Origin of the sequence: Hyalangium gracile (assembly GCF_020103725.1) — a bacterium.
GTDB lineage: Bacteria > Myxococcota > Myxococcia > Myxococcales > Myxococcaceae > Hyalangium > Hyalangium gracile.
The window spans coordinates 1-115,343 of the sequence record NZ_JAHXBG010000019.1; the positions used below are offsets into that span (position 1 = coordinate 1).

Below are 115,343 nucleotides of genomic sequence, written 5' to 3' on the forward strand. Positions count from 1 at the left end.
AGTCGATCCCCTTGTTACCTACCTCCTACGTTACCCTACAGCTTATTTCGACAGGCTCACAAGCAGACCAGTTCGGCGGGAATGAACCGGGAGGGTGGGCTGGCCGGTCCTGCGGGGCTCATCCAACCAGGGCAGAAGCCCTCAACCCATTCCATCCTCGGGCTCTGGCATGCGGAGCAGCCGTTCCCGGATGTCCTTTCGCAGCCATACGTTCCGCAGCGCGCCGTGCATGGGGCGCTCGCGTCGGTCGTCCTGGCGGCGAGCCGGTGGCAGCGCGGGCCGCGTCCGGCGTGCGCGGAGGTACTCCGCCCGGGAGACCTGTTCGTCATCGATGAAGTACCGCGGGTATCCCTTCTCCAGCCTGGGCCCGTTCCACCGTCTGAAGACACCGGCACGCTTCCCGAGAAGGAAGTGATTCTCCTCGTAGGGAAGCAGCGGGTGACCCCATCGCTCGACACCGTGCAACAGGTTGTCCCGATGCTCGCGGAGCTCGGTAATCCCCCCGCAGCTGACCCACAGGTCGACTCCCGTGCCGCGCACGAAGCGCGTCCGGAGAAGCTCGCGCCCGGACTCATCGAACTGCCGGGCCAGGCCGTGCATCCGTCCACGCACCCAGGGCACCTGCCACGCCACCGTCCCGTCGTCGTGGCGAGACACCTCGAGGCCGTGCGCTCGCCCCTTGTCGTCGAAGTACCGCTCCGAGAGCACGTTGCCCTCGGGAGACCAGGCGATGTGCGCCGAGCCCTCGTCATGGATGAGCTGGCCCCAGACGGAGGCGGCATTCCTCCCGAACTCCTCGTAGCGAGCCGTTCGAGGAACGCCCTCCGGCCAGACCAGCTCCTTGCCAGGCGCGAGCGCGCGCCGCTTCACTTCAGCGCGACCCGGGCGTTGCGGAACAGCCGCATCCACGGGCCGTCCTCACCCCACTCGCTCGGACGCCACGAGTGCTGCACGGTCCGGTGCACCCGCTCCGGGTGAGGCATCATCACCGTGAAGCGCCCGTCCTTCGTCGTCAGGCCGCAGATGCCGAAGGGCGAGCCGTTCGGGTTGGCCGGGTAGCTCTCCGTCACCTGGCCGTGGTTGTTCACGAAGCGAGCCGTGACCAGCCCCAGGCCGTTCACCCGCTCCGCCTCCTCCTGGCTCGGGAACTCCGCGCGCCCCTCGCCGTGCGAGACGGCGATCAGCATCCGGCTGCCCGCCATGCCCTGGAAGAAGATCGACGGGCTCTCCGCCACCTCCACCATGGACAGCCGGGCCTCGAACTGCTCCGAGGCGTTGCGCAGGAAGCGCGGGAAGTGCTCCGCGCCCGGGATGATGTCCTTGAGCTGCGCCATCATCTGGCAGCCATTGCAGATGCCGAGGCCGAAGGTGTCCGGGCGCGCGAAGAAGGCCGCGAACTCATCCCTCGCCCGCGTGTTGAAGAGGATGGACTTCGCCCAGCCTCCGCCCGCGCCCAGTACGTCTCCGTACGAGAAGCCACCGCAGGCCACCAGGCCCGCGAAGTCCTTCAGCGACACGCGCCCGGAGAGCAGATCGCTCATGTGCACGTCCACCGCCGTGAAGCCCGCCCTGGAGAACGCCGCCGCCGCCTCCAGCTGGCTGTTCACGCCCTGCTCGCGCAGCACCACCACCCGAGGCTTCGCGCCCCGGGCGATGAAGGGCGCCGCCACGTCCTCCTTCGGGTCGAAGGTGAGCCGCGGAGACAGGCCCGGGTCTCCCGCGTCGCACTTCGCGGCGTACTCCTGCTCCGCGCAGGTCGGGTTGTCCCGCAGCTTCTGCATCTCGTAGCTGACGCGAGACCAGTACTGGCGCAGCGCCATCGTGGGCACCTCGAGCAGCGTCTGCTCCCCGTGGCGCAGGCGCACCTCCAGCTCCGTCCGAGGCCGCCCCAGCTCGTGAGCCGCCGAGCCCAGCCCGTGCCGCGCCAGCACCTCGCGCACGCGCCCCAGGTCCGCCGCGCGCACCTGCAGCACCGCCCCCAGCTCCTCGTTGAAGAGGGCCGCCAGGGCGTCCTTCCCCAGTCCGCCCAGGTCCAAGTCCAGGCCACAGTGGCCAGCGAAGGCCATCTCGCACAGCGTCGCCAGCAGGCCGCCGTCCGAGCGGTCGTGGTACGCCAGCACCACGCCCGCCGCGTTCAGCTCCTGCATCGCCGCGAAGAAGCCCCGCAGCACCGCCGGGTCCTCCACGTCCGGGCACTCCGGCCCCACCTGCTCGTAGACCTGCGCCAGCACCGAGCCACCCAGACGCTGCCGGCCCTTCGCCAGGTCCACGAACAGCAGCCGCGTGTCCCCGGACAGCTCGCGGAGCTGCGGCGTCAGCGACTGGCGCACGTCGAGCACCGGCGCGAACGCCGAGACGATGAGCGACAGCGGCGCCGTCACCGCCTTGCGTCCGCCCTGCTCCTCCCACACCGTGCGCATGGACATGGAGTCCTTGCCCACCGGGATGGTGAGCCCCAGCGCCGGGCACAGCTCCATGCCCACCGCGTGCACCGCCGCGTAGAGGTTGGCGTCCTCGCCCGGGCTGCCCGCTGCCGCCATCCAGTTGGCCGACAGCTTCACGTCCGACAGCTTGCCGATCCGCGCCGCCGCGATGTTCGTCACCGCCTCGCCCACCGCCATCCGCGCCGAGGCCGCCGCGTCGATGAGCGCCAGCGGCGTGCGCTCGCCCATGGCCATGGCCTCGCCCGTGTCGCTGGTGATGGTCGTCAGCGTCACCGAGCAGTCCGCCACCGGCACCTGCCACGGGCCCACCATCTGGTCCCGGCTCGTCTGCCCAGACACCGTCCGGTCCCCGATGGTGATGAGGAAGGACTTGTCCGCCACCGTCGGGTGCCCCAGCACCCGAGCCACCATGTCTCCCAGCTCCGCCCCGTCCAGCTTCAGCGGGCCGTGCGTGAGCGGGCGGGACTTCACGTCCCGGTGCATGCGCGGCGGCTTGCCGAACAGCACGTCCATCGGCAGATCGATGGGCGCGTTGCCCAGGCTCTTGTCCCCCAGCTTCAGTACCTGCTCGGCGGTGGCCTCGCCCAGCACCGCGTAGGGCGCGCGCTCCCGCTGGCACAGCGCCCCGAAGCGCTCCAGGTCCTCCGGTGCCACCGCGAGCACGTAGCGCTCCTGCGCCTCGTTGCACCAGATTTCCACCGGGGACATGCCCGGCTCGGCGTTGGGGATGGCTCGCAGCTCGAAGGAGCCGCCCAGCCCGTTGTCGTGCACCAGCTCCGGCACCGCGTTGGAGAGACCGCCCGCGCCCACGTCATGGATCGACCGGATGGGGTTGCGCTCGCCCATGGCCCAGCAGCGGTCGATGACCTCCTGACAGCGCCGCTGCATCTCCGCGTTGTCCCGCTGCACCGAGGCGAAGTCCAGGTCCGCCGCGCTCGAGCCCTGCGCCAGCGAGGAGGCCGCGCCTCCGCCCAGCCCGATGAGCATCGCCGGCCCGCCCAGCACGATGATCTTGTCCCCCGGTTGCAGCTTGCCCTTCTGCACGTGCGCGGCGCGGACGTTGCCCAGGCCACCAGCGATCATGATGGGCTTGTGGTAGCCGCGCACCTCCACCCCGTCGGGCGTGGACACCTGCGCCTCGAAGCTGCGGAAGTAACCGCACAGGTTGGGTCGACCGAACTCGTTGTTGTACGCCGCCCCGCCGATGGGGGCCTCCAGCATGATGTCCAGCGCGGAGACGATGCGCTCGGGCTTGCCGTACACCCGCTCCCAGGGCCGCTCGTAGCCGGGGATGCGCAGGTGGGAGACGGAGAAGCCCGTGAGCCCCGCCTTCGGCTTCGCGCCCCGTCCGGTGGCGCCCTCGTCGCGAATCTCGCCGCCCGCGCCCGTCGCCGCGCCCGGGTACGGAGAGATGGCCGTCGGGTGGTTGTGCGTCTCCACCTTCATCAAGATGTGCGTGGGCTCGCGGGTGGAGCGCCACTCGCCGCTCTCCGGGTCCGGGAAGAAGCGCTCGGCCTCGAAGCCCTGGATGACCGCCGCGTTGTCTTTGTACGCCGAGAGCACGCCCTCGCTATGCACCGCGTGGGTGTTCTTGATGGCCTGGAACAGCGAGCGCTCACGCTGCGCGCCGTCCACCGTCCAGCTGGCGTTGAAGATCTTGTGCCGGCAGTGCTCGCTGTTGGCCTGCGCGAACATCATCAGCTCGACGTCCGTGGGGTTGCGCTCGAGCTCACCGAAGCGCGCGACCAGGTAGTCGATCTCGTCCTCGGCCAGCGCCAGCCCCAGCTCGCGGTTGGCCGCCGCCAGCGCCGCCTTGCCTCCGCCCAGCACGTCCACCGTGGAGAGCGGCCGGGGCGGGTGCTCGGCGAAGAGGACCTGCGCCTCGTCCATGCGCCCCACCACCACCTGCGTCATCCGGTCGTGCAGCACCGGCGCCACCAGGTCCAGGTGCTCGGGGAGGAGCTTGCCGCCGTCCTTGTTCCCGACGAAGTAGACGACGCCGCGCTCCATCCGCTTGATGCGGGTGAGGCCGCAGTTGTGCGCGATGTCCGTCGCCTTGGTGGACCAGGGAGACTGGGTGCCGGGGCGGGGCATGACCACGAGCCGGCTGCCCACCCACGCGCCCTCGGTCATCCGAGGGCCGTAGTCGAGCAGCTGGAAGAGGATCGCCTTCTCGCTGTCCGAGAGAGGCTCCCAGGGCTCGATGAAGTGCATGAACTCCCCGTACAGGGAGCCGACCTCGGGCACCCGCTCGCGGCAGAGCGCGAGCAGCTTGTCGTGGCGGAACTGCGAGAGAGCGGGGCCACCCCGCACCGTGAGCATGCTGGTCATGGAAAAGGCCTGAGAAATCCGAAGAACAGCCGAGTCGTGCTTATCACTGAGCCTACCCGGTCGGTCCTGAAGATTTTCAGCCAAGTCGCCTGCCTCACGAACGGCCGGGCTGGCCCTCCGCCAGGACCTGCCAGGTCGTCACTCTCCGAGGCAGCGAAATCAGGCGGCGCGGTCCTCCTTCTTGGCCTCCCTGGCCTCCACGACAGGCGTCACGGGCGCCACGTCCGGCCTGGGCTCCGCCTTCCTGCGGAAGAAGCCCACCCGCTCCATGCCCGCGAACACCACCGGCACCACCAGCAGCGTGAGGAACGTGGAGGTGATGACGCCGCCAATCACCGAGATGGCCATCGGCGCGCGGAACTCCGCGCCCAGCCCCTGCCCCACCGCCGTGGGCACCATGCCGATCGCCATCGCCGCGCTCGTCATGAGGATGGGCCGCAGCCGGCGCGGGCCTGCCTTCAGCAGCGCCTCGTCCACGCTGTCTCCCGCCCGCAGGTGCTGCAGCGCGCCGTCCACCAGCAGGATGGCGTTCTTCGTCACCAGGCCCATCAGCAGGATGACGCCAATCATCGCGCCCAGCGACAGGTGGTGGCCCGTCACCACCAGGCCCAGCAGCGCGCCCACCAGCGCCAGCGGCAGCGACACCATGATGGTGAACGGGTGCTTGAGCGACTCGAACTGGCTGGCCAGCACCATGTAGATGAAGACGAACGCCAGCAGGAACGCCGAGCCGAACGCCGCGTTCTGCTCGTCCAGGTTCTTCATCTCACCGTCGTAGATGATCGAGTACCCCGCCTGCGGCGGCGTCTCCGCCACCTTCGCCTTCAGCTGCCGCGCGATGTCTCCCAGCGCCGCGCCCTTGCCCAGCTGCGCGTAGACGGCGATCTGCCGCTCTCGGTTCTCGTGCTCGATGACGCTCGGGCCGTCCTTCAGGTCCACCTCCGCCACGTCCGTCACCGGCCGCAGCCCGCGCGGCGTGAACACCTCCAGCTGCCGCACCTTCTCCGGCGTGGCTCGATCCTTCTCCGCCAGCCGCACGCGGATGTCCGTCTCGTCCGTGCCCTCACGCAGCTTCGCCGCCACGTCGCCGCCAATCGCCAGCCGCAGCTGCATCGCCAGCGTCGCCGCGCTCAGGTCCACGTCCGTCGAGCGCGCCCGGTCGATCTGGATCTGCAGCTCGGGCTTGGGTGGGTTGGACTCCACCCGGATGTCCGCCGTGCCGGGGATGCTCCGCAGGATGCCCGCCACCCGCTCCGCCTCCGCGTTGACGCGCGACAGCTCCGGCCCGGTGACGCGCACCATGATGGGGTACCAGTCGCCCAGGCCCTCGATGGTCGGCGGATCGCTCAGGTTCACCTGCGTGGCCACGAGCGCCGGGTTCAGCAGCGCGCGCGCCTCCTCCTTGATGACCTGGATGCCCCGCTGGCGCTCCGTCTTCGGCTTCGTCAGCACGCGCAGGCGCGCCTTGTTCACGTCGCCGTTGAGCCCCACGATGCTGTAGATGTCCACCACCTCGGGGATGCCCTTCACCAGCGTCTCGGCCTGGGCGGTGCGCGCCTCCGTCTCCGCCAGGCTCGCCGAGTCCGGCAGCTGCAGGTCCACCATGAACTGCGAGCGGTCCTCCTTCGGGATGAACTCCGCTCCCAGCCGGCTGGCGGCGGCGAACGAGCCCACCATCACCAGCAGCGTGATGCCCACCGTCGCCCACTTGTGAGCCAGCACCCAGCGCAGGATGTGCTCATAGACGCGCTCGGTGCCGTCCAGCACGCCGCGCAGGGCCCGGGCCACCGCGCCCTCCTGATGCACCTCGCCCGGCTTGCGCGCCTTGGCCAGCCGCGCCGACAGCATCGGGTCCAGCGTGAAGGAGATGAACAGCGAGACGAGCACCGCCACCGAGATGGTGACGCCGAACTGCCGGAAGAACTGCCCCACGATGCCCGGCATGAACGCCACCGGGATGAACACCGCCACCAGCGAGAGCGTCGTCGCCAGCACCGCCAGGCCCACGTCCTTGGTGCCGTTGGCCGCCGCGGACATCGGGTCCTCGCCCTTCTCCAGCCGGTGGGTGATGGCCTCGCGCACCACCACCGCGTCGTCGATGAGCAGACCGATGGCCAGCGACAGCGCCAGCAGCGTCATCTGGTTCAGCGTGTAGCCCAGCAGGTACATCACGAAGAAGGTGCCCACCACCGACGTGGGCAGCGCCAGCGACGAGATGAACGTGCCGCGCGCGTCCAGCAGGAACATTAGGATGATGAGCACCGCCATCGCGCCACCGAAGATGAGGGCGATCCACACCTCCTTCGCGTTCTCGCGGATGAGCTCCGACTGGTCGATGAGCAGCGTCGCCTTGAAGCCGTTGCCCAGCGTGAGCCCCAGCTGCTCCAGCCGCTTCTTCACCAGGTCGCTCACCTTCACCGTGTTGGAGCCCGGCTGCTTCACCACCTCCAGGATGACCGCGTCGTTGCTGTTCAGCCGCGCCGTGGTGCGGCGCTCCGTCACCCCGTCCGTCACCGTGGCGATCTCGTCCAGCCGCACCTGCGCGCCCGTGCGGCTCTTCGCCACCGGCATGGCCCGCAGCTCCTCCACGCTCCGGAACTGCCCCAGCGCGCGCACCGTCAGCTCGTTGGGCCCCAGCTGCAGCCGGCCCGCCGGCAGGTTCAGGTTCTCCATCCCGATGCGCTGGGCGATCTCCACCGGCGCCACTCCCACCGCCCGCGCCTTGTCCAGGTCGATGTCCACCTGGACTTCCCGCACGTCACCGCCCGTGACGCGCACCTCGGCGGCGCCCTCCAGCTGCGCCAGCGCCGGCTTGATGCGGTCGTCGATGAGCTTGCGCAGCGCCTGCGAGGACAGCTCCGCGGACACCGCGTAGGTGAGGATGGGCGAGGCCGAGAGGTCCACGCGGCTGACCACCGGCGCGTCCGCGTCGTCGGGCAGCTTGTTGGCCACGTTGGCCACCTTGTCGCGCACCTCCTGCACCGCGGCGTCCAGCTCCGTGGACAGGGTGAACTGCACCGTCACCGTGCCCAGGTTCTCCCGACTCCACGAGTGGATCTTCTCCACGCCGCTGATGCCGGCCACCGCGTCCTCGATGGGCTTGATGACCTGGGTTTCAATCTCCCCAGGCCCCGCCCCCCGGTACACGGTGTTGACGATGACGAAGGGGAAGGAGACGTCCGGGTACAGGTCCGTGCCCAGGCGGTTGAGCCCCATCGCCCCCATGACGATGAGGCACACGGACATCATGGCCGTGAACACGGGCCGGCGGATGGAGACGTCACTCAGGAGCATGAGAGGCTCGCGGAGGCTGCGAGGGAGAAGAGAGAGGCGGCCCTACTTCACGGAGACCCGGGTCCCGTCCTGCAGGCCCGTGCCGGGGTAGTCGATGACCTTGTCCAGCGCCGTGGCGGCCTTCACCACCACCTCGCGGGCGCGGCGCTCGATGACCTGCACGTCCACCCGGCGCGCCTCGCCGGTGGGCGACACCACGTAGACGTGGTCCCCGTTCGTCGACGAGAGCGCCGAGGCCGGCAGCACCTGCATGTCCTGCTGCTCGCCCATGGCCAGCACCGCCCGCGCCAGCGTGTGGGCCACGAAGCGGCCGTCCGCGTTGGGCACGGCGATCTCCACCGGGATGCGCCGGGTGGCCGGGTCCGCCGAGGGCAGGATAACGCTCACCGTCGCCGCGTCCGAGGAGGCCCTGCCGCCGATGGCCTCCACGCGCACCTTGCTGCCCGGCTTGAGCCCCTCCCGCGACGCCTGCGCCACCGTCGTCTTGAGGAGGAGCGTGTCCAGCGTCTCCAGCGTGAAGAGCGGCACGCCCGGCGCCACCGTGGCGCCCGTCTGCTGGGGCGCGTCGATGATGGTGCCCGCGAACGGCGCCTTCAGCTCGTGGCGGCGGCGGGCGGCCTTCGCCTGCGCCAGCTGCGCCTGGGCGGCCAGCAGCTGCGCCTTCGCCTGCTGCGCGGTGGTGGCGGCCGTGCGGTTCTGCAGGTCTGACACGCTGCCCTCCGCCTGCAGCTTCTCGTTGCGCTGGGCCACGTCCGCGGCCATGCCAGCACCGGCCTCGGCGGCGGCCACCGCGGCCTCCGCCTGCGCCACCTGCGCGTCGGAAATCTCGACGTTGAGCGCCGCCAGCACCTGCCCCTTCTTCACCACCTGCCCCTTCTTCACCAGCACCGTCTCCAGCCGGCCGCCCACCTCGAAGCCCACCTGGAGCGCCTGCGCCGGGTAGAGCGTGCCCGTCACCTCCTCGCTCGGCGTGGCCTGCGTGGTGCGCGACTCGGTGAGGCGCACCACCGGCACCGGCGCGGTGGAGGCGGCCGGCGTGGCCGAGGCTGCCGCCGCCTTCTCACAGGCGGACAGCGAGAGCGACGCGATCACCACCCCGGTGGCGGCGAGAGCGCGAGCGACGGACGGTGTCCGGGTGGGCTTCATGGTGTCCTCGGTGTCTTGCGAGTGTGCGCCCGGGCCGTGCCCAGGCGCGGAGAAGTACGAGAAGAGACGGCACGCGGAGCGCTCACCGGCGCGGGGACAGGCTCCCGGCGCATCTTGCCCTCGCGGAAGATCTGCTGGAGATCGCGCGCCCAGCCCGCCAGGTCCGGCTTGTCCCGCAGTTGGCTCATCCGCTGCACCAGCAGCGCATACGTGCCGACGATGACGGTGCCGAACAGCGTCGGGTTCACATCCAGGTGGCAGGCGCTCGAGCCCTGCAGCCGGCGGACCTCCCCGGCGACGCGCTCCACCTCGCGGTCCACCATCACCGAGAACAGGGACTCGAAGTCCGTGCCCTGGCTGCCGCGCTGCAACACCTGCATCACGTCGCGGTACTCCCACATCACCTCGAGCGTGCGCAGGTCCAGCTCCACCTCCAGCTCGACGAACGTCGCGTAGCGCTCGGAGCGCTCGGCGAGGTCCCTCGCGTCCGGGTGGCCGTGCTCGGCGAAGAAGCGATGCATGCGCTCCATGCGCTCGCGCGACAGCCCGTCGAGCTGCTGCCGCACCTGCTCCATCACCTCGCCGAACAGCGCCTCCTTGGAGGCGAAGTGCAGGTAGAAGGCGCCCTTGGACAGGCCGCACGCGGCGGTGATGTCCTCGATGCGCGCCCCACGCAGCCCCTTCTTCACGAACTCCGCTCGCGCGGCGGCGATGAGATCGGTTCGGGCGTTTGGATCCGCGGGGCGCGCCATGGCGGGCTGATGACTAACCCGCCGGTCAGAAACCGCCCAGGAATTTCTGAATCACGGGTCAGTGACCCACGGGTCAGCCTTATCGAACAGTGAAGCCGGCCCGCATCCAGCGTGCAACCCCGCGAAAAGAAAAGGGGCGGCCCCTCCGGAGAGGAGCCGCCCACAGGGCGTCACGGTGGACGCGCGGAGACTACGGGTAGAGGGCGGCGGCGCCCGACTTGTCGGAGTTGGTCAGCGACAGGTCGCCGTTGTTGGAGCCGTTGCACTGGGGGTAGTGCATCACGGAGCCGGAGTCATACGGCGTCAGGCCGCGCCACTGGGCGTCCTCGTAGCAGCCGGTGCTGGAGACACGGGTGTGCTCGTGGCGGAAGCCCAGGGTGTGACCCAGCTCGTGGCGCAGCACGCCCGTCAGCGTCCAGGGCGAGATGTTGCCGAACGAGCTGCCCGCGATGAGGACGTTGCGGCTGCGGCGGCTGGAGTTGGGGAAGAAGGCGCGCGCCAGGTACTGGCTGGTGTTCACCGGGTTCACGTCGAACACGACGTTGCCGTTGCGCGAGGTGCAGTTGCTGTCCTGCGAGCTGACGTGGATGAAGTCCACCTTGCCCGCGGCCTCCCAGGCGCCGGCGGCGCTCGCCATGGCGCTGACCACCTTGCTGTAGTTGCTGCCGAAGGTGGTGCTCACGCAGTAGGTGATGTTGAGCGCGGCGCTGCCCTGCCATTTGATGTCCTGACCGCCGCTGTAATAGACGGCCAGCCCGCCCGCGTGGCTGCCCACCTCACCCTTGAGGCTCTGCTCGAAGTACTCGCGCAGCTCGGCCTCGGTGGCCAGCGGGATGTCGTTGTCGACGATGAAGACTCCGTCCTCCCACGGCTCCTGGTAGACGCTGGCCCGGAACTCCTCCCAGCTCAGCTGCTTCTCGGGCTCCTGGGGAGCCGCCTCGGGACCACACGCGGTGCCCAGCAGCGCGGCACCGGCCAGCAGAGCAACGGAACGGAACTTGATCATCAGAGTCTCCTCGCGACCGTGGGGGATGACTGCAAGCGGTCTCGGGGGTGACCCTGGCTGGCCGGAAACGACCACAGAGATAATTTCCGGGCCATTCCGGAAATGTAGGATTCGTCCTATATCCCCAGGAGCGAGAGCGCTGCCTCAGTCCGGCTTCCGGGGGTTCTCCAGGGCCGCGCAGAGGGGACAGGTGGCGGCGAGGTGGGGCGTGTCGCGACGGTGTACGTCCAGCAGGGCGCGAGAGACTTCGGCCAGCTCGCGGCGCACCTCGCGGCGGGCGCCCTTCACCCGGGCGATGCGCATGTCGTCGTAGCGGGTCGTCTGGTGGCGCAGCCAGGCGATGACGGCGGCCTCGGCGCGGCGCTCCAGGGGGATGCGCTCGGTGCGGGCCACGGTGCCGCTGCCCACGGGGGCCGACTGGCTCGTCACCACCACGGCCAGCCGCTTCGCCTGGGCGGTGAAGGCGGGCGCGAAGGAGAGGAAGCGCAGCACGGCGTTGGCGAAGTCCACCTCGTACTCGGCCTGCTCGCGCTCGCGGCGGGCCTGGTCCGAGGCGCGGCGCCTGGCGTAGGCGGGGGTGGCGCGCTCGGCCTCGAGCTCGGCGCGGGCGGCGGTGATGTGGGCCTCGGGGGCCCAGACGCCCCGGGAGAACGTCTTGCGGCCCTTCTTCTCCACTACCGTCCAGGTGGGGCCGGCGGCCTTCACGCGGCGGGTGAGCCCGGCATCGCCAGGGGGCAGCAGCGTCCAGCCGGGGGGCGGGGTGAGGAGGGTGCCATCCGGCGCGCGCACGCGGCGCGGATCCGAGGTGGGGGCGACAGTCAGGGAGTCAGGCATGGGACAGGAGCGCGGCTCCATAGCGCACCTGAAGTCAGTCGGGGAAGCACGGGGGCGTGTGGACCTGATAAATGGCCGCCACGCACCCGCCCGCGTACCCTCTGGCTGTTCGAGGGCCCGGGCGCAGGAAGCGGGAGGTCCTCTTCTTCGTGGGAAGCGCCGGCATGTCCCTCCTCAGGCTCACCTTCCTCGGCACCTCGGCCGCACAGCCCACCCTGCACCGCAACCTGTCCGGACTGGCGGTGAAGGTGGACACGGACCTGCTCCTCTTCGACTGCGGCGAGGGCAGCCAGCGGCAGATGGTGCGCTTCGGCACCGGCTTCACGGTGGACGCGGTGTTCTTCACGCACTTCCACGCGGACCACTACCTGGGAATCATCGGCTTCCTGCGCACGCTGGGGATGATGGGGCGCGAGCAGCCCATGCACATGTACGGCCCGCCCACCGCCAGGCGCGTGCTGCACCAGGCGGTGCACCTGGGCGTGGAGGCGCTGGCCTTCCCGGTGGAGCTGCACGAGCTGAAGGACGGCGACAGCGTGCGGCGCAATGGCTACACGGTGCACGCGGTGGGCGTGGACCACCGCATCAACGCGCTGGGCTACGTGCTGGCGGAGGATGACCGGCCGGGGCGCTTCAACGTGGAGAAGGCGAAGGCGCTGGGCGTTCCGTCGGGCCCGGACTTCGGCCGGCTGCAGCGGGGCGAGGCGGTGACGCTGGCCGACGGCACCACGGTGCGGCCCGAGGACGTGCTGGGCGCCGCGCGCGGCGGGCGGCGCCTGGTCATCTCCGGAGACACGCGGCCGTGCGCCTCGCTCACTCGGGCGGCGAAGGACGCGGACCTGCTCATCCACGAGTCCACCTTCAGCGATGACGAGCAGGCGCGGGCCGTGGAGACGCGGCACTCGACGGCGCGCGAGGCGGCGCGGGTGGCGCGCGAGGCGGGCGCCCGGCGCCTCATCCTCACGCACCTGTCCAGCCGGCACGACACCGACCCCTCGAAGCTGCTCGCGCAGGCGCGCGAGGAGTACAAGGGGCCGGTGGAGGTGGCCCATGACGGGCTCACCTTGGAGCTGCCGCTGCGCGACTGAGCGCGGCTACTGCACGTTCTTGGCGGCCTCGGCCTCCAGGGCCTTGGCGGCCTCGGGGTCCGCCTTCTGGAGGAGCTTCCACTCCATGGCGTAGTCGCGGGTGGTGGCGTTGGAGCCGGACATCTGCGCGCCCTCGCCGGTGTTGGTGTCGTGGGCGCCCTGGGACTCGACACGCGCCTGCTTGATGAACTCCACCGAGCACTGGCCGGGGCCCTTCTCGACGCCGCGCACCAGGTAGCGCGCGTAGGAGGTGCCCAGCGAGGAGGGCGCGCCCTGCATCTGGAAGTCCGTGGCCATCTCGAAGCCGCCCTTGGCCTCCATGACGGAGTAGCCCTCCTCGGTGAGGACCTCCTTGGCCTTGGGCCACACCTCGGCCAGCGGCTGGCGGTAGACGTGGGTGCCCGCCTTGTCGTGGAGGTACGTCTCCCGGCGGTTGGCGGCGCAGCCGGTGGAGAGGGCGAGAGCAGCCACCAGCAGCAGCGTGGTGGACGCGAGCGGGGACTTGGGCAGCGTCATGGCGTGTGTTGCTCCGGGTTGAGAGGGAAGCCCCCTGTTCAACCATGCGCCCCCTCACCTAGCCAAGAGGCGCGGAGTCCGTGGGCTCCTCGTGACGGGTACGCGGGGCGGTGTGCCCGAGAAATTCCAGCAACAGTGCCGACACCTGCTCCGGTGCTTCCAGGGGAGCGAAGTGGCCCACGCCCGACAGGTAGCGCACGTAGGGAGGCTGCTCGAACCAGGGCTCCAAGTCATAGGTGAGCTCGCGCCGCAGGGCGACGTCCTCCTCGGCCCAGATGAGCAGGAAGGGGGCGCGGATGCGCGGGTAGCCCCGCATCTTGCGCATCCCCCAGGGCGTCACCGAGCGTCGGATTGCCTGGCGGTAGTAGTCGATTGCCGCGCGCGCGGCCTCGGGCCTGGAGAAGTTCTCGGCGTAGGGCCTCAGACGCTCGTCGGAGACACGCGACGGGTTGACGAGGGCGCGGCGGATGAGGCGCGGGACGTTGGCCCCGCCCTGCCGGGAGAGCGCGCGCTCCGGCAGCCAGGGGAGCTGGAAGAAGAACATGTACCAGGAGCGCGCGAGCTGGGCCGGGTTCCAGATGCGCCGGGCCATCACCGCCGGGTGGGGAGCGTTGACGACGACCAGCCGATCCACCACCTCGGGGTGATGGGCGGCCAGGTGGTAGGCGATGGCGCCGCCCCAGTCGTGCCCCACGATGTGGACGGGCCGGCCGGGCTGGAGGTGTCGGGCGAGCTGGTAGATGTCCGCCGCCAGCGTGTCCGTGTCATAGCCGTAGCGGGGCTTGTCCGTGCCGCCGTAGCCGCGCAGGTCCGGCGCCACGGCGCGGAAGCCCGCGGCGCCGAGCACCGGGAGCACCTCGCGCCAGCTCTCGGACAGCTCCGGGAAGCCGTGCAGGAGGAGGACGAGCGGCCCATCGGCGGGCCCGGCCTCGAGGGCCTGCATGCGCAGGGACGGCAGGGGAATGGACAGGGAGGCGAGTGGAACCATGGCCGTGGACGCTAACCCTGGCGGGCCCGGCGGGCAGGGCTGGAATGACGGGACGTCATGCGCCGCACAGGCGAAGTGCTGACGGCTGACGGCCGACACGCTTCGTGTTCATGATGGACGTCAGCCATGTTTCCCATCAGTGACGACAATCCGACGCTGCGCACCCCGGTGATGACGTACCTGCTGCTGGGGATCATCGCCTTCGTGTGGTTCTTCGTGCAGAAGGCGGGGCTGGACAGCGTCGCGATGGCCGCCAGCGTGTGCAACTGGGGCATGGTGCCGGGCGAGCTGACGGGCCGGGCGCAGCTGGGGTTCGCGGTGCCGCTGAGCCGGGACCTGGCGTGCATCATCGACGCCGAGCCCACCAACATCCTCACGCCGCTCACCTCCATGTTCCTGCACGGCGGGTGGGGCCACATCCTGGGCAACTGCCTGTTCTTCTGGGTGTTCGGCAACAACGTCGAGGACAGCATGGGGCGGCTGCGCTTCGTCATCTTCTATCTGCTCTGCGGGCTCATCGCGGCCGGGGCGCACGTGGCCATCGACCCCGCGTCTCCGGTGCCAACGGTGGGCGCGTCGGGGGCCATCTCGGGAGTGCTGGGGGCGTACCTGGTGCTCTACCCGCGCGTGAGGGTGAACCTGCTGGTGCCCATCTTCTTCATCCTGCGCATCTTCCAGGTGCCGGCGTGGCTGGTGCTCATCTACTGGTTCGGCCTGCAGCTGCTCAGCGGTCTGCCTCAGCTCTCGCCGATCCGGCCGGATGCCTCGGGCGGCGTCGCGGTGTGGGCACACATCGGTGGCTTCGTGGCGGGCGTGGTGCTCATCAAGCTGTTCGAGAATCGGAACTACACCGCGCAGCGCACCACGTGGCGACACCGGCTGCACCCGGACCATCCTTGACATGAAGGCAGGCCCCCCAGACGTCCAATGCCTATCACGCTGAACCCTGCCGAGATGAGGAGTGGATGGGTTGGCGATAGAATGGCCTTCCTGCTGTCTCGACAGCCTGGAGGGCCACATGGAATATGTGCTGGAAGGATACGGCTATGCGCGGGCGAGGTCCGTCCGCAGCCTGCTCGCGCGGCGGCGAGACGAGCATGGCCGCCCTGTCGGTCAGGTGGACGACCTCCTCGTGAGCATGTTCGAGCGTGACCATGGGGTCTCCGATGAACAACTCGCCGAGATATTGAAACCTCTCTTGCGGAGAGACCGGCTGCCTTCGTTCCAGCGTCCTCCCGAGCTGATCTCAACCCTTCAATCGCGCGGCGCTCGTGGGCCGGGGAACAGCGTCATGTTGCGCGTCGCTTCCGCCACGAAGGCTGCCTTCGACATCCTCTCGCGAGTGTTGGCGCTGCACATCGTCGTCTGCTCGCTCGAAGAGGACGAGCGAGGTGACGAGCACATGCTCCTGGGCATCCAGGCGCCGGAGCTCAGCGCGCATGTTCTCGTGGACGACCAGGTCTCCGCCGGAGCGCTGGTCGCTCTGCACGTCGGGCGTGACCTGACCCACTGCCGGCTCGAGGTGCTGCCGCGGGTGTATCGCAAGGTCTGCCAGAACGGCACCATCGTCTTCTCGGAGTATTCTCCCGCCCAACAGATCAACCCGATCCTGTTCCTGGACTCCGAGGCGCTGGAGCCTCTCATCCGTGAGCTCGATCGGACGATCCGTGCGTGCTTCGATCCGAAGGGTTTCCAGCTGGCCGTCAAACAGTTCCGCCGGAGCGCGAAGGAGCCCGTTCAAGGCAGCACCCTCCCGGAGTCGCTGCGCGCCAGCCTGGGCCCAACGCTGGAGCAAAGCGTGCGCACACGCTTTGTGCGGGCTGGAGACTTCACACGCTGGGGGCTCCTGAACGCCATCACCGCCGAGGCACGGACAGCCCCGAGCTCCCTCCTGCTGAGGCTGGAGCGGCTCGGCGGCTCACTCTCGGAGCTGTCGCCCGCGGTGGGCGTGCACCCGCTGCTCGAGTCATCCCTGGCGGACCTGATGAGAATGGGCTGGATCAAGGCAGGCACGGGCCATCCCATGAATCCTCCGCTGCGCCGCTCGAAAAAAACCTCCGCGGCCTGAACCTCGTGGCAGCACCGTAGCCAGCACCGCTCGGGTGAGCCAGAGTGCGCGCCCTCGCCCCGACGTCCGGGGCGCCCTCTGGCAGGTGACTCGATGCTACGTGTCCGCAGTGCCCTCTCGGCGGTGATCCTCCTGGCGTTCGTGGCGGGCTGTGCCCGGCGCGCGCCCGATCCGACTTCCTCCGATTCCTCCACCACGGTGTATGTGGCGCACCGGGTGCGGACGCTCGATGCCTCCCGCCCGCTCGCCGAGGCGATCGCCGTGCGGGGAGGCAAGGTGCTCGCGACGGGGAGCCGCGACGAGGTGCTCGCCGCCGCCGGCAGTGACGCGCGGGTGGTGGACCTCGGGGACGCGACGCTCGTCCCCGGCCTCGTGGATGGCCATGGCCACCTCTCCGGGCTGGGCCGCGCGCTCTCCGCCGTCACGCTCACCGGAGCCACCTCCCGCCAGGAGGCGCTCGAGCGCCTGAAGGCCGCGCGCCCCTCCGCCTTCCAGGGAGACTGGCTCATCGGCCAGGGGTGGGACCAGAACGACTGGCCGGAGAAGGCGTTCCCCACCCGCGCGGAGCTGGATGCGCACTGGCCCTCCACCCCCGTGGCCCTGTCGCGCATCGACGGCCACGCGATGTGGGTGAACGGCGAGGCCCTGCGCCGCGCGCGCATCACCCGGGACACCCCGGATCCGCGAGGCGGGCGCATCCTCCGAGGCCCCGACGGAGAGGCCACCGGAGTGCTCATCGACAACGCGATGGGGCTCATCGACGCGGTCATGCCCCCCGCCACCCACGAGCAGTTCGAGGCCCAGCTCTCCGAGGCGCTCGCCACCTGCGCCAAAGGAGGGATGACGGGCGTGCACGACGCGGGCATGGACCTGCGCACCTTCCAGCTCCTCAAACGCTGGGACGCCGAGGGCCGCCTCCCGCTGCGCGTCTACGCGATGGCGGACGGCATGGGCTCCGAGCGGGAGAAGTACCTGGAGCTGGGGCCCTTCCAGGGCAACAAGCTGACGATGCGCGCCGTGAAGCTCATGATGGACGGGGCGCTCGGCAGCCGGGGCGCGGCGCTCCATGCTCCTTATAGTGACGAGCCCGCCCAGCGCGGCCTGGTGCTCCTCAACGCCGAGGAGTACGAGGCCCGGGTGCGGGCCTTCATCGCCCGAGGCTTCCAGGTGGCCACGCACGCCATCGGCGACCGGGCCAACACGCTGGTGCTGGACACGCTGCTGCGCGTGGCAGGGCCCGAGGGCGTGCGCTCCGGGCGGCACCGCGTGGAGCACGCGCAGGTGATGCGGCTGGAGGACATTCAGCGGATGGGCGCCAACGGCTTCATCGCCAGCGTGCAGCCCACCCACGCCACCAGCGACATGCCCTGGGCGGAGGTGCGCGTGGGGCCCGAGCGCGTCCTCGGCGCCTATGCGTGGCAGCGCCTCAAGGCCGCGGGGGCTCCGCTGGCGCTCGGCAGCGACTTCCCGGTGGAGCGGCCGGACATGCTCGCCGGGCTCTACGCGGCGCGCACCCGGCAGGACGCGGCCGGCCAGCCGCCGGGCGGGTGGTTCCCGGACCAGCGCCTCAGCGGAGAGGAGGCGCTCGAGGGCTTCACCGCGGGCAACGCCTACGCCTCCTTCGCGGAGAAGGAGCGCGGCCGGCTCGTGCCCGGCATGGACGCGGACTTCGTCGTGCTCTCGGTGGATCCGGTGGAGGCGGAGCCCACCGCGCTGCTCACGGCCCGGGTGCTCCTCACCGTGGTGGCCGGCAGCGAGGCCTACCGCGAGTCCACGCGCTGAGCCGGCCCTCGGCCGTTCTGTCCGCTGTGCTGCGTTGTCGCACGGAGCCACTCCCGCGAGCGGCTCCCCATGAACAGCGTGCCCCCGCTAGCAAGGGGATGGCATGCACATGCGCGCGCTGTGGGGATGGCTGGTCTGTCTGATCCTCGTCGCTTGTGGGGAGACCCAGCGGGAGACGGTCCCGCCCCCCACGCCTCCTCCGGAGCTCGTGGAGCCTACGAGTCCGCCTCCCTCCTCGGAGACGGACACTCCCGATGCGGAGACTTCGGACTCGGGCTCGTCTGAGACAGACACTCCGGAGGAAGGCACTCCGGACTCGGGACTGGCGTCCTGGCCCCCCGAGGGCAGCGTCACCTGTGGCTCGGTCCTCGCCTGCCGTGCGTCGCTCGTAGTGAACGGCGTCTGCGCGCAGATGGAAGCGCCCAAGGGAACGAGCTGCTCGGTGTCTCCCACCCTGCCCTCCGGCACTTGCGAGTTCGGAGGGTGCATCCTTGCCAATCCCCCGCGGCCGAACTGGACCTGGTCCCCGGATCGGAACATCTGGAAGGTTGCCAGCCGGTTGTCGGACTCGAGCCTGCTGCTCGCGGCCATCTCGTCGCCGTACGATCCCGCGCCGACGCTGCCCGATCAGGCGCCCACCGGCGAGTTCATCTCCGAGTGCCGGCTCACCCGCTTCGACCCGTCTCGACCGGACCACGAGACCGTGCTCCACACAGGGGGCCCCTGCCACCCGTGGGTGCTCCACCGCCGTCATGCGGTGGGCGATTTCTGGTCTCGCGAGCAGGACAAGCAGATGTGGGCCCTGCTGGACCTGGAGGGCGGCACACCGCCGCGCTACTTCGATCTGAATGCCCTGCTCCAGGCACAGCTGGCCGCCGAGAACGTGACGCCGGCGACGGAGAGGCCGCACTGGGTCCAGGGCGCTCCTGGTCAGCTGCTCCTGGTGTGGCCGCTGCAAGGCGGCAAGGTGTGGGTCGGCAGCCTGAGACTGCCGGAGCTCACGTTCGGCTGGACACACCAGGTGGCGGGAGCGCTACGCGGCTCGCCCATCGCGGACGAGCTCGGGCGGCTGTACGTCGAGGTGGAGCCTGGGAATGTCGTGTCCCTGTCCGCGGAAGGCGCGGAGCGGTGGACCCAGCGGGGAGCCGGCCAGCCGGTGGCCGTCTTCCGGGACACGCTCTTCCTCGACGATGGCACCGTGCTCTCCACCGCCGACGGCGGCAGGAAGTACGCATTGCCCTCGAGCCCGGCGTCCCTCCTCCAGAATCAGGTCTCCGTCCTCCTGAGTGAGTCCCATGCCGCGGTGATTGCGCCCTGCCCCACGCGGCCCTGCTCGGAGGTGAAGCTGCTGCGACGGGCCACCGGCGAGCTGCTGGCCGAGGCGCAGGTGCCCTACCTTCATTACCGTCCCAGTCCCGAAGACGTCATGGGCCACCTGACGTCCGATGGCTCGGTGATCGTCATCCAGCGTGTCCACTACCCGGCCCTGATGACGAGCCCCTTCGATCCGGTTCCGGCAGTGCGCTGGTCCCTGCTGCGTGAGGGCCAGCCGCTGCAGTTCCAGCAGGAGCTGCTGCTCCCCGAGGGAGAGAACCTGGAGAGCACCCTGCTCCACAACGGACAGTGGCTGGCCGTCGAGCGCGACTCGGGCCGCGGCATCTACCACACGCCCGGAGCGGACCTCATTGGAGTGACCACCCCAGGCCTGCGCCCGCCCGAGCACGGGTGGCTCGCGCCTCGAGGCAACGCCGCGGGCGGCTCCGCCCCCGAGTGACGGACACCGCGCCAACTGGTCCGACAAGCAGACCAGTTCGGCCGGAACGCCGGCGGGGTGCTCTCGGATGGGGCAAGATGGCCACACTCCCCTGAGCGCCCATGAACCTCAACGACTGGAAGCAGGCGGGAAAGACCTTCCTCTTCGAGGGGCACCGCATCTTCTACCGCGACGAGGGCGCGGGGGACGTGCTGCTGTGCCTGCATGGCTTTCCCACCTCCTCGTGGGACTGGTCCCGCCTGTGGCCCGAGCTGACGCCACGCTTCCGCGTGATTGCCCCTGACCTGCTCGGCTATGGGTTCTCGGACAAGCCGTCGAAGCACGTGTACTCCATCCTAGAACAGGCCACGCTCACCGAGCGGCTGCTGGAGTCCCTTGGAGTCACGCGCGTGCACGTGCTCTCTCATGACTTCGGCGTGTCCGTCGTCCAGGAGCTGCTCGCGCGGCAGCTGGAGCACGAACAGGCAGGGCGGCAGGGGCTGGAGCTGCGCTCCTCGTGCTTCCTCAATGGCGGCCTCTTCCCAGAGGTGTATCAGCCCCGGTTGATCCAGCGGCTGCTGGCGGGCCCGGTGGGGCCGCTCGTCGCGAGGCTCGTCAATCAGCGCTCCTTCGAGCGAAGCTTCAACGCCATCTTCGGCGAGAAAACCCGGCCCTCGAAGCAGGCGCTGGCCGAGTTCTGGGAGGCCATCACGTACAACGATGGTTCGCGCATCTCCCACCGGCTCATCAGCTTCATGGCGGATCGGCGCCGCCACCAGAAGCGCTGGACCGGCGCGCTCCAGCGCACCCGCGTTCCGCTGCGAATGGTGAACGGAGCGGCGGACCCGGTCTCGGGCGCGCACATGGCGGCGCGCTACCGCGAACTCGTCCCCCATCCGGACATCGTCTCGCTGGAGGGGCTCGGGCACTACCCGATGGTGGAGGACCCACAGGCCGTGCTGAAGGCCCTGCTGGACTTCGTCGAGCGTGCCAGAATTCGCCTCAATCCAGGGCGTCGACCAGCGTGAGGACCCAGTCCAGCATCTGCTGAAATCGCGGGTCATGCCTCCGTACTGTCGAGTGGACAATCTCACTCCGGAAGTCCCAGAACTTCTGGAACGCCTCATGCTCCTCCGCCGAGAGCTGTCCATTGTCGACGAGGATCCGCTCAACGAGCGGAAGCGGACCTGCGACTCCCACCTGTCGACCTGCTTCCAAAATCAGGTCCTCCATCAGCTTCGCAGCCTCCAACAGCCTCGGGACATCATCCAGGTCTGGGGAGTGGAGTTCGAGCAGCCGCGTGTGGAACGGCTTCCAGAACTCCTCGTTCGTCGAAACGGAGGGCTCTAGCTGGCGGAGTTGCTCAAGCAACCTGCTGCTTAGATTCCAGCGACCCGCATCCTTCCTAGTAATGGATGCGCCAGGCTTGCCGCTGCGTTGTTCCCACAATGCGCGCGCGAGCTGCCGACGCTGCTGGAGGTCGATCAACGGCAACACACTCTTGGCTGCGTTCAGCGCAGCCCACTGCTCAAAGGAAGAGAGTTTCCCTAGGATCCCTTCGAGCACGATGTAGAAGCATTCGGGCTCGGGCTGGAACTGCAGTATGGCCAGAGCGACGAGCCGATCTCCTGGAGTTCCCAGGGCGAACCGCGCCTTGATCTCCGCAGGCACGAAGCGGGTTCGCCTCACTAGAGTACCAAGCTCGAAGACGAGGAGGTCCAAGGCCTGCGTCCTCTTTGGACTAGACTGCTGTGTCTCTCTCAGCTCCTCATACTTCCGAGCGTACCGCCCGAGTGCTTGCATCTCCTCGTATGCGGTCCGAAACGGTTCGAATAGCAGGTAGTTCAGACGCTCCTTGCACCCTCCCTGCCCGTCCGCGCGCTCGATTCGCGGGTTGGCATCGAAAAAGGCAAGCAACCTGGATAGTGCTTCTGCCACGGCCCGACGTTCGTCATCTCTCCAATGCGACAGCGGTTGACTCAGCGCTACCAACAACAGCAAGAGCGGCCGTGTCTCGAATCGCTCCGCCTCGGCCTGTTCCACCATCAACGCGTCAATCACCGCCTTCGATGTGGCCAATCCGGGTTGAAGCTGGAACAGGACATAGGCCACTACACGCATCGCTACGTGGTCCTGCGATACCACCAAGCGATGGACAAAGTCAGGCCGGGCGATGGGGAGCGCGGGCCTCAGATTCTCCCTCAAATCCTGGGCAACGAAGTCCGAGGCACTAGGAGATTGCGAACGGAGGTAGACGACCGCCGTCTCCCGCACAGACGCCACTACGAACCGGAACTCCAGCTCCGCGTTGGTGATACCGATCTTGGCGACCAACCAGCGCTCAAACTCTTCAGTTGCTCCGAGTAACGCATGTGCTGCTCGCGCGAGGAGCAACTCCACTTCTCGGGGGGCCCAGAGATCAACGTTCCCGAGTTCCCGGCCCAAGGCCCCCAGAGCCGGACTCAAGGCATAGGCCACTACCAGGGGACGGAGAAGCTCCACGACACGCACAACCCCATCTTCGTCACGCTGGAGACCACAAAGCCGAACGAAGTCATAGGCAAGCCACTGCGCTTGTTGAGGCATCGCGGCCTGAAGGGTCCTCAAGGCCCCTGCAACGTCCTGTTTCCACACATGATCCGGGGCCTCCGCTGCCTCGTGGAGTTCTCGGAGGTAGTCCCCCAAGGACAGCGTATGCCCGCCAGGGAGCACTACCGAGAGCATCAGCTCCAACATGGCTTTGGCGAAAGCTGCCTCGTTGGTGGGACGCTTGCTGCGCGGCGGTATGGACGCGAGCATCACCGCGCGCTCGGCCATCTGCATTGCATCGTTCTGGCTACGAACCGTGGAATCCAGGAACCGGGCCTGCCTCGTAGTCAGCACCTCCGGCAACCGGGGCAGGAGCTGCGCCGCCGCTCCCCCCGCCCATGCCAGTGGGATCTGCCTCACGCCCGCATGTCGCTCCTGCTCGATGCGCGACGTGTCGAGCCGTGCATCCCCCATGATGATGCTGGCGCTGATGCGCTGGGACACGTTGTCAGGAAGCGATGTTCTATAAATATGGCCGTGGGGAAAGCCGCCACGCTCTCCCTCGCGCCTGATGTGGGCCAAGTTGTCCTCAAGAGGAACACCCAGGAAGGTAAGCTGCGCCGCATAGGCTCGGGCGACCACGTAGGCAGTACCCCGAGACCCATCCGTAACGAGCCGGTGCCCATGCAAGGCCAGTGCCCGCCCCAGGCTGTAGGCGGTCCACATCTCCACATCTCGAAGCTCGGAGCGGGCTGTCCCCAGGACCTGGACCCAGAGACCACTCGGAGACCAGGTGCCAGGAACCTGGGGTGGCTCGCGAAGGAGCTCGGCCACAATGGCCTCGTGGATCACCTTTGAAGGGGTGAGGTGCTCGCCGAGCACCAGCATCGCACTGATGGTCTCCATGATCGCCTGCGCAGCTCTATCCGTAGCTTCCTCCTCCATCGGCCAGTCATTCCCGAAGAGTGCGGATGCAGCGAGCGCAGCTTCGATGGAGCCCGCTGCACAGCGAGTCTTCAACCACAGCTCGCCGTTCTGGCTCCGCTCCTCCATACGGTGCATATCCTCGATGAAACCTGGGCCATATGGAGCCGCTTCACCTACTCGCTGGTTCAGGATTCTCCTCGCGGCTCCCAGGCTCTCTTCGATGGCTCGCGTGACATCTGGCGCCTCGCCATCATCCCGAGGCGAGATGAGTCTCCAGATAGCTTCGACTGCCGCCACCGCAGCGCCGACGACATTGCGAAGTCCAAAGCGACGCAGTCCCTGGAGGGCCTTCTCCATCGTGGCCCAGTCCGGGTTTCCCCCGGAGCTGAGCGCCCAACTGGCGAGATAAGCCTTCAGCTCTTCGCGCTGCTCTTCGATAAGCCGGTTCGCCTGATCCCCAGGCTCCTCCAGCGCGCGCCGCCCGAGACGGAAGCGCTTTCCCGTCACCGTCCGGAGTTCCACCGACTCCTGGGTGATGGGCAGAGCCCGGGACTCACCGGGCTCGAACGAGAGCAGGTGTCGGGTTCCCTCGGCCTCCACTTCCAGTAGTAGCGGGTTCGTCCCCGGCACATCCAGGCGTACGGCCCCTGGCAGCTCGCCGCCGTGCACGGAGAGGGTCCGCTCGTCCAATCGGAGGTACACCGGAATGTGCGGAAGCTGCTTGGGCAGCAGGCCCGGCAGCCACTCTGGAAGCCCTCCCCTGGGCTCGAGGGCCAGCTCCAGCCTCCCGGAGACAATGAGGTGCGACTGAGCGGAGACGCGCCGCGCGGCATCGGTCGCGATGATGCGAGGTGGCAGCTGAGCCAGCAGCTGCAGCGCCCAGGCAGCGACCCCCTCGCGTCCTGGCGTTGACAGCGTCTGGCTGACCTCCGCCAGCAGCCGCTGGATCTCCTCGTCGACCTCCGCCGACGGCGGAGGCAGAGACAGGTAGAGGAGCCGCTCCTCGAGCTGGACGGCCCTCGGCGCCGATTGATGGAACCGCTGCAGCTCGCTCCAGGCCCGGGCGAGCAGTGACCCTTGCTGGAACAGCTCGGCCCGGAGCACCCGCGCCAACTCGGGAACGAGCACGAGCCCCGCCATGCTGCGCACCTGGACGAGCGGGCTGAACCAGAGGGCTGCCTCCGCGGCCGCATCCACGTCCGGCAGCGCCTGGAGCCGCATCCAGCGGAGCAGTTCCGGCTCGATGCGTGAGGCCAGTGACAGGCAGCGCGCAAGCTTCACCGCGCCAGGCGCTCTCAGCTCGAAGCTCCTGAGCATCCCCTCAGGTGACGGCGCAAGGTCCTCCTCGATCACCGGAACCTCCGCCTCGTGCGCCCGGAAGTCGAGAGGACCCTCCCCACCGTGGTGCAGCGATCCCACTGCACGATACGAACGAGCCGAGTGAGCTCACGCGGCCACCACGAGCGGGGATAGGGCACGAAGGCCACAAGCGGATAGCCGGCCACGCTCCATTTCCGCGCGAGCGCCAGCCATTCCTCCAGACTCGCACTGGTCGTCGAGTATGAGGGTCCTCCCAAGCCCAGATCCGTCAGCAGCAGCAGCGGCGTACCCGGGGGAGGAAGAACGAACGCTCTCCCCCTGAGAGGCCGTCGTCCCGGCAGACCAACGAAGGGCGTGCTCGCCACCCCTTCCGAGCCGATCACCCGACGCAGCTGGGCGACCAGCTCCCGCTGATCCCTTGCGAAGGGCTGCATGCCCTCTCCCTTGTCCAGCAGCACGTGCACGCCTCGGCTCAAGGTGGGCTGCTCCTGGAGGGGGAAGCGCGGCGCCGACTCCCCCCGAGCGAGCACCTGGATCAGCACTTCGACATCGGGAGGTCCTTCTCCACTGGAGGTCCTCAGAGCCGCAGTGAGCAGATGACGGCTTGTCGCCGGCGCGAACAGCGGCTCCAGCGGCAGGTCTCCGATGGAGGGGGAAGGAGGCGCCATCGGTTCCACGCCCTTGAGCCACACCGGTGTGCGGAGCGGTGCATCCCCCAAGGGTTCGAGCGTCGTCACGGAATCGAACCGTGGCTCCATTTGCGGAAGAGGCACGTCCAGAGGAGTCTTGTCCTCGGGCACCGCCTCTGGGACGGACCCCTCGCTCAAGAGCACGGGCTCGGCCAGGGGCGGCTCGGGAGCAACGGGCGGCTCCGACACTTGGGGCCACTCGAAGCCGAGCAGAGCGGCCACCTCACGCAACACGTCCGGATCCGACGTTGCCAGAGTGCGTGTCGCGTGGACGAGATCCCCCAGGCCGATGGCGTTCATGCGCATGGCTCCGCTCACGGACTAGGACTTCAGCAGGGTGACCTGGAACAGCTGCTCCAGCAACTCCTCGCTCACCGAGTCGTCGCTCTGGAGCCGGCGAAAGGCCGTCACTGTGTCCAGGAACTCGGGAGTGCTGGGGGGGCGTCGCCCCTTGCCCACGGCCTCCTTGGCGAGAGCCCCCACCTTATCGGCGACGCGCTCATAGAGCGCCATGTCCTTCTCGCCGTCCCCGAAGTGCGCCACCGCGATGCGCCGCAGCCGCTCCTTGTCAGGCATGGGCAGTTCCAGCACCACACAGCGCCGGAGGAAGGCCGCCGGAAGCTCACGCTCGTCATTGGACGTCAGGACTACGAAAGGTGCCTGGGCCGCGAGGATCGGAGGCCGCTCGCCCACGGTGAACTGGAGCGAGCCCAGCGGTACCAACAGGTCATTGGGCACATCCGGATCCGCCTTGTCGATCTCGTCGATCAACACCACGGCGCGCTCCGCGTGGCGCTTCTGATTGACCACCGCGTTGGGCTCTTGGGCCTCGGCCACATTGACGTCCGGAGGAGTACCGCGCCGGGCCGCGCTCTCGCGGTTGAACGCCCACCACAGGACGCCGGGCTTCACGTAGTGGAACTCCTCCTTTGCATCTCCCGCCTGGGCGTCACTCAGCCGCTTCACGGCATCGAAGACCCAGAGCAGATCCCGCGCCTGCGTACGGGAGGAGACGACATCCTCGTAGTAGCGCCATCCCATCACCCGGGCGACCCAGGGCGCCAGTGACGACTTTCCCGAGCCTGGAGCGCCGCGCAGCAGCAGCGGGCGACCGGTCGCCATCGCCACGTTCACTGCGAGCACGATCTGCTCGGTGAACTCGTAGACCTCGCCGTCGCGACGATCTCCGAGGCGCCCGCGCCCCTCTCTCGCTGGGACCATGGGCACGACCGGATTCATGGGGTCGAAGAGCTTCTTGTAGTTCGACACAGTCATGGCTCAGCCTCTGAAAGATGCCTGCTGCCTGCCAATCAACCCCTCAGCAGTCTTGTGGAGCTTGTGCGCCTCTTGTTCCTGCTTCGGATCCAGCCGGGGCAGGAGCACATCCACGGGCGCGGGCGGATCTCCCGTGCCGGTGAAGAGCAGAAACGTGAGGGTGCGGAAGTGTTTCTGGAGGCGCTGGAGGATCTCGCGGGACAGCACGGGAGTCGAGATCAACACCACGACCGCCGTCTTGAAGGTCTCCTCCAGTTCCACCAGCACTCCATCGACGTCCGCATCGGTCTCGACTTCGAGGAGAACCTTCAGGCATTGGTAGATCTGGCGCTGAATTTCCTCGAAGGACCCCTCATAGAGTTTCGAAAGCGGGATGAGATCCCAGTGTGGAGCATTACTGGGGTTCGCCCTGCGCGCATACATGCGCCCGGTGAAGTCCAGGTGCACGGCGTTGAGCCCCACGGCCCGCTGCTCTGGGGCGCGCTGGGTCACCTCCGAGAGCATCTGCCCCGCCTGAGCCGGAACCCATCGAAACGGAGTGACCAGACCCAGCAGCTCGAGCGCCTTGTCGCTGAGCAAGGGCAGCAACGGGGCCAACGCCCGGAACGCCTCCTTGAGACTGGCGAGCGAGACCTCCTGGGGCTGGAGCAGCTTTTCGGCGAGCGCACGGCGCACCGCCTCCAGCTGAGCGGGAGGTGCCTGCCCCAGCGTCTGGAGCGCCTGGCAAAGAAGCTCCGGCTTGTCGATGCGCTCCAGGATCTTCATCACCTTGTCGAGGATGGACTCCGGCGCGATTGGGAGGACCGGTGCCGCATTCCGAGAAGTGCGCGGCATAGAGTCGTTCCACACCTCGGGCTCGGCCACGAAGCGTGTATAGCCAGCGTTCTGGTTCCTCTGCGCTATCCGTGTGTGGACCTGGAAGGTAACCTTGTCGGAGCCCACCTTGAGACGGGCGACTCGGTACCCGAAATCCATGAGGTTCTCTCGGCCAAAAAGTGACAGGCCTGGCAGATAACAACGACTTCCGGCCCCTCCCTCCCTCACCGACTGCGGTCCCTCGCTCGAACTCCCGAACAGGTGCAACACGAAGCGGTCAGGTGGGTAGATGGACTCCTTGTAGACGCGCTGTGCGCGCTCGCTCAAGCTCGACTGCGAATGGTGGGTGATCAGCAGCGTGAGGTCCTGCTTCTTGAGCCAGGCCGGCAGGTCGGGATTGCACACCGCATTGAGCTGCCGGAGGTCCACCTCCATCTCGAAGGGCTGCTCCTCCCAGAGATGGAGGAAGCTGGAGTTGAGCCCTACCAGCCCCAACCGCACCCCGTCCTTCTCCAGGTGTGCCGAGCAGTCGCCCGGTAACAATCCCTCGGTGCATGACAACTTTCGAGACTGCTCGCTGTTCGTGAGCCATGACTGGTAGGAACCGAATGCCTCCGTGACCTTCTTCCGGATGGGACTCGCAGCTTGGCGCCAGAAGAGGTCCGAGATCTTGGGAGACTTCGGCCACATCTCCAGGAGCACCATGTCCGAGTCCTCTTCGCTGGGAAGCTGGACGTCGTGGTTGCCGGGGACCGTCAGCAATTTCGGGTCATGAGAGCCCAGTTCCTTGAGACGGTTCCAAAGCTTCTGCACGAAGCCCTCGACCCGCTGGAACTGCTCGGGCGTACCGGAGTCGGTGAGATCCCCGCTGATGACAACCAGATCGAACGGGCCTGCAAGTTCGTGAGCCTTCTCAAGATCCTGCAGGAAGAGCGCTTGCTCCTGCGCAGCGTACGGCTCACGCTCCAGATTCCCCAGGTGCAGGTCCGACAGGTGGAGCAGGCCGAAGGTGGTCAAGGAGCTCCCACCTCGAACGCCTCGGAGAAGGACCCGTCGGTTTCGAGATCGTACCGGCTCGTATCCGGCACCATGCGCCGATGGCCCGCATTCACATTGAGTTCGAGGCTCCGAGGCCAGACGGTGAGCTTGCCCTTCGTGCCGTCCACGTCGATCCGGATGACGCTGTAGCCGTGGAGGCGCTGGACCTGCTTGCCCTGCGGGCTCATCCACTCCTCCAACCCGAAGAGCGAGGCGCCACACAGCTTGCGCCGGGGCTGGGCCCCTCCCTCACGGGAGAAGACCGCCGTGGATTCATGCATGTGCCCGTGCAGGTGAGCCATGAAGCTTCCAGGCCGGTCGATGAACTCGCGGAACTCCTTCCTGGACGCCGGGCTGAGCCATGACTCGGGGTGATGCGTCAGCAGCAGCGACACCTGGTGACGCCCCAGCCACTGCGGTGGATCCCCATCGCAGACAGCGTTGAGCTGCCGGACATCCACGTGCAGCTCGCCGTCGAAGTTCCGACCGCTCAGCTGGAGGAACGAGGAGTTCAGCCCTACCACCCCGAGGCTCACCCCATTCCGGTTCACCGTGGCCGAGAAGTCCCCAGGCAGCAGCCCCTGTTTGACCGCGAGCGTCCCCTTGGCGAACCGAGCCTGGGCCCACTCCGTGAACGGTTCGAACGCTCGAGCCACCGTCTTCCGGTACTCACCCTTCGGCTCGCTCCAGAAGGCCTGCTGGATCTCCTCGTCCTTCTGCCAGAGGGTCAGCGCCTTCACGACCGCCGAGGTCGACTTCGGGCGCTGCAGATCGTGATTGCCCGGCACGAACAACAGCTCGGGGTTGGAGCCCAGCTCCGCGAACCGCTCCCAGAGCTTCGTCAGCGTCTGCTCCAGCGCCTGAAACTCCGCCTCCGTGCCGCGCTGGGTCAGGTCCCCGGTGAACAGCACCAGGTCCCACGGTCCCGTCCGCGCGTGGAGCTCCTTGAGGTCCTTCTCGAACTCGGCCCTCACCTGGGGCCAGAGGATCTGCTGCCCGCCCTGCCCCTGATGGAAGTCGGTCAGGTGGAGGATGCGAAGAGTAGCCATACGTCGCCTCGGTTGAACCGCCCGACGTAGCTCACTTCGCGCCGGGCTTCTTCTCGATCTTCTTCAGCCGCGCGTACAGCTTGACCATCGTGTTCGTACGGCAGAACGTGATCTTCTGCGCGCGCTCGTAGCCCTTGCGCGTCACCTCGACCTTGATGGGCTTGCCCGGCAGGCAGTCCAGCGTCAGCGACACGGGCGTGTTCCCCTGGTCGTTGCCATCCACCCGCACCGACACGTTCGCGGGCTCGGACTCCACCACCAGGATGGCCGCCCCGTCGAAGGAGGTGCTCTGCTCGGTGATTACCTCCGCCGGGTCCTTCGATGGCGCCGGCGTCTCCAGCGTCGGCGCGATCGTCCTGTACGTCGTCGGAAGGATGCCCGACGTATCCGGCGCGTCCGGCAACTGGAACGAACCATTGAGCTCCGGCAGCACGAACAGCACCGCCGCCATCAGCCCGAACCCTGCCGCGCCCAGCTTCAGCGCCGCGGCCACCTTCCACGGCCCGCCCTCCGTCGAAGGCAGGAACGTCCCCACCTTCTCCTGCGGCGGCGCCTGGTGCACCGACACCGTCCCGGACGAGCCCGTCCGAGTCGCCGTGCCCGCCCCAGGCTGGGCTCCGCCCTGCCCCGGCTGCGCTCCGCCCTGCCCCGGGCCCTGGAGGTTGGAGAATCGAGACTGGACGTGCTCGACCTCCTGGGAGCGCCCCATGAGGGCGTCCTTCATCTCATCCGGCTGGTGCCCACCCTCTTCGGGAGGAGGCCAGCTCGGCTTGGGTTGCTGTGGGTTGCTCACGTTTCTCCTCCCCGCCCCTCAGGCTCAGCCACCGACCACCCGGAACACTTCGCGCAGCGTCGTCGCCCCGGCCCTCGCGCGCTCCACGCCCGCCTCCAACAGCGTCACCATGCCTTCCTTCCGCGCGATCTCCTGCAGCTGCGGCGTGGGCATCTTGGCGTTGATGCCATCCCGGATGGCCGGGCTGACGACCAGCATCTCGTAGATGGCGGTGCGCCCCAGGTACCCGCTGCCACCGCAGCGCTGGCAGCCCACCGGTGAGTAGAAGTTCCCCGTGGCCAGGCCCGCCGCGTCCAGCCGGACCGCCTCCTCCGGGCTGATGGGCGACGGCGTCCGGCAGTGCGGACACAGCGCGCGCACCAGGCGCTGCGAGATGGTGGCCACCGTGGCGGACGCCAGCAGGAAGGGCTCCACTCCCATCTCGATGAGCCGGTTGAACACGCCCGACGCCGAGTTCGCGTGGATGGTGGTGAGGATGAGGTGGCCGCTCAGGCCCGCCTGGATGGCCGTGCGCCCCGTCTCCGGATCGCGAATCTCGCCCACCATGATGACGTTCGGGTCCTGCCGCAGCACCGAGCGCAGGCCCTGGGCGAAGGTGAAGCCCTGCTCGGCGTTGACCTGCGTCTGCGCGAACAGCGGCACGTCGAACTCGACCGGATCCTCGATGGTGGCGATGCGCGTGAGCGCGCCGCGCGACTCCTTGATGTAGCCCAGCGAGGCGTACAGCGATGTCGTCTTGCCGCTGCCCGTGGCGCCGGCCACGAAGATGACGCCCTGGGGCAGCTGGAGGATCTGCTGGTACTTCTCATGCAGCGCGCTGGGGAAGCCGAGCGCGCTGAGCTGCGGCAGCTGCACGCCCGTGCGAGCGATACGCAGCGCCACGGCCTCGCCGTGGTTGGTGGGCAGCACCGAGACGCGGATGTCCGCGGGCCCCTCCGGCGTCGAGAGGGGGAAGTGTCCGTCCTGCGGCTTGTCCAGCTTGTAGAGCGTCAGCTTGGACAGCACCTTGATGCGGTTGATGAGGCGCGGGTGGTGCTCGCGCGGGAAGGTGAGCACCTCCTCCAGCACGCCGTGGACGCGGAACGCGATGCGCGTGCCCGACTCCAGCGGGTGGATGTGCACGTCGCTGGCGCCCAGCCGGATGGCCCCATCCATCAGCGTCTCCATGAAGACGATGATGTCCGGATCCGGCGTGTTGGCGACGGTGCGCAGGTACTGGCCCAGCTCCACCAGCATCTCGCGCACGACGATGGCCACGTCCTCGTTGACCACCTCCAGCGGCGAGAGCACGGGGCGCTTGGCCAGCGGCGGCGGCGCGCGGCGCGCGATCGAGGTGACGAGGCTGGACCCCACGCCCAGCACCAGCGCCAGACCGGCGCTGAGCAGCACCAGGGGCGAGGCCGCCGTCTGCAGGTAGGGAACCACCGCCTTCAGCGCGCCCTCCACCCCCTGGGTGGAGTGCCGGTAGATGAAGGAACCGACGCCCACCACGAGGACCACTCCAGCGAGGGTCCACAAGCCGCGGGTCGCCTTGCTCATCAGCGCAGTCATGGGATGGAGCAGACCCTACCACCCAGGTGACTGCCGTTCCACTCGGGGACGACCAGTCAGGCAGACGTCGCCGCCCTATTCGAGCTGCTCTCGCACGACGGTGGTCCTACCTGGCTCCACCACCACCTTCACCGCCTTGATGGCGCCCAGCTCGCTGTTCACCAGCCGCAGCGTGTAGCTGCCCTCGTACACCTCGCGGGGCGCCAGCGGCGTGGTGCCCAGCTTCCGCTCGCCGATGTACACGTCCGCCCAGGGCCTGGCGTCCGCGGCGATCTTCCCCTTGCGGAACTCGATGGCGCTGCGGGTCTTCCCCTTGGCATCCACGTTCACCGAGGTCGTCTGGCGCAGGTCCAGCTCGGCGTTGACGAAGGTGAGCGCCACCTTGCCCGCCGGCAGCTTCACCGTGGTCGGCGTGCGCCCCAGCTTCTTGCCTCCGTAGAAGACATCCGCGGGCGGAGTGCTGGAGATCTCCACCTCGCCCGTCACGCCGTCCTTCCTGCCCTTCTTCGCGCGCGGATCCGAGGCCACCTCCGGCGTCGGCTCGAGCGCTGGCGCCGGCACGGCCTTGAGCGCGAGCTTCACCGGGACGGTCACCCCGGGCTCCACCTTCACCGTGGCCGCCTCGTCCAGGTGGCCCGCGAGGCTCACGCGGATGAGGTGCTCCACCCCGGAGGCCACCTCCGGCAGCGTCAGCGGCGTGGTGCCCTCCTGGAGCTTCCCATCGAGCACCACCGCGGCCCCCGGCGGCTCGGTGACGAGCGAGATCGTCCCGGGCCGGGCCTGCTCGGGCGGCAGCAGCACGGAGACGGTCTTGCTCGCCGCCTGCCGGGTGAGCTTGACCGTCACCTCGCGGGCCTCGCGGCCCTCCTTCTGGACGCGCACGCGGATGTCCTGCTCGAGCGCCAGCATCCGCAGCGTGCCCGGCGTCTTCACCTTCGACTCCAGGCCATCCACCACCAGCGTGGCGCCCGGCGGATCGCTCTCCACCGTCAGCTCCCCCTCCACGGGGACCGGCGGCTCCGAGGGCCGGGCGAGCATGAAGCCGAGCCCCACCAGCGCCACCAGCGCCAGCGCCCCCACGCCCGCCATCACCTTCTTGTTGCGGCCGCTGGGACGGCGCACCGCCTCCACCACATCCGAGCCCTGAGGGTCTCCTTCCCGCCGGGCGTTCGGGTCCGTGAAGCCGGACACCTGCGAGTTGCCGGTGCCGGTGCGGTGGCCCTGCTCGATGATGTCGACGAGCTGCTCGGGCCGGGCCGTGGGCAGCTCGCGCAGCAGCGCCTGGTAGGCGGCGTGCTCCTCGGCGAACAGCTCCAGCATGAAGCGCGAGACGTGGACGCTGGTGGGCGGCTCGGGCGTGCTGGCCAGGTACTTCTCCAGCGCCAGCTGCATCTCCTGGGCGCTGGCGTAGCGCTTGCGCCGGTCCTTCTGCAGCGCCTTCTCCAGAATCTCGTCCAGCGCCGGGGGCACGTCCGGGCGCAGCTCGGAGGCGGGGCGGACCTCGCCCTCGAGGATGTCCTGCATGATGGCCAGCTCGTTGTCGCGCTTGAAGAGCCGGCGGCCGACGAGGATCTCGTACAGCACGATGCCCAGCGCGAACACGTCGCTGCGGGCATCCAGCGGCACCGAGCGGATCTGCTCGGGGGACATGTAGCTGTACTTGCCCTTGAGCTTGCCGCCCTCCGTCTTGGTGCTGTGGGACTCGGCCTTGGCGATGCCGAAGTCCACCACCTTCACGCCGCCCTCGTAGGTGACGAGGATGTTGGAGGGGGACACGTCCCGGTGGACGATGTTCAGCGGGTTGCCCGCGTTGTCCTTGCGGGTATGCGCGTAGTGAAGCCCCTCGCACGCTCCGGCGACCAGCCGCGCGGCGATGGCCGGAGGCAGGGCCACCTGGGCGCGCTTGCCCTTGCGCAGGATGGCCAGAAGGTCATGCCCCGCGATGAACTCCATCGCGATGTAGAAAGAGGACTGCTCCTGCCCCAAGTCATAGATCTGCACCACGTTGGGGTGGTTGAGCGTGGCCGCCAGCCGCGCCTCGTCCAGGAACATCTGGACGAACTCCTTCTCGGTGGAGTGCTGGTCGAGGATCCGCTTGACGACCACGAGCTTCTCGAATCCCTGAAGCCCGAGCTGCTTGGCGAGCCAGATCTCCGCCATTCCGCCCACGGCGAGGCGCTTGAGCAGGAGGTACTTTCCGAACTGCTGGGTCATGTCGGACGCCACTGTATCGGAAGAGGGCTCCCCGAGCACAATCCGACCCAGGGAGGCGCGCCAGGGCCCGACTGCGGTAGGTTGGGCCCATCCGCCCTACCCACGGTCCCCCCATGGCCCCACTCCCCCGCGCCATCGCCCCCCGCGTGCGCCTGCTGCTGCCAGCGCTCCTGCTGGTCGCCGCCGCCTGTCAGCAGTCCGAGTCGACCCAGACCGCGCCCTCGCTCCCTGCCCTGACGAGCGCCCGCCAGGGGCTGCTGCGCGTGCCCATCGACAACGCGGGAGACATCTTCCTGGGGCAGACGACGCCCACCTTCAATGCCATCAACCTGCTCGATGGCCGAGGGTTGAACGCGCCGGACGGCATCGCCCTGGACACCAGCGTGAGCCCGCCGCGCGTCTACGTGGCGGACACCGCCAACAGCCGCGTGCTGGCCTGGGCGGACGCCAACGCCTTCGCCAACGGGGACCCGGCGGACAAGGTCATCGGGCAGATCGACCCCTACCGCGGGGCCTGCGGCGCCACGGGAGTGAACGCCACCTCGCTGTGCACCCCCAGGGCCGTGGAGGTGGACCCCTCGGGCAACCTCTACGTCGCGGACACGGGCCACAACCGCCTCCTGTTCTTCACCGCCCCCTTCACCACGGACCTGGTGGCGGACCGCGTCTATGGCCAGAGCGGCAACTTCCTCACGGGCAGCTGCAACCAGGGAAGCACGCCGAGCGCCACCACGCTCTGCACTCCGGCGGGGCTGTCGCTGGATGGCGCGGGCAACCTGTATGTCTCGGACCAGGGCAACCACCGGGTGCTGCGCTTCGACGCGCCGCTCACGGACGTGGCGGCGGACGCGGTGCTGGGACAGACGGGCATGGCGGGCAACCTGCCCAACATCGTGGACGCGCGCGGCCTGTCCAACCCGTCGCGCCTGGCCATCGACCGCAGCGTCACGCCCAACCGCATCTATGTGGCGGACACGGACAACCACCGGGTGCTGGGCTGGAGCAGCGCCACCGCCTTCACCAACGGGGCCCCGGCCGACCGCATCCTCGGCCAGCCGGACGCGGCCTCCAGCGGGTGCAACACGGGCGGCATCGGCCCCGGCACGCTGTGCTTCCCGCGCGGCCTGACGGTGGACGGCGCGGGCAACCTCTTCGTGGCGGACACCAACAACAACCGGGTGCTCGTGTTCGACGCGCCCTTCGCCAGCGACAAGCTGGCGGACAAGGTGTGGGGGCAGCCCTCCTTCACGGGCTCCACGTGCAACAACGGCGGCGTCGAGGCCCACACGCTGTGCAGCCCCTGGGGCGTGGCGCTGGACTCCACGGGCGGACTCCTCGTGGCGGACACCAACAACAGCCGGGTGCTCTACTTCGAGGGGGGCCGCTCCGGCGACACCATCGCGGATGACGGGTTCGGCCAGGGCAACCCCACGGACACCACGTGCAACACCGGCGGCATCTCCGCGTGGACGCTGTGCAGCCCGCGCGGCGTGACGGTGGACGCGGCCGGCAACGTCTTCGTGGCCGACACCGGCAACTCGCGCGTGCTGGCGTACACGACCGCCACCGGGGACACGATGGCGGACGTGGTGTTCGGCCAGGCGAACATGACGGTGGCCACGTGCAACGCCACCGGCCTCAACAGCTCCTCGCTCTGCAACCCGGGCTCGGTGGCGGTGGACGGCGCGGGCAACGTCTGGGTGGGGGACGAGGGCAACTCTCGCGTGCTGGGCTACCAGACGCCGCTCACCACCAACACCGTGGCCGACAAGCTGGTGGGCAAGTCGAGCTTCACCTCCAGCACCTCCGCGTGCTCCGCCGCCTCGGCCTCGTGCCTCGTCACCTCCGCGCCCTCGGTGGCGGTGGATGTCGCCAACAACCTCTATGTCGCGGACACCTCCGGCAACCGGGTGCTGGGCTTCAACGCGCCCTTCGCCACCGGCAACGACTCCACCGCCGATCGCGTCCTCGGCCAGACGGACTTCGCCAACACCGCGCGCAACTCCATCGACACCCAGGGCCTCAACGGGCCGGCGGGCCTCCACGTGGACCGCTCCTCCTCGCCCAACCGGCTCTACGTGGCGGACACCGCCAACAGCCGCGTGCTGGTGTGGAGCTCGGTGGCCTTCACCAACGGCCAGGCCGCCGCCCGCGTCTTCGGCCAGACCGACTTCGCCCGAGGCGTGTGCAACGGCGCCGGGCTGGGCGCCTCGAGCCTGTGCACCCCCGCGGACGTGACGACGGACGCGGCTGGCAACCTCTACGTCTCCGACACCAACGCCCGCGTGCTGGAGTACGACGCGCCCTTCGCCACCGGCGGAGACACCGTGGCGGACCGCGTCTTCGGGCAGACGGCCTTCACCGGCAACACCTGCAACAGCGGCGGCGCCTCCGCACTCACCCTGTGCGGCCCGAGGGGCCTCACGGTGAACTCCACCGGCAACGTGTACGTGGTGGACGGCGGCAACCACCGGCTGCTGCGCTACACCACGCCGCTGAGCACGGACCTCGTGGCGGACGCGGTGCTCGGGCAGATCGGCTTCCGCTACACCGGCGCCAACCTGGTGGACGGCACGGGCTTGTACAACCCCTACGCCGTGGCGATCGACGTGTCGGTGACGCCCAATCGGCTCTACGTGGCGGACTACTCGAACAGCCGCGTGCTCGCCTGGGCGGACGTGACGGCCTTCCAGACGGGCTCGCCCGCGGACCTGGTCCTGGGCCAGCCGGACCTGCTGACCTCCGGCTGCAACAGCCAGGGCATCTCCGCCTCCAGCCTCTGCCTGCCCACCGCCGTCTCCGTGGACGCGCAGGGCCGCGTCTACGTGGCGGACACCTCCAACAACCGCCTGCTGCTCTACAACCCGCCCTTCACCACCGACACCGTGGCGGACAAGGTGCTCGGCCAGGCGGACTTCACCCCCCGCACGTGCAATCGCGGCCTCTCCGCCCCGAGCGCCGCCACGCTGTGCGCTCCCTACGGCGCGGTGATGAGCCCGGCGCAGGAGCTCTTCGTCTCCGACCACGACAACAACCGCGTCCTGGTCTACGTGGACCCCTGGACCACGGACGCGACGGCCGACGCCGTGTTCGGCCAGGCGGGCAGCTTCATCACGGCCACGTGCAACCGGGGTGGCCGCTCGGCCAGCTCGCTGTGCGGGCCTGGCCAGCTCACCCTGGACACCACCGTGTCCACCCTGCGGCTGTACGTGGCCGACAGCGACAACAACCGCGTCCTCGAGTACGACGCGCCCCGCTCCTCGGACGCCGTCGCGGACCTCGTGCTGGGCCAGTCGTCGATGAGCGCCTTCACGTGCGCCGCGGGGCAGACGGGCCTGTGCGGCCCCCAGAGCATCGCGGTGGACGAGACGGGCAACGTCTATGTCGCCGACCGGGAATCGGACCGCATCGTCCAGTACACCACGCCGCGGACCACCGACACGAGCGCGGACCGCCTCTTCGGCCAGGCCTCGCCCACCGGGAACTCGTGCAACGCGGGTGGCCTGGGCCCCACCTCCCTGTGCACCCTGCGCGGCGTGGCGCTGGACGCGGTGGGCAACCTCTACGCGGCGGACACCACCAACAACCGCATCGTCGTCTACCTCGCGAACAACCGCCCCACCGCCACGCCGCTCACGCTGACGCCGTCGTCGCCGACCACGACGGACACCCTCGTCGGCACGTACACCTACCAGGACGCGGACGGAGACGCGCAGAGCGGCACCGAGGTGCGCTGGTACAAGAACGGCACGGAGCAGCCGGCCTTCTTCGGGACGCTGACGGTGCCTCCCTCGGCGACGACGCGGGAGGAGCAGTGGTACTTCACCGTCCGCGCTCGCGACGGACTGGAGCCCGGACGGCTGGAGACGTCGAACCCGGTGACCATCCGCAACACGGCGCCGGTGGCGGCCACCCCCACCATCTCGCCTGCTCCGCCCCGGACGAACGACACCCTGTCGGCCAGCTACGGCTACTCGGACGTGGACAGCGACACCGAGAGCGGCAGCGAGATCCGCTGGTTCCTGAACAACGTGGAGCAGGCCGCGCTGCTCAACCAGCTCACCGTGCCCGCCTCGGCCACGACGAAGGGCCAGGTCTGGTACTTCACCGTGCGCCCGGGCGACGGCACGAGCCTGGGTACCAGCGTCACGTCCCCGGTGGTGACGATCGCCAACACCGCGCCCTCGGCGAGCAGCGTGCAGATAACGCCCGCCTCGCCGAGCTCCAGCTCCAGCCTGAGCGTCTCGTACACCTACGCGGACCCGGACGGCGACACGGAGCTGGGCTCGGAGATCCGGTGGTACCGCAACGGCGCGCTCCAGGCGTCCCTGAATGACCTGCGCACGGTGCCCGGGCCGCTCACGCTCAATGATCAGTGGTACTACACGCTGCGGCCCAAGGACGGCGCGGACCTGGGGACGGTGGTGACGTCCACCACGGTGGTGGTGGGCAGCTCCGCCCCCACGGTGACCAACGTCCGGGTGACGCCGGGCCCGCCGCGCACCGCGGACGACCTGGTGGCGAGCTACACGTACTCGGACCCGGACAACCAGCCAGAGACCGGCAGCCAGATCCGCTGGTTCAAGAACAGCATGGAGCAGACGGCCTATGCCAACCTCAAGACGGTGCCGGCCAGCGCCACCACCAAGGGCGACGTCTGGTACTTCACCGTCCGGCCCTGCGACAACACGCCCGTGTGCGGCGTGCTCCAGACCGCGCCCACGGTGACGGTGGCCAACACCGCCCCGTCCGTGGCTTCGCCCACCATCACCCCCGCCTCGCCCAAAGTCACCGACGCCCTCAGCGTCAGCTACACCTACTCCGACGCGGACAACGACGCGGAGAACGGCAGCGAGATCCGCTGGTTCAAGAACGGCGTGGAGCAGACGGCGCTGGCGGGCATGCGCACATTGACGGCGGGCACCGCGGCCAAGGGGCAGAACTGGTCCTATAGCGTCCGTCCGAGGGACGGCGCGGACTTCGGCACCCTGGTCAGCTCCACCACGGTGACGATCGGCAACAGCGCGCCTGGAGCCAGCCAGGCCGTCGTCGGCCCGGCCAATGCGCGCGTCACGGACACGCTGACCTCCACGTACCGGTACACGGATCCGGATGGGGATCCACAGTCCGGCTCCGTCCTGAGGTGGCTCAAGAACAACGTGGAGGACAGCTCGCTGCGCAACTCGCCCACGGTGCCGCCCTCCAAGCTGGCCAAGGGGCAGAGCTGGCGGTTCAGCGTCACGCCCTCGGATGGCACGGCGAGCGGCAGCACGGTCAACTCCAACTCGCTGGTCATCCAGAACTCGCCGCCCGTGGTGACCAACCTGACCATCAGCCCCGCCACGCCCAACGCGGGCGACGCGCTGACGGCCTCGTATGTCTACGCGGACGCGGACACGGACGCGCAGGCCGGCAGCGAGCTGCGCTGGTTCAAGAACGGCGTGGAGCAGACGGCGCTCTTCGGAGCCAGCTCGGTGCCCGCGGGCGTCACCGCCAAGGGCGAGCGCTGGTACTTCACCGTCACTCCCCGGGACGGCTCGGTCTTCGGCACGCCGCAGTCCTCGGCCGAGGTCTCCATCGCCAACAGCGCGCCGCTGGCGAGCAGCCTCTCCATCCAGCCGGCCCAGCCGGGGACGGAGGACAACCTGGTGGCCACGTACACGTACCTCGACGCCGACGGAGACGTCGAGTCCGGCACCGAGGTCCGCTGGTTCCGCAACGGCGTGGAGGTGCCCGGGCACTTCGGGCTGAAGACCCTGCCGGCCAGCGCCACCACCAAGGGGGAGAGCTGGTACGTCACGGTGAAGGCGAAGGACGGCACGGACTTCGGCCAGCTGGCCACCAGCGCGCCCGTGCTCATCCTCAACACGCCGCCCCGAGCGACCAACGTGAACCTCTCGCCGCTGTCTCCCAAGGCGACGGATCCGCTGGTGGCCAGCTACACGTACTCGGACGCGGACGATGACGCCCAGCAGGGCACCGAGCTGCGCTGGTACCGCAACGACACGGAGGTGGCCTCCCTCTTCAACCAGCCCACCGTCCCGGCTGGCACCGCCAAGGCCGGAGAGACGTGGTACTTCACGGTGAAGCCCAAGGACGGAGTGGCCTTCGGCACGCTGGTGACCTCCACCTCGGTCATCGTGGGCAGCTCCGCGCCGGTGGCCACCGCCCTGCAGATCACCCCGTTCGCGCCCACCACGCAGGACGTGCTGCGCGCCAACTACCTCTATAGCGATCCGGACGGCGAGCCGGAGTCCGGCAGCGAGCTGGAGTGGTCCCGCGATGGGAAGCCCGTGGCGACCCTGAACGGCAGCCAGACGGTGCCGCCCGGCACAGCGCGCAAGGGAGAGTCCTGGAGCTTCAGCGTGCGCCCCAAGGACGGCGTCTTCTTTGGAGCGAAGCAGACCTCCTCGCCGGTGGTGATCGGCAACACGCCGCCGTCCGCGGCCAGCGCCACCGTCAGCCCGGCGCAGCCGCGCACGGATGACGCGCTCTCGGCCAGCTTCACGTATGCGGACGCGGATGGAGACCGGCAGTCCGGCTCGGAGATCCGCTGGTACCGCAATGGCCTCGAGCAGCCCTCGCTGCTGGATCAGCCCGTGGTTCCGGCCTCGGCCACCCGCAAGCGCGAGGTCTGGTACTACCGCGTGCGCCCCAAGGACGGCACCGACTACGGCACCGCCGAGGTGTCGAGCCCCGTCTTCATCGAGAACTCTCCACCGGTGGCCAACGCCGGCCCGGACCAGACCATCCCTCCCACGTCCCGCGTGGTGCGGGTGACGCTGGACGGCACGGGCTCTCAGGACGTGGACGGAGACGTGCTCGACTACACCTGGTCCGAGGGGAACACGGTCCTCAGCCGGGGCGGTCGCGTCACCGTCGACCTGCCCGTCGGCGCGCACACCCTCACGCTCACCGTGGGCGATGGCGAGGGCTCGTCCACCGACGAGGTGCTCATCGACATCCCGGATCCGAAGCCCACCGCCACGCCGCCCGCGGACCGCACCCTGCCTCCTGGGCGGGTGTCGCTCGTCGGCACCGCGACGGATCCGCTGGGCCGCACTCCGGGCTTCCAGTGGACCCAGGTGGACGGCCCACCGGTGGAGCTGCGTGACGCGGACAAGGCCACGGCCTGGTTCCTGGGCACTCGCGCTGGCGCGTACACCTTCGAGCTCGTCGCCGTCTCCGACAGCACTCCGAGCGATCCGGTGCGGACCACGGTGACCATTCGCAACCTGCCACCATGGGCCTCGGTGCCGACGCGGCACGTGGTGGAGGCGGGCACGGAGCTGACGCTGGATGGCTCCGGCAGCGACGATCCGAACGGAGACACGCTCACCTGGCGCTGGACGGTGGAGCTGGGCGAGACCACCTCCACGCTGGCGGACTCGGACCAGCCGACGGCTCGGCTCACGCCCACGTCCGACGGGCGCTACGGCATCGCCCTGGTGGTCAACGACGGCGAGACGGACAGTATGCCGACCTTCACGGAGGTGATCGCCATCAGCCCCGCGGTCACCGCCCACGCGCCCGTCGCCCATGCCGGAGCGGACGGCGTCGGCGAGCTGGGCAAGCCCGTGAGCCTCGAGGGCCGTGGCAGCTATGACGTGGACGGCGATGCGCTGACGTACACCTGGCGGCGCATCTCGGGGCCCTCGGACGCTCCGGTGCCGGCCAACTCGGCCACGCCGACGTTCCGGGCCACGGGGGCAGGCACCGTGGTCATGGGCCTGACCGTGAGCGACGGGAAGGTCACCAGCCCCGAGGACACCGTCTCCTTCGAGATCGACGATCCGGCGGTGAACCGCCGCCCCATCTCCCGAGCCGGCTCGGATCGCTCCGTGGTGGTCGGCACGAACGTCCAGCTCGATGGCACGCGCAGCACGGACCCGGACGGCGACGTGCTCACGTACGAGTGGGCCCAGCTCTCCGGCCCCCGTGTGGAGCTCGATGACGCGCACGCGTCCCGCCCCACCTTCACGCCGACGCGAACGGGCTTCGTCCGGTTCGGGCTCATCGTGTCGGACGGCAAGAGCCGCTCCGCGCCCTCCAGCGTGCTCGTGCAGGTGACGAACGAGGGCAACCGTCCGCCGGTGGCCAGCGCCGGACCGGATCAGCAGGTGACCATCGGAGGAGTGGTGGCGCTGGATGGCTCGGCGTCCTCGGATCCGGACGGGAACACGCTGCGGTACGTCTGGGAGCAGGTCTGGGGCAGCCCGGTGGTGCTGGCGAGCCCCGGCGAGCACCCGACGTTCAAGCCGCCCGGGCAGGGCCGCTACCGCTTCCGCCTCACCGTCTGGGATGGAGAGACGCCCAGCGCGAGCGACGAGGTGGACGTGGTCGTGAGCACCCACGGCGCGGACAACAAGGCTCCGGTGGCCGTCACGGAGAACTATCTGGAGGTCGCGTTGGGAGAGAAGGTGCAGCTGAACGGGGCCGCGAGCCACGATCTGGATCCGCTCGACAGGCTCACGTACGAGTGGACGGTGTCGGGCTTCCCCACCGGCAGCGAGCCCGCGCTGGAGAACGCGGCCACCGCGACGCCGTCCTTCACGCCCACGGTGGCGGGCGCATACACGGCGCGGCTGCGCGTCTCGGATGGAGACCTGACCAGCGCGCCGTCCTACGTGACGGTGCTGGTCCGCTCTGACTCCAAGGGAGGCCTGGGCTGTGGAGCCGGCGGTGGTGCTCCCCTGCCGCTGGCGGCGCTGCTGCTCCTGCTCGTCCGAGGAGCGCGGCGCGGAGCCGTGCTCACCCGAGGCGCACGCATGTTTGCCGCGCGAGGCCTGGCGGTGCTTCTCGCGCTGGGCGTGGCCTGGGCTCCCATGCGAGCAGGAGCCGAGGTCGCGACGACGGCAACCAAGCCTCGGAAGAAGAAGGTCCCCACCGCTAAGTCGACCACTGGGAAGTCACCCACCGGCAAGCCAGCATCAGGCAAGCTCGTCCCGGGCAAATCCGCCGCTGGCAAGAAGGGAAAGAAGAAGAAGCCCGCGCTGGATGCTCCCGTCGAAGTGCCAGTGCCCCCTGTCGAGGAAGTGGGCCCCGAGCCCTCGCAACCGATGGAGGAGCCTCCCACGGTGACGCCGGAGGCCGCGGTGACGCCCGAGGCCGCCGCCGCGCCTCCCGCCCAGGAGACGACGACGCCCCCGACCGAGGGGCCGCCCAACCCGTACCTGGAGGAGGCGCGCCAGCTCTACCTGGGCTTCCAGTTCGAGGGCATCATCCCCAAGCTGGAGTTCGCGCTCGCGGTGAAGGGAGTGACGGAGGCCCAGCGGATCGAGATCTACCAGCTGATGGCGCTGACCCACTCCGCCTTCGACGACGCGGTCAAGGCGGAGGAGGCCTTCCTGCACATCCTGGAGCTGAAGCCGGACTACGCGCTGACGGGTGGAGCCTCGCCGAAGATCCGCTCGTACTTCGCGAACGCGCAGAAGACGTACCGCGCGCGCCTGGCGGTGAAGCTCCAGCACGCCCCGCCCAAGCCCAGCATGCTGGGCGAGACGACGACGGTGGACGTGGCGGTGGTGGTGGGCGAGGACCGCGTCACGGCGATGACGCTGCACTACCGGCCTCGGGGAAAGAGCGGCTACTCGCAATTGTCGATGGCGCGGGGCGAGCATGGCGCCTTCTCCGGCAACGTGCCCAACGCCTTCCCGGGCCCGGCGGGCAAGCGGACCATCGAGTACTTCGTCCGGGCGCGTGACGCGAGTGGCGCTCTGCTGGCCTCGGTGGGCTCGGAGGAGACGCCGCTGGAGCTGACGATGGAGACGGTGGAGGTGGCGACCTCTCAGCCGCTGTACAAGAACTGGGTGTTCTGGACGGCCGTGGGAGTGGGAGCCGCCGCGGCGGCCGTGGCCACGCCGGTGCTGCTCAACCGGAGCGCCGAGGTACGGCCCGGGACGCTCGGAATGGAGCCACTCAAGTGAGACGCGCCGCGCGGAGGAGCCAGATAGGACTGGCCTTGGGACTGCTGCTGCTGCTGGGAGCGTGCGGCAAAGGCGCGGTGTTCCTCACCATCGAGGCCGAGGGCCCCGAAGGGACACTGCGCATCCCGGACGATGTGGACCGGGTGGCGGTGCGGGTGACGAACGTGGAGGGCACGGCGGTCCTGCTCGAGAAGGAGTACGCCCTCACCGGAGACAATCGCTTCCCGCTGACGCTGGGGCTGGAGCCCGGCCCCGAGACGGGCGAGCTGATCCGCGTGGAGGTGACCGCCTTCAAGGGCGAGGAGACGGTGGGCGATGCCGCGGCGGTGGTGTCCATCACACGGCAGCAGGAGGCCGCCGTGACGCTGCGGATCATGAAGACCTGAGGCGGGCGCTGCCGCTCAGCCCCCAGCTCCAACATATAGGAGGCACCGCCCCTCCGGGCCGGACTAGACCTCCTCGAACCTTGTGCCTGTGGCTCCCATGCCCTCCAAGGCGTCCTTGATCTCCCCTGAGACGATCAGCGGGCCCGTCCACCCCTCGCATCGGAACACCTGTGCGCTTCCCACCTTGGCCTTGTCGATGCGCATGTCACGCACGGAGGCATACTGCCCGACCTTGTGAGGCACTCCGTCCTCGTGCGTCCAGAGTTCGATCCGGGACGCCTTCTCGTCGATACAGCGGATGAGGCGTGTGGCTACGAGGATGAGGTACTGATCCGGTTGGCCCACCACGTCCACGGGGATCAGTTGCACCTCGTCCGGGGCCAACTCCGCGAACATGGACGCGACCCGGACATGGACCACCGGGATCATGATTCCCGCCTCTGTGAAGTCCAGCGGCGTGCCCGCGATCTCGACGGAAATTCTCAAGCGGTCCGTGATGTGGACGGGCGTTCCGAGCCTGAACTGCCCGTCATCCACCTGTCGACCCTGACTGTCTGTCGGCGTGTCGAGGTCCCAACGGTGCAGGACCTTCAGATCGTCAGCGAGTCTGAAGAAACGCTTGCTCATGGACTCCGTTTATCGCGGCTTGGATCGGGTGACGAGTTGGTTGAGTTCTGTTCCCGGCGTGGCGATCTGCCTGGCCAGTTTCCGGAGTCGGGCCGTCAACGCCTCACGGCACAGCGCGACGCTGCGACATGTCACTGTTGCATCGGCAAGTTCATCCAAGATGATCTGGTGATACCGCTCGGGGTGCGGTCCGTAATGGCCGGGGAGAGGCATCTTGTTCGCCGGATCATCCATCGACATTCCCGCCTTGGCGAAGATGCGGCGGAATCGCGGCGTCCACGGGCCCCCGCGCGCTGTGGACTTGTCGTTGCAGACGGTGGCGATGTGGTGCGTCTCTATGCAAGGGCCCGTGCCGCCATTGCCACTGGCCCCCATCATCATCGCGGTGGCGGCCACCGTCACGCTCACCCCCTCCTTCGTCAGCGCGATCTCCTCCACCGCCCCCAGTGCGGGCAGAGAGATACCTGCTTGCCCCTCGGCCTGCATGGCCACCTGCGCCGAGCCGGGCAGCGTCGGTACCTTCGCCGCGAACAGTTGCGCCGTCGAGCCAATGGCCGCCACCAGCAGCATGGCGAACGCGCGCGCGGCCTCTCGCCCGAGAATCCTACCGAAGCGCTCGCCTGCCTCGCGGATCTCCTCGAAGGTGGTGGCGGCCTTTACCGTCTCCGTCAACTCGGCCCAGCCCGCCACGAGACGGCGGAGCGTGTCGTAGCCCACATACAGCAGCATCCCGACGCCCAGCACCGCCACCAACCCCGGCGCCGCGGGATTGAGGAGCATGATCAGCAGCATGGAACCCAACGTCCACAGGGCCGCGCTGATGAGCGCTCGGAATTCCACCATCTCTCCGAGTGCCTGTTTCATCTCGTCCAGCACGGGGCTCTTGCTCATGGCCAGCGCCCAGACGTAGCGGCCATGCATGTCCAGGTAGCGCCCACCCACCAGCGCGCCCCCAAGACAGTCTCCGTAGAAGTTGTAGGCGCTCCGGCACCACAACCGGTAGCGTTCCGCCAGCGCCAGTTCCTCTTTCGTCAGCGTGCCTTCCCAGGGCTCGCCGGGCCCTGCCGGCACCAGCTTCTGCTCGCTGCCCAGCCAGAGATAGTCGCCGGACTGCGGGTCCATCTGAAACGCCTTCTCCGCTGTCTGGCGTGGCGAGCCTGTCAGCCGCACCTCATGCGCAAGGCGCCTGACGGCCTGCTGGAACTCCTCTTCCTCCAGCTCCACTGGTTGCAGGTCAGCCGTGCGGGGAACATGGACGATGGCTTTGCCCTGACGGGTGCCCTCCACGAGTGGGACCCGAGGGACGCTGGCGCACCCCACGAGCAACACGAGGAACAGCGCTTCGGCCTTCCAGAGAACGCTCCACGGCAGCATGCGTCACCCCTTCTTGCCTCAGCCCTCCAGCTCCAACGTGTAGGTGAGCGACTGGATGCGGCGAGTGACTTCATCGCTGACCGTCTTGCGCTCCTTGGCCAGCTGCTCCAGCTCCAGGCTGATGGCATCCAGCCGGTTCTCCTGCTCGCTCAGCTTCGACACGAAGCGCTCGGCCAGCTCCCGCTGCGAGGCCCCGCTCTTCAACGACTCGATGTTCGACCGGATGCGCTCCTGGTCCTTGAAGAGCTGCGCCCGCTCCTCCGTCAGCCGCTGCTCCTCGTACCCCAGCGCCCCCACCCGCTCCTTCAGGGCGATGACCTCCTTCAGCGCGTCTCCAATGCGCTCGTCGATGTAGCGCTGCTTCAGGAAGAAGAAGACCTCCTCCGTCTGGATGTTGCCGAAGGAGTACTGCACCACCGAGCGCGTGCGCTCCGTCACCGGGAACTCCCGGCTCTCCCCCGCCGCCAGCTCCAGCTTGAAGCGCAGGAAGCCTTCCGTCGTCTCCGCCGGCTCCGGCGTCTCCCGCAGCTCCCGCTCCGAGCGCGGGTGCTCCAGGAAGAGCGTCGCCGGCCGCTTCCCCTTGTTGCGCACCACGTACTTCGTGCGCACCAGGAAGTAGTGCTGCACCACCAGCACCCCGCGGCTCAGCACGGACTTGAACACCGGCCCGTTCTCCGTCGCCTCCTCCACCGACACCGTGCAGCTCAGCTCCACCGCGTACGGCACGAAGCGCGTGTCGTCCGGCTTCATCGTGTCGAGCATCGCCTCGCCCACGTACGTGTCCGCCTCCATCACCGTCACCGGCCCGCCCTCCAGCGTCAGCCCCGTGGTGTTCTTCAGCTCGATGCACGCCATCGGGTTCTTCTCGCGCGTGGCCCGGTTGTAGAGCAGCACCCGCCGGCCCTCGAACGGCCGCTGGAGGATGGGCACCAGCGCGCTCTGGTTGCGGTGCACCGTCACCGGGTGATCCACCCGGTACTCGAACAGGTCCCCCACCTCCTTCGTCAGCGTCTTCACCGCCACGCTCTTCTCCGCCAGCTCGTGCATCCCGCCCCCTCCCCTCAGCCGCCCGGCGCCCGTCACGCCATGCCTCTTCGGCAAGGCGGCGTAGGCCGGCGCGGCCCCTCCCGTCGAGGGCGCTCCCTCCTCCTCGTCGTACTCCAGCTCCTTCCGGGACTCCCCGAAGGACTCCTCGGGGATGACGGGAGCGGCGGCCGCCTCCGTCTTCACCTCGACGATGGGGCGCCGCATGTACCGGGGGTTGTACAAGTCGTGCACGAAGGACACCGGCAGCCCGGCGATCAGCGCCAGGTCCACGTCCACCCAGTCCTCGTCCCCCGTGTTGTCCACCAGCGCCCAGCCCTGCAACAGCGGCGGCCTCTGCTCCTCCAGGAGGATGCGGTAGCTCGTCTTCCACACCGGCGCCTCCAGCACGTAGCTGACGAAGAGCTCCCGCTCGCCCTCGCCCGCGGTGAGGATGGACATCCGCTTGCTGTCCTTCTTGTACGAGGACAGCACCGTGGCCAGGTAGAACTCCAGGTCCTTGCGCACCGCCTCGTCCAGGAACTCCAGCTCGGCGAGCTCCAGCACGTCGAAGGTGCGCAGCGACGCGCCCACCAGCAGCGACAGGAAGGGCCGCACCACGGACGCCTCGCCCTCCACCACCGGCAGCGACTCCAGCCCGACGATGACGCCCTCCACGCTCTCCTTGCCGCCCACGCGCACCCGCACCCGCGCGCCCTTGATCTGCCCCAGGAGCGCCGTGAGGCTGCCGGACTCGGGGATGCGGATGGTGGCCTCCTGCAGCAGCTGCTCCAGCGGCTTCGTCGAGTCGTAGCTCACCGCCGACACCGAGCCCCCGGACAAGTCCAGCACCGTCATCGACTTGAGCACGTCGTTCATGTCGCGAGCCTTGAAGTCCAGGCTCAGCGCCTCGCTGCCCGTCACCTTCCCCTTGCGCTCGAAGTAGCCAACCCCGTGCTTGTAGAGGACGACACGGCGGATGGGCAGGACGGCGGACATGGCTTCCTCCAAAGATCGAGGTTTTCGGCGGGGCTCGGTGTATCAAGTCCCCCGGAGGGGAGACAGCATGCAACCCGTGGAGAAGAAGAAGACCTCGCCGTGGGTCTATGTCGGCATCGGCTGCGGCATCCTGCTGCTGCTGGGCGTGGGCGGCGTGGTGGCCGCCGTCCTGGTCGGCGCCAAGATGTTCAAGGGCTTCCAGGAGGAGATGACCAACCCCGTCACGCGCACGGAGAAGGTGAAGAAGACCCTGGGCGCCCCCACCCTGCCCGAGGGCTACCACGCCGTCATGGCGCTCAGCGTGCCCGCCGTCATCGACACGGCCATCCTCAGCACCCGCACGCCCGACGCGCCCGCCCAGGCCGACGCGAAGCCCGAGCGCGTCTTCATCTACCTGTTCGTCAAGGCCGCCTCGATGAACGACACCGAGGAGCTGCGCGCGTACCTCGAGGGCCGCTCGGATGACGCCTCCGTGCTCGCCCGCAACAACATCGACATCCGCACCAGCGAGATCATCGGCCGCGGCGCCATCCCCCTCGAGGGCCGCCGGGTGCTCTACCTCTCCCAGCGCGGAGAGTTGGAGAGCGACAACGGCCAGAGCCAGGGGCCCGGCCTCAACGCCATCACCCTCATCGAGTGCCCCGGCGAGTCCCTGCTCCGCATGGGCCTCTGGATCACACCCGACCCCTCGCCGGAGACGCCCATCGAGCAACTCGACGTGAAGGGCACTCCGGCGGACCCGGAGGCGGTGCGCGCCTTCATGTCCCACTTCAACCCGTGTCAGGAGAATTGAAGATGCACTCGCGGAAGAAAGTCTTCTCTCTCGTTGGCTCCCTGGCGCTCGCGCTCCTGGCGAGCTGCGCCACCACGTCGCAACAGCCCCCCGCTGGAGACCCCGTGCCTCCTCCCGAGCAGCCTCCCGCCTCCGGGACCGGCTCCGTGCAGCAGCCCGAGCAGCCCTCGGAGCCCAATGGCACTCCCATCCACTCGTGGGATGACGTTCGCGTGGGAGACCGGCTGGTGTACGCCTTCTCCGCCAACCGCGCTCCGAGCCGGGGCGTCGGCGAGACGGGCGCCGTGGCCGGCCGGCTCACGCTGGAAGTCATGGCGGTGGATCAGGGGCCCTACGCCGTCCTGAAGCTCACCTTCACCGACGAGGCCGGAAAGCCCCTGGCGAGCCCTCGGCTGTCGAAGGAGCTGATCCTGCCCATCAAGACGTTCGCCCCGCTGCGCAAGCCCCGCATGCTGCCCCATGAGGGCACCTCGAGCGTCGAGCAGCTCTCGGCCGCGGGCCAGAACTGGGAGGCCGTCCGCTACATCCAGGACAACCGGCCCGCGGATGGCCCGCTGGAGGAGCGCCTCTATGCCGTGAAGCCCGGGCCGCTCTACATCACCCACGGGCTGCTGAGCGCCAGCACCACGCTCTCCGGCTTCGGCGCGCGCGGCGGCCAGCAGCTCACGCTCGTGGAGGCCCGGCGCGGCCCGGAGGGCGGCGGCAAGGGCACGCCTCCGTTGATGAGGCACCCGCTGGGCCCGGGCGCCTGGTACGACATCCGCACGGACCTGCGGAGCGACACGCGGGAGCGCATCTGCTTCTCCGCCGAGCTCGGCTTCATCCTGCGCGGCCAGAGCACCGTGAAGGGCACGCCCCACATGGCCCGCATGGCCTGTGAGGGCATCGCGGAGACCGAGGTCGTGCCGCTCGAGGAGGCGCTGCTCACGCTCATCGCGGAGAGCCTCTCCCCCCACCTGCCCAAGGGCGAGCCCACCTCGCGCGCGCCTCACGTCTTCGCCGACAAGCGCATGAAGATCCCCGCCCTCACCTTCGATGTGACGCAGGGGCACGGCGGCGCGGGCAAGGGAAGCTACGTGGTGTACGCCGAGAACCCGTGGGACGAGGCCCTCGTCGGGCTGCCGCTCGAGGCCCGCTTCCGTCCTCTCGCCGATGCCTCGGGTGATCCGGAGGCCGCCGCGGTGCTGGTCGACTGGGGCGTCATCGCCGGAAGCGAGTACCCCTGACCATGACACCCGCCCTCTACATCGTCACCATCGAGGTGTCCCCCAGCTCCGAGGCCGCGTGGAACGAGTGGCACGAGAAGGTCCACATCCCCGACCTCATGCGCCAGCCGGGCTTCCTCGCGTGCCGCAAGTGGCGTGACACCACCAACGCCGAGGACGGCTGGCCGCGCTACGTGTGCCACTACGAGCTGACGAGCCTCGAGGCGGTGGAGCGCTACATCGCCAGCGACGCGGCCAAGCGCCTCCGCGCCGAGTCGGAGTCGAAGTTCGGCTACGTCACCCGCCACCGGCGTCAGGTGTACACCGAGGCGGCGCGCTTCGAGGTGGACCTGGAGCCCGAGTCCATCGAGTGACCGCGGGCCTCTCCCGAGCGGAGAGGCCCCACGGCACCGCTCAGCCCTCGACGGAGAGCTTCACGTCGATGTTGCCGCGCGTGGCCTTCGAGTAGGGGCACACCTCGTGGGCGGTGTGCATGAGCTGCTGGGCCTCCTCCTTGGACAGGCCCGGCAGCTTGCCCTTCAGCTCCACCGCCAGCCCGAAGCCCCCGTCCGGCGTCTTGCCGATGGTGACGGCCGCGGTGATGCTCGCGTCCTTCACGTTCTTGCCCGCCTTGCCGGCCACCAGCCGCAGCGCGCTCTCGAAGCACGCGGAGTAGCCCGCGGCGAAGAGCTGCTCGGGGTTGGTCACCGCGCCTCCGGCGCCGCCCAGCTCCTTGGGCATCGCCAGCGGCATGTCCACTACGCCGTCCGAAGAGCGGACGCGGCCGTTGCGGCCTCCCTGGGCGGTGGCGGTGGCGGTGTACAGCGGAGAGATGGTGACAGGAGCCATGGGGATTTCCTCGTTCACTTCGGGTGGTGTGCCGACGGCACAGGCGCCCCCGAAGTAGTGAGCATCCCCACCGGTTGCAACGGAATCCGTGCGCAAGCGTCGCTCAGAACCCCGGAGGCCGCTCCCCCGCGACGCCGCTGGCGCGCTCCAGGGCCATGCCCACCCGCCCCAGGGTGCCCTCCTCGAAGAGCCGCCCGATGAGCGTCACCCCGTGAGGCACGCGGCGCCTGGGAGAGAACGTCGGCGGCGGACGCGCCGGATCCGGCACCCAGTCGCTCCGAGCCCGCTCCACCTCCACGAAGCCCGTGCGCAGCGTCAGCGACGGGTGGCCCGTGAAGTTCGTGATGGTGAGCGCATCGTCGCTCAGCGACGGCACCAGCAGCACGTCCACCTCGCCCATCACCCGCGCCATCTCCTGCATCACCCGGCGCCGCATCCGGTCCGCCTGCACCAGCTCCACCGCTGACAGGAAGCGCGCCTGGCGCAGCAGGTTCGGCCACGCGTCGGGCACCTGCATGGCCAGCGTGTCCATCTGCCGGCTCAGCATCAGCTCCTCGAAGGACGCCGCCGCCTCGGCGAAGAGGATGGCGTAGAGGCTCACGTAGGGCCAGTCGGGCAGGCTCGTCTCCACGGGCGTCAGCCCCAGCCGCTTCAGCGTCTCGAGCGCGGCGCGATCCACCTCGTTCGCCGGGCTCTTCTCCATCCACGCCGGCAGGTAGCCCACGCGCAGCCCCTTCACCCCGGCGGTGGCGTCGAAGTCGAGCTTGCTCGGCACGCTCGACACATCTCCCGCGTCGGCCCCGGAGATGGCCGCCAGCACCAGCAGCGCGTCCTCCACGCCGCGCGTCATCGGCCCCAGCTTGTCCAGCGTCCAGCTCAGCGTCATCGCCCCCGTGCGCGCCACGCGGCCGTAGGTGGGCCGCAGCCCGGTGACGCCGCAGCGCATGGACGGAGAGATGATGCTGCCCCCCGTCTCGCTGCCCAGCGAGAAGCCGACACAGGCCGCGGCCGTCGCGGCGCCCGAACCGGCGCTGCTGCCTGACGAGCCCTCCTCCAGCAGCCACGGGTTCTTCGTCTCCCCGCCGAACCAGACGTCATTGAGCGCCAGCGCGCCCAGGCTCAGCTTGGCCACCAGCACCGCCCCCGCGCGGTGCAGCCGGTCCACGACGAACGCGTCCGTGCTCGGGACGCGGTTTCGGAACGGCTCGGCCCCGTACGTCGTGGGGATGCCCGCGGTGTCGACCAGATCCTTCGCGCCCCAGGGGATGCCGTGCAGCGGACCGCGATACCGGCCCGCGGCCAGCTCCGCGTCCGCGCGACGGGCCTGAGCCAGCGCCAGCTCCGGCGTCAGCGTGATGACGCACTTCAGCTTCGGATCGAAGCGCCGCAGCCGCTCCAGGTAGATGTTCGTGAGCCGCTCGGAGGACAGGGCGCGAGACTCGATCCACCGCGAGAGCGCCGTGACGGGGGCGAACGCGATGTCCTCGTCCCGGCTCGGGAGCGGACCGGCCGCCGCCTTGCTCCGCACGAAGCGGTCGCGCGCCGGGCCCACCGCCTGCCCGGGGAGCACGGGGTCCCACCTCGACGCGGGGGGAAGCGTCGGCTCCAGCGCCACCTTCCGTGGCCCGGTGCGGCGCTCGTGGATGGGCGCCATGGAGCGGTTCCAGTTGCTCACGGCCTGGGCCCGCTCGGCCGGTGTGTACTGAACCTGCATGAGCTTCTCCGCCTCGGCGAAGGTGCTCACGCTCACCGCCTGGCCCACGGGGGGTGCAGTGCCAAACGCGGGCGGTGAACCCGCCGGTGCCGTCGTGGGAGCCCCACCATCGAAAGTTGCCGCCTCCACGGAAACTCCCGTGGTGAGCATCCCCGCGACTCCCACCGCGGTACCCGACAAGAACTCCCTGCGAGAGCGGCCCATGAGGCTCCTTCCTGGAAGCGGACGCGCGCGAGTCTGCCACGTCTACGCACGTCACCGTCCACCAGGTGGCACGATCCAAGAAATCCTCTATGGCTCAATGCAGGGTGGACTTGAATTCGGCAGTTGGCGACCCAAGATTGATTGCGATGGAAGATCCCGAACAGTTGCTCACCGCGAGTGACGCGGCACGCATCCTGGGCCTCTCCCGAGACATGGTCCGCATCCTGGCGCACAAGGGCCGCCTGCGCGCCCTGCGCGCCGCCAACGGCTATCACCTCTTCCGTCGGGGTGATGTGGAGGAGCTCGCCCGTCTCCGCGCAGCCGAGAAGGCCTCGGGCGGAGTACATGCGTAGAGCCTCGCTCGGAGCCCCGATGACCGAAGAAAAGCCCGCCCCTGCCTCGCCGCGGCCAGCGCCCTCGGTGCACTCCTGGACCCAGGAGGAGCAGGCGCGGCTGATCATCGAGAGCGTTCGCGACTACGCCATCTTCATGCTCGACGCGCGGGGCCACGTGGCCACCTGGAACCCCGGCGCCGAGGCTATCAAGGGCTATCGCGCGGAGGAGATCCTCGGCCAGTCCATCACCCGCTTCTACACCCCGGAGGATCTGGTCGCGGGCCGGCCCCAGCGGCTGCTGCGGGCCGCCGCGGAGGCCGGACATGTGGAGGACGTGGGCTGGCGCGTGCGCAAGGATGGCACGCGCTTCTGGGCGGACGTGGTGCTCTCGGCGGTGCGCGATGCGTCCGGCCAGCTGCTGGGCTACTCGAAGGTCACCCGGGATTTGACCCAGCACCGCGCCACCCAGGAGCGGCTCCGCCAGAGCGAGGAGCGCTTCCGGCGCCTGGTGGAGGGCGTGCAGGACTACGCCATCTTCATGCTGGACCCGACCGGCCACGTCGTGACGTGGAACGCCGGCGCCGAGCGCATCAAGGGCTACCGCGCGGAGGAGATCCTCGGTCAGTCCCTCACCCGCTTCTTCATTCCGGAGGACGTCGCGTCCGGCAAGGGCGCGCGCGAGCTGGAGCTGGCGCTGCGCGAGGGCCGCTACGAGGAGGAGGGCTGGCGGATGCGCAAGGACGGCTCGCGCTTCTGGGCCAGCGTCATCCTCACCCCGCTGCGCGACACCTCGGGCCAGCACGTCGGCTTCACCAAGGTGACGAGAGACCTGACCGAGCGCAAGAAGATGGAGGAAGAGCGGCTGCGGCTGGCGCAGACGCAGGAGGCGCTGCGCCTGCGCGACGAGTTCCTGTCCATCGCGTCCCATGAGCTGCGCACGCCGCTCACCGCGCTCCAGCTCCAGCTCCACAGCCTGCGCGAGCTGCTCGTCTCCGCGGAGCAGAAGGTGCAGACCAAGCTCGACCGCGCCACCCGCAGCAGCGAGCGCCTGGTGGATCTCGTCGAGTCGCTGCTGGATGTCTCGCGCATCAGCACCGGGCGCTTCGAGATGAACCCCCAGCCCCTGGATCTCTCCGAGGTGGTGCACGAAGCCACCGAGCGCCTGAGGGAGTCCGCCACGCGAGCGGGCTGCGAGCTCACCGTCATCGCCGACGGCTCGGTGCCGGGCACGGGGGATCGCCTCCGGCTCGAGCAGGTGCTGACCAACCTGCTGTCCAACGCCATCAAGTACGCGGCCCGCGCGCCCATCGAGGTGTCGCTCGTCCGCGAGGCCGAGACGGCCGTGCTCGAGGTGAGGGACAGGGGGCCCGGGATTCCCGAGGAGGCCCTGCCGCGCATCTTCGAGCGCTTCGAGCGCGCCGTGGAGATGCGGCACTACGGCGGACTGGGGCTGGGGCTCTACGTCGTCCGAGAGATCGTCAAGGCGCACGATGGAATGGTCACCGTGCGCAACCTGCCTGGGGGGGGCGCCTGTTTCACCATCCGGCTGCCGCTCGTTCCTGGGGCCACGGCCCGGGAGGAGCCAGCCAAGCCTGGAGAGCTGCACTGAATATGTCTTCCCACCGCGTCCTGGTCGTCGAAGACGATCTCGAGATCCGTGAGAGCGTCATGGAGATCCTCGAGGAGCACGGCTACGAGCCGGTCGGCGCCGAGAACGGGCTCGAGGCGCTGGACAGGCTGCGCGAGCCCGGCCCACCGCCCTGCCTCATCATGCTGGACCTCATGCTGCCCCGCATGGACGGCAAGGAGTTCCGCCAGGAGCAGCTGCGCCACCCGGAGCTGGCCCACATCCCCGTGGTGGTGGTCTCCGCCTTCCGGGACGCGACCCAGCTCGTCCAGGGCATGCACGTCGCGGAGGTCCTCAGGAAGCCCTTCAAGCCCGAGCAGCTCATCGACGTCGCGCGGCGCTACTGCCCGCCCGTCGCCCCGAGCGCCTGAGGCCGTGTGGAAGTTGTTACACCTACATGGGGCAACTTGTGGAAAACTCAGGTAGGACAAAAGCCTACCTGAGCCCGTCCCCGAGGGGGGAGGGCCTCCCGCATCCTTATATGCGGGCCCTCAGCGCCGGACGGTGGTGCCCTTGGCGGTGCGGCCCTTGGTGAGGTGGGAGACGGCCTCCCCGAGCCCCTCCACGGTGAGGTGGAACATGGGGAAGATGCGGCCGATGGTGGCGATGGTGCTGCCCGGCCAGATGCGGGGCGCCTCGGGGTTGAGCCAGGCGCTGCGCTCGAAGTGCTGGGCCAGCTGCATCAGCCAGACGAGCCCCTCCAGCCCCTCCGGCGAGTAGTGCCCGTGGGCGTCCGCGCGGATGCCCAGCTCATAAGGCGCCATGTACGCGTCGCCGACGATGACGAGCTTGTGGTGCTTGCCCACCTGACCGATGAGCTCCGGCACGGTGGTGCCGCCGGTGAGCTGCGGCGTGGCGTAGAGCCGGCCGTAGACGCAGTTGTGGAAGTAGTAGGTGCGCAGCTCCTTGAAGTGCGTGGCGCGGCTGGCGACGCTGAAGAGGCGGCTGACGAGAGCGGCGTACGGATCCATGGAGCCGCCCACGTCCATGAGCAGCACCACGCGCGTGTTGGGGCGGCGCGGGGGCCGCACCACCACCTCCAGCTCGCCGGCGTTGCGCGCGGTGGCGTTGATGCTCTCGTCGATGTCCAGCTCGTCGGCGGCGCCCTCGCGGGCGAAGGCGCGCAGCTTGCGCAGCGCCACCTCGAGCTGGCGGGTGTCCAGCACCACGTCGTCCCGGTAGCCCTGGTACTTGCGCTCGCCGGCCTGGAGGATGGCGGTGCCCTGCCGGCCGCCGGTGCCGCCCACGCGGAAGCCCTGCTGCCCGGCGCCACCGTTGCCGAACGGTGAGGTGCCGCCGGTGCCGATCCACCGGTTGCCGCCGTCATGGCGCTCGCGCTGCTCGCGCAGCCGCTCCTGGAAGAGGCGCTCCAGGGCCTCCTCGTCCAGCGAGTCGAGCAGCGCCTGCTCCTCGGGGGTGAGGTCCCTGCGCTCGCGCGCGTCACGCAGCCAGTCCATCAGCTCCTGGGTGAGCTGGAGGCCGGCGGACTCCACGCCCTTGAAGTGGGCGAGGAAGGCCTGGTCGAAGGCGTCCAGGTGCGTCTCGGAGTGCACGAGCAGGGCGCGCGCCACGTGGTAGAAGCCGTCCAGGCTGCTGTCGTGCAGGCCGGCGTGCAGGGCGCCCGCCAGCGCCAGCGCCTCCTGCGTGCCCACCGGCACCCCGCGCCGCCGCAGCTCGTAGAGGAAGGGCAGGAACATGGCGCGTGCTCTCCTGGCTCAGGCCCGCGTCCGGCGGCCCTTGCCGAACGCCTCCGCCACGGCCATGAGGTCCTGCTCCTTCTTCAGCAGCGCGCCGAGGAAGGGCAGGTTCTCCTCCACCTTGAGGCTCTGGATGCCACTGGCCTTGAGCACGGCGATCCAGTCGATGAGCTCGCTGGTGGAGGGGCGCTTGCGCAGCCGGGTGAAGCCGCGCAGCTCGTAGAAGATCTTCAGCGCCTGCTCGGTGAGGGCCTCGTCCAGGCCGGGGTGGTGCACGCCGACGATGCGGCGCATCAGGTCGGTGTCCGGGAAGTCGATGAAGTGGAAGACGCACCGGCGCAGGAAGGCGTCGGGCAGCTCCTTCTCGTTGTTGCTGGTGATGACGACGACGGGGCGCTGCGTGGCCACCACCTCCTCGTTCGTCTCGAGGATGCGGAAGCGCATCCGGTCCAGCTCGTGGAGCAGGTCATTGGGAAACTCGACGTCGGCCTTGTCCACCTCGTCGATGAGCAGCACCACGCGCTCGCGGGAGGAGAAGGCCTCGCCCAGCGGCCCCAGGCGGATGTAGCGACGGATGTCCTTCACGTCTCCGTCGCCGAAGCGCGAGTCATAGAGGCGCTGCACGGTGTCGTAGACGTAGAGGCCGTCCTGGGCGCGGGTGGTGCTCTTGACGTGCCAGGGGATGAGGCGCGTGCCCAGGGCCTCGGCGATGGCCTCGGCCAGCAGCGTCTTCCCGGTGCCGGGCTCGCCCTTGACGAGCAGGGGGCGCTGGAGCGTCAGCGCGCAGTTCACGGCGGCCTGGAGGCCCTCACTGGAGAGGTACTTCTCGGTTCCACGGAAGCGGGAGGAGGTGGGCGTCATGGTCTTACCCCCTCCTTTAACATTCTCGGCCTCGCGGCGCGCCTGGACTGCTCGCCTGGGAAGCCTCCGGCCGGAAGACGACGGGCGCTGGGGCTCGCGAGCCTCGGCTCGCCATGCCACCAGCGCCCTGGGGTGCTGCTCGACCGCGGGGGTGGTTACCCGTCGCTGTCGGTGCCGTACAGGAACTCGCGGTCGCCATCGAGCTTGCGGCCGGAGAAGCTCAGCGTCGTGTTGCAGGTGGGCGAGCCGCCGCAGTCGGCGCCGGCGCAGGCGGAGCTCAGGGACAGGGTGCCCTTGAGCGTCTTGCCCAGCTCCTCGATGGTGTAGGTGGCCACCGTGGTGTGGGTCTCGGCGGTGCTGAGGATCAGCGTGCGCTGGCTGGTGAAGACGTACTCGCCGTCATCGTTCTTGCTGCCCCGGATGGCATCCCCGGAGATGGTGACGTTGCGAGCCTCACCCATGTCGTAGTTGATGGTGCCGGGCTCCAGGTACACATCCTCCTCGATGCCCTTCCAGATGACCCACTGCTTCTCGTCGACGATGTTGGTCGTCGTGTCGGGGTTCGGGGTGGTCGGCGCCACGCGATAGCAGGTGTTCGGAGCGACCTGCGGAGTGACGGCGACACGGTAGATGGAAGGCTGGCTGTTACCGCAGCCCAGGAGGCTGCTGGTGGCGACTGCGACGGCGACTGCCCACTTCATGGAACGCATCTGTGTTCTACTCTTTCTGAAAAGAGCGCGTGGCTGGCGCTCCCCCGCTTGCGGCCGGCCCGCTATCAGCGGGGAATCCCCCCGTGGCTTCTTGGCCCCGGTTGGGTTGCGCACCTATCAGGAGGCCTGGAGTCCAGGCAAGCACAGAGCCGCTTCTTCCCTGGTCGTAGCTGGGGCCGGAAGCGGGCGACGTTGGTAATGTCTGTCCAGGTATGGCCGACACACCCTTGCGCATCGTGAGCTACAACGTCCGCTACTTCGGTCACGCGCTCCGCGGGCTGGCGAGCACCGTCGGGCCGAAGCGGCGGGTCTCGACGGCGATCTCCTCGCTGGATCCGTTGCCGGACATCGTCTGCCTGCAAGAGGTGGAGACGAGCTCGTTCCGCAGCTCCATCGCGCACCGCCCGAGCCACCCCGGCGAGACGCAGCTGCAGGCCTTCATGGGCCGCATGGAGGAAATCTTCGGAGCGCAGGGGCGGGAGATGCCCTACGACGCGTTCTACTTCCGGGCGCACCACTACAAGCTGGGGACGTTCTCGCTCTACACGACGGGCCTGGCCATGCTGGTGAACCGCAGGACGCTGCGCGTGGACCGGCACAACGTGGACTCGCCGGCGCAGATCACCTACCACCACGTGGAGCGGCTGAAGGACCGGAAGCAGAGCCGCATCTGCGCGCACATGCGGCTGCAGCGGGCGGACGATGGGCGAGCCTTCCACGTCTTCAACACGCACCTGAGCCTGCCGACGCCGTTCGCCAAGGAGTTCTGGGCGACGAAGGACAAGATGGGGTGCGGGGTGAACCAGCTGCACGAGGCGCGCAAGCTGGTGGGGCTCTTGACGGAGCACTCGCAGGGCGAGCCGTTCATCGTGGGCGGAGACTTCAACTCGCCGCCGGCCTCGCCGGTGTTCCGCTACCTGTGCGAGGAGGCGCGCCTGACGTGCGCGCAGGCGGCGGTGGGGCAGATCGATCCGCGAGCCATCCGGGGCTTTCCGACAGCGGGCTTCATGCACATGCGGATGCACCTGGACCACCTTTTCTCGGGCAGCGGGGTGCGGTGGCTGGACATGGAGGAGACGCGGCCCTTCGGGGACACCACGAGCCGCTTCCACGGGCTGTCGGACCACATGCCGCTCATTGCGCGCTTCACGCTGGAGGACGGAGTGCCGGCCTCGGCGCCGGGGACGGGGGCGGGCTGAGCGTCAGGCCGGGCTCAGGAGAGCTCCTTCTCGAGCTGCTCCCAGGCCTGGAGGAGCTCGCGCGTCTTGCGCTCGGCCAGTTCCTGGAACTCGGGGGCGAGGTGGGCGACCTTGTCCGGGTGGTACTGGGCCACGAGGGCGCGGAAGGCACGACGGGCCTCGTCCTTGGAGGTGCCGGGAGCGATGCCGAGCACCGTCCACGGATCCTTCTGGGCGGGCGGGGGCGGAGGCGGCTCGGGCTCGGGCTCGAAGTCCGGCTCGGCATGGGAATAGGCGCGGGTGCCTCGGGGCGGAGTGGCCTCGGAGACGGGCGGGCGGCGTGAGGCCTTGGGGACGCGTGAGCGGCGGGGGCCGCCCGGCTTGCGGGAGGGATCCGGCGGGGGGATGCGCGGGGAGAGCTGGCTGAGGGCTTCCTGGATGAACCAGAGCTCCTCGCGAGGAGTCTCGCGCTTGCGGATGATGGCGCGAGGCCGGCCGTTCTCGAGCAGGAGGTAGTTGCTGGCCGCGGCGTAGGCCTGCTCCTTGTCGCGAGGGTAGAGCCGGGCGCCGAGGTCGTTGAGGGGATCGCGCCACATGCCCTCGATGGAGCCCTCGTCGGCGACGATGACCTGGGTGACGGAGTGGCCGAAGCTGGCGTCGAGGGTGTCGAAGGGCTCGCGCTCCTCGGGGGGGCGCATGTTCTTGCCGTGGCGGACACCCTTCACGAGCAGCAGCCCGCGAGTCCCGTCCACGAGGGCGAAGAGCTTGTCGCGCACCTGGCTGTCGGAGAAGAAGAGGACGTGCACCACGGCGGGCAGAGCCTACGCGCTCCGGCCCCGTGTTGTGCACCACCGACCGCGTCGACTGACTCAAGGCGTTGGGGTCGACCGGATCGCTCTGGCCAGCGTCCAAAACCTCTTGCCCCAGTCTTCGCGGAGCTTCTTCCGTGTGATCGCGTAGCCTCCCTCTGCGCTAAGGCGCCCTGTGCGCGGACTGGTAGCGAACTGGTATGACAAGTAGACCAGTTGGGACAGGATGCGCCCGGCAGGAGGAAAGTGGGGCCCTACCCTGGGCCCGTGGCCCGTGGCGGGCTACACCAAGCGCGGCGACACGCTGCTCGCCTATCGCTGGCTTGCGTGCTCGAACCCTGGCTCTTCCGCGAACCGAGAGGCAACATGGCCGGACTGCCTCGCGAGGACGTTCCCTGCTGGGAGCGCCGCTTCCTCGCTTGAGCTATCCTCTTGCTCCCGCCCACGAGGTACCGATGCGACGCTCCCGCCGTGACGCGTCTCCATGGCCCGCGGTGCTCGCCACCTGCGTGCTGCTCACGGCCTGCGTCACTCCGCACAGCGTGCCTCGCCAGTACGCCCAGGGCCTCGACTCGGGCTCCAACGGTTGCCGCGAGGCCCCCATCCTCTGCCTTCCTCAGCCCGGCGAGAAGATGGCCACCATCCCCCCTCTCGCTGGGACACAGGCCACCCTCCTCAGCATCGCCGCCGCAGCCAAGGTCGTTCAGACCGCCATCGATGCCACCCTCGAGACGCGCATCCGCCAGGCCCTTAAGGAATGCGCCGACAAGGCCCGCGCGGACGTCATGGACCGACACTTCCAGCGCAGCCCGACCCGCGAGGAGTGCCAGGAAGTGGTCGAGCACGACGCGCAAGGCCAGCCTGTCACCCGCGCCATGCTCCTGGGCCGCGAGCAGCACCAGGCGGCTCTTGAGTGTGCCGAACTGCGGCTGCGGCAGCTCAAGCCCGGTGGCTTCACCCTCTCTCCCCGCTACCGCTACGACCCCTCCACGAACGAGACCCGGTTCATGTCTCCAGAGGAGGTGAAGTCCCTGCTCGATCAGGGCCGAGCCGCGGAATTACGCGGCACCATTGAGCCTGACCTCGTCATCCACCTGCCAGGCCAGCCACTCCACGTCCAGCGCGTCTTCGACTTCAAATTCCCATGCGTCAACACGGACAAACCTTCTCGCTGGAGGGCGCATCCGAAGGGGCATCCTCATGAGGACATATCTCAGAAAGATCTTTATGAGCGTGCGCTAAAGGTCGTCCCCAAGCGGGTACAACCTCACATAGGCGTCATTGAATGACCCAACATCCTCCACGCATCCGCATTCTGGCTGAGAATGGGTATGTCCTCGTCCGAGAAGGATTGAGCCTCACCTTCTACATGCAGTACCCGCACGAAGAGATAGCCGGGCAGGTGGAGCACACATTGAAAACCTACCTGAGCACCGTAGGGTCTGAATCGCTCGGCCTCTATGCGGATGATGAGGGTGAGTGGCAGGATCTCGATGCCGCAGGATGGGAGCTGATCTGGCGCCTGTTGCGTGAAGCCCCATCGGCCTCCGTAGAGCTTCAGGACGCCTCCAGACTCGAGTGCCGATACCGATTCGAGTACCTGGGCAAGCCTCGGAAGATTCCTCCCCTTTTTGACAAGGCCACCGCCGTCAGCGCCGTGAGTTTCTGGCTCCCCACCGAGTTCCTGGAGGCCCAAGGCCCTGAGCGCGTGCGCGAACTGGCGCTGAACCTGGCTGCTTCCTTGCCGTTCTGCTCGGGCCATGCCGGACTGTCCTTCAATGGGGCGTTGGACATGGCTGGAGTCGACCAGCGTGTCGCCTCGTACTGTTTCCGCTACCCAGGCCTGGACATTCCCGACGTGAGTTGGCGCTCGTGGAATCTGGGCACTCGGGTCGCCGGCCCTTACTGGCTGACGTTCCTCGGGCAGCCTGTCCTCGGTGAGCTAGGCGGCGCTGATGGCTTGCGCTCCCACCTCCTCTCTCCTGGCACCACTGTCCAGGAACTGGGCGGTGACAGAGCCGTCATCACCCTGGGCGCGTGGCCCGAGGCGGGCGACACCGAGCGCGGCGACACCCTGCCCGCCTACCGCGAACTGGCTCGCGTGCTCGAACCCTGGCTCTTCCGCGAACCCAACGGATTGTTGGCCGGCCTGCCTCGCGAGGACGTTCCCCGCTGGGAGCGCCGCTTCCTCGACTGAGCGCCGCGCCGCTCCAGCCGCCCACACGCCGCGCCGGACTTTCTGGTAGACTCAACGTCAGAGGTCCTATCGGAATGTCCCTACCCAGCACTGCCTGGCTCGCGTGCGCGTGCCTGCTGTGGGCGGCCGCCACGCCTGCCCAGCCCCGCGCGCCACGCGAGCGGAAGGAACGGCAGGCCTCCCTCCTGCGCGACCCCGCCGAGCCCGTGCCCCAGGTGCGAGTGGCCGCTGGCGTGCTCACCTCCCTGTCCTTCAATGCCCCGCTGGCGCGCGCCCAGGCGGAGGACCACGAGCGCTTCCACCGCCTGGACCTGGGCGAGCGCGCCCTCTACCTCAAGCCCGCCCTCGACCTGGCCGCCACCGAGCGCCTGGCCCTCCACCTCACCTTCGTGGATGGCCGCAAGGCCGTGCTCCTCCTCATCTCCCACCCCACCGAGGTGGATGCACGGGTGGACTTCGTCCTCCCGGAGCGCTCCGCGGAAGCCTGCGAGCGCGAGCTGGCCTCCACGCTCGCCCGCTACGAGGCACGGAGTCGCGAGCTGGAGAAGATTCAGGGCCAGTGCGCGGAGACCGGCCCGGCCCTCCTGGCGCTGGCCGGAAGCTTCCAGCGCGAAATCCGACGGAAGATCCTACCCACCAGTGACAGTCCGGCCCTGCTCCGCTTCTCCAAGGGATGGGCGTACCGTCTGCGCGGCTGGATGGTGCTGACCGGGCGCGTGACGAACACGGGCACTGCGCCCTGGATGCCCGTCCGAGCCCACCTCACGCCCGCCGAACCTGGCGTACAGGTGCGGGTGGTGTTCCCCACGAAGGCCGCTCTGCGTGCCGGAGCGGGGGCAGACATCGCCATCGAGGTGAAGGTCCCCGGTGAGCTCCTCGCTCCGAGCACACTGCATGACCTGACGCTGTGTGACGGCGCGCAGGAGCGCTGCCTGTCCGTTCCCGACCTGGAGCTCGAGTAGAATGAGCGCGCAACCGGACCCCTCGAACCTCCCACCTGGCACGTCCATCCAGGCGTGGCGCGTGGTGGCGAAGCTCGGCCAGGGCTCCTACGGAGCCGTGTATCACGTCCAGTTGGAGGGGCAGGACTTCGCCTTGAAGATCGCCCACCACCGCGCGGGCAGCGCGGACACGGCGCGGACGGACGCCCGCATCCGCCGAGAGCTGGCCTGCCTGAGCCTGGTCAACCACCCTCACATCGTCCGGGTGTGGAGCCACGGACGTTGGTCGAATCCCCGCGAGGGCTTCTTCTTCCTCGTGGAGGACTACGTGGAGGGCTACACACTGGCCGAGTGGATGGAGCATGCCCAGCCCACCTTCCGCCAGGTTGCCGCGCTCATGGAGTCCGTAGCCGACGCGCTGGAGGTCCCCCACAAGCAGGGAATCTTCCACCGCGACCTCAAGCCCTCCAACATCCTGGTGCGCAAGAAGGATGACGCCCCCGTCATCACCGACTTCAGCGTGGGCGACCACCCGCTGGCGGAGGACCTGACGGAAGGGCCCATCCCGCCCGGCACCCGGCGCTACCGCAGCCCGGAGGCCTTGAGGTTCGAGCGCCAGCACCCGCACCCGCCCGAGGCGCGCTACGCGTTTCAGGTGACGGATGAGCTCTTCGCGCTCGGCGCCACGCTGTACGACATCCTCACCGACCCGCTCCCCACTGGACGTCACCCTCGCCTGCCGCTCAACAACGACGCGCTGCCACCGCCCTCGCCCATCAAGGTCAACCCCCGCGTTCCCCCCGCGCTGAGTGATCTGACCATGGCCTTGCTGGACCCGAACCCCCACCTTCGGCCACCGAGCGTCGGCGCCTTGCGCCGCATGCTGGGGGAGCTAAAAGCAGACCCGGGCGAGGCGTGGGATGCGCTGGTGTACCCGCCCTTGGCCCGGCGCACGGCGGCCTCACCTCCTCCCGAAGCTCGAAAGGACCCGCGCAGACCCTGGTGGCCGTGGGTCGCGGTGCTGGGAGCCGCGGTGCTGGCCCTGCTCTTGGCGGCCATCCTCTTCGCCGCGCGCGCGGATCCCCCGACGGAGTCACCAGCCGCTCACGCCCCACAGCAGCCCTCCCTGGGCTCTACCTCCCCTCTCTCTCAGAAGGAGACCAACGCCGTGAGCAACTCTCGGAGCACCCCGGAAGCCTCTTCCCCCGTGACAGCGGAGCCCAAGCCCCAGCAGCCGCAGCTCCCCATCCCTCCCAAGCCGAGCCTCAAGCGATGTGCCGCCTTGGCAGGCGCGCTCGCGTTCCTGGAAGTGGGCTGCGCCACCGTCCAGCTGCGGCCTGAACCCGGTGAGTGCCCCGACAACGCCATCAAGGCCATGAGGAAGTTCCATCAACCCAACATGGGCATGGCAGCGGTCCGAATTTGGCCTGACGCGAGGCGGAAGGGAGACACGGAAGGACTGGGCGCCTATGAAAACGGCCCCATCACCGGCGTATTTGACCTCGAGTCCAGCCCTGACGAGTTCCCAGACGGGACGCTGCTGGATGGGCACCTGTGGGTGAGCGCTCCGGGGGACCGGATCTTCGGACGGTTCACTCGTGCCCGCCTGCCGGATGGCTCGAGCGTCCCTCTCTGCATGGAGCTGTGCGAGAACGAAGATGATTGGGGCATCCATAAGCGAGGACCCGGCCCCCGTGAAGGCACGGTCATGATGTACCACCACGTAGGTGCCTGCTTCACCGACCGCTGGCACTGACGCGGGCCGTGTAAGCCTCCTTGACACCCCGGCGACCCGCGCCCCCTCCCCCGACTCGTCACTTGTAACCTGGAAGGTCCTTCCCTTTCATGTGACGTTCCGGGTAGTCTTCGGCTTGTCAGCGCGTGGTGCCTCGCCACGCGCGCGAGGCACTTCCATGGCACCCACCTCACATCCCTGGCTGCCCCAGGGCGTCATCCTTTTCTCTCAGGGAGACGTCTCCTACGAGCTCATCCGGGAGCTGGAGATCAGCCATCACGGTGAGTCCACCGTGCTCGCGCGCCAGCGCACGGGCCGGTCCATCGGCGCGCAGGTGGTCATCAAACGCCTGCCGCTCACCCAGGAGGACGCCGCCACGCGGGAGCACATCCGCGCGCGTCTCGAGGAAGAGGTCCGCCTGGCCACCTACCTCCAGCACCCGAACATCGCGCGCCTGCGCGGCCGCCATGAGACGCGGGAGGAGCTCTTCGTCGTCATGGACTTCGTGGAGGGCTGGAGCCTCAACACGCTCCTCACCACCTCGATGATGCGCGGCGTCCGCTTCTCCGAGGCCTTCGTCCTCCACGTGGGCGCGGAGGTGGCCAGCGCCCTGCATCACGCCCACACCCGCTTGGACTCGCAGGGCCACCCGCTCCACATCCTCCACCGAGACATCAACCCCCTGCGCATCATCCTGGGGCCACTGGGAGAGGTGACGCTGACGGACTTCGGCCTGGCCCACTCGCGCCTGCCGGGCCGACAGCCCACCTCGCTCCCGCGTCCCCGGGGCAACGTCTACTTCGCCGCGCCCGAGGCCCTGCTCGGTGGAACCCTGGATGCGCGCTCGGATCTCTTCTCGCTGGGCCTGGTCCTCCTGGAGCTGGCCACGTGGCACCACCTCTACAACCTGGACTCGACGGACTGGGACGCGCTGCCCCAGGCGCTCACCCCTCCCGTCAAGGAGCAGGTGCTCGGCGCGCTACTCACCGCCGTCGAGGCGAAGCTGCCGGACGAGGTGGATGAGCTCATCCTCCGCGCCGCCACCTACGCACCCCAGGAGCTCGAGCGGGTGCTCCAGCCGCTGAGCGAGCCCCTGCGCGGAATCCTGTGGCGCCTGCTCCAGCGAGCTCCCACAGCCCGCCTACCGACAGCCGCGGCGCTGGAGGCGGAGCTGCGTGCCTGCCTCGCCGCGCTCAGCACCGGGTACGGCGCGGCCGAGGCCGCCGCGGAGGTCCGCCACTCCCTGGCCGTGGCCCGCTCGCACCAGGAGCACGTCACTCCCACGGAGCCCGGCGTCTTCCCGGACTGCATCCCCCTGCCTCCCGACGAACTCACCACGGATTCTGGCCGCCGCGCCTGATCGGCTCTCACACCAAGCCCGGGGAACCGCCCATGCCCAGGAAGCCCGTCGCGCCCTACACCCGCATCATCCGCAACGGCACCCACGCGCCGGATGAGCCCCCTGCCACCATCGACGCGCTGCTCGCCGTGCTCGCGTCACATCCGGTGGCCTCCTGGACGACCTGCCGTCCCCTGAAGAAGACGCCGAGTGCCACCTTCTTCTGCGGCGAGCTCAGCAACCGCGAGCACCCCTTCAGCATCCTCACCACGGATCCATCCATCGCGCGCCGCCTCACCGAGGCCTTCACCAACAACTGTGAGCGCTTCCAGCTGGAGTCCTCGGAGCCCCGCGCGCGGAGATCCCGTCTGGGAACCCGGGGCGGCCGCCGCAAGCGCTGAGCGCCTCCCTCCCCCGGAGCGGGCCCTCCCCCGCTCGCGCGCCCGGTGAGTGCCCTGCGCGCTGCCCTCGTCCGCCAGGCTGAGCCTCACATCCGGACCGTGCCTATCTCTAGCAAGGGGGGATGCGCGCCCTTCCCGAGCGGTCCGAACCCGGGTGAAGAGGCCCGCTCGAGCACCTGCCGCTGTCCGCCCGAGCCTCCAGCGCACTCGAGGAGAAGTCCGTCGGTGACATCCTCAACCCGTGATGAGTTCAAGCTGCTGCTGGACGCCATCGCCGACCCCCTCGTGGCGTGCGATGGCGCCGAGCGCATCGTCCACCTGTCCCCCTCCGCCGAGCGGCTGCTCGGCTGGAGGGACGAGGAGCTCCGCGGCCGGCCCTTCACTGCCCTCGTCCCCGAGCGCCTGCACACCGTCGATGGTCGCTCCCTGCTCCGCTATCTGCTCGACAGGCGGCCCCAGCTCGGCGGCCGCCCCACCCTCGTCCCCCTCCGGCGCCACGGCGGCGAGGAGCTGCTGCTGGAAGTCACCACGGGCCACTCCCATCACCAGGAGGACCAGCGCATCGTCCTGTCGCTGCGTCGCCTCCCCGAGGCCCCCAGCTTCACCCCCGAGCCCTTCGTCCAGGACGTCTCCCTCAAGCTCTGGCACGACGGCCACATCGGCGCGGCGCGCACCTTCAGCGTCGTCGATCGCCACTACCAGCTCATCATCGAGAACGCGCCGCTGGGCATCTTCCACTTCGACAAGACGCCCGTCATCACCCTGTGCAATGACTACTTCGTCCGCCTCATCGGCTCGTCCAAGCGGCTGCTCATCGGCCTCAACCTGCTCACCCTGCGGGACGAGCGCATCATCCGCTGCGTCCGCGCCACCCTCCTGGGCGAGCACACCCACTTCGAGGGGGACTACTCCTCCGTCACCGCCCGCAAGCTGACGCCCGTGCGCGCCCACTTCGCCCCCTGCTACGACGAGCAGGGCCAGGTGAACGGCGGGGTCGGCATCATCGAGGACGTCACCGTGCAGCGGCGCATGGAGGAGGAGCGCGCCACCCAGTCCGTGCTCGTGGACACGCTGCTGCGCGCCGCGCCCATCGGCATGGCCTTCCTGGATCCGGAGCTGCGCTACGTGCGCGTCAACGACATGCTGGCGCGCCTCATCCACCAACCCATCGAGGCGCACATCGGCCGCCGGCCTCACGAGATGCTCGGCCCCAGGGGCGACAGGCTGGAGCGGCTCCTCCGAGGCGTGCTCGACTCCGGCAAGCCGGTGGAGCAGTTCGAGCTCAACAGCCAGGACTTCTGCGACGACGGCCCGCCGCGCATCTGGGCCGCCAGCTTCTACCCGGTCCGCGGCGGCGACGGCCGCCTGCTGGGCATCGGCGCGATGGTGGAGGACATCACCGAGCGCAGGCAGGCCGAGCAGGAGCGCGCCCGGCTCTACCGCGAGGCCCAGGAGGCCGTGCGCGTGCGGGACGACTTCCTCACCGTCGCCTCGCACGAATTGAAGACGCCGCTCACGCCGCTCTCCCTGCGCCTGGCCAGCCTCGAGCGCCGGCTGGAGCGCGGCGAGCCCGTGGACCCCGCCGCCCTGCGCCACGCGCGCCAGCACCTGCTGCGCCTCACCGCGCTCATCAATGATCTGCTGGACGCCTCGCGCATCGAGTCCGGAGGGCTCGCGCTCCACCCACAGCCCACCCGGCTGGACGTGCTCACCGAGCACGTCATCCGCGTGATGGAGGGCGCCCACGACGCCGAGCACCGCATCGTCTTCCACCCGGGCGCCAGGTCGCCGCAGGTGCTCGGCGATCCGTACCGGCTGGAGCAGGTCATCTCCAACCTGCTGGAGAACGCGCTCAAGTACAGCCCGAACGGGGGCGCCATCCACGTGTCCCTGGAGCCACGCGGCGACCTGGTGCTGCTGGCCGTGAGGGACCCGGGCATCGGCATCCCCGCCGACCAGCAGCAGCACCTCTTCGAGCGCTACTTCCGGGCGCGCAACGTCTCCACGCACTCCTATGGAGGACTGGGGCTGGGGCTCTACATCTGCCGCGACATCGTCGAGCGTCACGGCGGTCGCATCTGGGTCGAGAGCGAGGTAGGCCGCGGCTCCACATTCTATGTCGCGCTGCCGACACTCAAGCAGGCCCCGGAGTCGCTCGAGCAGGCCTCGGGCCACTCCGTACACTGAAAGTCTTGCAGAGGGGGCTGCAAGAATGACAGCCCGGGTGTCCACGGGTGTTCGCTTGGGCCGCTCAACCGCCCGCAATCCCACGCTCCGAAGGCTGGCATGCAGGCTGCTAGGGAGGAGAGATGGGAGGATCACCACAAGGAATGGACGCCATGACGACCGAAACCCCCACCCTGACTCGTGAGAAGGACGGCTGGCTCATCCGCGTGAAGATGGGTGGCCGCATCCAGGAAGTGCGCTGCACCAATGAGGTCCAGGCTCGTTACTTCGCCGTCATGCTGGCCCTCAACCCGCTCAAGCCCACGCGCTTCAGGAACTGACAACCGCGGGTGACGCACGCAGGGCCACGCTCCTCTCCGAGGGTCGTGGCCCTCGCTGTGTCGGGCCCCTGGCCCTACGCCTTCGTCGCCACCACGCACAGCAGCGGCGCGGAGCCGCGAGTCGCGGTACGCGTGGACGCGATGCGGAAGCCGTTGTCCTCGAGGCGGGCCGTCAGCTGGACGCCCAGGGGCCGCAGCTTCTCCTTCGTGGGCGGCTGGTAGAAGAGATAGAGCGCGCCGCGCGGGGCCAGGACGGCTCGGAGAATGGCCAGCTCCGCCGAGGCCTCGAGCCAGAACAGGTTGACGTTCACGGCGAAGACCTTGTCGAACCGGGCTCCTTCGAAGTCCGCGTCGGCCAGCGCCGTGGCGCGAAACGACGCCTTGCCCGAGGCCACGGCCTCGCGGTTGCTGGCCTCCGCCGCGCGGATCATCACGTCCGAGCGATCGATGGCCAGGATCCTCCCGCGCTCCAGCCGCTCGCAGATCGCGGAGACGGCCACGCCGCGACCGCAGCCGATCTCCAGCAGGCGATCGCCGGGCTTCACGTCCAGCAGCTCGAGCGCCCATGTCAGCCGCGCTGGGAGTGCCTTCGTGCTCATGCGTGCCTTGCGTCGCGCCAGCTGCCGGGGCTCAGTGCGCCGGCTGGCGCAGCGCTGACTCCTGGAGGTAGGCGCGCGACAGGGCGGCGTTGCCTCCCAGTCGGGCAATCTCGCCGAGGTCCTCCAGCAGCCGCACCTCGAGGTCCGCGTCGTTGATGCGCCGGGCCTGGCGCAGGCCACGCAGGGCGTGCTCACGCGCCTCGGGCAGCCGGTTCCCGGCCGCGTAGAGCCCGGCCAGCACCTGCTCCAGCTCGGCGCAGCGCGAGTCCAGCCGCTGCTGCTCACACTCGGAGAGCGCGGCGCTCAGCGTGGCCTCCGCCTGGGCGCTCTCACCGCCGGCCAGCTGCGCCTGGGCCCGCCGCAACTCCGCCTCCATCAGGAACCACGCGTCCCCCGCCTCGTGCGTGGCGGCCTGGGAGAAGTCTCGCTGCGCGTTGCGCTCGACATAGGTTCGCAGCACGTCGCCGCCGTAGTGCGCATCCAGGGCCTTCGCCACGGGGAGCAGCGCGCGCACACGCTCGGCGCCAGGCGCGGAGCCGACCGCCAGGTACAGGGAACGGCGAGCCACGGACGGGGCATCGCGCACCTGCGCGTCGGATAGCGGAGTGCCCTGCTCCACCATGGCCTTGCCGGCATCCCGGACGGCCTTCCACCGGTTGAGGCGCTCCAGCCCCTGGCGCTCCAGCGACGCCTTGTGCTCCCGGGCCTCGTCGCTCCAGCCAGGCTCGTTGAGCGCCGCCACCTGGCCGAAGCTCTCCGCGGCCACCAGCTCGAGCCCGAGCTCGCGCAGCACCAGGCCCCGGTTCCACAGCGCCGGAGCGTGACGAGGCGCCTTCGCCAGCACGCCCTCCAGCAGGGTGAGCGCCTGCTCGAGCTCGCCCTTCGAGAGCGCCACCACCGCACGGTCGCTGTCCACCTCGGGCGAGGTGGAGAGCTTGCCCAGGTACGAGAAGGCCCGATCCCGCTCACCGCGCATCAGGAAGGTGGTGGCCAGGCCGTGCACGTCACCCGCCTTCTCCAGCTTCACCTGCGTCTCCAGCGGCACGACCTCCACGGTCCGCTCGCTGCCGGAGCGCTTCACGCCGTACGGCCGCCAGCCGCTGGCCCCCGGGTAGCTCAGCCGCGCCTCCATCGAGCGTGTGGGCGCCAGCGCGAGCGTCTCGTAGTCCCCTCCCCCCGAGCCGTCACCGGGGCTGCGGAGCACGGCCAGGGCGAAGGCCGCGGCCAGCACCCCGCCCATCACGACGGTGAGCCCGACACGGCGGCGGCTCCAGGTGGGACGAAAGGCACGGGACGCGGCAGGGGAAGAGCGCGGTGCCTCCACCGGCCGGGCCGCCTCCGCTGGTCGCGCCGCCTCCTCTCCCGCCGGGGATGCCTTCTTCTCCGTCGCGGCCAGCTGCGCGCTCACGGCTCCGAGCTCCAGGATGTCCTGCAGCTCCACCTGACACTGCTCGCAAGTAGCCAGGTGCCCGCGGAAGGACTCAGCCTCGGCGGGCTCCAGCTCCCCGTCCGCGAAGGCGTGCACGAGCTCATGGATGTCGTCACCCATGTCGGACATGCCACTCATGCATCGCCTCCTGTCTCGGTGGGCAGCAACAGCTCCTTCAGGCGGCGGCGCGCGCGGATGAGCCGCGTGCCCACGGTGTCCTTGGGGATGCCGAGCTGCGCGGCAATCTCGTTATAGGAGCGCTTCTCCAGCGCATGGAGCTGGTACACGAGGCGGAACTGCTCGGGGAGCTTCTCCACGGCCTCCTGGAGCTGCTCGGGACCGATGTGAGCCCACCGGGGCTGGGCCTCCTGCTCGGGGGCAGCGACGCGCTCCTGCACCTCCTCGGCGGAGACATCCGCGCTCCGCTCCCGGGAGCGGGAGCGAAACCGGTCAATGAAGCAGTTGCGGAGGATGGTGAGTATCCAGGCAAGGAAGTTCGTCCCTTGCTTGTAGCTGGCCCTCTTCTGAAACCCGCGCAGGCAGGTCTCCTGGAAGAGATCGTCCGCCTCCGCGGCATTGCCACACAGTCGCAGTCCGGTGGCCCGGATGGCGTGTTCATGCTCCCGGACGAGGGCGGCGAACCACGCGCTGTCGGGGTCCAAAGGATCCAAGCGGCCGGGAGGCTCCTCGGTCCGATCCCAGACAGTCAAGCTCCGCGAGAAGAGCAGGCTCTCCGGCCATCCGGCGTGGTGTAGGGCAACAGCTTCCATCACCCTAGGAACGACGGCCCCCGGAGATCTTCCCGGGTGAATCTTTCCAGAAGAATTATTTTGTCACCGGTTGAGACGGACGATCTCCTCGTTGAGGAGGCTGGCGAAGCACACCCAGCCCAGGTAGGGGGCCATGAGCGCCGCGGCCGGCCGGTCCACCTTGCGCGCCGCGGCGATGTAGGCGGCGATGCTGACGCCGAGCGCGCCGATGTCCGCCAGCGCGGTCTTCTTGCGGCGCTTGCCGAAGAAGAGCCATGACCACGCGGCGTTGAAGCCGAGCTGGACGAGCCACAGCCCCAGGGCTCGCGAGCGCGCGGGCCCGGCCGCCTGGTTCCACACCCGCCAGCCCGAGACGGCGATGAGCCCATAGAGCACCGTCCACACGGGAGCGAACACGGCATCCGGCGGCTGGAACGGAGGCTTGCGCAGCCGCCGGTACCAGAGCTGGGTGCCATGGCTCGGGCCCGCCCCGAGCGCGGCCGCCCCCGCGGTCAACGCGCCGAAGACGCCCAGCGCCGCGATGGACTCACTCCTCAACGAAGGACTCTTCAAGGCGGGACTCCGCTGCATCGTCGCTCCTCCAGCACGGAATGCACGACACTCCCCGGAGGAAGTCGCCTTCCCCCCGGGGAGCCAGAAACCTCCAGGTGCTCACGGGAGAGGAGCCCCTCCCTCCCCTCTCCCGGAGCCACACCACGTCACGGCGCGGGAATGCCTGCCTCTTCGCGGACACCCGCCTCGCCCGTCACGCCCGCGAAGAGCCAGCGCCGCACCAGCAGCAGGTGCTCGGCCTCCGTGCCCAGCGCCGCCTCGAACTGCTCGACGAGCTCGGTCTGCCCCAGCCCCTGGGCCAGCTCGATGAGCAGCTCCCAGCCGGCGTTGTCCGTCAGCTCCGCCACCAGCAGGGCCTCCAGGCACTGGACCAGGTTGGTGCGCGGATCCGTCAGCACCGCGGGGATGCCCTTGGACGCCACGGACACCAGGTCCGCCGAGGGCGTCAGGGCCGTGGGGTCCGCCCCCATCTTCTCCATCGCCTCGCGGACGAGCGCGAAGTGGGCCAGCTCGTCGAGCATGATCTTCTCGAGCTGCTCGCGCGACGGGCCCCCCGGCCACGTCCCGTGCAGGTCGAACTTGCTCAGGGCCGCCTCGTAGAGGCGCACCCCGGTGCGCTCGAAGCCGAGCCGCTCGCCCAGCTTGTCGATGAACACCGTGGGCTTGTTGCCCTTGAGCATCTCCTTGGCGGTCTTGAACATGCCCTTGAGCGTGGCCGGCACGGGCACCGTCCCCAGGCCGTCCCCCTCCTTCCCGTAGAGGATGCGCACCTCGGCGATGCCGGCCTCGGTGCCGGGCGAGCTCGGCAGCCCCTGCCGTGCCCCCTCGATGGCCTCCTTGCTGTCGATGGGCGACGTCTGGATGCCGGTGCGGTTGAGCCCCACGTCACTGGATGTCTTCTTCATTGCTGCAGCCTCCCTTCCGGCCCGACGCCCACGCCCTGCACCCGCGCGCTGAGCTCGGTGCCCGGCGTCCACTGGTAACCCGCGGAGCAGATCTCGCTCGGCGAGCCCTCGGAGTTGAGCTGATCACGGTAGAGGATGGAGCGGTGCCCGGGTGGGATCTCCGCCTTGTCCACGAACTCCGTGCCGTTGGCGCGCAGATCCACCTCCTGGTTCAGCGTGCGGCGCACGAAGTCGCGGTGGCTCTTGAAGTCGATGAGGTCGGGCAGCGTCGCCGGCAGCACCTCGGCCGGGTCCCTCCCCTCGATGCGCTGGAACAGCTCCATCACGTACTGCAGATGGCCCAGCTCGTAGTCCACCATGCGCTGCCAGATGCCCTTGATGCGGGCGTTGCCCTCGTACTGAAGGCACGAGTAGTAGCAGTACACCTCCATGGCCTCGCTCAGCAGCAGCTTCTCGAGCACCGACTCGTCCGGGTCGCACAGCGAGCCGTACTGGGTGACGTGCTGCTCCTCGATGGAGGCGATCTCCGCGTAGAGCTGGCGCGCGACCGGGTCGGTGAACATCGGACCGATGGTCATGTAGAAGTCGTGCGTCTGGAACTCGGCCGCGGTGATGAGCATCGCGTGGATCTTCGAGAGCGGATGCGCCTGGCGCCTGTCGTAGGGACGCCGCAGGTCATCCAGCGGGTGGCGGTGCTCCACCACGGTGGGCCGCCCGGGCCGGATGTCCGAGTAGGACTGGATGAGGTAGTTCGGGTCCTTGCCCTCGAGCCGGTCATACAGGGCGGCGTACCGGTACAGGTGGTCGAAGTCCTCCAGCAGGCCGAAGCGATAGGCCTGGGCCAGGTACGGGTCAGGCTCCTTGAGGGCCACGCTGGCCGTCACCTCGATGGCCACCTGCTCGAAGCCGAGGGTCGTCTCCAGCGGGCTCTGGTCCGGCGGGTTGAGCCAGTTGACCAGCGTCTGCTGGTGGTGCTCCGCGCGGCGGATGAGCGCCAGCGGCTCACGCAGCTCGCGGTTCATGCGCGCCACGATATGCTTGAAGCGCAGCGAGTCCGCCTCGATGCCGTTCATGAGGATGACACGCACGCGGGTGAAGGCGTCGTCATCCAGCTTGCTGTAGGGGCGCTGAACCAGGTCCTTCCAGGTGAAGACCTGGCGATCCAGCGGCACCCCTTTCTCCTTGAAGAGATCCAGGGCCACGTCTGACTCCTTTGAGCGGAGAGGTAAACGAATCGGGGTAAAGCTCTGGCGCCCCTGGCAGTCCGGCAATGGAGACAGTCGTGCAGCCTGGTGTCCTGCGGAGCGGAGCAATGGCCTGCCTGGGTGCCCGCCGGATCTTCCAAGGGCGCCGCCCGCCGCCGGTGACATAGAGTCGGTCCGAGCGAGGAAGTAGCGGATGGCGAGTGACACCTGGAAGGTCCTACGGCTGCGCCTGCGCAACCACCTGCCGCAGATGGTGGGGCTGGCGGTGCTGAGCACGTTGGTGGCGGCGGGCTGCTGGAAGCTGGAGTGGCTGTGGCTGCACACCGTGGAGCGCGGCCTCTACGACACCGCGCTCACGCGGTTCACCGAGAAGGAAGGCCCGTCCACCGAGATCGTCGTGGTGGCCATTGATCAGTCGAGCCTCGACGGGGTGCGCAACAACCCGACGTACGCGCGCAACTTCGGCACCTACCCGTGGACCCGCAATCTGTGGGCGCGGGTGGTGGAGGAGCTGGCCCACAACGGCGCGCGGGCGGTGCTCTTCGATCTGGTGATGGACGAGCGGTACACGGACGTGAGCGCGGACCTCGACTTCGCCCAGGCCCTGCGAGACACGGGCCTGCCCATCTACCTGGGCGTGGCCTCGCACCCGAGGGCGGCCCCGCTGCCGAAGGTGGAGGCCGTCCACGTGCCTCGGGAGCCGAGCAAGGCTCGCCTGCCCACGAAGCCCGCCGTCGCGACGGAAGAGGCCACGGCTCCGGAGTCCATCCCCGAGCCGCCCGCGGCGGGAGAGGAGCAGTTCGAGGAGCTGGACGAGAGCGAGGTGGAGGCGAAGACGGATCCGCTGGAGGCGGCGCGGGTGCTGGCCTTCCCGGTGCGGACGGACGGGCGCGAGCTTCCCCTGCTGGAGTACGAGTCCGAGCGCGGAGGGCGCGAGCGGTTCTACCCGGTGCCTCCCATCGCGTCGCTGCTGACGGACGTGGCGGGCTTCGGGCTGGTGGAGGTGGAGCCGGACGCGGACGGGCGCATGCGGCGCACCCGCTTCGCGTACACGGATGGAGTAAACTCCTACGTCACGCTGCCGGTGGCGCTGGCGGCGGACGTGTTCGGGGCGAAGGAGCTGGTGTTCTCCGGCCGGACGATGCAGCTGGGCTCGCGCACGTTCGACGTGGATCCGGACGGCAGCGCCGCGCTCGACTTCGGAGGCAGGCTGAACGAGCGGTTCCACACCGTCCCGGTCCTGGCGCTGCTGGACGCCTGGGCGCTGCGGCGGCAGGGCAAGCCCACGACGCTGCCGGCGGACCTCTTCCGCAACCGCTTCGTGGTGGTCGGCGGCATGGCGGTGGGGCTGGGCGACAACAAGTCCACGCCGTTCTCGGCCTCCACGCCGGGGATGGCCAAGCAGCTCGCGGTGCTGGAGAACCTGCTCGCCGGCCGCTTCATCACCGAGGCGCCCTTCTGGGTGAGCGTGCTGTTCGGGCTCGGGCTGGCGCTGCTGTCGACGGTGGTGCTCATGACGCTGCGCTGGCCGGTGCTGGAGTTCGCGTGGCTCCTGGTGGTGCTGGGGGTCGTCTACGGGGTGATGGGTGGCTCGCTGGCGCTGGGCCGGGTGCACGTGCTCTCGGCGATGCCGGCCGCGGCGGCGCTGCTGGCCTGCATGGGGGCCATGGCGTCCAACCACCTCTTCGCCAGCCGCGAGGCCGCCTTCATCCGCCAGGCCTTCAACCGCTACATGGAGCCCCGGCTCATCGAGCAGATGATCGAGGAGCGGCAGCTGCCGAAGCTGGACGGCGAGGAGCGGGAGATCACCGCCTTCTTCAGCGACATCCGCGGCTTCTCCACCTTCTCGGAGCGGTTCAAGGACGACCCGCGCGCGCTGGTGCGCGTGCTCAACATGTACCTGACGCGGGTGAGCTCGGCGCTGCTGAACGAGGGCGGCTGCCTGGACAAGTACATCGGCGACGCGGTGGTGTGCCTCTTCGGGGCGCCCTTCAACCAGTCGGACCACGCGGTGCGGGCCTGCCGCGGAGCGCTGGTGGCCCAGGCGGAGGTGGAGCGGCTGCGCGCGGAGTTCCGCAAGCAGGGCCTGCCGGACGTGTACACGCGCATCGGCCTCAACAGCGCGCGGCTCTTCGTGGGCAACTTCGGAAGCGAGCAGCTCTTCGACTACACGGCCATGGGCGACGGCATGAACCTGGCGTCCCGGCTGGAGGGCGCGAACAAGGCCTATGGCTCGCTGATCATGATCGGGCAGCGCACCTACGAGCTGGCGAAGCACGACATCGAGGTGCGCGAGCTGGACCAGGTCCGCGTTGCGGGCAAGAGCGAGGCGGTGACGGTGTACGAGCTGCTGGCGCTCAAGGGCCAGCTGCCGGCGGCGAAGCGCGAGACGGTGGAGCGCTACCATGAGGCGCTCGCGCTGTACCGCCAGGCGCGCTTTGGAGAGGCGGCGGTGGTGCTGCGGTTCCAGCGGTCGAAGGACCCGACGGACGGGCCGACGGCCGCGCTGCTCGCGCGCTGCCAGGAGTACGTGGAGAATCCGCCCCCACCCTCGTGGGACGGGGTGACGAGCCTGGACAAGTGAGAGGAGTGAAGAACGCCATGCACAAGAGAGCCCGATGGCTGGTGGGGACACTGGCCCTGTGTGCCGCGAGCACGGCCCTGGCGGTCGGCGTGGGCGAGCCGCTGTACGTGAAGGCGCGCAACACGCGGCTCATGGCGGGCCCTCCGCCCAGCGCCGACGTGAAGGCCATCCTCCAGCCCGGCCAGCAGGTGAAGTGGCTGGGCGCCGACCCGAAGAACAAGCAGTGGCACAAGGTGGAGGTGGATCGACAGAAGGGGCTGGTCTTCCAGTCCAACCTCTCCACGAAGCCGCCTGGCAAGGAGCTCCTCGCCAGCGAAGGGGCTCCCCAGGGAGACATGAAGGCACTGGCCAGCGCGGGCGCCGCGGTCCGGGGGCTGAGTGGCGGCGCCATCACCTATGGCAAGGAGAAGGGACAGAAGACCCCTGCCTTCTCGACGGCCGTGGATCAGCTCCAGAAGCTCGAGGAGCATGCGAACGCCATCACACCCGCAGCGCTCGCCGCGCACGCCGAGAAGGCCCACCTGTTTCCGGTGGTCGGCCCCCGTGAGACGGCCTCGCGAGGTGGCAGGTGATGCGCTCGTTCTCGAGAAGCTCCGTCGCGGGCCTCGGCTTTCTGGCGCTGTCGTGCGCCGGGATGAAGCTGCCCACGCTTCCGAACTCCGTGGGGGGCGTCGTCCAGACGGTGAACACGGGCATCAAGACCTATCGCGATGCCTCCGCCTGCGAGAAGCTCGCGGCCCGGCCCTCCGTCGAAGAGGAGTACACGCTGGGAGGCGCCGTCGCCCTCAACTGGGTGCAGCGAGGCGGTGGGCTGATCGAACTCGCCTCGCACAAGGAGCTGGTGACCTACCTCAACGTCGTGGGGAAGAACCTGGGAGCGCAGTCCTCCCGGCCCACGCTGAGGTGGACCTTCGGCGTCCTGCGGACGGAGTCCTCCGTCAACGCGCTGTCCACCCCGGGCGGCTACATCCTGGTGACCCGCAAGCTGCTCCAGAGCGTGGAGAACGAGGCCCAGCTCGCGGGAGTGCTCGCGCACGAGATCGCCCACGTCACGGAGCGGCACGTCCTGAATCGCTACTCCCAGGTCAAGGTGGGCCAATGCCAGCGGGCCGTGGCCATCAAGGGTGGAAAGGAGGCCATCGGCCAGAATGGAGGCGATCTCACCCCGGCCGTGGTGGATGATCTCCTCGCCGTCGTGGACGACCTGGAGAGCACACTGAACCTGGATCTTCAGCCCAGGCTGCTGACCAGCTTCACGGATGGCCTGGTGCAGACGCTGACCGAGGATGGCCTCGACGAGAAGGAGGAGTTCGCCGCGGATGAAGAGGCGGCCCGCCTGCTCCTCTCCGCGGGTTATGATCCCCAGGAGTACGTGACCTTTCTCTCCAGGCTCCCCGACAGTCAGGCCACGTTCGGCCACCACCCACGCAGCCAGGATCGCACGAGGAAGCTCTCCACCTTCCTCCGGGGCAACAAGAGCTCCGGGAGCGACTTCCCCGAGCTGGCGGCTGGCACCGAGGGCCTCGTGCGCCCCCCACTGCCGCCCTCCTTCGCCTCGGTGAAGAAGGCCGTGGCCCGCGACAAGCCGTAGCCGCCTCCACGCCCGGGGCGAAGGGAGCAGCCCGGGCGGGGGATTTCCGCTCGGCGGGCACGAGCGGTACTCTCCCGGCGCCGGAGGCCCGACGGCCCGGCCCAATGGAGGGGGTTCCTTGTCCCAGAAAATGCATCGCCGCACCATCCTGCAGTCCGTCGTCGCGGTAGCGGCGACGACGGCGTTTGGCTGCAGCGACGACGACACGACGATCGATACACAGGCGGAGAAGTCCCGCGCGTACTTCCCGCAGTCGGTGGCCTCTGGCGAGCCGCGCCCCGACAGCGTGGTGCTGTGGACGCGCGCCGTGGATGAGGAGCACGGCGGGGATGTCTCCCTCTCGCTCGAGGTCTCCACCGAGGAGAGCTTCGGCCAGCTCGTGCTCCAGCAGCAGGGCCTGACGGCGAAGGCCGTTCACGACAACGCCATCAAGGTCAAGGTGACCAACCTCCAGCCGCGCACCACCTACTACTACCGCTTCATCTACGAGCACGACGGCGAGAAGCTCGTCTCGCCGGTGGGCCGCACGAAGACGGCGCCGGCCGCGGGTGACGACGTGCCGGTGAAGTTCGTCTTCGCCAGCTGCCAGGACTACGTGGGCCGCTACTACAACACGTGGAGCCGGCTGCTGCAGCTCGACGAGAACCTGGACTTCATCGTCTTCCTCGGCGACTACATCTACGAGACGACAGGCGACCCGGCCTTCCAGTCCACCAACACCCTGCGCAAGGTGAACTTCAGCGAGCCCGACACCGCGCTGGTGCAGAAGAGCGGCATCTTCCAGTACTACGCTGCCGCCTCGCTCTCGAACTACCGGGACCTGTACAAGACGCTGCGCTCGGACCCCGTCATCCAGCGGCTGCACGAGCGCTACCCGTTCATCGTCATGTGGGACGACCACGAGTTCTCCAACGACTGCTGGGGCTCGAACGCCACGTACGAGAACGGGCGCCGCGAGGAGAAGCAGGACACGCGGCGGCGCGAGGCGGAGCAGGCGTTCTTCGAGTACCTGCCGCTGGAGGCCAACCCGGCGGGCTCGGGCGCGGGCGCCATCGACGTGAACAGCGAGCCGAAGTACCCGGACACGCACATCTACCGGGCCTTCGAGTTCGGCAAGCACGTGAAGCTCATCGTCACGGACTACCGCACCCACCGGCCCGACCACCTCATCCCCGAGGACGCCTTCCCCGGCACGGTGGCCATCGATGAGCCGACGCTGACGGCGCTCGGCCTTGCGGGGAACTTCAACTCGGACCTGTTCTCGTACATCAACGTGGACGCGGCGGAGCACTCGCAGCGCAAGGGCGTGCTCCGGCAGGCGTACGTGGCGCTCGCCACGCAGGCGGGGCTGACGCAGCAGGAGGCCGCGGCGAAGGCGGACACCTGGGTGACGGGCAACCTGGCGGTGGCCTACGTCAACCAGGTGCTGGCCGGCGCGGGGGCCGCGGCGCTGCAGGTCGATGCGGCGAACAAGCCCCGGGGCGTGGCCTTCGTGCACATGGGCAAGCTGAACCTGTTCGACGTGCGCGGCGTGCGCAACATCGTGGTGAAGGACACCTACGACTTGTACTCGGCCGTCCGCTACCAGGCCTCGCAGCGCAACAGCGAGAACGTGCTGGGCACCGACCAGGAGGCGTGGTTCAAGGAGCAGCTGAAGGCCACCAACACCTGGAAGGTGATTGTCAGCTCGGTGTCCTTCTCGGCGCTGATCCTGGATCTGCGCACGAAGACGGACATCCCGGACCCGTCGCTGCGCCAGCGCTACTACTTCACGACGGACCAGTGGGACGGCTTCCCGACGAAGAAGAAGGAGCTGCTCACGTACGTGAAGAACAACGCGAGCAACCCGCTCTTCATCTCCGGAGACATCCACGCCTCGTTCGCGTCGGTGGAGGAGGGGGTGCCCACGCTGACGGCTCCGGCCATCTCGTCCAGCTCCATCAAGGAGGAGGCGGCCACGGCGGTGGTGGGCGCGGGCTTCGCGCAGGGCAGCCCCATCTACCGCTACATCGCCCAGGACATCGACCAGACGCTGAAGGCCGCCAACCCGAACCTCGCCTTCACCGACAGCGACAGGCACGGCTTCGTGGTGCTGGAGGTGAGGGCCACGGAGGCGGTGGCGACCTACCACCTCATCCCCAGCAGCGAGGTCCACAAGGACTACTCGCGCAGGTCGGCCAGCGAGCTGTCGGCGCAGTTCACCCGCCAGCAGCTGCGCGTCCAGAACGGCAAGATCACCGCCGGCTGAGGCGCTGGCTCTCGGGAGGCGCGGTCCTCACGCCGCGCCTCCCTCCGAGTCCGGTAACACTCCGCAATAATCGCGTCAGGGGTCCTTAAGGATTTCCTGGCCAGATGGCTCCCGAAGTCCACCGACATGCGCAAGAGGCGCTCGAGCGCCTCCGCCGTCGAAAGGAATCAGGATGAGCCACGAGAAGAGCAGCACTTCCCCGGCGTTCATGACACGCCGAAGGATTCTCCGGAACCTGGGCATGGCCCTGGCGGTCGTCCCCATTGGCAAGCTGATCGCCTGCTCCTCGGACAGCCCCGGCGAGCCAGGAGACGGCACGGACGGGGGTACCAACCCGGATGGTGGGACGAGCTCCGGCGCCTGGGCGACGGGGGGCACGGCGGCGATGGCGGGCAACTACCCGGATCCGTTCGCCTCGGGCATCGGCTCGGTGTGCGCGCTGACGTGCGCGGCGACGCTGGGGCCGTGCTACGCGAACACGCTGGTGCGCAAGGACATCAGCGAGGGCCACGATGGTCTGCCCGTGCGCCTGGCGCTGCTGGTGGTGGACACGGCCTGCAAGCCCATCCAGGGCGCGGCGGTCGACATCTGGCACACGGCGCCGCACGGGCTCTACTCGGGAGAGGACGCCAGCACGTTCTGCACCTCGGGCGATGAGGGGGCCACCTCCGCGCGGTGGTTCCGGGGCGTGCAGACGACGGATGCGAACGGCCGGGTCGACTTCGACACGTGCTTTCCGGGCTGGTACAGCAGCCGGACCATCCACATCCACTTCACGGTCCGCGTCAACGGCAGCGAGTACGTGACGTCGCAGCTGTTCTTCGACGACGCGCTGAACGACGACATCATCGGGACCCAGCCGCTGTACAACACGCGGGGTCAGCGCGACACGACGAACTCGAACGACACGGTCATCTCGGCCAGCGCCGTCGGCGACTACACGCTTCAGACCCAGCGGATGGCGGATGGCGCATTGCTGGCCTGGAAGACGCTGGTCATCCGCTCATCGCTCTCGGACGCGCTGTGCGACGTGCCGGGCGGAAGCGGTGGCGGAGGCGGTGGTCCTCCTCCGGGATTCGATGGCGGCATGCCTCCTCCTCGCGGGGATGGAGGCATGGGTCCCCCGCCGGGCTTCGATGGTGGCCAGGGCTGACGCCGTCGGACCAGCGCCGCCCGCGAGCCGTCAGCGCACGGTGGCCTGACTGAGGGCGCGGTGCACCGCCTCCAGCGCCTTGCGCGCCTCGAGCAGCTCCGCGCGCTCCGCGGTGAGCGCCGCCACCTGCTGGGCCAGCACGTCTCGCTCGCCCCGGAGCGTCTCCACCGCGCGCCGCAGGGAGGCCGCCTCGTCCTTGGCGCCCTCCAGCTCCGTGGCGAGCCGCTCCTCCTCGGAGAGGCTGTCGGCCAGCGCCTTCTTGCCCCGGGCCACCTCCGACTCCAGCTCCGCCCGCTCCGTGCTGGCCGCCTGCAGCGCCTGCCGGGACTCCTGCAGCGACAGCAGCGCCTCGTCCCGCTCGCCCTCCAGCGCCGCCAGCTCGCGCTCCAGGTCGCCCAGGAGCTTCACCCGGGCCTCCATCTCCGCGGACAGCCGCCGCGCCTCGTCCATCCGCAGGCGCGCCTCCTCCGTGGCCTTCTCCGACTGCCGCCGCGCCGCCTCCAGCTCCTGCGTCAGCGACAGGTTGAGCGCCTTCACCCGGTTCAGCTCGCCCTGCAGCGCGTTGATGCGCTCCACCGCGCGCATCCCCGCCTCGGACACCGAGGCCGGCAGCGGCTCCGGGCGCGGGTTCTCCCGCACCGCCTTGAGCCGCTCCTTCAGCCGCTCGCGGCGCGCATCCGGATCCATCTCCTCGTGCGGCGCGGGCGGCGTCTGCACCTCGACCTCCGTCGCGGGAGCATTCCCATGCGCCACCGGCGCAGCCACCGGGGCCGGCGCGGCATGCGCCACCGGCGCCACGGGAGCCACCACCGCGGCCGGCGCGGCCACCTCGGCGGGCGCGGCGAACGCGGAGGCCCCCACCGGCTCGGGCTCCACCGGCGTCACGCGCGGAGCCGCGGCCTCGGCGTTTCCGCCGAAGACCTCATGGTGCACGGCGGCCATCGCATGCGCCTCGGTCTGCGACAGCGGCGAGCGCAGGGCGGCGCTCACGGCCTCGGCGGCGGTGGGACGCGGCGCCCGAGCCCGCTCGATGCGCGCCCGCACCTCGGCCGAGAGGTCGGCGGGAGCAGGCGCGGGAGCCTCGGCAACGGGAGCGGCCTCGGCCGCGGGCTCGGAGGCCTCCATGGGCTCGGCGGTCTCGGGAGTCTCCACGAGCCCCGTCAGCGCACCGAGGCGTACTCGCGGCTTGGCTCGAGACACGTTCTGTTCGAAGGCTTTCTTCATAGGCGGGACAGGGAGCGTGGGAAGAAGAGAGAGAGGAGGTCAGCCGGCCTTCGTGGCCTGGGTGCCGCCCTTGGTCTGAGCGGCGACCATGAGCGGCAGGACGTGGTTGATGAGCGCCTGGATGTCCGTGGCGCCCTTGGAGGTCGGGTCGGCGACGAAGACGGGGCGGCCTTCGCTGGAGGCCTGCGCGAACTTGGTGCACTGCCGGATGATGGTGGGCAGCAGGTACTCGGGGTAGTGCGTCTGCAGCGCCTCGAGCGCCTCCTTCGCCAGCTTGAAGGTGGCGTTGAAGGAGTTCACCACGATGAACACGTGGTCCAGCACGTGCTGCAGGTCCTCCTCCAGGCTCTGCACCGTCTCGAAGAGCAGCTTCAGCCCGTGGAAGGACAGGAAGTCGGCGAGCACCGGGACGAACAGGTCGTTGGCCGCCATCAGCGCGTTGAGGTTGAGCAGTCCGAAGGATGGCGGCGCATCAAAGACGATGACGTCGTACTGGGGCTGTACTTCCTTGAGCGCATTGCGCAGCTTGAACTCGCGGCCCGCCATGGGCATCAGCGCCAGGTCCACCGTGGACATGCTCAGGTTGGACGGCACGAAGTCCAGGTTGGGCAGGCTGGACTTCTGGATGACCTGGGTCATCGGCGCCTTGCGCACCAGCACGTCCTGGAGCGTCTTCGGGAAGTCCTCGCCCTCGTAGCCCAGGCACTTGGTGGCGTGGCCCTGGCTGTCCAGGTCCACCAGCAGCACCGCGTAGCCCAGCTCGGCCAGCCGCCACGCGTAGGAGGTGGACAGGGACGTCTTGCCCGTGCCGCCCTTGAAGTTGAGGAACAGCTGGCGGCGATGGCTGATGACCTCCGGGTACTTCTGGAGCGTGGCGCGCAGCTCCCACAGGTCATCCGGGGTGTAGTCGTCCTTCTTCAGCGCCTCGAAGAGCTCCTTCGAAGACACGCCGAGCATCTCGGCTACCTGCTTGGCGGTGTAGGTCGGAGCTTCCATCGAGAACCCTTCGTTGAACCAGCGGGGCGCGGACCTCGCGTCAGGCCGCGAAGTATTTGTGCCCCCGCCGTATCACAGCCCCCCGGGCAAGCAGGAGCGTCAGCGCCTCCTGGGCCAGCTCCACCGGAGCGGAGAGCGCGGCCGTCAGCTCTCCGAGCGAGCGACCCCGGATGGCCGCGCGGATGTCCGTCATCAGCGACGCGCAGAGCGCCTCCACGGGCGACGGGCCGGGACGCGCCGCGGGGACGCTCGGCTCGGACGCGGGCGGCGCCACGGACGCGGGCCGGGCCCCCATCGCCGCCAGCGCCGCGCGAGCGGAACCCGAGCGCTCGGGCGCGGAGGCCGGAACGGACCGCGCGAGCGTGACGGCCGGGGCGGGAGCCGGCTGCGCCGGTCCGCTCGAGGCCACCGGAGCGGAGGCCGCCTGCACGGGAGCCACGGCCTGCGCCGGAGCCACCGCCTTCGCCGCCACGGCCGGAGCCGGCGAGCGACTCACGGCGGGAGCCTCGGACATGGCCTCCACGGGAGCGCGGCGCGGAGGCGGCGGTGGCGCCAGCGAGGCTCGCACGGGCTGCGTGGGCAGCGCCGCCAGCCGCCGGACTTCCCGCCGACGCTGCGGCTCATCCATCCCCACCACCGCGGAGACGTCGTGGCCGAGGATGCGCGACAGGCTCTGCGCGGCGGCCTTGCGCACGCGGAACTCGCTGTCCAGCAGCGCATCGAGCAGCAGCGTCCGAGCGCCCTCTCCATTGGCGGCGCCCAGCGCCAGCGCTGCCAGGCTGCGCACCTCGGGGTCCGCGTCCTGGATGGCCTCCTCGCCGAGCCGTCGCGCCGCCTCGCCCTCCAGCCCCAGCGCCAGCAGCGACGCACGCCGGCGCACGGCACGGTCCTGGTCCTTCATCGCCTGCGCCAGGTGCGGCGCGGCGTCATCGGGCGCCAGCGAGAGCAGCGCCTTGAGCGCGGCGATGCGGACCTCGGCCACCGGCGAGGCCAGCAGCGGAGAGACGACCGACGCGCCCTGCTCCCGGCACAGCCCCGCGAAGGCCTGGATGAGCGCCACCTGGACGGACGGCTCCGTCTCCGCGTGCAGCGCGGTGGCCAGCGCGGGCGCGGCGGCCGGCTGGGCCAGGGCCTTGAGGCGCTCGGCGGCGCGGATGCGCGCGGAAGGATCGCCCGCGGACAGCTCTCGCACGGAGAAGCCGAACAGCGTCTCGTCCGCGCTGCCCGAGGGCCCCACGTGCCCGGACAGCTCCGCGAGCTGCTGTGGGCTCACGCCGAGCCGGCCCTCGTGGAAGAGCCGCTTCGCCTGCTGCACCACGGGAGACGCGGCCACCACCGAGGCCACCTTGGGCGCCACCGCCATGGCCACCGCGAACGCGGGCGACTGCGTGGGGAACAGCGGCTCGTCCTCGTCCGGCACCGGCGGAGGCGGACGCTCCGAGCTCTGCTTCGCGGCCACCGGCACCGCCGTGGCCCGCGCCGCCGCGGGGGCCTCCACGGCCGTGGGCGCCGCCCCCGGACGGTTCAGCACCTCGCTGCGCAGCTGAGAGATGAAGGACGCCAGGTCGATGCCCAGGTCGTCGCCGTCCGCGTCGTCGCGCACCTGGTCGGCGGTGCGGATGCGGCTGGCGTCGAGCAGCTTGCCCATCAGCTGGGTGCGCTCGTCTCGCAGCGCCAGGTTGACGCGCGCCAGCTCGTCGCGCTCGGCCTGCGAGCGGTTGAAGCGCACCTCCAGCTCCGCCAGCTCCCGCCGCAGGACGATCTCTCGCTGTCCCGTCTCGGACAGCTCGCGCTTGAGCCGCTCGGTCTCCTGCCGGGCGGCCTCCAGCTCATGGTGGAGCTGCTCCGCACGGGCCTCGAAGTAGACGATCTTTTCGAGTGCGCTCTTGAGCAGCGCGTCCGGACGCTCATCACTCACGACCTGAACAGCCCTCCACCGTCAAGGCGCTCAAGGCGCTGGGAGCCACGAGATGGGGTGTCCTCACAGCGCACACCTACATCCCTGTGGCATCGGGGTCCAGACCTTATGTCAGACCCGCATGGCAGGTAAACCCCCGAAATAGTTGGGGCTTTTTTCTGATTGGCCCCCAAGCCCATTGACAACGCCGCCCAGGCCGATTTTTCGGCCCCGGGCGCGAATGGGAGGGGTCTGCCTGCGAGCCTGCGCTCGCCTTCTTGCCCGCCCTGTGAAGCCCCCGGGCCCTACGCACTTCCCGCTACCCTGGAGCCCGGACCCTGGCGATGCGCCGTGAGCGTCCTGCCCGGAGGCGTCGCGCACGGCGAGAGAACCACCGTGAGAGGAGCGCCCACGCACGGCGCACGACGCAACCCGCACGCGCGAGCACGTCGCGCGAGCCACCGTGGCGGGGCTGATCAATTCGTGCGCGCCGATGGGCGCTCGCAATCTCGCCCGGCCTTCCCATCAGGCAGGGTTGATCTTGTCGAATCCGGCGCACAGGTTCCGGGGTGAGAAGTGGCTCCGGAGCCGGAAAATCGGCCTCGGAAGGGTTTCGCGATGGAATGCGTTGATCTTCCACCAAGTTGATCCGGGGCCGAGAAATCGGCTTCGGAACACGTTTCCGACGCCACGGGTTGATCACTCCGCGGGCGGTTCCGGAGCCGAGAAATCGGCCTCGGCGCCTGTTCACGACGGCACAGGTTGAACTGTGCGCGGTGCGTCACCGGGACGGCACAGGGTGTGCGCGTCCGGTGTGCGCGGAAGGTCTCCCCAGGGCGTCTACGAGGATCCTGGGATGTCAGACTCCCTCCGTAATGTCCCTCTCACGCCGCCGCTCACCTCGAGCGACGACTCCCTCGACGACGCGTGTCGCGGCAACGAGGGTCAACGCCCTTCTTCGCAGGTGTCAGCAGCCATGGAACAGCGACTGGCAGGCATCATTGGAGCGTCCGTGCGAGCGGCACGGCAACGCTTGGATCTCACCCAGGCCGACGTAGCTGAGCGCGTCGGCATCGCCACGGAAGTGTACGGACGGCTCGAGCGCGGCCACATGCTGCCCAGCGTGAAGACGCTGCGGCGCTTGTGCCTGGTGCTCAACTGCTCCTCGGACGTGTTGCTCGGAGTCGCCTCGGCGGAGAAGCCGGTGGCGGTGGCCGAGGATCCGCCCGAGTACGGCGAGCGTCCCGAGGTGCGGCGCGTGCTGCGCACGCTGCGGCGGCTCGAGCCGGCTCAGCTGCGGTTGATCAGCCAGGTGGCCGGCGCCATCCACCGCTGAAGCCGCCTGCTTCCTCTCTCGCGAGGGTGGGGAAGCGGCTCCATCGCGCCGGAAGGCTTTCGCTTTTTCGCAACTTCTTGGCGCATGGAAAGAAGCGACCTGGGGCGTCCGGGGCGTACATCGCCCCCATGCGCCCCCCCCATTCAACGTCCCCTTCGCTGGACTTGCCGAGCCTCGCGGTACACGCGCTGTGGTGGGGCTGGTTCCCCGCCTTCGTGTGGAGCTGGGGCCACCTGACGTGGACAGGGCGGCTGGGGATGCTGGTGGCAGGCTGGGCGGTGCTGTTCTGGAACTACGCCGTCCTGCACAACCACATGCACGTGCCCATCGCGAAGCCCTCCGCGCTCAAGTGGGTGGTGTCGCGGACGCTGGGGCTGGCGTGTGGCTTCCCCTACCGGGGCTACTACCTGTTCCACTTCAACCACCACAAGTACAACGACGGCCCGGGGGACTGGGGGCAGCGCCACGTGGGCGAGGGCGCGGCGCACTACGTGCTGCGCAACACGCTGACGCAGTGGTTCTGGCCGTGGGAGCTGGTGGGCAACGTGTGGCGGGCGACGAAGACGCGCACGCAGCGGCTGGAGCTGGTGCTGGACTTCGTGCTGGTGGACGGCACGCTGCTGGGGCTCGTCTTCTGGGAGCCGGCGCTGGGGCTGTCCTTCTGGGGCATGCTGCTGGTGGGGCAGATGTCCATCTTCTGGCTCAACCTGGCCGCGCACTTCGAATCGGACTCCACCCGGAGGGACTCGCTGGGGGTGACGTCCACCTCGAAGTTTTATAACTTCTTCTTCTTCAACGCCGGCTATCACCAGGCCCACCACTTCTGGCCGCAGGTGCCGTGGCAGCAGCTGCCCTCGGCCACGCGGGAGCTGGCGGCGTCGGCGCGCGTTCGTCCGACACTGCAAACCTCGCTCTCTCCGATCAATCCGTTGTTCGTGGCGCGGGTGATCCGGAGCTATTCTGCCGAGCCGTGCGATCGGCAGACGGAGTCGACGATTACCTCCGGGACCCCATCGGCCGTTACCTAGTCGGGGACGGGTTCCTGCACTGGTACGCCTCGGTGGACCTTTGCGGGTTCATCGCGTGGCAGCGGCCGGACGAGCCGTTCATCCGCCGTCTCATCGAGGTGCTGGACGTGGAGCGGACGCCGGAGGCGCCACACCGCTCGCTGGTGGACCTGCGGCGGCTGGAGTCGCCGGACCCCTCGGCCTTCGGGCTCTTCGTGAACTACATGCGGCAGCGGGAGGAGGACTTCGCCACCTCGGTGCAGCGCCAGGCGCTGGTGCGGCCGGAGGGCATCATCGGCGCGGTGGTGGGCGGCTTCTACAGCCTGCTGAGCCCGCGCTACCCCAGCCGGGTGTTCACCGACTCGAGCGAGGCGCTCTCGTGGCTGGGCGTGCAGGAGGCCAAGGCGGCCGCGCTGCAGGCGGAGCTGAACCAGCTGGTGGTGGAGGCCACCGGGCAGTCGCCGCTGCTGTTGCAGCTGCATCGGGTGCTGCGCCCGCGGCTGGTGGAGGCGAGCCTCACGGACACCGCGCGCGAGATGGGCATGTCCGAGCGCACGCTCCAGCGGCGGCTGAAGGAGGCGGGCACGTCCTTCCAGGCGGAGCTGAACGCGGTGCAGGTGCGCACCGCGCAGCAGCTCTTGCTGGAGACGGACATGAAGCTGACGGCGGTGGCCGTGGAGGTGGGCTGCGCCTCGCTGCAGCACTTCAGCAGCCTGTTCCGCAAGCTGGTGGGTGAGTCCCCCAGCACGTGGAGGGATCAGCAGCGCAAGACGTCGCCGGGAGGCTCACCGACGGCCTCGCAGGAGCGGCCCACGGGAGAGTAGGTCCGCTCCGGATGGCCACTCCGCTACGCGAAGGCCTTCTTGGCGGCCGGGCGCTCCACCAGCCGGCCCAGGTAGGCCTGCAGCGCGGGAAACTCCCCGAGCAGTCCCAGCTTGCTGGCCACCAGGAGCACACCGCCCATCACCACGTCGGCGCCGGAGAACTTGTTGCCGACGAGGAACTCGCGGCCCTTCAGGTGCGCCTCGACGACGGCGGCGGTGACCTTGAAGCGCTTGGTGGCGTTCTCGACGACGGCCGGAGAGCGCTGGGCCTCGGGCAGGACATGGCTGTGCACGAAAGCGGCGGAGGCGTGCGGATCCATCTCCGTCATGGCGTAGAGGATCCACTGATAGTACTGGGCGCGCTCCAGGGTCCCCACCGCGGGAGCGAACCCCTTCTCCGGGAACTTGTCGGCCAGGTGCATCACGATGGCCGCCGACTCGATGATCGTCTGCCCCTCGTCCACGAGGGCGGGCACCACGCCCAGCGGGTGCACCTGCAGGTAGGCGGGCTGCTTCTGCTCGCCCTTCATGAGGTTCACCACCGCCCCCTCATAGGGCACGGCGAGCTCCTCGAGCATCCAGCGAGCACGCAACCCTCGGGTCTGCGGAAAGTAATAGAGCTTCATTTGGATCTCCCGGGTGATCAGCGGCGGAGGCGCCGCGACTGGCCCAGACGGATGCCGTCGGGCGCCCGCTTCTTCGCCGCTGTCGCGCCCGCAGGCAAGATCGGATCGGGGCAGACCGAGCGCAACCGGCAGCCGCGACACTCCGCGCCGCTCCACACGGCCTCGTACAGCGCGGTGACTCGGTCGATGACGTCGAAGTCCTCGGTGACGAAGCCCAGCTCGAAGTTGCGCGTGTCCTCGCCCTTGGCGCCCAGGCCCGCGCCCGTGAGGTTGGCGCTGCCCAGGTAGGCCCAGGCCCCGTCCACCACCACCGCCTTGAAGTGCACGCGCGGGCAGACCTTCAGCTCCAGCCCTCCGCGCACCAGCCGCTCGCTCGCGTCGAAGGCCTCTCGGAACGGGCGGCTGGGCAGCTCCGCGTGCAACAGCCGCAGCGCCACGCCGCGCGAGGCCAGCGCGTCGAACAGCTCCAGCACCGGAGCAAAGCGCCCGCCCTGCTCCACGAACATCGCCTTCACGTTGGCCGTGGCGATCCACACCGACTCGCGCGCGTGCGCCAGCTTGCCCAGCACCACCTCGCGATAGAGCGCACGGCCCTGGAGCAGCTCTGCCTGGAGGCTTCGCATCATGGACCCACACTATCGCACATCTACCCCATACCGCGAGTCCCAGCGTCCCGGCGAGAAATGACCGAGGGTCATTGACAACTGACTTCGAGTCACTTACTAATGACCCATGGTCAGCAACGGAGCGGCGAAGGGGAAGCGGGCCCTGCCTCAGCGGGCGCGCAAGGACGAGGACAAGGAGGCGCGGCGGCAGCTCATCCTGGAGGAGGCGCTGGCGCTCTACACGGCCACCTCGTACGGCGAGGTGAAGATGGCGGACGTGGCGGAGCGGGCCCGGCTCGCCAAGGGGACGGTGTTCCTCTACTTCCCGACGAAGGAGGCGCTGTTCCTGGCGCTGCTGGAGGACCTGCTCTTCGCGTGGTTCGAGACGCTGGAGGAGCGGCTGAGCGCCGGTGAGGGGCGGTGGACGGGGGCGCGGGTGGCGCGCACGGTGGCCGAGTCGCTGGAGGGGCAGGAGACGCTGACGCGGCTGCTGGCGCTGCTGCAGACGGTGCTGGAGCAGAACGTCACGGTGGAGCAGGTGCGAGGCTTCAAGGAGCGGCTGCTGGAGGCCATGGCTCGGGCGGGGGCGCTGGTGGAGCAGCGGCTGGCGTTCCTGAAGCCGGGCGAGGGCGGACGCTTCTTCATCCACCTGCACGCGCTGGTGACGGGGCTGCGGCAGATGGCGGACGTGTCCCCGGTGACGCGCGAGGTGCTGGAGCTGCCGCACATGGCGCCGCTGCGCGTGGACTTCACGCAGGAGCTGACGGACGCGCTGACGACGCTGCTGCGCGGGCTCGAGACCCGCTGACTTTTCTGTTTCACGGCTTCACGCAAGGAGACTCCCATGACGACGCAGACGCAGAAGCAGACGGCCCTCATCACCGGTGCCTCGAGTGGCATCGGCCTGGACTTCGCCCGGCTGTTCGCCGAGGGCGGCTATGACGTGGTGCTGGTGGCGCGCACGGAGTCCAGGCTGAAGGCACTGGCGGACGAGCTGACCGCGAAGCACGGTGTGCGCGCGCGGGTGGTGGCGGCGGACCTGTCGGATCCGGCGGCCGTGCGGCAGCTGATGGAGCGACTGAAGGCGGAGGATGTGCGGGTGGACGTGCTCGTCAACAACGCGGGCTACGGGAGCTACGGGCCGTTCGCGGAGACGGACCTGGACTCGGAGCTGAGGATGATCCAGGTGAACATCTCGGCGCTGACGGCGCTGACGAAGGCGGTGCTGCCGGGGATGCTGGCGCGTCGGAGCGGGCGCATCCTCAACGTGGCCTCCACGGCGGCGTTCCAGCCGGGGCCGCTGATGGCGGTGTACTACGCGACGAAGGCATACGTGCTCTCGTTCTCGGAGGCGCTGGCCAACGAGACGCGAGGCACGGGTGTCTCGGTCACCTGCCTGTGCCCGGGCCCGACGAAGACGGGCTTCCAGGAACAGGCGAAGATGGAAGAGTCCAAGCTGGTGAAGGGCAAGGACATCATGGACTCGATGACGGTGGCGCGCGTCGGCTACGAGGCGATGCAGCGGGGGCAGGCCGTCATCATCCCGGGCTTCATGAACAAGATGCTGGCGCAGGGCGCGCGCTTCCTGCCGCGCAGCACGATCACGAGCATCGTGCGCAAGGTGCAGGACCGCGCCCAGGCCTGAGCGGCTCAGCGGTGAGCGGACGCCCCGGAGGCCAGTCGCGCCACGAGGGCCTCGCGGTCTTTCAGGAACCAGAGGTGTGCGCCCTGGTTCGCCTCGTAGACGAAGCCGCGGAGCGCCTTGCTGTTCTCCACCTGGGCGGAGATGTCGCCGAGGATGGCCAGGCGCAGGCGGTAGTTGACGAACTTCTGGACGAGATCGCCAGCCAGGCCCGTGGCGAGCTTGAAGAAGGTCTCCTCGAGACGCGCGGTGGGGATGGCGATCAGGTCGACCTGATGCTCCCAGGCGAGGCTGATGAGCTCGGAGGCGTCGCGGACCTGGGGCCCTTCCGCCTGCAGCTCGAGGATGCGGACTCCGTGAAGTTCCAGCGTCTGAGCGCTCATGTGCGTGTCCTCTTCGGGTCGTTCGATTCGGGTCATGTCTCGCTGTCGAGATAGGCGGAGACGAGCTGGAGCAGCCGCGTGTTGGCGGCGAGGGAGCCGCTCAGGATGAGCTTCAAGCGAGCGCGCTCGGGGTCGTAGATCGTGTCGACGCGCAGCGGGGGCTCGCTGGAGTCGCGGCTGTTGGCGACGGCGATCAGTCCGTTGGCGATGCGCATGGCGGCCTGGGGAGAGATGGCGTCGATCTCGACGATGCTGGAGACGTCCACGTGGCGCTGGCGGCGCACGGGCTCGGGCGTCGAGAGGGGGCGACCCGTGAGTGCCTCGAGGTCCTCGCGAGCGATCCGGTACTGCTTGCCGATGCGCGTGGCCTTCAGCCGCCCTTCGCGGACATAGGCCCGGATCGTGCGGACATGCAGCCCCAGAAGGTCCGCGACCTGCTCGGCGGTGTAGAGGTCCTGGGGCATGGGCTCCATGATGCCCTGGACTGACCTATTCGTCCATGAACCCTGACAGGATAGGGAAGAATAGGGACTTTTTGGGCAGTGCGCATTCAGTGAGAAGCATCCAGCGAAAGGGGCGCCTCTCGCAGCGAGCTCTCTCTAAGGAGGGGACTACCGCTTGGCTCGGGACCTGGAAGCCTTGGTGCTCCGGCTCGGGCCGGCAGCCTTGCGAGCTACGGGCCTTGCGGGAGGCTCGTTCGTGAAGAGGTCCTGCACGGACTCGGCCGTCACTGCCTTGCGCAGCCAGAGCTTGAGTTGCTCCTGCTCCGTGCAGGCCAGGATCTGCGCGCGGGAGGCGTCATCCACTTCGATGCCTCGGGCGTCGAGCACCTCGAGCAAGGCAACCTGCTCACCCTCGTGACGCCCCTCCTCACGTCCCTTCAGGAGTCCCTCCTGGAGGCCCTGGGCCACATACTTGCGCGCGAACTCGCTCTGGTACTGGTAGGTGCCACTTCCCATCAGCGCCTCCAAGGCTCTTCGGGCCGCCTCGCCCAGCGAGGACATAGCCAGGTCAACGTAAAGGCGGACTCGCTCGGCTTCAAGCCCCACCACCGCCGCCATCACTGTCCTGGCGATGCTCGTTCCTACCTGTGGGCTGCGCATGCGCTGCGTTCACTCCACCCGTGTGCGCAACGCTGCTGCGAGCATCTCCTCGAAGGTGGCAAACACCTCGTGCCGATCCAGAGACACACGATCGATCACGCTGAATTCCCTTGCCTGGGCCTCGTAGACGTACAGGTACATATCCGAGTCGCCAAGCACGAGGAACCGCTTCATCCGGTCGTTATCACGGTAGCCCAGGTTCGACTCGACGAACCCCTCAATGAACCGATCCTCGTGCCCAACGATGGGAACGGTGGTGCACGAGTAGATGACAAGGCCATCCCAATCCAGCCCATTGTGGAGCGACAGGAACTCCGCGTAGCCCGGAGGGAGCTCCGCGCCGAGTTGCTCACGCGCTCGGAGCTGGAGGTCAGCGACTGACTCCGGTTCGCAAGGAGACTGCAAACCTTCGCCGTACTTGCGGGCACTGACCGCAATCTGCTCCAGGAACGGCTTGTAGGCATCTGCACCGGAAATGGAAGACATGATTGTCATGAAACATCAGGGTGGATAAATGAAGCCGTCAACCACGGGGAAGTCCACCAACCTGCTCTGCCCTGCGTCGAGCCCTCCTGTCAACTCACCCTGCGCGTTCGTCAGCACCTTGTGGTAGGGGTGGTTCTTGATCAGCACCAGGTTGTCGAAATCATTGGTGCCACCGTCATCGAGCGGCAGCTTGTGGTGCACCTGATAACCCGAGGGTATTCTTCCGTCTCCAAGCTTGGCAATATCAACGTCACTCAGACCTGCCTTCTTGAGCTGCGCGACCTTTTCGGAAGATCCAGCGAGGCTCTTGGCGAAGTTGCGTCGAACAGACGAATCGAACTTGTTTCTGAGCTGCTCGGCGTCGACGGGATCCCGCTTCACGTAGTTGATCTTCTGCGTATATACGCCCGGAAGCTCGACAGGGGTCTTATCGAGCTTGCCAACGTACGATTGCTGTTGTGGATGCCTGGCAGGGGGTGGCTCTGGAGGGCGTGGCGGAGCGTTCGACCTGAGAACGGGCCCTCCCGAGCCCGGTGCGCCCGCTGCGGACGAGGGCTTGATCTGGGCTCTGCGGGTCAGCAGGGCCACAACCACCTCCACGCCCAGCAAGACGAAGGCTCGAACCAGCTTCTCGGATGCGCGCCGCAGGTCGAAGTCTCTCCTGGCGTTGATGACGTCGTAGCCAAACTCCACCAGGTCCGCGAGACCTTGCACGCCCTGCGCGCCTATCGAGACATAGGCAACCCCAACCAGGATGACATCAACGACTTCACCCACCCCGAAGAAGTGCGAGGCGGCCCAGACCACCAGGACGCTTGCGGCAATGGCCAGATTCTCCGGGCTGAGCAGCTCGCTCAACGCGCGCTTGAACTCGATTGCCAGGCTGGGAGAGGAGAGCGCGTACTCAATCGTCCTCCGTAGCTTCTGCGTGTTGTCCATCTGGGAGATAGGGTCGACGCCAGCTCCCGCGTTCGGGACAACCCCTGTGACACACCGTGGCCCTGACTGGAGGGGTGTGAGTGTCCTGGCTTTGTTGAAGAACCCATTGTCGTCAGAAGAAGACATGCCAGCCAACCTCACACCGTCAGGAGCGCCATAGGTGTCGGCGCAAGGTATGAGAGGTCGTCACCCAAGGCCGTACCACCACGGTGGTATGTCTTTGCGAAGCGGGCGTGCCCTGATGTCGCGGACACGAGGGCTCTCAGCTCTGCCCATGCCAGCAGAACCTACTACGGCGCGGATTTCTCCGTGGGGCCGGAGGTCGGTACGCGCGTACGCCCACGCGGGAGGATGGGAATGTAGCAGGTGCCCTTGATCAGCTGTCCGCTCAGCGCTTCACACTCTTCGAGCCCCCGTACCTCCAGCACCCAGCAGCCCCCGTTGAGCGCTACCTGCTGCTTGTGCGGGCATCGTCCCTTCGCATCGGGCACCGCCTGCCCCGGCAGAGGTTCGGGCAGAGCCTCCTCGGTCATCATCTGCGGAACAGGAGAGTCGGGAGCTTCCTCCATGGACGTGGCCGCCGCAGCCTCGCCAAGCCCTGCGGTACCTGCGTCCTGCGGCCCCGCCTCCAGGACCTCCACTCGCGAGGCGCCGGGCTCCTCCACAGGCTCATCGGAAGCGAGCCACGACACCCACGCCGTCAGCGCCAGGAACACCGCTGCCGCCGAGAGCCAGGGCCGCACGCTCTCGCGGGGTCGAGCGGGAGCTGACTCCTTGGGAACAGGCGCTTGTGCTTCGGCTGGTACCTCCACAGGGACCGGCAGTCGGCGCTCCGGGGAAGAGCGCGCGGCCTGCTCCAGCGCCTCGGCGAGCTGCGCCGCGGTTCCGCGCTGCTCGGGGCGCACCGAGAGCATGCGCAGGATGAGGTCGCGCAGCCGTGGCTCCACTCGGCGCAACGAGGCAGGGGGAAGCACCGCATCCAGGTGCCAGGTGCCCTGCTCATCCCTCCAGGGCACGGCGAAGTCCGGGTACTCGCCGGTGACGAGCCGGCAAGCCGTCACTCCCAGCGCATACACATCATCCGCCGGCCCGGCGAGATACCGGGCCGTCTCGTCGCGAAAGAAGCGCACCTCGAACAGCATCGCCTCCGGAGAGCGGTAGGCCGGAGTGCCCGGCTGAACGGTGGGCGGAGTGAGCGTGGCAGTGCCCGGAAAGAGCCCCGTGCCGAAGTCGGTGAGCATGGCCCGACCATCCGCGAGCCGCACCAGGACATTGCCCCCCTTCACGTCGCGGTGAATGGCACCGTAGGAATGAAGCGCCGCGAGCGCCCCCGCGAGCTGGGCCAGCATCTCGAGCACCTGCTGCGAGGTGAGTGGCCACTCCCGAACCCACTCATACAGGGGCACGCCCTCCACCCACTCCATCGCGACATAGGGGTAGCTCGAGCCATCGGAGTCCTGCCACGTCCCGGATTCCACCAGGCGCGGGACACTTGGGTGGCGCGTGCGAGAGAGCAGCTCCACCTCGCGCGGGAAGCGAGGGTCCTTCGGGAAGACGGCCAGCTTGAGCGCGACGGGAGGAGCATCCGCGACGTCCACCGGCACCGCACGGTAGACGGCACCATGGACGCCACGGCCCGCCCAGGCCACCACACGCCAGCCCCCCACCACCGTGCCTGGGAGGAGCAATGCCGGGGGCGGAGTGGAATCGAACGCGCTCTGCATCGGGGCCTCGCGAAGGTGGAGGGGTCTGCTCCCGCACTCACGCATACCCTACTCCACAAGTAGGCCCACGTCAGCGAGACGCAACTGGCAGGGGACCTCTTGGAAGGCGCGGAGTGGGCTCTCCTCTCCGCTGGGCAAGAGCACCAGCATCGTCCTCAACGGCCAGAACCGCGTCCAGGATTGAGGCGGCGGCCCCACTGTCGCTGGACTTCAGGCGGCGAGAGAGCCGAAGGTCTCGGCCGGAAGGATACGGAGTTGGCTGGTGGCGGGATCTGTCCAGCGCCAGCCCAGCCAACGCCAGGCTTCGGCGGAAGCATGGAGGATGCGCCCGTGGCCTCCGTCGATAGACGCGGTCTGTCCTTCCGGAAGTTGGAGGCCAGACCAAAGACATTGGCCTGAGGCGACGTCCCACACCTTCATGGCTCCGTCATCGGAGCCCGAGATGACACGGTGGCCGTCCGGACTCCACGCGCACGCGTTGACCGGACCGCCATGTCCGGAGAGGGTGAGCAGACGCTCTCCGGACACGGCGTCCCACACCTTCAAGGCTCCGTCCCAGGCTCCCGAGAGGACGCGCTGGCCGTCCGGACTCCACGCGCACGCGTTGACCGGACCGCCATGTCCGGAGAGGGTGAGCAGGCATTCTCCGGACGCGGCGTCCCACACCTTCATGGCTCTGTCCCGGCCCCCCGAGAGGACGCGCTGGCTGTCCGGACTCCACGCGCACGCACTAACCCAAGCGCCAACTCCGAAGAGGGTAAGCAGGCATTCTCCGGACGCGGCGTCCCACACCTTCATGGCTCCGTCACCGGAGCCCGAGAGGACGCGCTGGCCGTCCGGACTCCACGCGCATGCGGTGACCGAGCCGAAATGTCTGGAGAGGGTGAGCAGGCATTCTCCGGACGCGGCGTCCCACACCTTCATGGCTCCGTCCCGGCCCCCCGAGAGGACGCGCTGGCCGTCCGGACTCCACGCGCACGCGGTGATCGGGCCGCCATGTCCGGAGAGGGTGAGCAGGCACTCTCCGGACGCGGCGTCCCACACCTTCATGGCTCTGTCGCTGGAGCCCGAGAGGACGCGCTGGCCGTCCGGACTCCACGCGCACGCGTTGACCGAGCCGCTATGTCCGGAGAGGGTGAGCAGGCATTCTCCGGACGCGGCGTCCCACACCTTCATGGCTCTGTCCCAGGCTCCCGAGAGGACGCGCTGGCTATCCGGACTCCACGCGCACGCGGTGACCCGGCCGCCATGTCCAGAGAGGGTGAGCAGGCATTCTCCGGACGCGGCGTCCCACACTTTTATGGCCCCGTCCCAGGCTCCCGAGAGGACGCGCTGGCCGTCCGGACTCCACGCGCATGTATCAACCCAAGCGCCATGTCCGGAGAGGGTAAGCAGGCATTCTCCGGACGCGGCGTCCCACACCTTCATGGCTCCGTCATCGGAGCCCGAGAGGACGCGCTGGCCGTCCGGACTCCACGCGCACGCGTTGACCTCTCCGCCATGTCCGGAGAGGGTGAGCAGGCACTCTCCGGACGCGGCGTCCCACACCTTCATGGCTCTGTCACTGGAGCCCGAGAGGACGCACTGGCCGTCCGGACTCCACGCGCAGGCGTTGACCGGGCCGCCATGTCCGGAGAGGGTGAGCAGGCATTCTCCGGACGCGGCGTCCCACACCTTCATGGCTCTGTCATCGGAGCCCGAGAGGACGCGCTGGCCGTCCGGACTCCACGCGCAGGCGGTAACCCTGCTGGAATGTCCACTCGAGGGTACCAAACTCACAGTACTGGCCTGCGCCAGGGGACTCTCCTGGCGGTCCTTGACATGAGTGGCGTGGCGTTCCCAGCCTTCCGGCAAAATGGCCCCCGTGAGGCTCACCCAGATCCACTGGCAGCCGTCAACCTGCGCCCCTCGTAGATCCGCGCCTACCAACGATCCCTCCCTCCACTTGAGCCCTCGGAGGTCAGCCCCTTGAGCTCGCGCACGAGATGCTCTTACGTTCAAGAACAGCGCTTGTCGGGCTCTCATCGATGTGAGATCCGCGTCCCCAAGCTCCACATGCTCGAGCCGCGCGCGGTTGAGGCGCACGGTGGAGAGGTCGGCCCTGCGTAGGTTCAGCGGCTGGGTTGGTCCGCCACCGCAGATGTGCCATTCATCCAGGTTCGCTCCGGCCAGCTTCACCCTGGTGGGAGCGGGCACTGGAGCCCCCTGGCGGAGAGCGTTCACCCAGTAGGCAAACGCGAGCACGGCGGCGCGGAGGTTCTCTCCGCCGAGAATGGACTCCATCGCGCGCAGGGCCACCGTGAGTTGGGGCTCAAGGGCCAAGATCTGACCAAGGAAGTCCAACGTCTCCCGAGAGACCATTGGAAGGTCCCAACGGTCCACCTTACCCTCAATCAGAGCACGCTCGAGATGGGCGGCGAGGAAGTACTCCTGCAGCGACGTATGGGCGAAGCGGAAATGCTTCTCCTCCGTGGTGGGCCGCAGGACGAAGGTGGCAGTGCGTAGATCCTCCTTCAGGACCGTGCGGTCCTTGTTCTTGTAGATCTCGGTGAGGCTGGGACTCGCGGCGAGATACTCGTCGAGCCATGACTCAAGCCGATCTACGTCCCACTGCTTTGTCCCATCCCGCCAGAGTGCCGCAGCGAGCTCTTCCATGAGCCGACGCTTGTGGCCAGCCTCGATCTGGTGCTTCCCGTCATCCCGATTCAGCCAGGAGCGGACGACGAGCTCATACAGCCGCGCGGCATTCACCTTCTCGCCCCGAGCCCGGAGTTCCTCCAGTTCACCAAGGTGGCCACTGATGAGGGTGAGCAGGTAGGGCCGCTCCGCGAGATCCCGGAGATTGTGGATCGAGGCAATGACCTCGAACGCTTCAGCCCCACGCTCAGGGTCGCTGCCGAGAAAATCCGCCAGGTAGTCTCGGATCTGCTCCTCCGTGAACGGCAGGAGGCAGAGGGCCGGAAACTGCTTGCGATCGAAGCCCTCGCGGTCCTCGCCCACGAGCATCGAGTTCTGGCTCCACACATCGGGGAAGTAGTGGGATCGGCAGGAGACGAGGAGCTTGCCCCGGCGTTTTCCAGTGGGCAGGGTGTCTCTGCTCCTCGCGGCATCCGGCAGCACGGCCCACAGCGTACGGATGAAGGCGCGGGCGCGGTCGGGTGGAAGATGGACGATCTTCTCGTCCAGACCATCGAAGAGGATGAACGCGCCTTCCTCCTGAACGAGCCGCAGCACGTCCTGGGCAGTGATGGTGCGGTCTCGCACCTCCCAGCTCCGCTGGATCACCCCGGAGAGGAGCTGCTCGATGGTGGGGACGCTCTCCTTGTCGTGGGCCTCACTGACGTAGTCACGGAGATCCACGTAGATAGGGAGCGGGAGACTCGGTCTGGCCCTGCGTTCCTTGAGCAGGTGGCGTGTGAACTGCTTCAGGGTGGTGGTCTTGCCGATGCCATACTCCCCAAGCAACGCGAAGAACGGCGATGAGTCGGGATTGCTGGCCCAGGACTCGAGTTCCTCGAGCGCGTCACGTGCCTGGACGTGAGCTGAGGAATCGGACCTTCCAGCCGCGATCCGCTCGAGTTCCCCCAAGGCGATCCTATGGCCCCGGGTGCGCTGGAAGTGGTCAGTCTCTTCCGGCACCGGGACATGCGCTGCAAGCGCATCCGCAGTGCCTGCGTCGGTCCCCCGCGGCGCCGAGGGCGGCCAGGAGGGAGGAGGAGAACCGAAGAAGGCGTCAAGGCGCTTCTCGATGGCTAGGTAGAGCTTGTAGACGAACTCGCGGCGCCTGGCGCCCGCCGGCATCTGGTCATAGTAGCGCCCCTGGGTCCGATCGCTCTGGAACAAGAAGACCTGGTGTTCTCCGAGCCCCTTCAGGTCATGCCTGTCGAACGACACCTGCACCAGCCCCACGGGGAGGACGGGCTTGATCTTCGGGTTGTCCGGCGCTCCCACGAAGTGGGGCAGTTCCTTCTCCCCGATGAACTTGCTCGCGAAGAAGGCCGGACTGATCAACATCAGTCCGAAGTCGCAAGCCTTGATGGCCTTCTCGATGCTCTCCTTCCAGCGCTCGCCCAGCAGGATGTCACGGTCGATCCAGGGGATGAGCACATAGCGAGCCGAGGCAGCGAAGTGGGTGCTCAGTTCCTTCACGAGCGCCTCGACGAGCAACCTGTTGTCGTGGGCGTAGGAGACGAAGAAGCGGACGGCTTGCTTTCCCGAGGCCATGGCCGTCCCGGTGGTCGCAATCCCCTGGGCGGGCACCAACGGCTTGCCCTCGATGTCGGCCGTCACCTGGTCGGAGTACCGCTCCGCCTGCTTCACGGCGGGATCCGGCCCGGTGAACCAGCAGGAGCGCTCCTCCGGCGGGTTCTTCTTCTTCATGTCCACGTGGAAGCGGAGCCCGAGATCGGCTCGCCCCTCTCCCTGCGAAGCATCGTTGAGCCGCTTGCGAAAGGAGGTCAGGGCCGTCTGCGCCTTGCGAACCTCCTCGCCCGGGAAGAGCACCTTGAGGCAGTCGGACAGCCGGATGCGCTCCGTGACGGCGAGCCCCAGCAACTTGTCGAGCCGTTCCCGGTCCGACTTGCCGAGTTCCTCCCGCAGGGGGCCAGCGGCCGCACGCAGGGCTTCACCGTAGAGGGGGGTGTTCGCGAGCATGGAGAGCAAAGTACCCGAAACCCGGGGACAAGCAAGAGGGGATATAACGATTTTGACGATTTCTTGATGATTTCATCCTCCCACGGCTTCACCGTATGGGATGCCAGTTCCCCCACACGCACTATGATGAGGACATGAAGTTCACTCAGGAGGAGTTCGTTCGACTGAGAGCCCGCATCGCGGCGCTCGATCCGCTCCTGGTGGCCGCCTCGGACGAGGTGGACCGCACGCTGCTGGAGTGGGCTCGGAGCCTGTCTCCCCTGGAGCGACTCTCCGCCGCCAGCCGTGCCTCCGAGGCACTCCACAGGTTCCAGGTTCAGCGCTCACCCAAGGCAGGCTGATCTCCGGGTGCTGATCGAAGCGCTGGTCGGGGCGGGAGTAGAGTTCATCGTGGTCGGTGGTGGAGCGGCCGTCCTTCGAGCGAGAGGTCGGCAACCACAAGCTTCGCCCGTTCCCATCCCGCTGACGCTCCTCGCGGAGCGCGCCTCGGAGCCTGACGACGGCTCGACGTGAACAGGGCGGCTCACGCCCCTGAGGGGTAGCGCTTCTTCATGTCCGTGACCGTGTTCTTGATGATCTTGCTCAAGGTCGGGACATCCACGTCATCGAGCGTGTTGATGTAGAGGCACCCCTTGCCCGTCTTGTGCTTGCCCAGCTTGCCGAGGAGCTCTTTGTAATCCTCGAAGCCCGGCATGATGTAGAGCGTAAGGTTCGCCTTTCGCGGCGAGAACCCCACGAGGCACATGTCGCCCTCGTGGCCACTGTCGTACGTGTAGTGGTAGGTCCCGAACCCCACGATGCTGGAGCCCCACATCTTCGGCTCGAGCTTCGTCACCTTCTTCATCAGCTCGCACAGGGCGATCGCATCCTGCCGCTTCTTCTCGGGGGCGACCTCAGCCAGAAAATCCTCGACGCTGGCCTCCGTCTTCTTCGTCTTGAGCTCGGCCTTCTTCTTCGCCTTGGGCTCAGCCTTCTTCTTCGTCTTGGACTCGGCCACGCGCGCTCCTTCCGAAGGGTTGGGGATTCCCCCTCTAGCATTTTTTCGAGAGGGGCTGGCCTGAGCCGCTGCCCCCCCTGCTCCCGGGCGTGCGCCAGGACAACATCCTCCCTCCGCCACACGATGGGCGGCCCCTCACGCGCGGTTTTCTTCCAAAGGAGGACGGGAGCCGACGGAAGGGACTTGCCGTCCTCCCGAGTCGTTGGCTCAAGTAGGCTGCTCGCACGGGAAGACGGGGGCCCCTCGCCGCGTTGAGGGGGCCCGAACAGGAGAGCTGGCCATGCGCCTCGTGAGGACCACGGACGAAGTGTCGGGAGCGCAGCGTCCGCTGCAGGAAGCCTTCTCGCGCCTGCAGGCACGTCGCTGGGAGCAGGCCCAGACGACCGCCAGGGAGCGGCTCGCGCGGCTGGAGCGACTCAAGGCCAACATCCTCGCCCGCCGACAGGCCCTCGCCGACGCCCTCTACGCCGACTTCCGCAAGCCCCAGGCCGAGGCCGAGAGCACCGAGGTGCTGCCCGTCCTCATGGAGCTGGCGCACACCCTGAAGCACCTGAAGTCGTGGATGAAGCCGCGGCGCATGGAGACGCCCCTGCTGCTCGCGGGCACCACCAGCGAGGTGCGCTACGAGCCCAAGGGCGTCGTGCTCGTCGTTGCCCCGTGGAACTACCCCTTCGCCCTGGCCATCGCCCCGCTGCTCACGGCGGTGGCCGCCGGCAACTGCGTCATGCTCAAGCCCAGCGAGAAGACGCCGCACACCGCCGCCTTCCTCGACGAGCTCGTACGCGACACATTCGACCCCGCCGAGGTGGCCGTCATCCAGGGCGGCCCCGACGTGGGCGAGGCCCTGCTCCAGCTGCCCTTCGATCACTTCTTCTTCACCGGCGGGCCACGCGTGGGCCAGAAGGTCATGGCCGCGGCGGCGCGACACCTGGCCGGCGTGACGCTGGAGCTGGGCGGCAAGTCCCCCGTGGTGGTGGATGCCACGGCGGACGTGAAGGCGGCCGCCGAGCGCGTCATCTGGGGCAAGTTCCTCAACGCCGGACAGACCTGCATCGCGCCGGACTACGTCTTCGTGCACGCCTCGCGCGAGGAGGCGTTCCTCGCCGCCACGAAGGAGGCGCTGGAGCGCTTCTACGGAAAGACGGAGGAGGCGCGGCGGGCGAGCCCCGACCTGTGCCGCCTGGTGGATGACTCGGCCTTCTCGCGCGTGTGCCGCCTGCTCGACCGGACGGTGGCATCGGGCGGCCGGGTGGTGGCCGGCGGCGTGGTGGACTTGGACAGCCGCTACATCGCGCCCACTGTGCTGGCGGACGTCTCGACGGAAGCTCCGGTGATGGAGGAGGAGATCTTCGGCCCCGTGCTGCCCGTGCTGCGCTACGAGCAGCTCGAGACCGTGGTGGAGACCATCCGCGCGGGCGGCAAGCCCCTGGCCATGTACATCTTCAGCCAGGACGAGGACACGGTGGAGCGGCTGCTGCGGCAGACGTCCGCGGGCGGCACGGTGGTCAACAACGTGGTGCTCCACTTCGTGAACCCCGCCCTCCCCTTCGGCGGCGTGGGCCAGAGTGGCGTCGGCGCCTACCACGGCGAGGTGGGCTTCCGGGAGCTGAGCCACGCCCGCGCCGTGCTGCGCCAGGGGCGCGCGTCGCTGGCGCAGTTCTTCTTCCCGCCGTACACGGGCAAGGCGAAGCAGCTGGCCCGACTCGCGAGCAAGCTCTTCGAGTAGCCCTGGAGCACCCGAGGCGGCGGGTGCCACGGAACGCTCACGCAACCCGCCGGATCGCGCCATGGAGTGCCCTCCGTGCTGACCATCGACCCACACCCCCTGCTGGACGCCCTGGCCTTCACCACCACCCTGCCAGGGCCGCTGTCCTCCCTCCCCTCTCCCGACTGGCTCCAGGCGCTCCTGAAGCCGGACGCCCCCGCGCCCCTCTCGAGCGATGACGCCGTGCGCGGCGTCGTGAGAGACCTGCTCCGCCACGGCGGCTACAAGCCCACCGGTCGGGGCAAGCCCGCCTCGGAGTACCTCGTGCGCGCGGCGGGAGATGGCTCGCTGGGCTCCATCAACGCCGCGGTGGACGCGTGCAACGCCGTCTCGCTCCACAGCGGCCTGCCCATCAGCGTGGTGGACCTGGACCGCGCCAGGGCGCCCTTCCGCGTGGGCATCGCCCCCGAGGGCGCGCAGTACGTCTTCAACGCCTCCGGGCAGACCATCGACGTGGCGGGGCTGCTGTGCCTCTTCGACGCCGAAGGCCCGTGCGCCAACGCCGTGAAGGACGCGCAGCGCACGAAGACGAACGCGGACACCCGCCGCACCCTCACCATCCTCTGGGGCGCCAAGGCGCTGGGGGACAGGACCGCGCGCGCCTTCGCCTGGTACCGCGAGCTGCTCGAGCGGCTAGGCACCACCGTGGAGCGGCTTCCCTGAGCTCGCCGGACCTGGAGCTGCTGCTCGCCGACGGCGCCCGGGCCCTCTCCGCGGCCTGGGGTCGCCCGGTGCTGCTCACCGCTCCAGAGGTGCTCCGCACCGAGTCGCGCAGCGTCGTCGTCCGAGCCCGGGTCGTCGGTGGCGGCAACGTGCCGAACGTCGTGCTCAAGCACTTCCGGGACGATCCAGTCCTCGGCCTGGACGACTGGGCCGGCCTCGTGTTCCTCCAGCAGCGAGGCCTGCGCATCGGCCCCCGCTTCCTCGCCGGCAGCGAGGAGGCGCGTCTCTTCGTCATGGAGGACCTGGGCCGGGGCCACACCCTCGAGAGCCTCTTCCAGGGCCAGGACGAGCGCATGGCCAGCGGAGCGCTGCTGGCCATCGTGCGGCTCACGGCCCTGATGCACATCCGCACCCTGAGCGCGCAGGCGGACTATGACGCCGTCCGCCAGGCCATCGAGCCTCGCCACGAGCGGGCACGCATCGAGAACGCCCGCTACCTGCTGGACAACGCCGGCCGGCTGCGGCGGTGGGTGGCCGAGGTCGGCGCCGAGGAGGCTCCCGGCACCCAGACGGACCTGGAGCTGCTCGCGCGCGAGCTCGCCGACCCCGGGCCCTTCCTCGCCTTCACGCACGGAGACATGGCACCGAGCAACACGCTCCTCACGCGCGACGGGCCCCACCTGCTGGACTTCGAGTACTCGGGCATGCGCCACGCCCTGTACGACGCGCTGATGTGGCTGATCTCGGTGCCGCTGCCGGACGAGCTCATCGCCCGCGCGGACACCATCTATCGCACCGGCCTGAGCCAGGCCTGCTACTCGGCGCAGGTGGACTCGGAATACTTCCACGCGCGCGCCGTGGTGGTCGCCGCGCGCACCGTCAACCTCTTCCAGTGGATCTCCCCCAAGGCCCTGGAGCGGGACCGCGAGTGGGCGCCCGGCTTCACCGAGCGCGACGCGCTGCTGCGCCACCTCGAGCGCTACCGGCTGCTGCTGGAGCCCCTCGACCCCGTCCCCGCGCTCTCCCGCACCCTTCGCTCGCTGGAGACGCGCCTGCGCGAGCGCTGGACCGTGAAGCCCTTCGTCTGGCCCGCGTTCTGGTGAGGCCCGGGCAGCGCCTCCGAGGCTACAGGCCCAGCCCGGAGCGGATCGCCGCGACCACCTCGTCGGGCCCCGGCGTCACATCCACCTGGAGCGCCTCCTGCGGCACCTCCAGCGCCTCGAACTGACTGCCGAGCAGACCCAGCGGCATGAAGTGGCCCGCGCGATGCGCCAGCCGGTCCGCGATCACCTCTCGCGGCGCCCACAGGTACACCCACCGCACCCGCGTCGGGTCGACCGTGAGCAGCGCGCGGTAGCTCCGCTTCAGCGCGGAGCAGGCCAGCACCGCATCCTCGCCTCGCGACAGCGCCTCGGTGATGAGCTCCTGCAGCCGCAGGAGCCAGGGCGTACGGTCCTCATCCGTCAGGGGAATCCCCGCCGCCATCTTCGCCACGTTCACCTGCGGGTGGAAGTCATCCCCCTCCAGGAAGCGCCAGCCCAGCGACTGAGCCAGCCGCCGGCCGATCGTCGTCTTCCCCGCGCCAGCCACTCCCATGATGATGATCACCACGCGCCATGCTCCCGGACCTGCGTCGTCTTCACCCATGGTGCGGCATCTCGCCTCCCGCCGCTACCCCCGAGGATGGCTACCGTTCACCCGTCCTCCAGGGTCCTCCGTCCACGTCAGACCCGCCGGATACGATTCGGTTCGTCGCCGCGAGGGACTCGCGGCGTTGTGAGGGGTCAAAAACTCGTGGCCGATATCCCGAATGGCGGACAGGTCGAAGTCAAAGGCTCGGGCGCCAAGCCGTACATCCTGAAGAACACCGGTGGTGTGTACTCGTGCTCGTGCCCCGCGTGGCGCAACCAGTCCGAGCCCATCGAGCGCCGCACCTGCAAGCACCTGCGCAAGGTCCGTGGTGACGACGCCGAGAACGCCCGCCTCGGCGCGGCGGCCTCCCGCGCGGCGGCCAGCGCTCCCAACAGCCCCACCAACCGGGTTGCCACCAGCAAGCGCGCCAGCTCCGCCTCGAGCGACGGCAAGGCCCCGCCGGTGCTGCTGGCCCACTCCTGGGAGAACGACACGGACCTCACCGGCTGGTGGATGAGCGAGAAGCTCGACGGCGTGCGCGCCTACTGGGATGGGACGCGCTTCCTCTCGCGCCAGGGCAACCCCTTCTATGCGCCGGACTGGTTCACCGAGCAGCTTCCGGACTACCCGCTCGACGGAGAGCTGTTCGGCGGCCGCAAGAAGTTCCAGCGCACGGTGAGCATCGTCCGCCGGCAGGACCAGAGCGACGACTGGAAGGAGCTGGCCTTCGTCATCTTCGACGCGCCTTCCCTGGACGCGCCCTTCGAGGACCGCATCGCCCACGTCCAGCAGTTCGTGGACGACGTGGCGCCGTCCTACGCCGAGTGGCTGCCGCATGAGCCCTGCCAGGGCGTGCAGCACCTGCGCTCGGAGCTGGCGCGCGTGGAGGGGCTCGGGGGCGAGGGGCTGATGCTGCGTCAGCCGGGCTCTCGCTACGAGGTGGGCCGCTCGTACACGCTGCTCAAGGTGAAGAGCTTCCACGACGACGAGGCGCGCGTCATCGGCCACCAGCCCGGCGCGGGCCGCCACAAGGGCCGCCTGGGCGCGCTCGAGGTGGAGCTGCGCAACGGCACCCGCTTCTCCGTGGGCACCGGCCTGTCCGACGCCGAGCGCGGCAACCCGCCGCCCCTCGGCAGCATCATCACCTTCCGCTACCAGGAGCTCTCCAACGACGGCGTGCCGCGCTTCCCCTCGTATGTGGGCGTGCGCATCGACGCGGAGCCCTGGGAGCCCCAGGCCCAGCGCAAGCGCTCCTGACGCATCGCGCCTTGTTGCTCCATCTCTCTCAAGAGGTGGAAAAAATGACGGACCTCCATTGAACGAAATGGAGTCTCACCTCCGGTGACAGGGTGGACCTGTGCGCTGCGAGTCATCGCAACGCCCCGAATCCCCGAGGGGTGAGCCCTCCCGTCCGCACGGGTTCGACGATCCGTGCGTTCCGGGACGGTGCACATGTCTTGCAGGGCAAAGGGTAGATCCCCCTTTTCCAGGTTCCCAAGCCCCATGCGCTGCGAGCTCTGTCTCTCCGAACACACCGACGATGTGCTGTGCGGAAACGTGCACTGGAGCCTCTCGGGCGAGGTCACCGTCGTGGACCCCGCCCAGGCGCGGACTCCATCGCCGCCTCCGGCCCCTCCCGCCGCGGCTGCGCCCTCGCGAGAGCCGGCGCCCGCCGTGGACCTGGTGGGCAGGACGCTCGGGTACTACCGCGTGCTGCGACGGCTGGGCTCGGGAGGCATGGGGACGGTGTACCAGGCGGAGCAGACGCGCATCGGCGCGCGGGTGGCGCTCAAGGTGCTGCACCCGCACCTGAGCCAGGACGCCGGCCTGCTCGCGCGCTTCTACGCCGAGGCGAAGACGGTGAACGTGGTGGGCCACCCCAACATCGTCCGCATCTTCGACATCAACGAGGCGCCCGGCGGCCTCCACTACTTCGTCATGGAGTACCTGGAGGGAGAGCCGCTGTCGCAGCTGCCCCGCCCGCTGGAGCCGGGCCTGCTCACGCACCTGCTGGCGCAGGCGTGCGAGGCGCTGGAGGCCGCGCACTCCGCGGGCGTGGTGCACCGGGACTTGAAGCCGGACAACCTCTTCGTGGTGCGGCGCGAGGGCTCGCAGCGGCCCTCGCTCAAGGTGCTGGACTTCGGCGTGGCCAAGGCGCGCGACTCGATGAACACGCGGCTCACGGCGGTGGGCACGGTGCTCGGCACGCCGGCGTACATGGCGCCGGAGCAGTGGACGGGGCAGCCGGTGGATGGGCGCGCGGACATCTATGCGCTCGGGGTGACGGCGTACCTGATGGCCACCGGGCGGCTGCCCTATCCGCGCGGCCAAGTGGCGGAGATCGTCCTGTCTCCCACGGCCCCGGGCCCGGTGCCGCCGCACCTGCTCAACCCGCGCATCCCCCAGGCCTTCTCGGAGGCGGTGCTGCGCGCGATGGCACGCTGCCCGGCCGATCGCTTCGCCCACGCGCTCGAGTTCAAGCAGGCCCTGGAGGCGGCGACCACCGCCACCGCGCGGCCCCGGGCCACGCCAGCGCCCTCGCCCGTGCCCGAGGCCCTGCGCGCCAGCACGCCGGTGCCGGCTCCCACGGTGTCCCTGCGCGCTCCCCGCGCGCACCTGCCGCGCTCGGATGTCCAGGCGCCCCAGACGTGGGAGGCGCGGGTGCGCCGCCGCAGCGGTGCCGGTGAGGTGGTGGTGCAGTGCACGGAGCTGAGCCGCGGCGGGCTCTTCATGTGCTGCTCGGAGCCCTTCCCCCAGCTCTTCACCCAGCTGGCGTTCACGCTGATGCTGGGCGGCGAGGCCGTGGAGTGCGTGGGCGAGGTGGTCCGGCACGTGGACTCGGCGCAGGCACAGACGTGGGGCATGTCGCCGGGCGTGGGGCTGCAGTTCGTCAACCCTTCGGCCAGGCTGCGCGAGCACCTGCGCCAGCTGCGCCCCGCGCGCGTGCTGCCCCCCACGCCCGCGCCCGTCGCCCAGGACTGCGTCCTCTAGCGAGCCGGGCCACTGTCGCCCGCCGCCCATCGACGCGCTTCAAACGTCCGCTTCTCAACTCCGAGGGTGGTACTCGGGTCCGAGCCCCCCGGAGCGGATGTGGGCGCCTCGGGTAGCGTGGAGGCTTCATGGGACACAGGAAACGCAAGGAGGCCCGGGCTCCTCTCCGGGCCTGGAGCCTCTGCGGGCTCGGATTGCTGGCGCTCGGCGTGGCGGTCGGCGCGTGCCGGGACTCCATCGGGACGGCGCTCTACGTCACCATCGACTTCCCTCCCTCGCTGCAGATGGATCAGCTCCTCGTCACGGGCACCGTGGAGGGGGATGGCTTCGGCCCCCACGTGCTGCCGGAGGAGCCCGAGCGGCTGCTCACCAACGGCGACACGTTCCGCGTGCTCCTGTCCGCGGCGCCGGACGACGCGGAGGCGAAGCTGAGCGTGGAGGGGCTGCGCCAGGGCGCGCGGATCGCGGTCGGCACCAGCGAGGTGCGCATCCAGGAGGGTGACGAGGTGGATGTCACCGTGCGGCTGGAGCCTGCGCCCACTCCGGACGGCGGAGTGCCCGACGGAGGCACTCCGGATGGAGGCTTCTGCCCCAACTGCGCCAGCGGGTGCTGCATGAACAACGTCTGCACCACCTCCACCTTCAACACCTGTGGCTCGGGCGGCATCGCCTGCGTGACGTGTGAGCGAAAGACGGCGGACTCCTGCGGCCCCCAGGGCGTCTGTTCCTGCGGGCAGGGGCCCGCGTGCGATCCCGCCTTCTCGGACCAGTGCACCAATGGCCAGTGCAAGTGCGGCAACGGGCCGGCGTGCGGCTTCGGCCAGACGTGCGTGGGGGGCAAGTGCGTCTGCAACCCGAGCTCGTGCGGCGGGTGCTGCTTCGGCAACCTCTGCGCGCCCGGCAACAGCAAGGACGCGTGCGGGCGCAACGGCGTGGAGTGCGCGAAGTGCAGGAACACCTGCGGCTCCACGGGCACCTGCTCCTGAGGCGCGGCTAGCGGCCGCGCGAGAGCACCTCGATCATCAGGCGCTGCACGTCTTCCTTGGTGAAGGGCTTGTCCAGCACGCGGTGCTGGCCGCTGGCGAGGAACTCGCGCGCGCGGGGCGTGAAGCCTCCGCCCGTCATGAAGATGAACTTGTGGGCCAGGGCGGGGTTGCGCGCGGTGACCTCCGCGTGGATGTCCATGCCCGTGCGCACCGGCATCAGCAAGTCACAGAAGACGATGTCGAAGCCCGGCTCGCGCAGCAGCCGCTCCATGCCCACGACGCCGCCGTTGGCGATCTCCACCGTGTGCCCTTCCAGCATCCGGCCGAGCGCGGCGGCCACCGCCGGCTCGTCGTCGATGATGAGCACGCGGGTGGGCGCGGCTATCGGCACGGGCGCGGGGGTGGGAGCCGCGGTGGACGGGCCCGAGGCGGGCGGCAGCGTCACGCGGAACGTCGTGCCCTTGCCCACCGTGGACTCCACGGTGATGTCCCCGCCGTGCGCGCGCACCAGCGAGTGGCAGATGGCCAGCCCCAGCCCGGTGCCCACGCCCTGCGGCTTGGTGGTGAAGAAGGGCTCGAAGATGCGCGCCATGTTCTCCGGGCGGATGCCGGTGCCGGTGTCCCTCACCTCCACGACGGCCTGGCCCTGCTCGTCCGTGCGGGTGACGAGGCGTATCTCGCTGGTGTCCACCTTCCCCTCGGGGATGGCGTGCGCGGCGTTGATGACCATGTTGAGGAAGACCTGGAAGAGCTTGCCGTCGTTGCCGATGATGGGCGGCAGCGGGCCGTAGTCCTTCACCAGCCGCGCCCGGTGACGCACCTCGCTGGCGGCCATCTGCGCCACCGAGTCCAGCACCCGGTGCAGATCCACCGGCTCCTGCCGCTCCTCGTCTACGCGCGAGAAGGACTTGAGCTGGCGGACGATCTGCCGCACCCGCTCGGCGCCCTCGCGCGCGTCGCCCAGCACCTCGCGCCACTCGTCCACGCGCTCGGCCGCGGCGGGCCCCGGCTGCATGTCCCCGTGGACGAAGTCCAGGTTGGCGATGACGTAGGAGAGCGGGTTGTTCAGCTCGTGCGCGATGCCGGCGGCCAGCGTGCCCATGGAGGCCATGCGGTCGCTGAACATGAGCCGCGCCTGCATCTGCCGGCGCTCGGTGAAGTCGCGCGCCAGCGTCACCAGCGCGGGCCGGCCGTCGAACATGACGCGCAGGGTGACGAGGTCCGCCACCACCTCCTGCCCGTCCCGGCGCAGCAGCGTCACCTCCTGCACTCGCGCGGCCACGCCCTGCAGGGCCTCGGCGATGTGGCGGAGGATGGCCGGGTGGTCCTCCACCCGCGCCATCATCAGCACGGGGCGGCGCAGCAGCGTCTCCGGCCCGTCGTGGCCCAGGTACCGCACGGTGGCCGGGTTGACGTAGAGCACGCGGTTCTCCGCGTGGACCATCACCGGATCCGGGAAGCCGTCGATGAGCAGGTGCAGGCCGGCCTCGGTGCTGCGCAGCGTGGCCTCGGTGCGCGCGCGCAGGGCGTCCGAGGTCTTCTGCTCCAGCGCCAGCGACAGCGCCCCCGCCGCGCCGGCCAGCAGGCTCGCCGTCCCCTCCTCCCACGGGCGAGCCTCCGCGCAGTTGTCGAAGCCCAGGAAGCCGACCAGCTCCCCATGCATCCGCAGCGGCAGCAGCAGCACGGCGCGGATTCCACGGGCCGCCATGTTCGCCTGCAGCTTCGGGGGACACTCGGAGGCCAGGAACTGCAGGGGCTGGCCCGCGCTGAGCAGCAGCGCATGGTCCGGCCGCAGCAGCGCCTCCAGGGGGAAGTCCCTCAGCTCCGCCCGGCCGAGCTGCGAGGGGACGCCGGGCAAGCACCACTCGGCCCTGTAGGTGACGAGCAGCCGCTCCAGCTCGTCGTGGCGCGTCTCGAGGATGTAGGCGCGGCTGGCGCCGACGGCACGGCCCAGGGGCTCGAGGAGGACGGGGTAGAGGTCGCTGTCGGCATCGTGCGCCAGCAGCCGGCGCTGCACCTCCACCACGGCGGACAGGCAGCGCTCCCGGGTGGCGACGGCCTGCTGGGTGCGCCGGCGCTCGGTGATGTCCGTGATGAGCCCCACCACCTCCCCCCGCGAGGCGGGAGAGGACTCGGCGAACAGCTCCACCCAGCAGGTACCGGCGCGCGTCAGCACGCGCACCTCCTCCCGGAAGCTGTCCAGCTCTCGGGCCACCACGGAGCGCACCCGCCGGGCGATGTGCTCGCGCTCCAGGGGGTGCAAGGCCTCCGCCAGTGGCGTGCCGAGCGTGGCCGCCACCGTCAGCCCGGTGAGCTGTTGCCAGGAGGCCCCGAGCAGGGTGAAGCAGCCTTGGGCGTCGAGCTGGAAGGCCACCGCGCTCAGGTGCCGCGCCAGCAGGCGGTAGCGCAGCGCGTCCGCCTCGAGCTCCGCCTGGGCGGGGGTGCCACGGCCCACTACCGCCCGCGGCTCACGCGGGAGCGGCTCCGGCGCTCTCACCGGAGGCTCGGACGGCTTCGCTCCTGGTCCCCGCTCATCCACCAAAACGGTTCCTCTCTGTCCTCACCAGCGCATGGACTGGGGACAGCGCCTCGCTCCTCGAGCTCCATGGCGCTCGCCGCCTCACGCGCAGGGGCCCTACTCCACTCCGCATGAGCACGCACTATCCGTGTGACGCACCGAGCCCTCCAAGCACTGCACCCGACAGTGCTTCAGTCAGCCTGGAGGAAGGCTTCAGCTCCGTGCATGGCCCTCGGGTCGGGCAGCTGGGATTCCCGCCAGTTCCGGACGCTCGACCCCGCCATTCACCGATAGTTCACAGCATTCCACAGGGTGACGAGCTGGGATGGGGTGACGGCGCATGACCCATCAGGTAGGTTGCGCCCTACCCGACGTGTGGTTTGCATTGCGCCTGATCTGGAGTTCATCTTTAATTTCCCTAAATAGGGATTTCAATGAATTCCAGGAGCCCCCATGCGGCTTCCCCGAGGGCTGACGCTGCTGTGTGGAGGGCTGCTGGGGTGCGTCAGCGGCCCTGAGATGGTGGGAGAGGACGTCAACTATGGCCTCAAGGATGGACAGGTCTGGGTGCGTGGCCCCTGGGCGGCCATCCAGCCCTCGAAGGATCCCGACGAGGTGATCGACCAGCTCTGTCCCGCCGTCATGGAGCTACCTGGCGCGCGCTTCGGGAGTCATGGCCAGGAGTACTGCGGCCTCGGAGACGCTCGCGGACTACCATGGTCACCCCTGGACTCCCTCCTCCATGATCGAGAGCCGGGCGGACCTGCTCGCCGCGACGCAGGTGTTCTCCGTTCGCATCCAGTTCGACACGGCCTGCCATGTCCAGAAGTTGGTCCCCTACGTGAAGGAGGATCGCCCGGGCGAGCTGTACGAGCGCCGCGAGAAGACCTGGAAGCTCATCGGTCTCATCAAGCCTGAGAACAAAGCCAGCGGGCGGGTCACCCTTGTCACCGATTGAACCGCTTCGGCGCGGCGCGCGGCCCTGGCCCTCTCCGCGCCAGAGGAACTTCATGAAGCGTCTCCTGCTGTCGATGCTCTGCGCCCTGCTTCCCGCCTGCGCGCTCTTCCGGCGTCCGCCACGGCCCGTCCATGCCCCGCCGCAAGAAGCCACGGGGGTCACCTTTCCCCAGGAGATTCTCGATCTCGAAGGGAGCGTGAGCGTCACGGGCCCCCTGTTCGTGGCGATGCAGCTCGCCATGGAGGACTTCCGCCCCTGGGATCTCCAACCTCCCCGGAACGCCACACCTCGAGAGGCGTGCCTCTACAAACGTGAGTCATATGACATGAACGCGGCTCCCGGAGCCGACGGTGTGGTCTTCGTGCAGATCTGGGCACGCCCTGGAACGTGCGAGATGGGCCTCGGCCCTGTCCTGGATGTCGGCGCCAATTACATCATCGACACGAAGACCTGGCGCATCCTCGCCACCGTGCACTAGGGCCGTCAGCCGTCGACGGTGAAGCGGCAGCGCTCGCGCTCCTGGGCGATGGCCGGCGCGTCGTCCACCACGGGGGCGCGGCGCGACACCATGTCGCTGGCCTCCCAGCTGTAGCGCTCGCCGTTGAGCCGCACGTGCCCGTCGGCCACCAGGCGGGTGGCCTCCAGCAGCGGCACGTGCGACAGGTCCCTCATCAGCGCCTCGAAGCGTCCCTGTCGCGCCGGCTCCACGAAG

Annotated in this window: 89 protein-coding genes (1 of these 89 running past the window's edge); 42 read left to right on the top strand and 47 right to left on the bottom strand. The window is 69.0% G+C overall.

Annotation, left to right across the window (positions count from 1 at the left end):
* Nucleotides 1-141 precede the first annotated feature (141 nt).
* The 7 genes from KY572_RS31855 to KY572_RS31885 form a co-directional block, all read right to left on the bottom strand.
* Nucleotides 142-870 (bottom strand): toxin-antitoxin system YwqK family antitoxin, encoded by a 729-nt coding sequence (locus tag KY572_RS31855; RefSeq protein WP_224247410.1) that lies wholly within the window; start codon nt 868-870, stop codon nt 142-144.
* Complete coding sequence (gene purL / locus KY572_RS31860; protein ID WP_224247411.1) at nt 867-4,775, bottom strand: phosphoribosylformylglycinamidine synthase; 3,909 nt, start codon at nt 4,773-4,775, stop codon at nt 867-869. The genes KY572_RS31855 and purL overlap by 4 nt, the downstream gene beginning before the upstream one ends.
* Before the next feature lie 159 nt (nt 4,776-4,934).
* Nucleotides 4,935-8,069 (bottom strand): efflux RND transporter permease subunit, encoded by a 3,135-nt coding sequence (locus KY572_RS31865; RefSeq protein WP_224247412.1) that lies wholly within the window; start codon nt 8,067-8,069, stop codon nt 4,935-4,937.
* A 42-nt stretch (nt 8,070-8,111) separates the two neighbouring features.
* The gene (locus KY572_RS31870; protein WP_224247413.1) at nt 8,112-9,215 is read right to left on the bottom strand and encodes an efflux RND transporter periplasmic adaptor subunit; all 1,104 of its coding nucleotides are present in this window, start codon (nt 9,213-9,215) and stop codon (nt 8,112-8,114) included.
* Nucleotides 9,212-9,967, bottom strand: coding sequence for a TetR/AcrR family transcriptional regulator (locus KY572_RS31875; protein WP_224247414.1), 756 nt, complete (start codon nt 9,965-9,967; stop codon nt 9,212-9,214). Before KY572_RS31875 ends, KY572_RS31870 begins: the two co-directional genes overlap by 4 nt.
* 190 nt (nt 9,968-10,157) lie before the next feature.
* Nucleotides 10,158-10,973 carry a M57 family metalloprotease gene (locus KY572_RS31880; RefSeq protein ID WP_224247415.1) on the bottom strand — a complete coding sequence of 272 codons (816 nt, stop codon included), beginning with the start codon at nt 10,971-10,973 and terminating at the stop codon, nt 10,158-10,160.
* Nucleotides 10,974-11,117: 144 nt separating this feature from the next.
* The gene (locus tag KY572_RS31885; protein ID WP_224247416.1) at nt 11,118-11,807 is read right to left on the bottom strand and encodes a DUF2293 domain-containing protein; all 690 of its coding nucleotides are present in this window, start codon (nt 11,805-11,807) and stop codon (nt 11,118-11,120) included.
* Nucleotides 11,808-11,971: 164 nt separating this feature from the next.
* Here KY572_RS31885 and rnz point away from each other — a divergent pair, with 164 nt between their 5' ends.
* Nucleotides 11,972-12,895 (top strand): ribonuclease Z, encoded by a 924-nt coding sequence (gene rnz, locus KY572_RS31890; protein ID WP_224247417.1) that lies wholly within the window; start codon nt 11,972-11,974, stop codon nt 12,893-12,895.
* Nucleotides 12,896-12,901: 6 nt separating this feature from the next.
* On the opposite strand, the gene KY572_RS31895 is transcribed toward rnz, so the two are convergent.
* Together KY572_RS31895 and KY572_RS31900 are read right to left on the bottom strand one after the other, a co-directional pair.
* Nucleotides 12,902-13,411: a hypothetical protein gene (locus KY572_RS31895; RefSeq protein WP_224247418.1), complete on the bottom strand. Its 510-nt coding sequence runs from the start codon at nt 13,409-13,411 to the stop codon at nt 12,902-12,904.
* A gap of 58 nt (nt 13,412-13,469) precedes the next feature.
* Nucleotides 13,470-14,399: an alpha/beta fold hydrolase gene (locus tag KY572_RS31900; protein ID WP_224247419.1), complete on the bottom strand. Its 930-nt coding sequence runs from the start codon at nt 14,397-14,399 to the stop codon at nt 13,470-13,472.
* Between the two features lie 126 nt (nt 14,400-14,525).
* Here KY572_RS31900 and KY572_RS31905 point away from each other — a divergent pair, with 126 nt between their 5' ends.
* The 5 genes from KY572_RS31905 to KY572_RS31925 all read left to right on the top strand — a co-directional run bounded on the left by KY572_RS31905 (nt 14,526) and on the right by KY572_RS31925 (nt 21,030).
* Nucleotides 14,526-15,299 carry a rhomboid family intramembrane serine protease gene (locus KY572_RS31905; RefSeq protein WP_224247420.1) on the top strand — a complete coding sequence of 258 codons (774 nt, stop codon included), beginning with the start codon at nt 14,526-14,528 and terminating at the stop codon, nt 15,297-15,299.
* 391 nt (nt 15,300-15,690) lie between these two features.
* Nucleotides 15,691-16,467 carry a hypothetical protein gene (locus tag KY572_RS31910; RefSeq protein ID WP_224247421.1) on the top strand — a complete coding sequence of 259 codons (777 nt, stop codon included), beginning with the start codon at nt 15,691-15,693 and terminating at the stop codon, nt 16,465-16,467.
* Nucleotides 16,468-16,560: 93 nt separating this feature from the next.
* Nucleotides 16,561-18,249, top strand: coding sequence for an amidohydrolase (locus KY572_RS31915; RefSeq protein WP_224247422.1), 1,689 nt, complete (start codon nt 16,561-16,563; stop codon nt 18,247-18,249).
* A 109-nt stretch (nt 18,250-18,358) separates the two neighbouring features.
* Nucleotides 18,359-20,023: a hypothetical protein gene (locus tag KY572_RS31920; RefSeq protein WP_224247423.1), complete on the top strand. Its 1,665-nt coding sequence runs from the start codon at nt 18,359-18,361 to the stop codon at nt 20,021-20,023.
* Between the two features lie 101 nt (nt 20,024-20,124).
* Nucleotides 20,125-21,030 carry an alpha/beta fold hydrolase gene (locus KY572_RS31925; protein ID WP_224247424.1) on the top strand — a complete coding sequence of 302 codons (906 nt, stop codon included), beginning with the start codon at nt 20,125-20,127 and terminating at the stop codon, nt 21,028-21,030.
* Here the strand turns inward: KY572_RS31925 and KY572_RS31930 are convergent.
* The 7 genes from KY572_RS31930 to KY572_RS31960 form a co-directional block, all read right to left on the bottom strand.
* Nucleotides 21,005-24,811, bottom strand: a complete 3,807-nt coding sequence (locus tag KY572_RS31930) for a hypothetical protein (RefSeq protein ID WP_224247425.1) — start codon at nt 24,809-24,811, stop codon at nt 21,005-21,007. The genes KY572_RS31925 and KY572_RS31930 overlap by 26 nt on opposite strands.
* A gap of 977 nt (nt 24,812-25,788) precedes the next feature.
* Nucleotides 25,789-26,742, bottom strand: coding sequence for an AAA family ATPase (locus tag KY572_RS31935; protein ID WP_224247426.1), 954 nt, complete (start codon nt 26,740-26,742; stop codon nt 25,789-25,791).
* A gap of 3 nt (nt 26,743-26,745) precedes the next feature.
* Entirely contained in the window at nt 26,746-28,575 is a 1,830-nt protein-coding gene (locus tag KY572_RS31940) for a metallophosphoesterase (protein WP_224247427.1), read from the bottom strand.
* Nucleotides 28,572-29,645 carry a metallophosphoesterase family protein gene (locus KY572_RS31945; protein ID WP_224247428.1) on the bottom strand — a complete coding sequence of 358 codons (1,074 nt, stop codon included), beginning with the start codon at nt 29,643-29,645 and terminating at the stop codon, nt 28,572-28,574. Before KY572_RS31945 ends, KY572_RS31940 begins: the two co-directional genes overlap by 4 nt.
* Nucleotides 29,646-29,676: 31 nt before the next feature.
* Entirely contained in the window at nt 29,677-30,438 is a 762-nt protein-coding gene (locus KY572_RS31950; protein WP_224247429.1) for a PEGA domain-containing protein, read from the bottom strand.
* A gap of 24 nt (nt 30,439-30,462) precedes the next feature.
* Entirely contained in the window at nt 30,463-31,977 is a 1,515-nt protein-coding gene (locus KY572_RS31955) for a GspE/PulE family protein (protein ID WP_224247430.1), read from the bottom strand.
* Nucleotides 31,978-32,064: 87 nt separating this feature from the next.
* Nucleotides 32,065-34,203 (bottom strand): serine/threonine-protein kinase, encoded by a 2,139-nt coding sequence (locus KY572_RS31960; protein ID WP_224247431.1) that lies wholly within the window; start codon nt 34,201-34,203, stop codon nt 32,065-32,067.
* 113 nt (nt 34,204-34,316) lie between these two features.
* Between KY572_RS31960 and KY572_RS31965 the strand changes: the two genes are divergently transcribed.
* Together KY572_RS31965 and KY572_RS31970 are read left to right on the top strand one after the other, a co-directional pair.
* A complete protein-coding gene (locus KY572_RS31965) occupies nt 34,317-44,129 on the top strand; it encodes a PKD domain-containing protein (RefSeq protein WP_224247432.1) in 9,813 nt (3,270 codons plus the stop codon).
* Entirely contained in the window at nt 44,126-44,515 is a 390-nt protein-coding gene (locus KY572_RS31970) for a hypothetical protein (protein WP_224247433.1), read from the top strand. Before KY572_RS31965 ends, KY572_RS31970 begins: the two co-directional genes overlap by 4 nt.
* 63 nt (nt 44,516-44,578) lie before the next feature.
* On the opposite strand, the gene KY572_RS31975 is transcribed toward KY572_RS31970, so the two are convergent.
* From KY572_RS31975 to KY572_RS31985, 3 genes are read right to left on the bottom strand one after another with little or no spacing between them, the layout of a single operon-like run.
* Complete coding sequence (locus KY572_RS31975; protein ID WP_224247434.1) at nt 44,579-45,142, bottom strand: imm11 family protein; 564 nt, start codon at nt 45,140-45,142, stop codon at nt 44,579-44,581.
* Between the two features lie 9 nt (nt 45,143-45,151).
* Nucleotides 45,152-46,516 carry an AHH domain-containing protein gene (locus KY572_RS31980; RefSeq protein WP_224247435.1) on the bottom strand — a complete coding sequence of 455 codons (1,365 nt, stop codon included), beginning with the start codon at nt 46,514-46,516 and terminating at the stop codon, nt 45,152-45,154.
* An 18-nt stretch (nt 46,517-46,534) separates the two neighbouring features.
* Nucleotides 46,535-48,538 carry a DUF4139 domain-containing protein gene (locus KY572_RS31985; protein WP_224247436.1) on the bottom strand — a complete coding sequence of 668 codons (2,004 nt, stop codon included), beginning with the start codon at nt 48,536-48,538 and terminating at the stop codon, nt 46,535-46,537.
* Nucleotides 48,539-48,605: 67 nt separating this feature from the next.
* Between KY572_RS31985 and KY572_RS31990 the strand changes: the two genes are divergently transcribed.
* Genes KY572_RS31990 through KY572_RS32000 form a run of 3 tightly spaced genes read left to right on the top strand, consistent with a single transcriptional unit; the run spans nt 48,606 to nt 50,910 of the window.
* On the top strand, nt 48,606-49,331 hold the full coding sequence (locus KY572_RS31990) for a hypothetical protein (protein ID WP_224247437.1): 726 nt from the start codon (nt 48,606-48,608) through the stop codon (nt 49,329-49,331).
* 2 nt (nt 49,332-49,333) lie between these two features.
* Nucleotides 49,334-50,557, top strand: a complete 1,224-nt coding sequence (locus tag KY572_RS31995; protein WP_224247438.1) for a DUF6068 family protein — start codon at nt 49,334-49,336, stop codon at nt 50,555-50,557.
* 2 nt (nt 50,558-50,559) lie between these two features.
* On the top strand, nt 50,560-50,910 hold the full coding sequence (locus KY572_RS32000) for a DUF4286 family protein (RefSeq protein WP_224247439.1): 351 nt from the start codon (nt 50,560-50,562) through the stop codon (nt 50,908-50,910).
* Nucleotides 50,911-50,950: 40 nt separating this feature from the next.
* On the opposite strand, the gene KY572_RS32005 is transcribed toward KY572_RS32000, so the two are convergent.
* Nucleotides 50,951-51,385 carry an organic hydroperoxide resistance protein gene (locus tag KY572_RS32005; RefSeq protein WP_224247440.1) on the bottom strand — a complete coding sequence of 145 codons (435 nt, stop codon included), beginning with the start codon at nt 51,383-51,385 and terminating at the stop codon, nt 50,951-50,953.
* Nucleotides 51,386-51,488: 103 nt separating this feature from the next.
* Nucleotides 51,489-53,303, bottom strand: a complete 1,815-nt coding sequence (locus tag KY572_RS32010) for an amidase (RefSeq protein ID WP_224247441.1) — start codon at nt 53,301-53,303, stop codon at nt 51,489-51,491.
* A gap of 146 nt (nt 53,304-53,449) precedes the next feature.
* On the opposite strand from KY572_RS32010, the gene KY572_RS32015 reads away from it, so the two are divergent.
* The 3 genes from KY572_RS32015 to KY572_RS32025 are packed head-to-tail and all read left to right on the top strand — an operon-like array spanning nt 53,450 to nt 55,636.
* On the top strand, nt 53,450-53,656 hold the full coding sequence (locus KY572_RS32015; protein ID WP_224247442.1) for a helix-turn-helix domain-containing protein: 207 nt from the start codon (nt 53,450-53,452) through the stop codon (nt 53,654-53,656).
* A 19-nt stretch (nt 53,657-53,675) separates the two neighbouring features.
* Complete coding sequence (locus tag KY572_RS32020) at nt 53,676-55,247, top strand: sensor histidine kinase (protein WP_224247443.1); 1,572 nt, start codon at nt 53,676-53,678, stop codon at nt 55,245-55,247.
* A 2-nt stretch (nt 55,248-55,249) separates the two neighbouring features.
* Complete coding sequence (locus KY572_RS32025) at nt 55,250-55,636, top strand: response regulator (protein ID WP_224247444.1); 387 nt, start codon at nt 55,250-55,252, stop codon at nt 55,634-55,636.
* Nucleotides 55,637-55,756: 120 nt separating this feature from the next.
* Here the strand turns inward: KY572_RS32025 and KY572_RS32030 are convergent, their stop codons facing one another.
* The 3 genes from KY572_RS32030 to KY572_RS32040 all read right to left on the bottom strand — a co-directional run bounded on the left by KY572_RS32030 (nt 55,757) and on the right by KY572_RS32040 (nt 58,524).
* A complete protein-coding gene (locus KY572_RS32030; RefSeq protein ID WP_224247445.1) occupies nt 55,757-56,962 on the bottom strand; it encodes a vWA domain-containing protein in 1,206 nt (401 codons plus the stop codon).
* Nucleotides 56,963-56,980: 18 nt separating this feature from the next.
* A complete protein-coding gene (locus KY572_RS32035) occupies nt 56,981-57,823 on the bottom strand; it encodes an AAA family ATPase (RefSeq protein WP_224247446.1) in 843 nt (280 codons plus the stop codon).
* Nucleotides 57,824-57,978: 155 nt separating this feature from the next.
* Nucleotides 57,979-58,524 (bottom strand): hypothetical protein, encoded by a 546-nt coding sequence (locus KY572_RS32040; protein ID WP_224247447.1) that lies wholly within the window; start codon nt 58,522-58,524, stop codon nt 57,979-57,981.
* A 221-nt stretch (nt 58,525-58,745) separates the two neighbouring features.
* Between KY572_RS32040 and KY572_RS32045 the strand changes: the two genes are divergently transcribed.
* Complete coding sequence (locus KY572_RS32045) at nt 58,746-59,732, top strand: endonuclease/exonuclease/phosphatase family protein (RefSeq protein WP_224247448.1); 987 nt, start codon at nt 58,746-58,748, stop codon at nt 59,730-59,732.
* 14 nt (nt 59,733-59,746) lie between these two features.
* On the opposite strand, the gene KY572_RS32050 is transcribed toward KY572_RS32045, so the two are convergent.
* Complete coding sequence (locus KY572_RS32050) at nt 59,747-60,520, bottom strand: J domain-containing protein (RefSeq protein WP_224247449.1); 774 nt, start codon at nt 60,518-60,520, stop codon at nt 59,747-59,749.
* A 455-nt stretch (nt 60,521-60,975) separates the two neighbouring features.
* Between KY572_RS32050 and KY572_RS32055 the strand changes: the two genes are divergently transcribed.
* The 8 genes from KY572_RS32055 to KY572_RS32090 all read left to right on the top strand — a co-directional run bounded on the left by KY572_RS32055 (nt 60,976) and on the right by KY572_RS32090 (nt 69,640).
* Nucleotides 60,976-61,809, top strand: coding sequence for a hypothetical protein (locus KY572_RS32055; protein ID WP_224247450.1), 834 nt, complete (start codon nt 60,976-60,978; stop codon nt 61,807-61,809).
* 62 nt (nt 61,810-61,871) lie between these two features.
* Nucleotides 61,872-62,717 (top strand): DUF3396 domain-containing protein, encoded by an 846-nt coding sequence (locus KY572_RS32060; protein WP_224247451.1) that lies wholly within the window; start codon nt 61,872-61,874, stop codon nt 62,715-62,717.
* A 74-nt stretch (nt 62,718-62,791) separates the two neighbouring features.
* Nucleotides 62,792-63,679, top strand: coding sequence for a DUF2381 family protein (locus KY572_RS32065; RefSeq protein WP_224247452.1), 888 nt, complete (start codon nt 62,792-62,794; stop codon nt 63,677-63,679).
* A 1-nt stretch (nt 63,680) separates the two neighbouring features.
* Nucleotides 63,681-65,414 (top strand): serine/threonine-protein kinase, encoded by a 1,734-nt coding sequence (locus tag KY572_RS32070; RefSeq protein WP_224247453.1) that lies wholly within the window; start codon nt 63,681-63,683, stop codon nt 65,412-65,414.
* Between the two features lie 157 nt (nt 65,415-65,571).
* Nucleotides 65,572-66,753: a serine/threonine protein kinase gene (locus tag KY572_RS32075; RefSeq protein WP_224247454.1), complete on the top strand. Its 1,182-nt coding sequence runs from the start codon at nt 65,572-65,574 to the stop codon at nt 66,751-66,753.
* 32 nt (nt 66,754-66,785) lie between these two features.
* On the top strand, nt 66,786-67,133 hold the full coding sequence (locus KY572_RS32080; protein ID WP_224247455.1) for a hypothetical protein: 348 nt from the start codon (nt 66,786-66,788) through the stop codon (nt 67,131-67,133).
* Between the two features lie 225 nt (nt 67,134-67,358).
* Nucleotides 67,359-69,320, top strand: coding sequence for a PAS domain-containing sensor histidine kinase (locus KY572_RS32085; protein WP_224247456.1), 1,962 nt, complete (start codon nt 67,359-67,361; stop codon nt 69,318-69,320).
* A gap of 152 nt (nt 69,321-69,472) precedes the next feature.
* On the top strand, nt 69,473-69,640 hold the full coding sequence (locus tag KY572_RS32090) for a hypothetical protein (protein WP_224247571.1): 168 nt from the start codon (nt 69,473-69,475) through the stop codon (nt 69,638-69,640).
* A 74-nt stretch (nt 69,641-69,714) separates the two neighbouring features.
* On the opposite strand, the gene KY572_RS32095 is transcribed toward KY572_RS32090, so the two are convergent.
* From KY572_RS32095 to KY572_RS32120, 6 genes are all read right to left on the bottom strand, one after another.
* Entirely contained in the window at nt 69,715-70,239 is a 525-nt protein-coding gene (locus KY572_RS32095) for a class I SAM-dependent methyltransferase (protein WP_224247457.1), read from the bottom strand.
* Between the two features lie 31 nt (nt 70,240-70,270).
* The gene (locus KY572_RS32100) at nt 70,271-71,806 is read right to left on the bottom strand and encodes a zf-HC2 domain-containing protein (protein ID WP_224247458.1); all 1,536 of its coding nucleotides are present in this window, start codon (nt 71,804-71,806) and stop codon (nt 70,271-70,273) included.
* Nucleotides 71,803-72,339, bottom strand: coding sequence for an RNA polymerase sigma factor (locus KY572_RS32105; protein ID WP_224247459.1), 537 nt, complete (start codon nt 72,337-72,339; stop codon nt 71,803-71,805). Before KY572_RS32105 ends, KY572_RS32100 begins: the two co-directional genes overlap by 4 nt.
* A gap of 162 nt (nt 72,340-72,501) precedes the next feature.
* The gene (locus tag KY572_RS32110) at nt 72,502-73,008 is read right to left on the bottom strand and encodes a TspO/MBR family protein (protein WP_407660026.1); all 507 of its coding nucleotides are present in this window, start codon (nt 73,006-73,008) and stop codon (nt 72,502-72,504) included.
* 128 nt (nt 73,009-73,136) lie between these two features.
* Nucleotides 73,137-73,895 carry a ferritin-like domain-containing protein gene (locus tag KY572_RS32115; protein ID WP_224247461.1) on the bottom strand — a complete coding sequence of 253 codons (759 nt, stop codon included), beginning with the start codon at nt 73,893-73,895 and terminating at the stop codon, nt 73,137-73,139.
* Nucleotides 73,892-75,097, bottom strand: a complete 1,206-nt coding sequence (locus tag KY572_RS32120) for a hypothetical protein (protein WP_224247462.1) — start codon at nt 75,095-75,097, stop codon at nt 73,892-73,894. The genes KY572_RS32115 and KY572_RS32120 overlap by 4 nt, the downstream gene beginning before the upstream one ends.
* 196 nt (nt 75,098-75,293) lie before the next feature.
* On the opposite strand from KY572_RS32120, the gene KY572_RS32125 reads away from it, so the two are divergent.
* From KY572_RS32125 to KY572_RS32145, 5 genes are all read left to right on the top strand, one after another.
* A complete protein-coding gene (locus KY572_RS32125) occupies nt 75,294-77,684 on the top strand; it encodes an adenylate/guanylate cyclase domain-containing protein (protein WP_224247463.1) in 2,391 nt (796 codons plus the stop codon).
* A gap of 17 nt (nt 77,685-77,701) precedes the next feature.
* Nucleotides 77,702-78,256, top strand: coding sequence for an SH3 domain-containing protein (locus tag KY572_RS32130; RefSeq protein ID WP_224247464.1), 555 nt, complete (start codon nt 77,702-77,704; stop codon nt 78,254-78,256).
* Nucleotides 78,256-79,275, top strand: a complete 1,020-nt coding sequence (locus KY572_RS32135; protein ID WP_224247465.1) for a M48 family metallopeptidase — start codon at nt 78,256-78,258, stop codon at nt 79,273-79,275. Before KY572_RS32130 ends, KY572_RS32135 begins: the two co-directional genes overlap by 1 nt.
* 118 nt (nt 79,276-79,393) lie before the next feature.
* Nucleotides 79,394-81,523, top strand: a complete 2,130-nt coding sequence (locus KY572_RS32140; protein ID WP_317987929.1) for an alkaline phosphatase D family protein — start codon at nt 79,394-79,396, stop codon at nt 81,521-81,523.
* Nucleotides 81,524-81,695: 172 nt separating this feature from the next.
* A complete protein-coding gene (locus tag KY572_RS32145) occupies nt 81,696-82,676 on the top strand; it encodes a dioxygenase family protein (RefSeq protein WP_224247466.1) in 981 nt (326 codons plus the stop codon).
* Between the two features lie 30 nt (nt 82,677-82,706).
* Here the strand turns inward: KY572_RS32145 and KY572_RS32150 are convergent, their stop codons facing one another.
* Genes KY572_RS32150 through KY572_RS32160 form a run of 3 tightly spaced genes read right to left on the bottom strand, consistent with a single transcriptional unit; the run spans nt 82,707 to nt 86,814 of the window.
* A complete protein-coding gene (locus KY572_RS32150) occupies nt 82,707-83,900 on the bottom strand; it encodes an extensin-like protein (RefSeq protein WP_224247467.1) in 1,194 nt (397 codons plus the stop codon).
* A 39-nt stretch (nt 83,901-83,939) separates the two neighbouring features.
* Nucleotides 83,940-84,896 (bottom strand): ParA family protein, encoded by a 957-nt coding sequence (locus KY572_RS32155; RefSeq protein WP_224247468.1) that lies wholly within the window; start codon nt 84,894-84,896, stop codon nt 83,940-83,942.
* 40 nt (nt 84,897-84,936) lie between these two features.
* Nucleotides 84,937-86,814, bottom strand: coding sequence for a HEAT repeat domain-containing protein (locus tag KY572_RS32160; RefSeq protein WP_224247469.1), 1,878 nt, complete (start codon nt 86,812-86,814; stop codon nt 84,937-84,939).
* Between the two features lie 955 nt (nt 86,815-87,769).
* Between KY572_RS32160 and KY572_RS32165 the strand changes: the two genes are divergently transcribed.
* The 3 genes from KY572_RS32165 to KY572_RS32175 all read left to right on the top strand — a co-directional run bounded on the left by KY572_RS32165 (nt 87,770) and on the right by KY572_RS32175 (nt 89,960).
* Nucleotides 87,770-88,129, top strand: a complete 360-nt coding sequence (locus KY572_RS32165) for a helix-turn-helix domain-containing protein (protein WP_224247470.1) — start codon at nt 87,770-87,772, stop codon at nt 88,127-88,129.
* Between the two features lie 164 nt (nt 88,130-88,293).
* A complete protein-coding gene (locus KY572_RS32170; protein ID WP_224247471.1) occupies nt 88,294-89,157 on the top strand; it encodes a fatty acid desaturase family protein in 864 nt (287 codons plus the stop codon).
* A gap of 32 nt (nt 89,158-89,189) precedes the next feature.
* Nucleotides 89,190-89,960: a helix-turn-helix transcriptional regulator gene (locus KY572_RS32175; protein ID WP_407660028.1), complete on the top strand. Its 771-nt coding sequence runs from the start codon at nt 89,190-89,192 to the stop codon at nt 89,958-89,960.
* 23 nt (nt 89,961-89,983) lie between these two features.
* Here the strand turns inward: KY572_RS32175 and KY572_RS32180 are convergent, their stop codons facing one another.
* Together KY572_RS32180 and KY572_RS32185 are read right to left on the bottom strand one after the other, a co-directional pair.
* Nucleotides 89,984-90,586: a glutathione S-transferase family protein gene (locus KY572_RS32180; protein WP_224247472.1), complete on the bottom strand. Its 603-nt coding sequence runs from the start codon at nt 90,584-90,586 to the stop codon at nt 89,984-89,986.
* Nucleotides 90,587-90,603: 17 nt separating this feature from the next.
* On the bottom strand, nt 90,604-91,209 hold the full coding sequence (locus KY572_RS32185; protein ID WP_224247567.1) for a phospholipase D-like domain-containing protein: 606 nt from the start codon (nt 91,207-91,209) through the stop codon (nt 90,604-90,606).
* Nucleotides 91,210-91,318: 109 nt separating this feature from the next.
* Here KY572_RS32185 and KY572_RS32190 point away from each other — a divergent pair, with 109 nt between their 5' ends.
* Nucleotides 91,319-91,999: a TetR/AcrR family transcriptional regulator gene (locus KY572_RS32190; protein ID WP_224247473.1), complete on the top strand. Its 681-nt coding sequence runs from the start codon at nt 91,319-91,321 to the stop codon at nt 91,997-91,999.
* 36 nt (nt 92,000-92,035) lie between these two features.
* Nucleotides 92,036-92,836, top strand: coding sequence for an SDR family NAD(P)-dependent oxidoreductase (locus KY572_RS32195; protein WP_224247474.1), 801 nt, complete (start codon nt 92,036-92,038; stop codon nt 92,834-92,836).
* 5 nt (nt 92,837-92,841) lie between these two features.
* On the opposite strand, the gene KY572_RS32200 is transcribed toward KY572_RS32195, so the two are convergent.
* The 7 genes from KY572_RS32200 to KY572_RS32230 all read right to left on the bottom strand — a co-directional run bounded on the left by KY572_RS32200 (nt 92,842) and on the right by KY572_RS32230 (nt 102,121).
* Entirely contained in the window at nt 92,842-93,216 is a 375-nt protein-coding gene (locus KY572_RS32200) for a DUF4180 domain-containing protein (RefSeq protein WP_224247475.1), read from the bottom strand.
* Between the two features lie 32 nt (nt 93,217-93,248).
* Nucleotides 93,249-93,680: a helix-turn-helix domain-containing protein gene (locus KY572_RS32205; protein WP_224247476.1), complete on the bottom strand. Its 432-nt coding sequence runs from the start codon at nt 93,678-93,680 to the stop codon at nt 93,249-93,251.
* Nucleotides 93,681-93,827: 147 nt separating this feature from the next.
* Nucleotides 93,828-94,175: an RpnC/YadD family protein gene (locus KY572_RS32210; RefSeq protein WP_224247477.1), complete on the bottom strand. Its 348-nt coding sequence runs from the start codon at nt 94,173-94,175 to the stop codon at nt 93,828-93,830.
* Between the two features lie 153 nt (nt 94,176-94,328).
* A complete protein-coding gene (locus KY572_RS32215) occupies nt 94,329-94,814 on the bottom strand; it encodes a YrhA family protein (RefSeq protein ID WP_224247478.1) in 486 nt (161 codons plus the stop codon).
* A 6-nt stretch (nt 94,815-94,820) separates the two neighbouring features.
* A complete protein-coding gene (locus KY572_RS32220; protein ID WP_224247479.1) occupies nt 94,821-95,744 on the bottom strand; it encodes an HNH endonuclease signature motif containing protein in 924 nt (307 codons plus the stop codon).
* Between the two features lie 290 nt (nt 95,745-96,034).
* Nucleotides 96,035-97,468, bottom strand: a complete 1,434-nt coding sequence (locus KY572_RS32225; RefSeq protein WP_224247480.1) for a serine/threonine protein kinase — start codon at nt 97,466-97,468, stop codon at nt 96,035-96,037.
* Nucleotides 97,469-97,678: 210 nt separating this feature from the next.
* Nucleotides 97,679-102,121 (bottom strand): eIF2A-related protein, encoded by a 4,443-nt coding sequence (locus KY572_RS32230; RefSeq protein WP_407660030.1) that lies wholly within the window; start codon nt 102,119-102,121, stop codon nt 97,679-97,681.
* Nucleotides 102,122-102,255: 134 nt separating this feature from the next.
* Between KY572_RS32230 and KY572_RS32235 the strand changes: the two genes are divergently transcribed.
* Entirely contained in the window at nt 102,256-102,462 is a 207-nt protein-coding gene (locus KY572_RS32235; RefSeq protein WP_224247482.1) for a hypothetical protein, read from the top strand.
* Nucleotides 102,463-102,644: 182 nt separating this feature from the next.
* Here the strand turns inward: KY572_RS32235 and KY572_RS32240 are convergent, their stop codons facing one another.
* Nucleotides 102,645-103,118: a DUF1801 domain-containing protein gene (locus KY572_RS32240; RefSeq protein WP_224247483.1), complete on the bottom strand. Its 474-nt coding sequence runs from the start codon at nt 103,116-103,118 to the stop codon at nt 102,645-102,647.
* 280 nt (nt 103,119-103,398) lie between these two features.
* Here KY572_RS32240 and KY572_RS32245 point away from each other — a divergent pair, with 280 nt between their 5' ends.
* From KY572_RS32245 to KY572_RS32255, 3 genes are all read left to right on the top strand, one after another.
* The gene (locus tag KY572_RS32245) at nt 103,399-104,844 is read left to right on the top strand and encodes an aldehyde dehydrogenase family protein (RefSeq protein ID WP_224247484.1); all 1,446 of its coding nucleotides are present in this window, start codon (nt 103,399-103,401) and stop codon (nt 104,842-104,844) included.
* A 75-nt stretch (nt 104,845-104,919) separates the two neighbouring features.
* Nucleotides 104,920-105,546, top strand: coding sequence for a phenylalanine--tRNA ligase beta subunit-related protein (locus KY572_RS32250; protein ID WP_224247485.1), 627 nt, complete (start codon nt 104,920-104,922; stop codon nt 105,544-105,546).
* Nucleotides 105,547-105,614: 68 nt separating this feature from the next.
* Nucleotides 105,615-106,649, top strand: a complete 1,035-nt coding sequence (locus KY572_RS32255; protein ID WP_224247486.1) for a phosphotransferase — start codon at nt 105,615-105,617, stop codon at nt 106,647-106,649.
* Between the two features lie 22 nt (nt 106,650-106,671).
* Here the strand turns inward: KY572_RS32255 and KY572_RS32260 are convergent, their stop codons facing one another.
* Nucleotides 106,672-107,157: a gluconokinase gene (locus KY572_RS32260; protein ID WP_224247568.1), complete on the bottom strand. Its 486-nt coding sequence runs from the start codon at nt 107,155-107,157 to the stop codon at nt 106,672-106,674.
* A gap of 183 nt (nt 107,158-107,340) precedes the next feature.
* On the opposite strand from KY572_RS32260, the gene KY572_RS32265 reads away from it, so the two are divergent.
* From KY572_RS32265 to KY572_RS32275, 3 genes are all read left to right on the top strand, one after another.
* Nucleotides 107,341-108,435, top strand: a complete 1,095-nt coding sequence (locus tag KY572_RS32265; RefSeq protein ID WP_224247487.1) for a DNA ligase — start codon at nt 107,341-107,343, stop codon at nt 108,433-108,435.
* A 246-nt stretch (nt 108,436-108,681) separates the two neighbouring features.
* On the top strand, nt 108,682-110,169 hold the full coding sequence (locus KY572_RS32270; RefSeq protein ID WP_224247488.1) for a serine/threonine-protein kinase: 1,488 nt from the start codon (nt 108,682-108,684) through the stop codon (nt 110,167-110,169).
* A 128-nt stretch (nt 110,170-110,297) separates the two neighbouring features.
* Nucleotides 110,298-111,155: a hypothetical protein gene (locus KY572_RS32275; RefSeq protein WP_224247489.1), complete on the top strand. Its 858-nt coding sequence runs from the start codon at nt 110,298-110,300 to the stop codon at nt 111,153-111,155.
* Nucleotides 111,156-111,162: 7 nt separating this feature from the next.
* On the opposite strand, the gene KY572_RS32280 is transcribed toward KY572_RS32275, so the two are convergent.
* Nucleotides 111,163-113,652 (bottom strand): ATP-binding protein, encoded by a 2,490-nt coding sequence (locus tag KY572_RS32280; protein ID WP_224247490.1) that lies wholly within the window; start codon nt 113,650-113,652, stop codon nt 111,163-111,165.
* A gap of 694 nt (nt 113,653-114,346) precedes the next feature.
* Between KY572_RS32280 and KY572_RS32285 the strand changes: the two genes are divergently transcribed.
* Both KY572_RS32285 and KY572_RS32290 read left to right on the top strand, forming a co-directional pair.
* A complete protein-coding gene (locus KY572_RS32285) occupies nt 114,347-114,631 on the top strand; it encodes a hypothetical protein (protein WP_224247491.1) in 285 nt (94 codons plus the stop codon).
* A 52-nt stretch (nt 114,632-114,683) separates the two neighbouring features.
* Nucleotides 114,684-115,109, top strand: coding sequence for a hypothetical protein (locus tag KY572_RS32290; RefSeq protein ID WP_224247492.1), 426 nt, complete (start codon nt 114,684-114,686; stop codon nt 115,107-115,109).
* Between the two features lie 5 nt (nt 115,110-115,114).
* Here the strand turns inward: KY572_RS32290 and KY572_RS32295 are convergent, their stop codons facing one another.
* On the bottom strand, nt 115,115-115,343 hold the end of the coding sequence (locus KY572_RS32295) for a histone deacetylase family protein (RefSeq protein WP_224247493.1). It continues 1,514 nt past the right edge of the window; 229 of the gene's 1,743 nt are visible here — the last part of the coding sequence; the start codon falls outside the window, past its right edge; the stop codon is at nt 115,115-115,117.

Bases quoted from the DNA above. Each gene is read 5' to 3' on its own strand.
- KY572_RS31885 (WP_224247416.1), bottom strand. From the start codon at position 11,807: ATGCCTGACTCCCTGACTGTCGCCCCCACCTCGGATCCGCGCCGCGTG.
- KY572_RS32225 (WP_224247480.1), bottom strand. From the start codon at position 97,468: ATGCAGAGCGCGTTCGATTCCACTCCGCCCCCGGCATTGCTCCTCCCA.
- KY572_RS32055 (WP_224247450.1), top strand. From the start codon at position 60,976: ATGCGACGCTCCCGCCGTGACGCGTCTCCATGGCCCGCGGTGCTCGCC.
- KY572_RS32100 (WP_224247458.1), bottom strand. From the start codon at position 71,806: ATGAGTGGCATGTCCGACATGGGTGACGACATCCATGAGCTCGTGCAC.
- KY572_RS31995 (WP_224247438.1), top strand. From the start codon at position 49,334: ATGCACTCGCGGAAGAAAGTCTTCTCTCTCGTTGGCTCCCTGGCGCTC.
- KY572_RS32090 (WP_224247571.1), top strand. From the start codon at position 69,473: ATGACGACCGAAACCCCCACCCTGACTCGTGAGAAGGACGGCTGGCTC.
- KY572_RS31895 (WP_224247418.1), bottom strand. From the start codon at position 13,411: ATGACGCTGCCCAAGTCCCCGCTCGCGTCCACCACGCTGCTGCTGGTG.
- KY572_RS32180 (WP_224247472.1), bottom strand. From the start codon at position 90,586: ATGAAGCTCTATTACTTTCCGCAGACCCGAGGGTTGCGTGCTCGCTGG.
- KY572_RS32215 (WP_224247478.1), bottom strand. From the start codon at position 94,814: ATGACAATCATGTCTTCCATTTCCGGTGCAGATGCCTACAAGCCGTTC.
- KY572_RS32005 (WP_224247440.1), bottom strand. From the start codon at position 51,385: ATGGCTCCTGTCACCATCTCTCCGCTGTACACCGCCACCGCCACCGCC.
- KY572_RS32145 (WP_224247466.1), top strand. From the start codon at position 81,696: ATGAGCCACGAGAAGAGCAGCACTTCCCCGGCGTTCATGACACGCCGA.
- KY572_RS32230 (WP_407660030.1), bottom strand. From the start codon at position 102,121: ATGCTCGCGAACACCCCCCTCTACGGTGAAGCCCTGCGTGCGGCCGCT.
- KY572_RS32020 (WP_224247443.1), top strand. From the start codon at position 53,676: ATGACCGAAGAAAAGCCCGCCCCTGCCTCGCCGCGGCCAGCGCCCTCG.
- KY572_RS32235 (WP_224247482.1), top strand. From the start codon at position 102,256: ATGAAGTTCACTCAGGAGGAGTTCGTTCGACTGAGAGCCCGCATCGCG.
- KY572_RS32135 (WP_224247465.1), top strand. From the start codon at position 78,256: ATGCGCTCGTTCTCGAGAAGCTCCGTCGCGGGCCTCGGCTTTCTGGCG.
- KY572_RS32015 (WP_224247442.1), top strand. From the start codon at position 53,450: ATGGAAGATCCCGAACAGTTGCTCACCGCGAGTGACGCGGCACGCATC.
- KY572_RS32190 (WP_224247473.1), top strand. From the start codon at position 91,319: ATGGTCAGCAACGGAGCGGCGAAGGGGAAGCGGGCCCTGCCTCAGCGG.
- KY572_RS32040 (WP_224247447.1), bottom strand. From the start codon at position 58,524: ATGAAGTGGGCAGTCGCCGTCGCAGTCGCCACCAGCAGCCTCCTGGGC.
- KY572_RS32270 (WP_224247488.1), top strand. From the start codon at position 108,682: ATGCGCTGCGAGCTCTGTCTCTCCGAACACACCGACGATGTGCTGTGC.
- KY572_RS32220 (WP_224247479.1), bottom strand. From the start codon at position 95,744: ATGGACAACACGCAGAAGCTACGGAGGACGATTGAGTACGCGCTCTCC.
- KY572_RS32290 (WP_224247492.1), top strand. From the start codon at position 114,684: ATGAAGCGTCTCCTGCTGTCGATGCTCTGCGCCCTGCTTCCCGCCTGC.
- KY572_RS31865 (WP_224247412.1), bottom strand. From the start codon at position 8,069: ATGCTCCTGAGTGACGTCTCCATCCGCCGGCCCGTGTTCACGGCCATG.
- KY572_RS32065 (WP_224247452.1), top strand. From the start codon at position 62,792: ATGTCCCTACCCAGCACTGCCTGGCTCGCGTGCGCGTGCCTGCTGTGG.
- KY572_RS31960 (WP_224247431.1), bottom strand. From the start codon at position 34,203: ATGACCCAGCAGTTCGGAAAGTACCTCCTGCTCAAGCGCCTCGCCGTG.
- KY572_RS32195 (WP_224247474.1), top strand. From the start codon at position 92,036: ATGACGACGCAGACGCAGAAGCAGACGGCCCTCATCACCGGTGCCTCG.
- KY572_RS31880 (WP_224247415.1), bottom strand. From the start codon at position 10,973: ATGATCAAGTTCCGTTCCGTTGCTCTGCTGGCCGGTGCCGCGCTGCTG.
- KY572_RS32185 (WP_224247567.1), bottom strand. From the start codon at position 91,209: ATGCGAAGCCTCCAGGCAGAGCTGCTCCAGGGCCGTGCGCTCTATCGC.
- KY572_RS32095 (WP_224247457.1), bottom strand. From the start codon at position 70,239: ATGAGCACGAAGGCACTCCCAGCGCGGCTGACATGGGCGCTCGAGCTG.
- KY572_RS31975 (WP_224247434.1), bottom strand. From the start codon at position 45,142: ATGAGCAAGCGTTTCTTCAGACTCGCTGACGATCTGAAGGTCCTGCAC.
- KY572_RS32150 (WP_224247467.1), bottom strand. From the start codon at position 83,900: ATGAAGAAAGCCTTCGAACAGAACGTGTCTCGAGCCAAGCCGCGAGTA.
- KY572_RS32275 (WP_224247489.1), top strand. From the start codon at position 110,298: ATGGGACACAGGAAACGCAAGGAGGCCCGGGCTCCTCTCCGGGCCTGG.
- KY572_RS32000 (WP_224247439.1), top strand. From the start codon at position 50,560: ATGACACCCGCCCTCTACATCGTCACCATCGAGGTGTCCCCCAGCTCC.
- KY572_RS32010 (WP_224247441.1), bottom strand. From the start codon at position 53,303: ATGGGCCGCTCTCGCAGGGAGTTCTTGTCGGGTACCGCGGTGGGAGTC.
- KY572_RS32205 (WP_224247476.1), bottom strand. From the start codon at position 93,680: ATGCCCCAGGACCTCTACACCGCCGAGCAGGTCGCGGACCTTCTGGGG.
- KY572_RS31915 (WP_224247422.1), top strand. From the start codon at position 16,561: ATGCTACGTGTCCGCAGTGCCCTCTCGGCGGTGATCCTCCTGGCGTTC.
- rnz (WP_224247417.1), top strand. From the start codon at position 11,972: ATGTCCCTCCTCAGGCTCACCTTCCTCGGCACCTCGGCCGCACAGCCC.
- KY572_RS31990 (WP_224247437.1), top strand. From the start codon at position 48,606: ATGCAACCCGTGGAGAAGAAGAAGACCTCGCCGTGGGTCTATGTCGGC.
- KY572_RS32130 (WP_224247464.1), top strand. From the start codon at position 77,702: ATGCACAAGAGAGCCCGATGGCTGGTGGGGACACTGGCCCTGTGTGCC.
- KY572_RS32045 (WP_224247448.1), top strand. From the start codon at position 58,746: ATGGCCGACACACCCTTGCGCATCGTGAGCTACAACGTCCGCTACTTC.
- KY572_RS32030 (WP_224247445.1), bottom strand. From the start codon at position 56,962: ATGTTCCTGCCCTTCCTCTACGAGCTGCGGCGGCGCGGGGTGCCGGTG.
- KY572_RS32080 (WP_224247455.1), top strand. From the start codon at position 66,786: ATGCCCAGGAAGCCCGTCGCGCCCTACACCCGCATCATCCGCAACGGC.
- KY572_RS31920 (WP_224247423.1), top strand. From the start codon at position 18,359: ATGCGCGCGCTGTGGGGATGGCTGGTCTGTCTGATCCTCGTCGCTTGT.
- KY572_RS32110 (WP_407660026.1), bottom strand. From the start codon at position 73,008: ATGCAGCGGAGTCCCGCCTTGAAGAGTCCTTCGTTGAGGAGTGAGTCC.
- KY572_RS31980 (WP_224247435.1), bottom strand. From the start codon at position 46,516: ATGCTGCCGTGGAGCGTTCTCTGGAAGGCCGAAGCGCTGTTCCTCGTG.
- purL (WP_224247411.1), bottom strand. From the start codon at position 4,775: ATGACCAGCATGCTCACGGTGCGGGGTGGCCCCGCTCTCTCGCAGTTC.
- KY572_RS31910 (WP_224247421.1), top strand. From the start codon at position 15,691: ATGTTGCGCGTCGCTTCCGCCACGAAGGCTGCCTTCGACATCCTCTCG.
- KY572_RS31955 (WP_224247430.1), bottom strand. From the start codon at position 31,977: ATGAGCAAGGCGACCCGCGGCTTGTGGACCCTCGCTGGAGTGGTCCTC.
- KY572_RS32155 (WP_224247468.1), bottom strand. From the start codon at position 84,896: ATGGAAGCTCCGACCTACACCGCCAAGCAGGTAGCCGAGATGCTCGGC.
- KY572_RS32210 (WP_224247477.1), bottom strand. From the start codon at position 94,175: ATGGGAAGTGGCACCTACCAGTACCAGAGCGAGTTCGCGCGCAAGTAT.
- KY572_RS31945 (WP_224247428.1), bottom strand. From the start codon at position 29,645: ATGGCTACTCTTCGCATCCTCCACCTGACCGACTTCCATCAGGGGCAG.
- KY572_RS32025 (WP_224247444.1), top strand. From the start codon at position 55,250: ATGTCTTCCCACCGCGTCCTGGTCGTCGAAGACGATCTCGAGATCCGT.
- KY572_RS31905 (WP_224247420.1), top strand. From the start codon at position 14,526: ATGTTTCCCATCAGTGACGACAATCCGACGCTGCGCACCCCGGTGATG.
- KY572_RS32200 (WP_224247475.1), bottom strand. From the start codon at position 93,216: ATGAGCGCTCAGACGCTGGAACTTCACGGAGTCCGCATCCTCGAGCTG.
- KY572_RS31870 (WP_224247413.1), bottom strand. From the start codon at position 9,215: ATGAAGCCCACCCGGACACCGTCCGTCGCTCGCGCTCTCGCCGCCACC.
- KY572_RS32115 (WP_224247461.1), bottom strand. From the start codon at position 73,895: ATGAAGAAGACATCCAGTGACGTGGGGCTCAACCGCACCGGCATCCAG.
- KY572_RS32125 (WP_224247463.1), top strand. From the start codon at position 75,294: ATGGCGAGTGACACCTGGAAGGTCCTACGGCTGCGCCTGCGCAACCAC.
- KY572_RS32285 (WP_224247491.1), top strand. From the start codon at position 114,347: ATGGCCAGGAGTACTGCGGCCTCGGAGACGCTCGCGGACTACCATGGT.
- KY572_RS32245 (WP_224247484.1), top strand. From the start codon at position 103,399: ATGCGCCTCGTGAGGACCACGGACGAAGTGTCGGGAGCGCAGCGTCCG.
- KY572_RS31875 (WP_224247414.1), bottom strand. From the start codon at position 9,967: ATGGCGCGCCCCGCGGATCCAAACGCCCGAACCGATCTCATCGCCGCC.
- KY572_RS31935 (WP_224247426.1), bottom strand. From the start codon at position 26,742: ATGACTGTGTCGAACTACAAGAAGCTCTTCGACCCCATGAATCCGGTC.
- KY572_RS31965 (WP_224247432.1), top strand. From the start codon at position 34,317: ATGGCCCCACTCCCCCGCGCCATCGCCCCCCGCGTGCGCCTGCTGCTG.
- KY572_RS32035 (WP_224247446.1), bottom strand. From the start codon at position 57,823: ATGACGCCCACCTCCTCCCGCTTCCGTGGAACCGAGAAGTACCTCTCC.
- KY572_RS31985 (WP_224247436.1), bottom strand. From the start codon at position 48,538: ATGTCCGCCGTCCTGCCCATCCGCCGTGTCGTCCTCTACAAGCACGGG.
- KY572_RS32165 (WP_224247470.1), top strand. From the start codon at position 87,770: ATGGAACAGCGACTGGCAGGCATCATTGGAGCGTCCGTGCGAGCGGCA.
- KY572_RS31900 (WP_224247419.1), bottom strand. From the start codon at position 14,399: ATGGTTCCACTCGCCTCCCTGTCCATTCCCCTGCCGTCCCTGCGCATG.
- KY572_RS31925 (WP_224247424.1), top strand. From the start codon at position 20,125: ATGAACCTCAACGACTGGAAGCAGGCGGGAAAGACCTTCCTCTTCGAG.
- KY572_RS32075 (WP_224247454.1), top strand. From the start codon at position 65,572: ATGGCACCCACCTCACATCCCTGGCTGCCCCAGGGCGTCATCCTTTTC.
- KY572_RS32070 (WP_224247453.1), top strand. From the start codon at position 63,681: ATGAGCGCGCAACCGGACCCCTCGAACCTCCCACCTGGCACGTCCATC.